This window comes from Sphaerisporangium sp. NPDC051011, assembly GCF_040653595.1.
Taxonomy (GTDB): Bacteria; Actinomycetota; Actinomycetes; order Streptosporangiales; family Streptosporangiaceae; genus Sphaerisporangium.
In genome coordinates this window covers 114931-230273 of the sequence record NZ_JBFAGG010000014.1, presented here as the reverse complement: position 1 = coordinate 230273, position 115343 = coordinate 114931, and the positions used below count along the sequence as shown (strand labels likewise).

Here is a 115343-nt window from a genome sequence, read left to right as displayed (position 1 = left end):
GGGCGGCAGCCCGCGCACCACCTCAAACTAACCAACAGCCCTTCGGGATGGATCGCCATGGCGATCTTGAGACATCGGCGACCTCAAAATCACCTGTCATGGTGAGCCTTCGGACCCGGGATCGTGTCCCATTTCCATGACTGTTCCAGGCGCGACGCTTCCGTGCACGCGTCGCAGGTACTCCAGGGCATGTTCCGTGGCCGGGTCGTGGTTCAGCCTGTCGCGGTAGAAGTGAAGGCGGTCCTCACAGTCGTCGATGATCTCGCTCCAGGTTCGTGCCCAGAGTCGCACCCCTCCCTCCCACTCGGCGATGCACCCGGGCGGGCGGTTCGGCGCGCCGGCGTCGCGCCGCACGGTTTTCTCCAGCTCCGTGGAGACGACCCAGAAATCCCAGGAAACTCGGGCGTCGCGGAACTGAGGATCGCTGACGATGGCCTCCGCGTAGCTCTTGATCTGAGCGACCTCCACTTGTCCGACCTTCACCTTGGGAGCCTTCAGCTCGACCACGAGGTGTGCCCTTCCCGAGCTTCCTCGGTGGGCACGTCCCAAAAGGAGGTCGACGATACCCGTACGTCCGTCCTCGCGGCGCACGGGATCGAGCGGGCCGTCGTCGGGCTCTCGGCCCAATTCCCTGAGGTGGCGCCTGAGCACCGCGTCAAGGCTTTGATCGCTCACCATCAGCGCGTAGGCGTCACCGAATACCCAGGTCTCGCGCTCAAGGATCTTGTGCAACTCGGCACGTTCCTTGACCGTCCTGCTGATCTCAGGCTCGAAGACCAGTGTCTTAAGGGCAGCCAGAAAGTCGAGACGGTCGCTGACCTGACCCGTCGCCTTGATCACTTCCGAGAGGCTGGTGCGCTGAAGAACACGTTTGAGTTCTTCCTGCTCTGATTGGGGCAGCCGGAACAACTCATCGAGCACCGGGTAGAGTCCGCTGGGATCGTGGGAAATGATCTCCTTGAGCAGGCGCAGGGTGGTCTTCTTGCTCTGCGGTACACCTGGCAGGCGGCGTGCGATCGTGGTGGCCACCTCGTCGAACATCTGACGTTCGACCGCCTGGGCGGGTAGTTCAGGTTCGCCTGAGTAAGGGTAGAGGCCTTCGCACTTCCATTCCTGGATCAGCCGTGCCCGGCGTTCCTGGTCGCGCCTCTTGAAATGCCCGCGCAGGGTTTCGCGCGCCGATTCCAGTAGGTCGGCGATCTCGTCGAGCTCGGCGAGCGGCAGATTGCTTCGCCGCTCGACGAACCCGTCCCAGAGGAGATAGGCCGTGAAGTGGTAGCCCGGTGCCTGGATACCGGGGGTCGGTTCGTCCAGGACTACGCCGTTGGCATCACAGAGAGCGAGCACACGGCCGACGTTCTTCGGCCATTCGATGACGCGAAGCAGTGGGGGCGCCTGGCCGGCCGCGTCCAGCCAGGGCAGGGCGTACTCGGCTGTGTCGGTCCAGACGGTGGCCGGGTCGAGTTCCGTGCCCTGATAGATGATCCGTACATCTGGGTTGGAGGCCAGAAAGGGCGCGAAGGTCGAGGTGAGCTGCTGGGCCGTGTCCTCCTGAGAGAGGCGGCCAACGAAGTCTGCGGGTACCGATGCCTCGACCCGGGTCCCGCAGGGGCCCGCGACGTCCTCAGGGTCGGAGATGTCGAAGTCTGCGGGCCGGTCGACCACTCCGGTGATGACAGTCCGCTCGATCCGCCCATCGGCCGCGGGCGCGACCGTGATCCAGCGCACCTGCTCGCCGAGGGCGAACGCGCGTAGCCTGCCTTGTCCGCTGCGCCCATGCAACCCGCGCTTGAGATGTGGAGACACCTTGGCGGTGGTCTTCCATGAACCGCCCAAGCCGCTGAAATAGCCCGCGCAGGAGGCGTTGGGTATGCCGTGGCCGTCGTCGGTGATGCTGACCGACTCGACGCCGTTCAGTTCGTTGACTTCAAGATCAACAGAGACGCGACAGGCTTCGGCGTCCAGCGCGTTCCAGATCATCTCCACGACTGCACCCACCGGGTCTTTCTGTCGCGCCAGGCGCAGAAGATGATCGGGTTTGGCTTCGATGTGAACGACGGGCACAGGGTCACTATCGCAGACCAGGGCGTGACCATGCGCACGATCGTAGGGCCTTCCACTGGTCTCCGCGCCGCCTCTGCTCCAGATATCTGCGGAGTTTCGCCAGGTCCTCCGGGTTGTCCTTGGCCGCCGTGCCGGCCAGGCAGGAGACCAGGTCGGCGGCGGTGCCGGGCTCGCCGCGCAGGAACCACCCGCGCAGCCCGACGGCATGCGCGACCGAGACGGCCTCGGCGGTGCTCATCACTCCCGACAGCCGGTCGGTGGCGTCACCGCGCGCGGTCTGCCCCTCGCGCAGCTCCCGGAACGCGGTGACCAGGACCTCCAGCACGTCGCGCCGCGGTGGCGCGCCGACGCCTGACCGCTTCAGCAGAGCGGTGGCCTCCGCCTCCACCAGCAGCAGCTCGGTGTCGAAGTCGGCGATCGGGAAGACCGTCTCGAAGTTGAACCGGCGCTTGAGCGCGGCGCTCATCTCGTTGACGCCGCGGTCGCGGGTGTTGGCGGTGGCGATGACGGTGAACCCCTCCTGGGCGAACACCATGGCCTCCGGACCGGTCAGCTCCGGTACGGCGAGCACGCGGTCCGACAGCGGCGACAGCAGGCAGTCCTGCACCTCCAGCGGGCACCGGGTGATCTCCTCGAAGCGCACCACCTTGCCCTCGGCCATGCCGCGCAGCAGCGGAGCGGCCACCAGTGACCGGGTGGACGGGCCCTCGGCGACCAGCAGTGCGTAGTTCCACGAATATTTGATCTGGTCTTCGGTAGTGGCCGCTCCGCCCTGGATGGTGAGCGTCGAGGTTCCGCTCACCGCCGCGGCGAGCAGCTCGGACAACAGCGACTTCGCCGTGCCCGGCTCACCCACCAGCATCAGCCCGCGGTTGGTCGCGAGCGTCACCAGGGATCGGTCGATCAATGAAGGATCACCCACGAACTTGCGGCTGATGCCCAGCTTCTCGTCCCCGAGGACGAAGCGCCGGGCGGCTCGCAGGCTCAACGCCCAGCCGGGCGGTCGGTCGTCGGTGTCGTTCTCCCGCAGCCGGGCCAGCTCGTCGGCGTAGCGGATCTCGGCCGGGGGTCGCTGGACGTGTTCGTTCATCGGGTGATCTCCCGGAGGTCTCGCAGGATCTCGGAGACGGTGATCGGGTCGAGGCCGTCGAGGGCGATCCCCTCCAGGGTCTGCTCGTCGGCGAGTCCGAGGTAGCCGATCGCGATGCCCGGATTAAGGCCGATCGTGATGGTCCTGCCGTCGGGCACGTCCCGTTCGATCCAGCCCTGCCAACCGGCGTCCTGCGGCTCGCCTCGCCGCCAGCCACGCCGTTCCAGGCCGATCACCGCGCCGGTGGGGACTTTGGCCGCGCTGATCTCGGCCAGCAGCGTCTCGTCCGGCTCATATGTCTCCCGGCCCAGTTGCGGGAACGGCTGCAGGATCTCGTAGTCGGCGAACACCTCGGCCCAGGCGGCCGGTTTCTCCCCCAGCTCCAGCGGGTGCGCCACCCCTACGATGGCCTCGTCGGGCAACGTCAGCGCGTCGTCCTCGACATCGGCGAAACTGCGGTCCTCGGCCACTCGCAGGGCGCCCGTGAGCCGGCCCGAGGGGTCGTAGAGCCCCCACACCAGCCGCCGCACGATGTGCCAGAGCAGCGGGTGGCCGACGAGCAGCCGCTTGAACTCCTCACCACTCCAGCGGCGCTGGTTCACCATGGCCTGCTCCAGCCGGCGGATATTGTCCGCGGCCACGGCGCGCACGTCCTTTTTCAGCCCGGCGAACCGCTGGTAGGCGGAAGGCGCGAGCTCCGGATCGTCGTTCGCCCCCGGCTTGGGAAGGTTCTTGAGCCGCTTCCCCGCGGCGTCGGCCACGTACGGCTTGAGCTGCTCATCGAAGCCGACGACGAACTGCCTGCGGCCGTAATCGAGGGTCAGGCTGCCGTCGGCGGACAGTCCGAAGTCCGGCACCAGCCGGTCGGCCAGTTCCTGCGGCGTCAGGCCGAGCTCCGCGGCGACCTCGTCCATCTTCTGCCTGGCCCGGTTCTTGAGCCCGCTGAACTTGACCTTCTCGGCGATGCCGTGCAGGTGCATCAACGCGACCTCGGAGCCGATGGTGGCCAGCAGGTCCAGACCCGCGACCGCACGCGCGTGCCCACCCTCACCGGGCCAGGTCCTGATCAACGGCGTGAGCCGTCGGACGGTCTCGTCGTCGCCGAGCAGTCCCAGCGCGTCCATCACCCAACTCTCCTTGGGCGGGTAGCCGGCTGCCTGCCAGCTCTGGAACAGCGCCCAGCTGAAGTCAGCGAGGCTGCGGCTGTCGCAGGCCTCCTTGACCGGGGCGAGACCGGCGTACGGATCACCGGGCCGGGAGATCGCCAGCATCGTCATCACATGGCGGACCGCCTCGGCAGGCAGCGCGCCCGCGTCGCCGCGCAGGTAGATCGGTGTCGAGATCGCGATTTCCGCCCACTCGGGTAGCACGGGCATCTTGCCCGGCAGCGTGTCGAGCGGGTCAGCCGAGAGCAGGTCGGCGACCGCGGCCTCGGCGACGGGGCCGTAACCCGCGGCGGCCTCCGTCACAGCGTCGCGGTTGCCGCCTGCGGCCAGCGCCGCCAGCGCCTGCTCGGCCTGTCGCCGGGCCGGGCCGGGCTTGCCCAGAGCCGCCGGGATCAGCGCCCTGGCAGCCGCCTCCGGGTGGCGTGCCAGCCATGCCAGCGCGGTGGCGCGCAGCGACTTCAGCCGGGCCAGCCACTCGGCCATCAGCACAGCGATCTCCGGGGCGGCGAACGGGAGCAGCGCCGGAGCGATCACGCCGGGGTTGCGCCGGGCGCTGTCCAGCACCACGGGCAGCGCCGCCAGCTCGAACCTGGCGACCACCCTCGGCATCCATTCGGAGGCTCCCCACCGGTCAGCCGGGCGCCACTTCTCGATCAGCGGTCTGGCCAGTTCCTCAGGCCCGGAGATGAACAGGGCGATCTCGTTGTACCAGCGGCCCTGCCGGGCACCGGCGACCTGGCCGGCGATCTCTTTCCAGGTTTGTTGCCAGGCCTGACCCCATGAACCGTGCCCCGGCCGGGCGGAACGCCAATTGTCCCGCTCGCCCGGCCCCCACACCACGGTCGGCTCATCGGCACACACCAGGTCACTCACCACGACCGGCTTGCGGGCCGTACGCGGACGGGTCCAAGGTGGGCTGACCAGTACCTCGGGCAAAGCCTCAAGCGGAGCGGTGGCGACGGTCGCGGCGTTCGCGATCTTGTTGATCCGCTCAGCCGCGGCGTCGTCGACGCTCACGAGCACCTCGGGGACCAGGTCGGGATGGGCCAGCATGTGGGCGCGTAGCAGCAAGTCCGCGACCTTGCCACCGGAGGTGGCCAGCATCCGCATCGCCCGGCGCGGGAAGCGGGCCGCCGCGCGCAGGAGGGCCGGCTGGGTGTACTTGTGCTCGATCCGGTCGAGGAGTGCCTGCATCGCCGCGTCGGTCGGCAGTTCGGCGAGCACACCCAGCAGCCGCCGCTGGATTTCCGCGTGGTACGCCTCGTCGAACCATCCGGCCAGCGCCGGCACGGCCGCGTCACCCATGCCGTCGACGACCGTAGCGAGGGAGCTCATCACGGTGTAAGCGTGCACGTGGCTCACGATGAGCGCCGCATGCTCCGACGTGCTGATCGCGGCGACCAGGACGGAGGCGAGACCCGGATTGACGCGGCTCACTTCGGCGCAGTCGGCCGCAACCCAGTCAACCTCGGTCGGCGCCAGGTAGGAAGCCGCCACCTGATGGTGGAGCCCGCCTTCACGGCTCACCGCCAGCGCCGCGACGACCTCGGCATACTCGGCATCCGATGCGGCCGCGAGGACGGCACGGACCCTCGTGGCGAGCTCCAGCCTATTCAAGCCGTACCAATAATTGGGGGACTCACCGGCAGCCAGCCGCCGAACCGGCCGCGTGTGCTCGCCGGTTTCGAAATCCAGCGAGGCGAGTTCGGTCGCGGCCACTGCCGCGAACACCAGGCCGCGTTCGACCAGCCAAACTTCGGCGAACAGGGGCAGGAACGTGCCCTCACCCCATGGCTGGGTCCCGGCCACCACTTCGGCGACCACCGCAGCGCCCAGCGGCGTGGCGGTGGGCTCCCCGGCCAGGTACGCCGCGCCCGCGGAGGCGATCTCCGGGTCGCGACACTTCGCCAGCGAGTCAAGGATCAACTGCCGATGCTCGTCCAACCTTGCGGCGAGTTCCTTAGGCGCGCCCGCGTCCAGCCGCTTCACGGCGACCTTCACGCCACCCCGCCGCGGATGAAGACCGCGCAGCCAAGCGGTCGGCATCGTCAGCCCGTCCTCATCCTCAACACTGTCGATCGCTGCCGGGGAGCTCACCGGCGCGGCGACCGCTTCGTCTTCCGTGTAGCCCTTGCGTAACTTCTCCGCCACCAGTTTGGTGGCCGCCGCAGCGGCGGCGGCAGCGGAGTCGAACGACTTGACCTGCGCCTGACCGGCAGCGCCCAGCCGCCCATACCGGATGTTCAGCTCCGTACCGTTCTGACGCACTTCCCAGAACTTCGCCGAGCCGCCGCCGACATAGGTCAGGCTCCGATCAGCGCTCATGCCGATACCTCCACGCTGTGTTTGATATAGGGCTCGTCGTTCAGGCGACGGAGTGACCGCGCCATCCCGGATACCTCATCCTCGTGATCGCTAGCGGCGAGTATTGCGCGCAGGACCGACAAACTGGCACTCACCGCGTTGCCGACGGATTCACAGCCACGGAACCTGATCGATCAGGCCTGAGGGTGGACCCTACGGTGATCATGTAGTCGGCGCCGGGGCGGATGTTCCGGCGGTGCCACCGGGCCCGTCGTCGCCGTCGCGTTCTCGTCCGGCACCGGTCGTGCGGCCCGGTTGACAGGTGAATTTCAGGTTCGTCCCATGCGGTTCTGAGATTGGTGGCCTGTGATGGTCGGGCCAAAGTCCCTCGGTTTGCCGACGGAGTCCACTTGTGACCGTGTTGCGTCGAACGCTCGGCACCGCCGCTGTAGCCGCCACTCTGTTGACCTCCGGCTGCGGCGGTGGAGATTCTTCGCAGGCGGCGACCGGCGCCCATCCTTCGCCCACTGGGTCCGGAGACGCGCGTGCGTCGTTCGCCGAGTGTCTGAAGCAGCATGGCGTGGAGATGCCCTTTGGACGCCCTGATGGGCGGCCAACGGCTCGGCCCAGCGGTTCCCCGTCCGTTCCGCCGAGCGGGAGACCGAGGGACTTCGGCACCATGTCCCCGCAGCAGCGCCAGGCGTTCGAGGCGTGCCGGTCGCTCATGCCGAACGGTGGCGGCTTCGGCCAGGGACGTGGCGGCGGCTTCGACGCGTCCGCGCTGGAGGCGTTCCGTACCTGCATGAAGGACAACGGCGCCGAACTGCCACAGAACGGCACCGGCATGCGCGACCTGAAGACGGACGACCCCGCCGTCGCCGCCGCCCTGAAGAAGTGCCGCCCCCTGCTGCCCAGCATGCCTCCCCGTCGGCCCGGCGGAGGCACGGACGCCCCGTCCGCCTCACCGGCACCAGGAGTTTGACCCGGTCCGCGGCGGCGGCGTCGGGCGCCCGATCCGTCGGCCTACGGCATCGTGAGGCCCTGACCTAGGGTTTTCCGCAGGTAGTGGATACCTCGGCCCTCCTGGGGCATGACCGGTCGTATGGCAGGGAACGAGGGTCTGCTCGCGGCCCTGGGAGACCTGCGGCGTCGGCTCGATCACGACCTCTTCCCGCTGGAGATCGGGGACGTCGCCTCGCATCGCCATGCCCTGAAGGAGCTCAGGGGGCAACTCGACGACTACCTGCTCCCGCGCGTGGCCGCGATGGACGCGCCCCTGCTCGCCGTCGTCGGCGGGTCCACGGGGGCGGGCAAGTCCACGCTGGTCAACTCGCTGGCCTGCGCCGACGTCGCCGAGACGGGAGTGCTGCGCCCCACCACCCTCGCCCCGACCCTCGTGGCCAACCCGGCCGACGAGGCGTGGTTCGGCAGACAGAACGTCCTTCCGGGGCTGGCGAGGACGACAGGGCGGGGGCGCGGTGAGCCGGGGACGCTCCGGGTGGTCACGGCGGACACGCTCCCCGCCGGGCTGGCCCTGCTCGACGCCCCCGACATCGACTCGGTCGTCACCGCCAACCGCGAGATCGCCGCGCAACTGCTCGCCGCCGCCGATCTGTGGCTGTTCGTCACCACCGCCGTCCGGTACGCCGACGAGGTGCCCTGGGGGTTCCTGCGCAGCGCCCGCGAGCGCAGCACGGCCCTCGCCGTCGTCCTCGACCGCGTCCCGCCCGAGGCCCTCGAACCGGTCACCGCCCACCTCACCCGCCTGCTCGACGAGAACGGCCTCCCGGGGACGCCGCTGTTCAGCGTGCCCGAAGTGGCGCTTCCCGAGGAGAACGCCCGCCTGCCCGAACCCGCCGTCCGCGACGTGCGCGGCTGGCTCGCCGCCATCGCGGCCGACGCCCACGCACGTGACCAGGTCGTACGCCGGACGCTCGCCGGCGCGCTGGACAGCATCACGACCCGCGTCCCCGCTCTCGCCGACGCGGCCGAGCGCCAGCGGGCCGGGGTCGCCGATCTTCGCCGCACGATCGACGGCGCGTACGGGGCGGCCATGGCGACGTTCGACGACGGGATCCGCGACGGGTCGCTGCTGCGCGGCGAGGTGCTGGCCCGCTGGCATGACTTCATCGGCACCGGCGACTTCATGCGCTCGCTGGAGTCGCGGATCGGCTGGCTGCGCGAACGCCTCGTATCCGCGTTCACCGGACGGCCCGCGCCCGAAACCCGGCTGCGCGTCGCCCTGGAGACGGGGGTGGAGGCGCTGATCCGCTCCGTCGCGGACGCCGCCGCCGAGCGTGCCCTGGATGGCTGGTCGGGCACGCCCGCAGGCCGTGACGTGCTCGAACGCGCGGGGGTGATCTCCGCGGGGCGCCTCGGCCGTGCCTCGTCCGGCCTTCCCGAGCGCGCCTCGTCGGCCCTGCGGGCGTGGCAGGGGTACGTGCTCGACCTCGTCGCCAAGGAGGGGACCGAGAAGCGGACGACCGCGCGGCTCGCCTCGTTCAGCGTCAACGCGGCGGGGTTGTTCCTCATGCTCATGGTCTTCACCTCCACGGGCGGGATCACCGGCATCGAGATGGGGATCGCGGGCGGCACCAGCCTGCTGAGCCAGAAGCTGCTGGAGGCGGTCTTCGGCGACCAGGCCGTTCGTACGCTGACGCAGGCGGCGCGGGAGGATCTGCGGGGCCGGGTGAGAGTGCTCCTGGACGAGGAGGCCGTCCGGTTCACCTCGCTGCTCGACGGAGTCGGCCCGCCCGAGGACGCCGCCGCCGCCCTCCGCAGGGCGGCCCAGAACGTCCACGCCCACCGCGACGCGATCGGCGTCCCCGCAGGGACGGGCGCCGGCGGGGGCCCGCCGGACGCGACCAGGCCGGCCCGATCTCTGGGCTCGGGCGCGCAGGTCGATTCCCCGGCTCAGGTGGACAGGCCACGATGAAGGTGCTTCGCCGGACCAAAGGCGTGTCGCTGGACGATCGGCTCGCCGCGCTGGCCGAGGCCGCCGACCTCGCCGAAGGCCGGCTCGACTGGTCCGCGGTGGCCGGGGCCCATGCCGTGGTGGCGCGCGCCGGGGCACGCCGCAACCTGTCGGTCGACCACACCGTCGTGGCGCTCGCGGGAGCCACGGGCAGCGGGAAGTCGTCGCTGTTCAACACGCTCTCGGGCACGTCCCTGGCCCGGGTCGGCGTCACCCGTCCGACCACCTCGGCGGCGCACGCGGCGATGTGGGACCCGGAGGGCGCGGGGCCGCTCCTCGACTGGCTGGACATCCCCCGCCGCCACACGGTCGACGGGGCCGACACGTGGCACCCGCCCGTTCAGGACGACTCCGTATCGGCTGGTGGACCCTTCGAGCAGGGGCAGCGCGCCTCCGCCGAGCGGCCCGCTTCCGCCTCCCTCGGGGCCGGGGCCGATCGGGGGCGGCTCTCCTCGCTGCAGGCGGGGCAGGACAATGATCCGCTCTCGGGACTGATCCTGCTCGACCTGCCCGACCACGATTCGATCGAGCTGGCGCACCGTCTGGAGGTCGACCGGCTGGTCGCCGTCGTCGATCTTCTGGTGTGGGTGCTGGACCCGCAGAAGTACGCCGACGCGGCCGTTCACGAGCGGTACCTTCGCCCGCTGAGCCGCCATCGGGACGTGATGATGGTGGTCCTGAACCAGACGGACCGGCTCACGCCCTCGGCCGTGAAGCGGTGCCTTAACGACCTGCGGCGGCTGCTGGACGAGGACGGGCTGCGCGGGGTGCCGGTGCTGGCGACGTCGGTGCCGAGGGACGAGGGCATCGGGGAGGTGCGCTCGGCCCTGGCCGCACGCGTCGCGGACCGGCGCACGTGGGCCTCCCGGCTCGCCGCGGACGCCCTCCTGGCCGCAGACCTCCTCGCCGCAGCCTCCTCCGGACCCGCCCCCCTTCCACCCGCACCGGCCGGTACCCACCCGCCGCCCGCATCCCCCGCCGCCTCTCAGCCGCCCAGGTCCACTCCCTCGCCCGAGTCGGTGGCCGAGTTGGGCAGGCGGGCGCGGGCCGCCGAGCAGGCCGTCACAGGTGAGCTGGCCGCGCCTCTGACCGACGCGCTCGCCGAGGCGGCGGGTGTCCCGCTCGTCGTGGACGCCGTCGCCAAGGCGCACCGGCACCGCTCGATCGTGGCCACCGGCTGGCCGGTCACGCGCTGGCTCCGCCGCTTCCGCCCCGACCCGCTGCGCCGCCTGCGCGTGGGCATCCGACCCGGGGCCGGCCCCATGGTGTCCAGTTCCCACGGCATGCGGGGTTCGCCCCAGGACGCGCTGCGCCTCGGCGCCTCACCGGAGAGTCGCTCCCTGGACTCCTCCCGCTCGGACGATCTCGGCACCGCCAAGCCCGGTCCGGGACCCGGCGGCCTCTCGGCAGGTCCCTTCCCGGGGAAGGGCGGCGAGCAGCGCCGTGGCATCCCCGCAGGAGGCGTGCCTTTGGCCATTGGACGTACGTCGATCCCGCCCGCCACGGCCATCCAGCGGTCGCAGATGGACATGGCGATCAGGGACGTCGCGTCGGCGGCCGCGTCGGGGCTGCCCGAGCCCTGGACCATGGCCGTACGGCGGGCCTCACGCGCGCGGGCCGACGAACTCGCCGACAGGCTTGACCGGGCCGTTTCGCTGACATTCGTCGGCGCGGGCAGGCAGCCGCGCTGGTGGCGGGCCGCCGGATTCGCGCAGTGGCTGGCGTTCGCCGCGATGATCACAGGCTTGCTGTGGCTGAGCGGCCTCTTCCTCGTCGACTACATGCGGCTTCCCGAGGTGCCCACGCCCACGCTGGGCGTCGTCCCCTGGCCCACCGTCCTCCTGGCCGGCGGTGCCGCGGCCGGCATCCTGATCGCCCTGCTCTGCCGCGTCCTCGCGTCTCTCAGCGCCCGCCGCCGAGCCCGTAAGGCCCGCAAGGCCTTGTGGTCAAGTGTGGACATGGTCGGCCACGATCTCGTCCTCACCCCGATCCGCGCGGAACTGACCCGCGCCCACGACTTCGCAGCCGCCCTCACCAAAGCCCGATCCTGACCGTCCCGCAGCCATCGCCAGGAGTGCGGAACACCCGTGCCCGCCGGGCCGGTTCCGGCTCGCTGTTCTCTCTGCCCCCCTGGCGTGAATGTCTCCTCCCTCTGGCTGGGGGAGTCAGGGATTGGCGGGCCTGTTGGGGACCTCGTCAGGGGCGGGCTGTTCGGCGGTCGGCAGTGGGTCGACCGCCGGGGCGCCGGAGGTCAGGGAGCGGGGGCCGGTGTCCTCGGCGTCGGCGATCGCGGCCTTGGCGGCCTCTTCGGCGTCGGCGGCCTCCGTCCTGGCGGCGGACCTGGTGTCGGGAACCTCTCGGGTGGCGGCGGACTTCGGGAGGGCTTCGGTGAAGGCCCGGGAGACGCCCTGGAGGGCGGAGGTCACCTCGCTCGGGATGACCCAGAAGGTGTTGCCCTGGCCCTGGGCGAGCTGCGGGAGCACCTGGAGGTACTGGTAGGCGAGGAGCTTGGGGTCGGGGTCGTTGCGGTGGACGGCCTGGAACACCTCGTCGATGGCCTGCGACTGGCCCTCGGCCTTCAGGATGGCGGAGGTGCGCTCGCCCTCGGCGCGCAGGATCGCGCTCTGCTTCTCGCCCTCGGCCGTGAGGATCTGCGACTGGCGAAGACCCTCGGCGGTGAGGATGGCGGCGCGCTTGTCACGTTCGGCGCGCATCTGCTTCTCCATCGCCTCCTTGATGGTCTTGGGAGGGTCGATGGCCTTGATCTCGACGCGGTTGACCCGGATGCCCCACTTGCCGGTGGCCTCGTCCAGCACGCCGCGCAGTTGACTGTTGATCGTGTCGCGGGAGGTCAGCGTCCTCTCCAGATCCATGCCGCCGACGACGTTCCTGAGCGTGGTGACCGTCAGCTGCTCGACGCCCTGGATGAAGTTGGCGATCTCGTACGCGGCCGCGCGTGGGTCGGTGACCTGGAAGTACAGGACGGTGTCGATGTCGACGACCAGGTTGTCCTCGGTGATGACGGGCTGCGGCTTGAAGGAGACCACCTGCTCGCGCAGGTCGATCAGCGGGCGCACGCGGTCGACGTACGGGATGACGAAGTTCAGCCCGGGGCCGAGCGTGCGGTTGTAACGGCCGAGGCGCTCGACGTTGCCGGCCCGCGCCTGCGGGACGATTCGTACGCCGCGCAGGACCGTGAGCACCGCGAACAACACGATCACGATTCCGGCGATGAAAGCGGCGTCCATGCTTCACTCCCGGGGATAGACGAGGGCGGTAGCCCCTTCGATCTGGATGACGTCCACCGTCGCGCCGGTCGGGATCACCAGTGTCTCGTCATAGGCGCGGGCGGACCACTCTTCTCCGCCTATGCGCACGCGGCCGTTCCTGCCGGTGACCTCGCGCGTGACATAAGCAGACTTGCCGACCAGCGCCGACACGCCGAACCGCTGCGCGGGCGGCTGCATCAGGTGGCGCCGGGCGACGGGACGCAGGAGGACGATGCTCGCCACCGAGGAGAGGATGAACGTCGCCAGCTGGACTCCGGCAGGCAGACCGATCGCCGCGACGGCGGCCGTGAGCAGGGCGGCCGCACCGAGCAGCCCGAGCGCCGCGGTGAGCGTGAAGATCTCTGCCACACCGAGCGCCGCCGCGAGCATCAACCAGAAGATCCACGAGTCCATCGCGTCGGCCCTCCCATAATGAGGAACGCGTTTTAGGCGTCTGTGGTTCCTTAAAGGCCACCGTAGCCCTATTTCGTGGACCATGGCAGGGCCAGAGCCGAGGGGTCGCTCAGCGCGCTTCCCTTGCGCCATTCGTCCCAGGACAACTGCCAGAAACCCCACCCGTTCCACCATTCCAGCCTCCTGTCGGTGCCGGTGACGATCACAGGATCGCCGCGCAAGGAGCTGTCGTAGAACCACGCCGCCTGGTCGGGCCGGGCGTTGACGCAGCCGTGGCTGACGTTGACCTTCCCCTGGGCCCACACGTTGTCGAGGGCGTGGACGTACTCGCCGCTGTTGGAGATGCGGACCGCGTGGCCGATCATGAGGTCGTAGTAGCCCGGCTCGCCCTTCTTCCTGCCAGGGGACACCATGCGCACCGGGTCGCCCTTGTCCATGGTCAGGTGGACGCCGCTCGTCGTGGTGTACTCGCGGGTCGAACCCTTGCCCGCGCTGATGGCCATCCGCTGGACCAGCCTGCCGTCCCGGTGGACCAGCATCTGGTGGGTCAGGGTGTTCACGATGCTGGTCTGGCGGCGCCCGACGGAGAAGGACAGGATGTGGTCGGCCGTGCCGAACGTGTGCGGGGCGGCGCGGACGCCGGCGAGGTGTGCGGTGACGACGACCCGCCGCCGCGCGGGCCAGAGCGTTCGCGGTCGGTAGGCCACCTGGTCGTCCGCCACCCAGCGCCACGCGCCCTCCAGCCGGGAACCCAGGGAACTCAGGGGACGCAGGGAGCCCAGGGAACGCAGGGAGCCCAGGGAACGCAGGGAGCCCAGGCGGACTTCCAGGGTGCGTTCGACCGCGGCGCGGTCCCGGACGGGGCCGGTGAAGGTGAGGATGATGGGCATGCCGACGCCGACGGTCTCGCCGGGGCTCGGGATCGTCTGGCGGATGCCGAAGGCGAGCGGCGCCGCGCGCGTGCGGAACCGGGCGACCACGCGAGACGGCGGGTCACCATGCCGGGCCGGGCTCGCCGACGCCGACACGACGTACTCGGTGCCCGGCGTCAACGTCCACGTCGAGCGCCACGCGCGGCGTGCGCGGTCGAACCGGCCCGGAACCCTGGCCCCGCCGGCGGAGACGTCAACGCTGGTCAGCGTGCCCTTCGTGACCATGACGCGTACATGGCGGTCGGGCCGGGCGCGGGGAGAGCCGGGCGCGGGGGTGACCGTGATGGCGGCGGCAGGCGGACGCGCCGAAGGTCGAGGAGCGGCGATCACCTGCGAGCCGCCGGTGACGAACATGAGAAGGATCACGGGCATGATCAGGGGGTGCCGCATCGTCCCGCCCTTCGTCCATCGATGATCAGATGCACGAACAGCGTATCGCTGCGTGGCGGGCTCGTTGCGCCAAGTAGCCATCACTGTGGATAACCATGCGCAGGACGGCCACCTCTGTGGATAACGCGAAGGACCGGCCCGGCTTCAACCCGTGACAACCCGCTCGGCTTCGTACTGGGTGAGGTTCCAGGGCGCCGCCGGGGATGGGGCGTCTCCTCCGTACGCCGGAGCGGGTTGTCGGCTTCTCCTCGATGTCGTGGTTCGCCAGGGCGAGGAGCAGCGGTCACGCGGGGTTGTGTCGGAGTGCGGTCACACAGGGTGTGTCGGGGGGGTACAGGGAGGGCCGGGTGTCAGGGGCGGGTGGGGAGGATTGTGCCTGTCACCTCGCCCAGGGTGATGGACGTGCCGGTCGGCCCGGGGGCCGTGGCGGTGATCGTCACCGTGTCGCCGTCCTCCAGGAATGTACGGATCCGGCCGTCCGCCAGCTTGATCGGCTCGCCGCCGTTCCAGGTGATCTCGATGAGCGACCCCCGCCGGCCGGGCTCGGCCCCGGACACCGTCCCGCTGGCGAACAGGTCACCCGTGCGCAGCGAGGCACCGTTGACGGTCATGTGGGCGAGCATCTGGTCCGGCGTCCAGTACATCTCCCGGTACGGAGGCGCGGAGATCGGTTCCCCGTTCAGCTCGACCCGCATCGTGATGTCCAGCCCCCACGGCTCCCGTCTGCCCAGGTACGGGAGCGGCTCGGGGTCCTGCGTCCGCCCGGCCACCCGCGCGTGCCCGAGCGCCTCCAGCGGCGTGATCCACGGGGAGATCGACGTGGCGAACGACTTGCCGAGGAACGGCCCGAGCGGGACGTACTCCCAGGACTGGATGTCGCGGGCGCTCCAGTCGTTGACGAGCGTCACCCCGAAGACGTGGTCGGCGAAATCCCCGGCTGCCTCGCCGAGACGGGTCGGCGTTCCGACGACGAAGCCCAGTTCCGCCTCGATGTCCAGCTTGGCCGACGGCCCGAGCACGGGCTGCTGTCCGGGAGCGGGGACACGCTGCCCGCGCGGCCGGGTGATCGGCGTGCCCGAGACGACCACCGTGCCTGACCTGCCGTGATACCCCACGGGCAGGTGTCGCCAGTTGGGTAGCAGCGGCTCGCCGTCCGGGCGGAACATGCGGCCGAGGTTGGTGGCGTGCTCCAGCGAGCAGTAGAAGTCGACGTAGTCGCCGACCTCGATCGGCCGGTACAGCCGCACCTCGGCCAGAGGGATCAGATGGGGTTCGACGGCCGCGCGGTTCGCCGCCGCCTCCTCGGCCTGGGCCGACAGCAGGCGCTGGACGCGGCGCCGGGTGTCGCTCCAGGCCGTGCGGCCCCGCGCCAGGAACCCGTTGAGGCTCGGCGCGGCGAACACCTCGTCGTGCAGCACGGGCGCGAGGTCGAGGACGTGGTCGCCGATGCGCACCCCCGCCCGCGCCGACTCGCCGGGCCTGGAGAACACGCCGTAGGGCAGGTTCTCCGGCCCGTACGGGGAGGCGTCCGCTCCGGGCACCCAACTGGTCATCGGCTTCCCCACTTCCACGGCCTCGCGTACGGAGGCCACAACGGGCCCGGCGGTGGACGGGCCGATCAGGCCGAGCCCCTGAAGATCCTCGATCGGTGTGGTGGTGTTGCACGAACCGTACGAGACCAGCAGACCACGCGCCCGCAGCACGGTCTCGGGGGGCACGGCGCGGGCGAGATCGGCGAGTTCGTGCCGGTCCATGAGCTCCAGTACGGGCACCGGATCCCGGCCCTCGACGGCCGCACACACCGCCAGCAACAGGTTGAGGAAGCCGTGACGGTACACGCCGAGGCTCGGGTCCGCGTGCCGTACGGCGTGGTGCAGCCCGGCGGTGGCCTTGAACGGCGTGCCCCGCAGGGCGCAGGTACGGATGAACAGGCCGAGGTCGTGCACGGACGGGAACAGGTCCGCCGTCACCCCTCCGCAGCGGACCTTCGCCCCCACACCAGGCGGAAGATGGGCGAACTCCCCGGCCGGGACCTCGACGAACAGCCGGGCCTTCGGCGCCGCCATCCGAACCTGCACGGCAAGGGCGGAGACGTCCGCGCCCGGCGGGAGGGCGCCCTCGACGATCTCGATCTCGATGCCCGTCAGCCCGGTCAGCGCCGAAAGGTCCGGGGTGGCCGAGCGTTCGAGGATGATCCCGGCCCGGAGCGGTCGGGTCAGCAGCGCGCCCAACTCGTCCAGGCGGTCGGCCGCGCACAGGAAGCGGTGCGTGAGCACGGGGCTCGCGGCGTCCTCGTCGGCGTAGTGCCGGGCCAGGGCGTCCGACATCGGCAGCCGCGTCGGCGGGAACAGCCCCGCGTCGTCAACGAGGTCGGTGAACAGCGGGTTCATCGGGCCCACGTCCAGGCGTAGTCGGGGTCCTCACAGGCGAGCGCGGAATCGCCCAGGTCGAGCGGGCGGAAGGTGTCGACCATGACGGCGAGCTCGCTGGTGACCGTCACCCCCTGGCGCACGGCCTCGACGGCCGCCTCGACCGCCCCCGGCTGCGGCCCGTGCGTGAAGCCCGCCGGGTGCAGCGAGATGGAGCCGACGTCGATGCCGGACCCCTTGCGGGCGGTGTAGTCCCCGCCCGCGTAGAACATGAACTCGTCGGAGTCCACATTGTGGTGGTTGTACGGGATCGGCACCGCCTCGGGGTGGAAGTCGAGCGGCCGGGGGCAGAACGAGCAGATCACGAAGCCCGGCCCCTCGAAGGTCTGATGGACGGGCGGCGGCGCGTGCGTCCGCTTCACGATCGGCTCGAAGTCGGCGATGTTGAAGGCGTACGGGTACAGGTAGCCGTCCCAGCCGACCACGTCGAACGGGTGGTGGGCGTAGGTGAGGCGGGTGAGGCCGCCTCGGGTCCTGACCAGGACGGGGGTCTCGCCGTCCTCGACGATCAGCGGTTCGCCGGGCGCCCGCAGGTCGCGCTCGGAGTACGGCGCGTGCTCCAGGAACTGGCCGTACTGCGACAGGTAGCGCTTGGGCGGGCGGATGTGCCCGGCGGCCTCGATGGCGAGCGCCTTCACGACCGTGCCGTCGAGCGGCACCCAGCGGTGGATCGTGCCCGTCGGGATGACGACGTAGTCGCCCTCACCGGCCTCGATCACCCCGTACGTGGACTCGAACCGCACCCGGCCGCTCGCGATGTAGACGCATTCGTCGCCCTTGGAGTCGCGGTACAGCTCGCTCGGCCGGTCGGCGGCGGCGTACGACATGCGGACGTCCCCGTTGCCGGCGAGCACTCGGCGGCCGGTGACGAGGTCGCCGCCCTCGGGCAGGTTCTGGGTGCGGAAGTGGCGCGGGGACAGCGGGAGGTTCGGGGACAACGCGACGCCCGAACCCTCGGTGACGGCTTCGGCCTTGACGATCGCGGTCGGCAGGTGGCGGTGGTAGAGCAGCGAGGAATCGGAGGAGAAGCCTTCCTCGCCCATCAACTCCTCGGCGTACAGCCCGCCGTCGGGCCGCCTGAACTGCACATGCCGTTTACGCGGCACCTCGCCGACCGTGCGGTAGTACGGCATCGGACCCTCCATCGTGTACGCATATCGGACAACACTGTCCTCTATACGTACGACGATCCGCTGTCGCGCCCTCCGTGTCAACTTCACCCCCGTCATGGCGCGGTGATTTCCCAGAAAGGGACGCCGACCACAGGCCGACGAAGGCACGGAACCGCGCGTGATCGAAAGGGGTTTCATGGGGACACTCCCCGCTCCCCGGGGTCGCATAGCCCTCGGGTGGGCGGCGTGTCGTCGATCGGGAGAGCGTGATCGTCGGCTGGGCCGTCGTGACGCGACGGCGTCCTCGCGTCAGGAGATCTCGTGCCTAGAGATCGTCGATCCTCGTGAGGTCGATCTCGATGTCGAAGGGCGCGGACAGGTGAAGCCGGTCCTGGTAGGTGCCGGAGAGGACGTAGTTTCTCGTCGCCGGGTCGAGTTCGTAGACGTTCACTGTGGGGCGCGCTTCGGCATTCTCGACCAGCCAGAAGTGCGGGATGCCGGCCTCCGCGTACAGAGAGGGCTTGCGCTTGCGATCGCGCTCCTCCGACTCAGGGGAGACGACCTCGACCGCCAGCACCACATCCGCGGCCTGGTAGGCGGTGGTGTCGAGGCCGCGGAGAGCCCCTGCCCGCAACACGATGATGTCCGGTTCCGGTCGCTGTCGCGGTCCCAGGACCACGCTCATCTCGCGCCGCACGCGCAGATTCTCCGGGGCCATACGGCGCAAGCCGTCCTCCAGCAGATACAGCATCAGAGTGTGGAAGTCTTTCTGGGGGCTCACGAGCACCAAGCTTCCATCAATCAACTCTGTGTGCGGAGGCAAATCCGGAAGGTGATCGAGGTCTTCGGCCTGGAAACCTTCAGGTGGAGGAATCAACCAGTCGGGTAGATCCGAGTTTGTCATCATCTCGCTCCGGACCTGGACTTTCATGCCATCAACGGTAGCAAGCGAGCCCTGTCTCAGTCTCAAGGTCGCCCGGGCTGACACACGCCACGCGAACGTCCCAGGTGCCCATCGCGCTTCTAGGGAACGGGACGCCAGTCGGTCCATGGACGCGAGCCGCGCCGACCGCGGAGCGACGCCAATCGCCGGTCGGCCTCGTCGCGCCGCGCGGGGTTCTCTGCGGCCACTTGGGCGGCCATGCAGGTCATACGGAACTCTCGGATGTCCCGCAAGATCTCGAACCCCTCCCAGGTGATGACGTCGTAACCGTAGACGCCGACGAAGTCTCTGTAGTCCTCGACCGGAATGCCTCCCAGCGTGAACGCCTTCACGGCTGTGGAGACCAGGTCCCACTCCGGAGGGCCGACCGAGCTTCGTTCCAGATCCAGCAACACGACCTCACCGCCGTCGGTGGACACCACGTTGCCGACCCAGGCGTCTCCGTGGACGACACACAGGGAACGGCCTGGTGGCAGGTCGGCGTACCGCTCCATCAGGTGCTTCAGGTGAGCGCGCATCCACGCACGATCGTCCTCCGAAAGCGTGCGGGCGCGATCGATCCGGTCGGTGAGCCGTACGAACGGGTCCAGAGGTGCGATATCGATGTCGGACGGGATCGCCAGGTGGTGTAGTCGTCCCAGTGCTGTTGCCACCTGCACCGCCGTACCGTGCCGGTGGGGCGGCAGTTCCCGCCAAAAAGTCACCGCTCTGCCGCCGACGTCGACAGGCTGGACGATGTCCGGCAGCACTTGTACGGCGGGCACGCCGGACGCTTCCAGCCATCGGGCGATGCTCACCTCACGAGCGGCGGCCGACACCTGGCCTGGCCGGCTCACCCGGGCGATCACGCCTCCGGGCAGCCTGTAGATCGTGTTCTCGCCTTGGCGGACCAACGTGGCACCGGTCGCATCCAGGCCTGCCTCTTCGCAGGCTTCCCGGAGTATCGCGCAGGCCGGCTCCTCCGAAGTGCCTGTCATGCCCGCACGGCTGCCTCGATACCGCGGCGGAGTTTTGCCACGGAATCGCGACGCTGGTAAGGGGTGGCGGTGCGATAAAGCTCGCGCAGATCGTCGGCGGCACGCCGGGACCGGACTATGCCGGCGTCGTGTACGGCGCGTTCTCCGATGGCGGCGGCCTCATCAGGGTCGCCGGTCGACATGGTGAGAGTGGCGAGCTTGATACCGCTGATCGCTCGGGACCGAACGTAGACAGGGGCGTGATCGTGCACCGCCGCCGCGAGCCGGCGGGACGCCTCGTCGGAAGATCCCCCGTGGATGGCGATGTCGAACAGTGCATGCCCCGTGTCACCGGAATGCTGGGCCGCGTCGTAGTAGCGCATCCAGGGAGCTTCCTCCTCTGGCCTGACACGTGTGAACTCCTCGTCCGCCAAGCCCACGGTGTTGACGGTCTCTTGTGAACGTCCGAGCTTGGCCAACGCCCGGGCACGCGCGGACAGCAGCATGGCACGTTCCGCTGGTGTCAGCCGATCAGAGCGAACCATAGCGAGTTCCACCAAGGTCATTCCCTTGTCGGGGTCGCCGCACCAGATGGCCTGGCGAGCCATGCTGGACAACACCTTGGCCCGCAGGTGCCAGTCACCGGCCTGTTCGGCACATGCCAGGGCGAGCCGGAACATACGCCTCGCGTCGTTGTGAGCATAGGCGTCGAACGCCATGAAACCCGCGGCGTGGCCGAGGACTCCCACTGCCGCGTAGAGGTCGACGTGGAGTTGCGGTGGGCAACGGGCCTTATCGAGCAGGGCGACCGACTGGCGTAGTTGTGCGTTGACGGCCTCCCTGACCAGGCTTCCGCCATAGGTGTGATCCCAGGTAGAGAACAGGCCCGCGATGGTACGGATCTCTTGAATGTCCGCGGGACTCACCACAGCGGGCACTGTGGACGGTTCAGTGGGGATTAGCAAGTCGGCAAGGGGAACCGACAAAGCGGTGCCGAGGGCCGTACGGAGGAAGTCTTTCCGGTCCACGTCGGTAACGGTAGTCGCTCCCCGAGCATGACGACGAGGGCGGCGGAAGCCCAGATCGCGGTCGGCGCCGGCGCCGAGCAGGTCGCGTAACGCCGCTCGGTAATCGGCGTTCGGCCAGCTCACCAGGCCTCGTTCCAGCTTGCCGATGTAGTTCGCCGTCAGGCACGCGACACGTCCCAGATGCTCATGTATCCACGCGTTGACCAGGTCGGCCAGCTCCTGGCGGGACATGGGCTCACCGGGCTCATGGGGCGATTCGCGCTGTTCACGTGCCTCGCGAAGCTGGTGATTGGGCTGGGGCATGGCGGCTCTCCTCTCGGCGCTGCACGCCGTCATGGTCGCACAGAGTGGTCGCCGAGGAGTTCCGAATCTGCCCCCAATCTGCCCTCTGACTGCCCCGATGTACGACGTTCCACAGCGGCCGCTCGGTAGTCAGAGTGGAGCCGTCTCGTACACCCACCGACTACGGCGGGTGATCGCAATGTTCCGAGTCTCCAAGGAGTGATCCATGAACACGGTGGTCGACGTTGACCAGCCCTTCGACCTGGACATTCGCGTCCTGGAAAGCAGCGGCGGCGCCGCGAACCTGATCAACCTCACTGACGACGGATGCGGCAGCACCTGCGCCAGCCCGTGCGCCACCGCCATGGCCTAGGCAGCGTGCCCCCGATGGCGGGGCCGATACCGGCCCGCCATCGGCTGTCTGCCGCTCGTTGGACGAAGAACCATCACCACGGAGGGGTTCATGGAGTTTGGACATGGTCCGAAGCTCTACCGATGTGCTGATCCTTTGCTGGTGAGGGCTGCTGTACACGCTGAACTGGCGGTCCCGGCTTGGCCACGCCTGAGCGGTGGCGGGCCCGCAGAGGTGCGGCGGTGGCGGGAGTGGTTGCGAGAAGTCTGGTCGATGGACAGGATCGCCGAGGCCATCGAGCACTCCAGCCCCGCCCTCGCGGATCGGGTGAAAATGGTGTGCGCGGCAGGGTGCCCCGAGCCCCAGGCGGTACGCCGCACGGTGCTTTCCGTGGCCAGGTACCTTCTGCGGATGACCGGCCGGGCCACGCCGTTCGGCCTGTTCGCCGGGATCGCGCCCGCATCAGTCGGTACGGAGCTCAAGCTGGGCTGGGGCAGTGGGCACCAGGCTGTCGCACGAGCCGACGCTTCCTGGCTCGCTGCCGTCATCGTGCAGTTGGAGTCGTGCCCGCAGCTTGTTCTGCGGCTGCCGCTGGTCTTCAACAACCTGTGCTTCGTACGTGGCCGACGCTTGATCGTGCCTCATCAGGGCCGTTCGCAGGCAACCGACCACACAGACGTGGGCGAGATATCAATGCGGTACACAGCGGCGGTCCAGGCGGCCGTGGAGGCGGCCAGCTCACCGATCCAAGGCGAAGAGCTGGCCGGGAAGCTGGCGGCCGAGTTCCCTGAGGCGCCGTCGTCCGTGATCGAAGGACTGCTTACCGAGTTGGTGAAGCAACGAGTGCTGCTCAGCGGCCTGCACGCACCGAGTACGACCGCCGATGCCTTCAGCCATCTGCTGGAGCAGGCGGAGGCCGTCGGCGCGGGAGATGTTCCGCAAGTGGCGATGTTGCTGTCCCGGCTGAGGGAGATCAAGGCGGTGCTGGACCATCACAACGCCGTTGACACCATCCGGTCGCTCCGGCATGGTCGGACGACCGTAGCCCGTCTGATGACGGCGCTCACCGATCAGGCGCGGCAGCCGCTGGCCGTTGATCTGCGGCTGGATTGCCGCCTCGTTCTGCCGCGGCAGGTCGCGGACGAAGCCGAGGCGGCGGCCTCGGTGCTGGCACGCCTGACGGCCCACCCGTTTGGTACGGCTGCCTGGCAGAGCTACGCCACGCGGTTCTTCGAACGCTACGGCACGGGTGCCCTGATTCCGGTCCTGGATGTCGTAGACCCCGACGTCGGGCTAGGCCTTCCAACCGGATACCTGGGCAGCACCGCGGAGACACTCCGTGTGAAGGTATCCGCCCGGGAGGAGCGGCTGCTTGGGCTGGCCCAGGCTGCGGCGCTGGACGGTCGCCAGGAGATCCTCCTGGACGATCGGGTGATCGACGAGCTTTCGGTCGGGGACCTCGCGCACGCGCAACCGACGCCGCACCTGGAGCTGTGCTTCCGCGTTCAGGCGACCTCCAAGGCCGCGCTTGAGCAGGGTGAGTTTCACCTGGCGATCGTCAGCGTCTCACGCGGTGTCGGCACGCTGACCGGAAGGTTCATCGGCCTGCTGGAGCGACCCGATCAGCAGCGTTTCACCGCCACGTTCGCGCATCTCCCGACCAACGACCCCGAGACGTTGCCAGTGCAGCTGTCCTTCCCACCCCTTGCTGAGAATGCCGCGCACGTGACACGCGCTCCTGTGCTGCTGCCGACCGTGATCAGGCTTGGTGAGCACCACAACCCGGACCACGGCACCATCCGGTTGGACGATCTGGCGGTGGGGTGTGACAGCCGTCGTCTGTACCTGGCCTCGCTGAGTTCCAGGCGGAGGCTGGAGCCCGTGATGCCGCACGCCTTGGACCTTCGCGCGCACACCCCGCCGCTGGCACGGTTCCTCGCCGAGGTGGGGCGGGCTCAAAACGCCGTGGTCACCGGCTTCGACTGGGGCGTTGCCTCCCGCCTCCCGTTCCTGCCGCGCATTAGGTACGGACGCATTGTGCTGTCTCCTGCCCGCTGGCTTCTCGGCTCGGACGAACTGCCGGGTCGCGAGGCGTCATTCGCGCAGTGGGAGCAGGCCGTGAAGGAGTGGTGTGCTCGGAGACGTGTGCCTGATCTTGTCTACCTGACCGAAGGGGACCGGCGGCTACCGCTCGACCTGGAGCAGGAAGGCCATCTCGCACTGCTGCGCACGCATGTGCATCAGGGCCAAAGCACCGTGTTGACAGAGGCGCCCGCGCCCGGTGCCGACGGATGGTTCGACGGACACGCTCACGAGATCGTCGTCTCGATGGTCGCCGCGCCGGCGCCCCGGTGGCCACCGCTGCCCAAAGTGGACGTGGCCCGGGTAATCGGCCGCGACCACGGACATCTGCCCGGGACGTCGCGGTGGCTGTACGCCAAGCTGTACGGACACCTGGACCGGCAGGCCGAAGTCCTTGCCGAGCACCTGCCCGCGCTGCTGGCGGCGTGGGAAGAACCGCCGGACTGGTGGTTCATTCGCTACCGAGATCCGGAGTGGCATCTGCGCCTGCGGATCGCGCTGCCCGACGCCGAGCAGTTCGGGTGGGCCACGCACCATGTCAGCACCTGGGCAGCCGACCTGCGGAGGCAGGGGCTGCTCCGTGATCTGCAATTCGCCGCCTACTACCCCGAGACCGGCCGTTGGGGCAGGGGAGCGGCACTGGCTGCGGCCGAGGAGGTGTTCACCGCAGACTCGCGTGCCTTGGTCGCACAGTTCGCCCAGCGATCACAGCCCCATCCGCAGCCCCTTGCCGCCGCCCAATTCGTCGCGATCGCGAGCGCCTTCTCGGGCAGCACGGCAGGCGGTATGCGGTGGCTGATCAAGCACGCGAAAGTTCGCGCTCCCGATCCGCTTCCCCGCCACCTACTCGCCGAGGCGGTCAGACTGGCCGATCCGGCGGACGACTGGGCGGCGCTGCGTGCCACCCCCGGCGGTGAGGCGATCGTCCAACCGTGGCTGCCCCGCCACGACGCCCTGACCCGCTACCGTGCTCATCTGACCGGTGTTGACGGCATCGACTCGGAGGCCGTGCTCGACTCCTTATTGCACGTCCACCACATTCGGGCCGTCGGCATTGATCGCGACGATGAGCGCACCTGCCTGCGCCTGGCCCGTGCCGCTGCCCTCGCCTGGGACGCTCGCACCAACGAGGGCAGGGCATGATGCCGCACCGACAGGACGCCGTCAGGGCCGTCGCCGATGCGATCGCCGACCGATTGGCCTCGCCATCAACAGTGCGCGGCCTCCATTTGCCGCAGGGCTGGTGGCCCCAGTCCCTCGCATATGGCGCCACCGGGATCGCGTTGCTGCACATCGAGCGTGCCCGCACCGGCCTCGCCCCCTGGCGGTATGTTCACGACTGGCTCGCCTGCGCCGCAGGCGGCGAGATCCTGACCGGAAGCGACAGCCACCTCTTCTACGGTGCGCCCGCGCTCGCATTCGCCGTACATGCGGCATCTGATCTTCAGGGCCACTACGCCCGCGCTCGTGATGAGCTCCACCGCCACATCGCCACGACGACCCGGCGCCGCCTGGACCGCGCACATACCCGCATGGACCATGGTCGGCTTGTCACGTTGGCGGAGTTCGACGTCATCAGAGGACTTGCCGGAATCGGTGCTTACCTCCTGCGGCATGAGCCGCACGGCGAGCTGATTCGCGCGGTGCTGGAATACCTCGTCCGGTTGACCGAGCCGGTGAAGGACGGCGGTGACCTGCTCCCGGGCTGGTGGACGGACCTGGACCCGGCAGGCCGGAAATCTGAGGCCTTCGAAGGCGGACACGGCAACAACGGCGTTGCCCATGGCATCTGCGGGCCGCTGGCGTTGCTGTCGTTGGCTCTGAGAGACGGAGTCGCGGTGAATGGTCACATCCACGCGATTCAGCGGATCTGCGTGTGGCTCGACGAGTGGCGTCAGGACGGGAAAGCCGGCCCGTGGTGGCCGTACTGGGTCACCCGGACAGAGCTGCGTGAGGGGTATCAAGGCAAGTCAGGGCCGCTTCGCCCGTCGTGGTGCTACGGCACCGCCGGGCTCGCACGCGCTCAGCAGCTCACCTCCCTGGCCACCGGCGACCTCACACGCCAGCGGATGGCTGAATCGGCATTGGTCAGGGCCTTTACTGATCCAGGGCAGCTCGCGGCGATCACTGACCCCTCGCTGTGCCACGGTTACGCCGGTCTTCTGCACATCGCCTGTCGTGCGGCCACCGACGCCGTCACTCCGGACCTGGCCGCCTGCCTGCCGCGCCTGCTCGGCATGATCATTGAGGACGGTATCGATGCCGAGAGGGTGGCCGCGTCGCTGCTGCTCCGGCCCAGTGATCCAGGACTACTCGAAGGGGCAGCAGGCATCGCCTTGGCCCTGCACTCCGCGCACTCCGGCATACCTCCCGTCTCGGGCTGGGATTCATGCCTGCTCATCAGCTAACCGAGCCATCAGGGGGGATTGGCCATGGAACACGATGACTGGGCCCAAGTGGTCATCGAATTCACCGATAAGACCACCGCCGAGCAGGTCGCCGTGGAGTGTCTGCTCCCGGAACTGGCGGCGGCGCAGGCGGATGGTGTGATCACCTGCTGGTGGTTCGTCCGCAAGACACCGTACTGGCGTTTGCGCTACCGACCTGCGGCCAACGACGTGCCGCATCGTCTGGCGCACGCCCTCGACGTTCTGACCGCTGAGGGTCGGATCGCCGGATGGACGACCGGCATATACGAGCCGGAGGTGCACGCCTTCGGGGGAAGTGCAGCCATGAGCGCGGCCCATGATCTGTTCGCCCGCGACAGCCTCAACGTTGTCGCTTACCTGGGCCGTCAAAGGGCCGTTCTCCCGGGTACACCCTGTCTGGGACGACGGGAGGTCGGCATGCTGCTGTGCAGCGTGCTGATGCGCGGCGCGCGGCAGGACTGGTACGAGCAGGGTGACGTGTGGGCAAAGGTCGCCCAGCACAGAACCTCCGCGCCCGCTCTGCTCCCGAGCGCACGCGTCCGCCTGAAGACCGTTCTGTACAAGCTCATGACCATCGATGTGAGCCCTACCGGCACGCCGGTCGGCGCGGACCCGCTGGCCACGATCTTCGACTGGTCCAGGGCCTTCCACCATGCCGGAGAGTACCTGGCCGACCTGGCTCGGCACGGAGAGCTGCAGCGTGGTCTGCGTGCTGTCCTCGCCCACCACGTGATCTTCCATTGGAACCGCTTGGGCCTTTCCTATGCGGAGCAAAGCACCTTGGCACAGCTAGCGAAAGAGGTAGTGATGATGGAGCAGGAAAGCGGTGCGATGGCACCCGAGACGAGCGCCGACCTCACCAGGGTCACCGCAGTGGAGACTCAGGTGAGCGAAGAGGGCGTCCCCGCTGCCGAGCGGCTACGACACGCTCTGGCCGATCAACTACGTGACAAGGGGACGGTGCGCAGCGAGCGGGTCGACGCGGCGATCCGCTCGGTGCCCCGCGAGATCTTCGTGCGCCGCTTCGAGCCCTCGGCCAGCCTGGAAGAGGCATACTCGGACACCCCGATCTACACCAAATTTAACGACTCTGGCGTATCGATCAGCGCTGTGTCACAGCCCACGGTCAACGGACTGATGCTGGAACTCACCGACGCCCAGGAGGGGATGCGGGTCGCGGAGATCGGGGCCGGTAGCGGCCTGTTCGCGGCCTATCTCGGATACCTGGTCGGCGAGAAGGGGCAGGTCTTCACCGTCGATGTCGACCAGGACCTCGTGGATGCGGCCCGGGCGAACCTGGAGGTGGCAGGCGCGCGGAACGTCACCGCCATCCTGGGTGACGGGGCGCTCGGCCACCGTGAGGCGGCACCCTACGACCGGATCGTCGCCACGGTCGGGGCCCGCGGCATCCCTACGGCCTGGCTGGACCAACTCGCCCCGAACGGTCGCCTCATCGTGCCTCTTCGACTGCGCGGCACCGTGTCCCGCGCCATCGCGTTCGAGCGTGACGCCGCCGGGCACTGGCGCAGCGTCCGCAGCCAGATGTGCACCTTCATGCCACTACGCGGGCTCGCCGACGACGCCCGGCACCTGGTGACCCTGACCCCTGATGGCTCCGTAGCCCTCCACACCCACAGGGAGCAGGCTGTGGACGAGGGGCTGTTGGCCGGCGTCCTCGACGGGCCGAGCACCGAGGCGTGGACGGGGGTGAAGCTTCGTGGACCCGAGTCACCAGAGTGGATGGAACTGTGGCTGGCCTGCGTGATGCCGAGCGGCCTGAGCCGCATGCCCATGGAGCGGTCGACCATCGACAGCGGTCTGATCAAGACGCCTTACCCGAGCTCTTGTGCGGTGGTGGACAAGGGCGATCTCGCCTATTTGGTACGGCGACCCGCCGAACGCGCCCCGGATGGCGGCCAGTTGTTCGAGTTCGGTGTCGTCGGTTACGGCTCCGGCGGCCACGAACTGGCCGAACGTGTCGTGAACGCGCTCCGTACCTGGGACAGCGACTACCGATCGCGCAGCGTCCAGTTCGAGATCCAGGCCCTGGACGCCGAAACGCCCGAGTACAGGCCTGGCCGGTTCGCCTTCGACACCCCGCTCAACCGAGTCGTGATCGAGTGGCAGTGACGTGCATCTTGATCAGATAGTGCGCCGGTTCCCTCTCATTGCTCGTCCGCGTCCAGCCTGCATCCCTCTCGGTGCACGAGTCGCCAACCTGTGCGCCCTGGCGGAGTCGGCGGAGCGAGAGGGCAACCAGACCTCGGCGTCCGCCGTCTTCAACCAGGCCGCTCTCCTGGCTTCGGACGTCGGACTGCAGGACCTTGCCCGCCAGTGGTGCCATCGACACGCCGAGGTGTACTTGCGCGCCCTTCCTCTGGGCGCGCAGGCCGCGCGACGCGGACTCGAACCGCTGGTCAACCTCGCACGCCTACACATCCGGGACGGCGACGGCCACAGCGCCTTCGAACTCCTCGACACCCTCTACCAGGCCATCACCTTCCGAAGCGACACCGCCATCGACGGCATCCTGGTGCCCGCAGCCACACTCACCGCCTCAGAGCAGGACCACCATGAGGTCCGGCAATGGCTATGGACAGTCCACATCGCCGACGGCGCCCGGGCGCTGGCCGCCGCCGACCGCTGGCAGGACGCCCACGCTCACCTGCGGCGAAACCGGGGCACTGGTCAGCGCATGCTCGACGGGCGCCAGGTCGCCGTGATCGCCCATACCTTGGCGGGGGAGCCGGACACCGCCCTTGCGCTCCTCGACGAGACAGCCCCCGGCGAGCCGTGGGAGAACGCGGTGACCGCCTGCCTCAGAGTGCTCTGCCGGAGACACACAGGCCGGTCGGCAGGAGCGGATGTCGTCACGATGGTCGGCCACCACCAGCGGCTCACCCTGGCGAACGACCTGGCGGTCTTCTCCACACGCCTCGGCCTGTCGGTGATCGACGCCGCAGACGGGACGGAACATGCTGGCACGTTCGCCGTCACTACGGAGCTGATCGAGCAGACGTTGGCTCTACGCGACGGATATGCCGCACGTGATGTCCTGGCACACAGGGGTTGCGCGACCGTCCTGACCGCCCGTCAGATGCGAGAACTCGTGGATCTGGTAGAGGCGTGCGCCCTCGCGAGCGGCACGATGTCACCGGAGGTGCGGGCGGACCTTTCGGACGCGGTGGCCAGAAGCGAAGCCGTCATCGCATCGGCATCACGGACATGACGGGAGTCCGCGCGCTCGAATGAGAGCGCGGACACGCGATGGGTGGAAGCTGGCAGAGGCAGGAGAGCGTGGCTAAGCGTCCTCCGCGTGGCGGCCGGTTTCGGCCGGGACGACGGCGGCTTGGACCGTCACGCCGTCGCGCGATGTGGCCTCACGCAGCGCCGGGACCGGACTCAGCGCTGCACCCTGCACCGCTGCCGCAGGTCATCGAGGATGGTCTGGCGCCCCTCGTTCAGGTCTGGATGGGGGGGTTGAGGGCTTCGCGGTAGTCGCCGAGGGCGGGGAGGGTGGCTCGTCTGTCGGGGGGGATGGTGTCGAGGACTAGGCGGGCCGTGTGGGTGATCATGCGGGTGCGGTAGGCAGAGTCCAGGTCTGAGAGCACCCGCGTGGCGAGACTCAGTCCTTCGTTGTGGCCGCCGCTCCTCGCAACGCTGATCGCTTCGTGCAGGCGGATGTTGGCGGCGTTCTGGTAGTCAGGTGATTGCGCGAGCGTGCTGTCGCGGGCTTCCCGCGCCGCCTCGGTGGCACCTTCGAACGAGTAGACCCAGGAGGCGACGAAGCAGGTGGAGTCACTGGTCCAGCCGAAGTGTTCCCGAGCCGGTGAACGACTCACCAGGTCTGTTAGGTAGTGGAGACGTTCGAGTGCTTCCTGTGGCCTGCCCATGACCGCGAGAGCCTGAGCTTCAGCAGCAACCGCTCGGAACAGTCCTGGCGTGATACGTCCGGCTGCGAGCGACTGGGCTTCTCGGGCCAGGGTGAGCACGGTCTCGGTTGAACGAGGTGAATACAGCCCGAACACGGCCTCGACTCCTCGCGCCCAGACGCGCATGTCGACGTCCTGCGAGGCGTCCGCGGCCTGGCGGGCGGTCCGCCACCAGCGGCGGGCGGGGCCGTGCTCGCCGAGCCTGGTCAGCAGGTTGGCGTGCATGGTGGACATCCACGCCGCGATGCGTTGCAGGCGGGCGGCCTGCTCCGGCGTAGTGGCCGACATCTGCTGGTGGAGAATGGCCAGGTCGACCAGGAGATCATCGCGGGCCTCGGTGGCGGGTTGGGCGAGGAGCGCCTGCATGTGGTCGGCGCAGACGGCTTCCCAGTGGTCCTCGTCGCGTCCGTCGGCGGTGCCGAGGGTGCGTTCGAGCATCTGCCTGAGGTGTTCGCCGGTGCTGAAGATCGGTGATTGGGCGAGCAGGCCCCATCCGGCCAATTGGAACAAATGGCGGCGTTCCATGTCGTCTCCTCTGGTGAGGGCGCAGGGTCCGTTTTCACGGTAGCCCGGAGTAATGCTATTTGTCGCGGTGCTGAGCTCGTCGATAGGTCGGTGCCCGAGACGTTGCACCAAGGGCCACAGTATTTTCAGCTGCCCCTGCGCCTGGAGTGTGTCGTCCAGTGCCTGCACCCGTGTGCCCGATTCGGGGAGGCTCTCACCGCGCTCGATCTGGCCGATCATCGATGGTGAGTAGCCCGTGAGGGCCGCCAGTCGCGCCACGGTCAGTGGCTCACCGACCCGCAGTTCGTGGGAATCGCGTAGGTCACGGATAAGTGCCCCGAAATAGGTGGCCATCGAACGGTATCGGTCGCTGCTCTTGCGAAGTGCGGGCATGCCGTTTTCTCCCTCGGGGGTGGCCGGAAACGACAGGCGATCGCTGCTGCCGATCAGATCTTGTCCGGCGTGGCGACCGCGTTCGAACGTACTCGTAACTCTAAATGACGAGTCGACTACAGAACGCCAGTTCCCCAAGTCGGCCCGAAGTCGATCAGGAGTACGACAGATGTTCGACCGTGGATCCCCCTGGACGGACGGCACGACACGCCACGGGCCGTCCCCCCGCCCCTGCTTCCCGCAACGGGAAGGGAGGTGCCGGTGATGGCCCTTCTGGATGTGCGCCGCCGCCCCGGCCGTCTCCCGTTCACCCGTCGCCTGACTGCCGGGAGACACCGCCGAGGACGAGCCACCGAACCCGAGCGCCGGGAACCGGACGGTCGGCGGAAGATCTGGGACGGGAAGCAGAAGGCCAGGGCCGAGCAGCTCGGCCTTCTGGAGCCCGGCTGGCTGGTGATCTACGGGCCGTACTCCCGTCGCTTTTACGCCATCGCCCGCATCGCCGAGGTCTCCGAGCCGCTCCTCGACGCGGCCACCTCTGATGAACTCCGCTCTCTCATGCGCCGATCCGAGCTCCCCGGCCGCGTCCCGTCTGCTCGCCCGCCGGAGAGGGGACGCATGCGCCGGGCGGGAAGCGGCGTCACCCTCCCGGGAGGGCGGTCGTGAGAGATCTGTTGATGTACGGGATGCCGGAGGAGCAAGCCGAGGAGCACCGGCGGGCGCTCGGCGATCTCCGCAAGCAGGTGGAGTCACACGGCCTGCGCGGTCGTCTCGTCGAGCGGCTTCATCTCCCCATGCGGAGTGGCTTCTACACCCCCGTCCTACGGCCACCGGAGATGGACGTGTACGGCGGTGGCCGGCTGATCGTCACGGTCACCGTGGTCGACGTACCGAAGGGTGGGGCCTGGTACCTCGTCAAGCGGCCCGACGGCCTGCCCGTAGAGGCCCACAGCGTCGCCGACCCGGCCTCGGCCGCTATCGCCATCGCCGCGCAGACCTCACCGCCGTGAACCGGCACCACGGACGCGCTCGGCCAGGGCCGCCACCCGGCCACGCGTCTGCCGGCCCGGAAGCCCGGCCTGGGAACCCGGCCTGGGAGTGGGCTCATGCCAGGGCCTCGCTCAGTTCGACGGCGGCGTGGACGACGCGGGGGCCTAGGGTGGTGGTGTCGATGGCGCCGAAGGTGACGATGCCGACGGAGGCCTCCAGCCATGGCAGAGCGGGTAGGGGGGCCGCGATGCCGCGGGCGCCTTCCTGGAGTTGGCCTTCGGTGACGGTGTAGTCGGTGCGGCCCTCGCGCAGCGCCAAGATCGCGAGCCCGGCCGCCCCGCGCGAGAGCGGGTGACGGGAGCCCTCGCGGTAGGCGACGTGCATGTCCGTCCAGGTCGGTTCGACCACGGCGATGGCCAGGCCCTCGTCGCCCTCGGCGGCGGTCAGGTGGGCGGTGGCCCCGGTCTCCTCGGCCAGGCGCCGCAGCGCGGGCAGGGCGGCCGCCCGTAGCAGGGGTTGCACCGCGCGGGCCAGCGCGAGGACGCCGAACCCGAGGTGGACGCGGCCCTCGGCGTCGCGCCGGGCGAACCCCTCGTTCTGCAGTGTGGTGAGCAGCCGGTAGACGATCGGCCGGCTCAGCCCCAGTTCCTGGGCCAGTTCCGTGGGCGTGCGCCCGCGGTGCCCGTCGGCGAGCAGGCGCAGCAGGCGCAGTCCCCGCTCCAGGGTCTGCGCCGATTCCGGATTGCCCTTGTGATCGCGCATCTCCCGATTATGCGAGGTGCCGCCATGTCGGTACGGAAGGAGGCGGCATGTTTACTCCTCAGTGACCGGGAAGATCGTGCAGGTGAGGGGCAGGTGAACTGTTGGGCGAACCGGCCGCTCCGCGCGACGAATCCGGGTGTTGCACTGGTCGAGTGGAGATGTCCCCGATACAGTCTTTTCGATCGTTTAAGGACGATCGCTAGTGATTTCGCACCGCCCAAGGAGACGCTTGATGCGAATCAGGAGAGCCCTAGCCCTCAGCGCCGCACTCACCGTTCTCGCGGTGGGGATCCCGGCCGCCACGGCGTTCTCCGAGGACGGCGAGGGTGACTGCAAGAACTACACCAACGGTGCCTCGCAGTCCGACCCCCAGTGCTTCTGGATGGCCCCGACGCCCCAGGATGCCCTCAAGGTCCTGGACTTCTGGACCCAGAACGACAACGAGAAGCTGAAGCAGGCCACCGAGTACCCCGTCGGCTGGATCGACTGCAAGGTCGAGCAGTGCAGCGCCGACGGCGAGGGCGACGGCCAGGCCCACGGCGACGGTGACCCCGCGCCCGAGGGCTACGTCGAGGACAACACGCCGCCCACCTGCCAGATCGCCGGGCAGCCCTGTTCGGTGAGCCCTGAGGAGATCGCCGCAGCCGCGCGCACCGCCGCCGGCCAGGCCATCGCCGCCGCCGCCGCGAACGGCATGCGGGTGTGGATCGACAGCGAACTGCTGGACGACTACAAGGCCGGCACCGCCGCGTTCGCCGCGGCCGTCAAGAAGGTCGGCGCGCTCGCCGCGCAGCCGGGCGTCGTCGGCATCCGGTACACCTCCCAGCTCGGCTACAACGGCGCCGTCAAGACGCCGGACGAGATGAAGGCGTTCGTCAACGCGGCCGCCGCCGCCCTGCACCAGGTCGCCCCGGGCAAGAAGCTCGGCATCCACACCGTGGTGCCGTCGTTCGGCTGTGGCGCCAGCGAGCCCTGCGCGACCGAGATGACCAAGAAGTACCCGCTGCTCACGCCGCAGGCCATCGAGCCGCTGCTCACCTCGGGCTCGGTCGACCAGCTCGCCCTCGACTCCGGCCTGCTGCAGACCTCGTACGCCACCTGGAAGATCACGCCGCAGCAGGCGCAGGCCAACCAGTGGGGCAAGGTCAAGGCCCTGGCCTGGGACACGCTCGTCCAGATCTCGGCCGAGGACGCCGGCCTGGCCGGGAAGAACGCCTCCCCGCTGACCGCCGACCAGGCCGCCTCGCTGGCCCAGGAGCGGATCGCCGCCCCGCTGAAGGACGGCGCCGCGACGGTCAACCTGTGGACCCGCTGGCAGGACGCCACGGGCGCGACCTACCGCGTGATGGGCGCGGGCCTCGCGAACACCCCCGCCTGGGAGCAGCTCGACAAGCTGCGGCCGCTGCAGCGCCGCCTGACCACGATGTACAACCCGGCGTCGCCGGAGGTGGGCATCACCCAGGACGTGAAGAAGCTGTCCGAGGTGTTCAGCCAGGTCTACGTGACCGACTGACGCTCGGCGCCGGAAGATTCCGGCCGAGAACAACGGGGCCGTGACGCATCCACAGGGCGCGTCACGGCCTTTTGCTTTCACGGGCCGTTCCGGGGCATCGTGCGCGCGGAAGGGCGGAGCCGGCGCTCAGAGGCCGAGCTTGGACAGCTCGTCGCTGGTGAAGGTCAGCATCAACCTGGGCGTGGTGTTGTGACTGATGAAGGGGACGAAGGCAGGGTCCCAGAACGGGTTGCCCTCGACGCCCTGAGTGGCGTCCTTCACCCCTCGGATGCCGGGGTCGGTTCTCCGCTGGCGGGCGTACCACTGGTCGATGAAGAAGCAGTCGGGGCCGTAGCCGCCGATGTCCTTCACGTCGCCCTCGGCGCGGCCCACCACGACGTAGGCGTGCCCGCTGCCGCCCTCGGTGTCCACGAGGTTGAGCAGTTCGACCTTGACGCCGGGCCCGAGCAGCGCGGGCTGGGCGGCCAGCATTCCGATGACGCAGCAGGCGAACAGCGTGCAGTTGCCGCTGGCGAGGCTCCGGTAGTTGGCGCGGCCCACCGAGACGTACTTGTTCCGGGCCCGCTTCCGCGCCTCCTCGAACGTGGACTGGTTCACCGGCTCGTTGAAGCCGAGGTCGGAGCCGAGGGACCTCAGGACCACCGGCTTGATGTCGGAGATGGTCTGTTCGTCGCGGATGATCTCGGGAACCTGCCCGCCGCCGGCCGCGGTCTTGATCGAGTCGATGTTGACGCCGGACTCGCACACGGACGTCCACGGGTTCCACACCTTCGCCGTGGCCATCTTCGTCTTGTTGATCGCGATATGGACGGCGGACATCTGGTCGTTCTTGGACCTGACGACGATATGGGTGTTCTCACTCATGGTTAACTCCTGGTCACGGATCCGGCGGACCTGACCCTTCCACGGCAAGTCACCGCGAGCAAGCAATTGTCCGTCTCCGGACATTTCGTACCGCCGGTCCCGTCCACCAGAGATCTCCGGCCGGTCTGCCAGGGAGTTCCGGCCATGTCTGTCCGGCTCGTCTGTCCGGCCGCCCTAGCGGGGAAGACGTGGCACGCTGTCGACCAGGCGGCGCGTGTACGGATGCCGGGGCGACCCCAGCACGGCCCCCGTGTCCCCCTGTTCGACGACGCGGCCCTTCTCCAGCACGGCCGTGTGCGCGCACAGCGTCGCCACCACGGCCAGGTCGTGCGACACCATGACGACCGTCAGCCCGCGCGTCTCGCGCAGCTCGGCCAGCAGGTCCACGATGCGCACGCGCGTCGAGACGTCCAGGGCGCTCACCGGCTCGTCGGCGAGCAGCACGCGCGGGTGGCCGACGATCGCGCGGGCGATGGCGACCCGCTGGCGCTGGCCGCCGGAGAACTCGTGCGGGTACCGGCGGGCCGCGTCCGCCGGGAGCCCGACGGCGTCCAGCGCCTCGGCCACGCGCGTCGCCGCCTCCGTACGGCGCGCCGCGCCGCCGCCCGAGAGCAGGCCGAGCGAGCGCAGCGGTTCGGCGACGATCCTGCCCACCCGCTGCCGGGGGTCGAGTGAGGAGTACGGGTCCTGGAAGACCGTCTGGACGCCGCGCCGGAACGCGCGCATCCGGGTACGGTCGCCGAGGTCCAGCTCGGAGCCGTCGAAGAGGATCCGCCCCTCGGTGGGGCGCGCGAGTCCGAGCAGGAGCCGGAGCAGGGTGGTCTTGCCCGCGCCTGACTCCCCGACCAGCGCCACGCCGCGCCCGGGCACGACCTCGACGTCCACCTCGCTGAGTACAGGGGCCGACCGCCGGTACGCGAACCCGACCCGATCGGCGGCGAGGACGGGCGCGCGGCCCGAGCCGGACGCGGCCCCGGTCTCGGAGGCGGGTTCGGTCTCGGACGCGGCCCCGGTTTCGGAGGCGGGTTCGGGCGCGGAGGGGGGTTCGGGCGCGGTCATCGGGCCCCCAGGTCGAGTGCCGAGTCGAGCCGCCGCGCACTGCTCACCAGGTCACGCGTGTACGGGTGGCGAGGTTCGGCGACGATGTCGAGCAGGTTCCCCGACTCCACGGCCAGTCCCTCCTTCAGGACGACGACGCGGTCGGTGACGCGCGCCACGACCGCCAGATCGTGGCTGATGAACAGCAGGGCCATCCCACGCGCGGACACCAGCCCGTCCAGCAGGGCGAGCACCTCGGCCTGGACGGTCACGTCGAGCGCGGTGGTGGGCTCGTCGGCGATCAGCAGGGCGGGCTCGCAGGCGAGGGCCATGGCGATGGCGGCCCGCTGCCGCTGCCCACCGGAGATCTCATGCGGGTACGCCCCGGCGACGCGCTCCGGCAGCCGTACCTCCGTGAGCGCCGCGAGGACGGCCGCGCGCAGGGCGGAGCCGCGCAGCCCGCGCGTCCGGCGCAGCGGTTCGGCGAGCTGGCGGCCGACCTTCGCGAGCGGGTCGAGCGCGGTCAGCGGCTCCTGGAAGACCACGGTGGCCGCGCGCCCGCGCAGGCCGTTCAGCGTCCGCTCCGGCGCGCCCACGACCTGCGTGCGGGGCAGGCCGGGCGCGTCCAGGACGATGCTCCCCGACGCGGTCATCCCGGCGGGCAGCAGTCCCATGATCGCGAGGGCCGTGAGCGACTTGCCCGAGCCCGACTCGCCGATCAGGCCGAGCCGCGCCCCGGGCTCGACCTCGAATGACACCTCCGACAGCAGTGCCCGGCCGTCCGGGGCCTTCACGGTGAGCGCGGACACCTCCAGCAGGCTCATGGCATCCTCCCCAGGTCCGCCGCCGAGTTCTCCGCGTCCGCCGCTGAGCTCTCCACGTTCGGCGCGGGCCGGGACCCGCGAGCGCGCCGGGTCGGGTCCGCGACGTCCCTGAGGCCGTCGGCGATCAGGTTCACCCCGACGACCAGCACGACCAGCAGCACGCCCGGGGCGATCGCGCCGGCGGGCGCGGTGAGGACGGTCGCCTGGGCCTCCTGGAGCATCCGTCCCCACGAGGCGTTGGGCGGCGGCGTCCCGAGCCCGAGGTAGGAGAGGCTCGCCTCGGCCAGCACCGCGAGGCCGAGCTGGAGCGCCAGGTTGACGAGCAGGGTCGGCCAGATGTTGGGCAGCACGTGCTCGGCCACCACCCGTGGCCAGGACGTGCCCGACGTGCGCGAGGCGGTGATGTAGTCCTGGGCGAGCACGCGTTTGACCAGCACGCGGGTGAGGCGGGCCACGATCGACGACATCGCGAGGCCGATCGCGAGGATCGCGGAGCCGAGCGACGCCTCCCGCGCGGCGACCACCAGCATGGCCAGCAGCAGCGTCGGGAACGCGATCAGGATGTCCAGCAGCGCCGAGACCGTGTCGTCCAGCCACCGGACGGCGAACCCGGCGAGCAGGCCGGCCGCGACGCCGATCACCCCGCCGAGCGCCACCGAGCCGAGCCCGGCGGTCAGCGCGACGCGGGCGCCGATCATGAGCTGGGTGAGCAGGTCGCGGCCCAGCTTGTCGGTGCCGAGCAGGTGTGGCGGCCAGGGCGGCGCCAGGCGTCCGCCCGAGGTGTCGTCCGGCGCGAACGGCGTCCAGAACAGCGACACGACGGCCACGGCGACGATCACCCCGGCGAGCACGCAGCCGACGGCCAGGGTGGCGGACCGGCGGCGGCTCATCGCGGGCTCCCAGAACCGGGCCGGTGGTGGCTCATCGCGGGCTCCGGGAGAGGGTGCCGCGCAGGCGCGGGTCGATGGCCCGCTGGACGAGGTCGGCGGCGAACCCGATGACCAGCACGCCGAACGTGCTCACGAACAGCACCCCCTGCACGACGGGGTAGTCGTGCTGGGCGATCGCCTTGGCGAGCATGCTGCCGAGCCCGGGCAGCGCGAACACGCTCTCCACGACCACGGCCCCGAGGAAGGTCGTCGCCAACTCGATCCCCAGCACCGATATGACCGGGACGGCCGCGTTGCGCAGCCCGTGCCGCCACATCGCGCCGGAGAAGGACGAGCCGAGCGCCCGGAACGTCCGCAGGTAGTCGCTGTCGAGCACATCCACGGTGGCCGAGCGGACGTAACGGATCAGCGAGGCCGACATGACGAGGGCCACGGTGACGACGGGCAACGCGAGCGAGGTGAGCGCGTCCGCCGGGTCCGCCCAGTCGTCCTGCGGGAAGCCCCCGGCGGGCAGAATGCGGAGGTACAGGGCGAAGGCCCAGATCAGCAGCATCCCCACCCAGAAGACCGGCACGGCGATGCCGAGCTGCGACACGCCGTTGAGCAGCAGCCCGTACCAGCGGTCCGAGCGGCGGGCCGTGACGAAGCCGACCGGCACCGCCACGACCACCGCCAGCAGGAACGACAGCAGCGTCAGCGGCACCGTGACCACCAGGCGGGCCGCGATCTCCGGGCCCACCGGGAGGGTGCTGACGAAGGACGTCCCGAGGTCGAGCCGCCCCATCTGCCCGAGCCAGGTGACGAACTGCTCAGGCAGCGGGCGGTCCGACCCGATCTGGTGGCGCGCGGCCGCGATCTGCTCCGGGGTGGCCCCGACCGACAGCAAGGAGTTGGCCGGGTCACCCGGGAGCAGGCGCAGCAGCAGGAACAGCACCGCGCCGGCCAGGAGCAGCGACACGACCAGGAAGGCCATGCGCCGGAGGAGGTATGTAGTCATGGCTAGCCGGGGGCGGCGTCAGCCTTTCTTGATCCCGTACGCGTAGAACTGGGAGTTCAGCCCGTTGACCGGGTACCCCGACAGCTTGGACGACGCCACCACGATCTGGGGGTAAAGGTACAGCCAGTCGCTCGCGGCGTCCTCGGCGATCTGCCGGTTGGCCTTCTTCAGCAGCTCGGTCTGCGCCTCGGTGGTGTCCGACCGCTCGGCCTCCTTGACCCAGGCCGCGACCTGCGGGTTGTCGTAGCCCCAGTAGAAGTCCGGGTCGCCGTACCAGACGACGTCGCGGTCGTTGACGTGCTCCTGCAGCGTGGCGGCGAAGTCGCGGTTCTTGTAGACCTTGGTGTACCACTCCTCGGCCGTGATCACGTTGATCGTGACCGTGATGCCCACCTTGGCCAGCTCGGACTTGATGAACGTCGCCGCCGTCGGGTGCGGGTCGTAGTTCGGGGTGTCCAGCGTGAAGCTGAACCCGTTCGGGTACCCGGCGTCGGAAAGCTCCTTTTTCGCCAGGTTCACGTCGTACGGGTTCACGCCGGTCAGGTCCTCGTACCACGGGTCGGTCGGCGGGACCATCGAGCCGATCAGCGTGCCGTACTCGCCCCAGATCGAGCCGAGCAGCTTCTTGTCGTCGATCGCCGAGCTGACGGCCTTGCGGACCAGCGGCTTGTCGAACGGCGCCTTGCGGTCGTTGAAGGCCAGCAGCAGCTTGGTCGTGGACTTGCCGTTGTTCACCTTGTAGTCAGGGTTGCCGCTGAACTGCGCGAGCGCGTCCGGGCTCTGCTCGCTGGTCACGACGTCGACCGCGTTCGTCAGCAGCGCGTTGTTCAGCGCCGCCGCGTCCGTGAAGTAGTGGAAGACGACCTGCTTGTTGGACGCCGCCGTCCCCCAGTAGCCGGGGAACCGGTCCAGGCTGAGCGTGCTGCCGCGCTTCCACGCGCCGAGCTTGTACGGGCCGGTGCCGTCCTCGCTGGTGGCGAGGTCCTTGGCCGCGTCGTTGACGATCCAGACGTAGCTGAGGTTGTACACGAACGAGATCGACTTGTCGGCCAGGGTGACGGCGACGGTGTGGTCATCCGGTGTGTCGATCTTCTTGATGGCCCCGAAGCTGCTCTTGCGCGCCGACTGCGAGTCCTTCGCAGTCACCTTCTCGATGCTGTACTTCACGTCCGCGGAGGTCAGCGGGTCGCCGGAGTGGAACTTCACCCCGTCGCGCAGCGTGAACGTGTACGTCAGGCCGTCGCCGGACACCGTGTAGTCCTTGGCCAGGAGGTTCTCCGCCTTGCCGTCGTCGGTCAGCCGGAACAGGCCCTCGTACACGTTGCCGTTGAAGGCCTCGGTGACACCCTGCCCGCCGCCCGCGGTGTTGTCGAGGTTCTGCGGCTCGTACAGCGACCCGACCCCGATGGTCGCGTCCGTGCTGGACGAGCCCGCCGGCGCGGCGCTGTCCTTCGTCCCCGTCTGACCGCCGCCGCCCCCGCCGCACGCGGTGAGGGTCAGCCCGAGCGCTATGGCGGCGCCGAGAAGCGACGTCGTCTTCCTGTTCACTGTTTCTCCTGGTAGACAGCCGTGTGATCCCCGGCAACCGCGTCGAATCCTACATTATTAGTAGGATTTGACCGTTTCCGGGGGTGGGGGACTGCCTTCCGGGGTATAGCGCGACGGCCCGCGGAGCGGCGCGGGCCGTCGGGGTTACGGGCATTCACGCCCCTCCGCGCATGGGCGAACAATGAGGGCGCCAGCAACCCGTTACGGCGTACGGAGGCCTGCGGGCCGTCGGGTTGCAGGCATGCGCGCCCCTCCGCGCACCGGCGAACGAACGACATCGATGAGGGCGGCCGGCAACCCGCTACGGCGTACGGAGGAGACGTCGGGGCCGGTCAGGAGGCGGACGGGGAAGGCTCGGCCGTCTCGGTGGTCATCTCACAGCTGCCGTCCTTGGACGCGTCGTGCGCCTCGGGCAGCGCGTCCACGACCGACACCTTGAGCTGCGCGGTCAGGGCCAGGACGCTGCCGGCGGGGGCTCCCGCGACCTTCGCGTCCGCCACCGTGCCCCGCTCGCCCGGGTACGTGAACGTCTCGGGGTCGAAGATGTGCTGCTCCAGGATGCCGCGGCTCACCCGCCCGAGCGCGACCCCCTCGCGCTCCGCCGAGTCCTTGACCCCCGCGGCGCCGGTATCCAGGCATGCCGAAGGCCACGGCGTGCAGCCCGCCGTGGCGTCATCGGGAGATGTTTCGCGCGTTGCCTAGCGCGTGGAGGAGAGGTAGGCGGAGAACTCGTCCAGCGAGATGAGCCCATCCCCGTCGGTGTCAAGCCGCGCCACCGCCGCGTCCGCCGCCTCCTGCGACACCGGCTGCCCCAGCACCTCCATGAGCCGCAAAAACTCCCCGGCCGAGATCAGCCCGTCATTGTCGCCATCGACCAGATCAAAGGTCACCGCGTACTCGCTCATAGAGCCACTCCTAGTTCGATCGTCCGCGAGAACCCTAGCCCTCTCCATGTGCCTATTCAGGGTGTTTGACATGGTTACTTCAGGAGTAGGCGCCGAGCTGGTTGTCCAGAGTCCAGATCAGCACGTCGACGCCGGTGACCCGCTGCCGGTACAAATCACGCTCGGCCAGAATGCAGAGGTCACCGAGGCCGAGACCTGACATGGCATGATCCGTGAGTTGCACGCCCGTGCCGGCACCGGCCAGGAGGCTTCGCAGAAAGCACTCGCCCCACTCGACCGTGTGCAGGACCCACGGTGCCTTGCCCTCGATGACCAGCTCGAGAAGCTTGTGCAACTGGGTGGCGCGGTCGCGGCGCTCGTGACCGTTGTTGAGCTGAGCGATATGGTTCCCCGTCTCGATGACGGTCGTGACGGGCAGAATCAGGTATCGCCGCCGATCGGGAGAAGGGACGGCGCGAGCCGAGGTTGCCGAATCGCCCGCGCCGGCCCCACTGTTCACTCTGCCGTCAGTCCCTCAACAAGGCCGGTCGTTGGCCTGCCGAGGAGTCGAGAAAGATCGTCACCGACCCGAGCAAAAACCCCGGCAGCGATGGTTTCATCGAGACTTACCAAGAAGCTGGCCAGCTCGCCGTCCATCCCCGAATTGATGAGCGCTACCTGCAACTCTTCGGGAGTGACGGGCTGGTAGGTGACCTCTCGCTCCAGCACGACCGACATCGCTTCGGCAATGTCGGCGTAGGTGAAGTTCGTGTCGCCTGAGAGGCTGTAAGTGACATTGCCGTGCCCATCTGTGGTGACAACGATGGCCAATGCCTCAGCCAGGTCCTTCCGGCTGGCTGCTGCAACGACGGCGTCACCCGTCGCCGCGGCGAGAACGCCGGTGAAGCGGGGGCCTGCCAGCGCCTGAATGTAGTTCTCGATGTACCAGGTGTTCCGCAGGATCGTGTACGTCACACCGGAAGCGGTAAGAGCTTCCTCTGTCGCCCTGTGGTCCGCATTGATCTCGAACCGGTCATCGTCGGCTCGAACTCCGCTGGTGTAGTAGACGTGTCGGACATTCGCGTTCTTCGCAGCCTCGATGACCGACTCGTGCTGAGCAAGGCGATTCGGGTCGCTGCCCGAGATCAACACAATGTCAGAGTGCCTGGCAACCAGTTCTGCGACGCCGACCGAATCCGACAGGTCGACGGCAGCAGTGCTGAACCCGGCGGAAGCAAGTTCCCCGAGGCGCAATTGATTCCGACCGACCGCGGTGATCGTTTCGGGACTGATTCCCCGAGCGACTAGCGCGTCCAGGACGTGGCGACCGAGTGCCCCGGTAGCCCCAAAAACCAGGGTGCTCGCCTCAGGCGCGGTCATGGAGAGTGATCTGGTAGCCGTCGGGGTCGGCGAAGGTGAATGTCCGACCGAAGGGGCCGTCGATCGGTGCGGAGACGATGGTGTGACCGTCGGCGACGAGAGCATCGTGGATGGCCTGGACGTCTGTGGCGTGGAGCCAGATCGCGGCACCGATGCCGGGCTGAGCAACGGATGCGAGGTCGGTGCCGGAAACGACGTCGCGGAGGGCGAAGGCGATCGGCTTCGTCTCGAAGACGACGGCGTGCGGAGGTCCGGCCTGCGAGCGGACGAGGCCGAGGTACTGCTCGTAGAACGCCTGCGAAGCGTCGAGGTCACGCGCTTGCAGCGAGATGAAGTCGGGGCCGGTGGCGGGCATGATGATGCTCCTTCTTTCGTGTCAGATGCCTGACACAGGGCAATGTATGTCAGACTACTGACATGAGTCAAAACGGTGTCGGCGTCGACCTGGACAAATCACTGGGCTACCTGCTGAAAGAGGCTTCGAGTGCCCTGCGATCAGCCATGGAGGAGGTGCTGCGGCCGCTCGGGATGAGCGTGACGCGCTACGCCTGCCTCGAGCTACTGGCTCAACGGCCGGGCTTGTCGAACTCCGAGCTCGCGCGGGGCGCGTTCGTGACACGGCAGTCGATGAACGTGCTGCTCCAAGCCCTGGAACGAGAGGGCTACGTGACCAGGCCAGCGGAGGCACCCGTCGGGAGGATTCTTCCCACGCGGCTCACGTCTCACGGCCGACGAAGCCTCGAGAAGGCGACCGTAGCGGTCCGGTCCGTCGAGGTCAGAATGCTGGCCGGCATGACCGAGACCGAGCAGTCAGACGCGTTCCGGATCCTGCAGAGGATGATCCATTCCCTGCGCGATGGCAACGACGGTTCATAGCTCCTTCCCCGGCACACGTCTCGTCGCGCGCATAGGAGCGCGCCCGAGCGTGAAAAACCGCGCGGACGGACCTCGGAAACCGACAGACCTCGACTACACCCTCATCTGCGAAGAGCCAGTTGTCGGTCCCGATGGGTAATCTGCGGGCGTGGAGACCAACGATCGGGAGCGGTTGCGGGCGACCTTCATGGAGGACGCCGAGTTGTACGACCGGGCGCGGCCGGGGTATCCGGTGGCGATGTTCGACGATCTCGCCGAGGTCGCCTGCATCGGGCCGGGGTGCTCGGTGCTGGAGATCGGGTGCGGCACGGGGCAGGCGACGGTGCCGCTGGCCGAGTGGGGGTGCCGTGTCGTCGCTGTGGAGCTCGGGGCGGCCATGGCCGAGGTCGCCCGCCGCAAGCTGAGCCGCTTCCACCAGGCCGAGGTCGTCGTCTCCGCGTTCGAGGACTGGCCGCTGCCGGAGCGCCCGTTCGACGTCGTGCTGTCGGCGACGGCGTTCCACTGGCTCGACCCGAACGTGCGCGTGGACAAGTCGGCCAACGCCATGCGCGTCGGCGGCACGCTGGCCACGATCGCCACTCACCACATCGCGGGCGGCAGCATCGAGTTCTTCCGCCAGGCTCAGGAGTGTTACGAGCGCTTCGACCCGAAGACACCGAAGGGCATCACGCTGCAGGACTCGTCCTACATCCTGCGCGAAAGCGCTGATCTAGATGACTCCGGCCGGTTCGGCCCGGTGCGCTTCTTCCGCTACGAGCGGGACATCGAGTACACGACCACGCAGTACCTCGACGTCCTGCGCACCTATTCCGGCCACCGCGACCTGCCCTCCGACGCCCTCGCCGGCCTGCTCGACTGCATCGGCACCCTGATCGACACCCGCCACGGCGGCAAGATCACCAAGCGCTACCTGACCGAACTAAGAGTCGCCCACCGAGTGAAGTGACCCCGCGGCCACGCCCCAGAAAAGGGCCTCGCTCCGCTCGGGCTGCCCAAACGCCCGACAAGGGGTCCCGGCCGCCAGAGATCGCTTCCAACACATGGAGAGGCAGGGCGACATGCCCCCTCTTTCTCCCATACACCCGAAATGATCTCCAAGCGTCAGGTGGCAAGGCCGATCAGCAGGCCATACGCTGCAGTCAGAAGGACTCATCCGCACTTCACTTGTTCACAAGGCCGCCTGTTGGTCGTCAGCGAGGAGATCTAGATGTTGCTGGCATTCCGAACGGCAAACCATCGATCACTCCGTGAGCCCCAGACGCTGGACCTGAGATCCGTATACCAACGCGATCGGCAGTGCGTGAACATCGTGGCGTTGTACGGTGCGAACGCATCAGGCAAGTCGAACGTCCTGGACGCCTTGCGTTTCATGCTTGACGCGGTGACAAGCCAGACTCGCGACTGGCGGCCCGACGAAGGGGTTCCACGCCGCCCCTTCCTGCTCGACTCGGAAGCAACAAACGAGCCGTCGAGCTTTGCCGTGGACTTGCTCATCGACGATGTTCGTTACACATACGGCTTCTCTGTCGATGATCACGCCGTGCTTGAAGAATGGCTCTTTTCGTACCCGCACAAGAAGCGTAGGACCCTGTTCGAGCGCCATGGAACCGACTACCGATTTGGGAATTCGCTGCGGGGGACGAGAGTGCCGTTGCTCCGCGACATCACACCTGAAAACATGTTGCTTCTTTCATCTGTGCAGCGAATCGGCTCCACCGAACTGTCCAAGGTGGCCGGTTGGTTCCGGGAGAAGCTGTGGTTCGCGGACGACGACAACTCTGACTACCGGAGGGTGATGACAAGAGAACTGCTTGATGGACCGGAGAAGACGAGCCGGGCAATAGAGCTGCTACGTGTCGCAGATCTAGGGATAACAGACGTACAGATACACGTCAAAGGTTCCCAGAATGCCGACAAGGCAGCGCGTTTTGCTCTCCAACTCGGCTCCAGCCCTCCCATCGAGCTAGAAATAAAGAGTGGTCAGGAAGTAGATGTACTGAGCAACCTCTTTGCAGTCGCCGCACAATCAATGAAGTTCACGCATATCGGGAAGACCGGTGCGAATCTGAGCTTCAGGGATGAGTCGCGAGGAACAAAAACCTGGTTCGACCTGGTCGGAATCACAGTGGCCGCTCTGCGCAACGGTTGGGTGCTCGTCATCGATGAACTCGATACAAGCCTTCATCCTCTACTGATCAGGCAACTGGTAAAGCTCTTTCAGGACCGGACCACCAATCCGCTCGGAGCGCAGTTGATCTTTACGACCCATGATGCGTCCTTGCTGTCAAGAATTCAGGGTGAGGAAACTCTCCGCAGGGACGAGATCTGGTTTGCGGAGAAGGACAGCCAAACAGGGGAGTCCACCATATACCCCCTGACCGATTTCCAGCCTCGCGAGGGACTCAACTGGGAGAAAAGGTACCTGGGCGGAGCGCTGGGTGCCGTACCTTTCGTCACTGAAGAAGCCTTCACACATGCCTTGAGTGACGGCTCCGACGACGATGCCTAAGTTTTCCAAGGAAAACAGCGAACGGCGCCGGATCGCCAAACAGGCCAGACGTCTTTCTTTGAGAGTTCTGATCGTCTGTGGAGCGGCAGAAACGGAGAAGCAGTACCTCGAAGGCGTCAAAGGGCTGTATCGGAACCCCGCCGTGGCGGTCAAAATCAAGACCCGAGACAAGTCGCCTCTTGAGGTCGTTCGTTATGCCGCCGCGTTCAGTAAGTCGGACAAGGATGACTTCGACGAGGTGTGGGCGGTTTTCGATGTTGACGAGTTCGACATCGCCGAAGCAGTACGCGAGGCCGCTAAATCGAATGTCAATGTCGCCGTCTCCAACCCTTGCTTCGAGTTCTGGCTATTACTCCATTTCGTCAACCGGCGTGGCCATTTGAACTCGTACAAGCAGGCTAATGCACTGCTTTGCAAGCATCTGCGGGACTATGACAAGGCGCAACTCGACTTCGCCAACTTTCAAGACAAGATCGACATCGCCTGCGCGAGAGCAAAAGACATCGACGAGACGCGGGAGAAGCCCTACGCCAATCCGTCCAGTGGCATGTGGCGAGTCATCGGTCAGATCTCCCCCGGCTCACACGCGTGACCAGGCCCACGGCAGGTCGATTCGGTGTCCGAGGCCGAACTCTGGTGCTTCATCGTCGGTGATCATGGCGAAGGCATCAGCGGGGACTCGGTCGCGGGTCACCGCGAGGGATGCCGCGAGCAGCAGAGTTTCCTCGTCCGCTCCGGCGATGAAGAAGACGTAGACCTCGCCGTCCTGCTCGCCGTCGTCGAAGACCTTGATCTGGCCTTGCAGTTCCAGGTCGTACAGGAACTCCTCGATCTCGTCGATCCACGGGAACGGGTAGTCGGTCGCGGCGAGGCCGGGCGTTTCTCGCAGCGGGACATGGATCTCGACGACAGTGCTGGCCATCCCGACATCCTGTCGAAGATCGACGACAGTGTCGAGATCGTCTCGGAGCACCGTAGACGCAAACGACAGCCGTCACCCTCCAGAAGTCGTGGCGCGCTTCGGGAAAGGGCCTCGCTGCGCTCGGACTGCGCCTATTAGGCTGCCGCTCTCCACCTCCGTTCAGTATTCGGGCTTCACACTGTTCCGGTGTGGGTCGGCGCGGCCTCGCGGAAACCTTGCCGGCGCAGGGCATGGGACATGGGACGGCTTCGCCCAATGCAAGCCGTCTCCGTGGTCGCCTTTCTGGCGCTGCTACCTGGGCGCTCTCCAAGCGTGGCGCCAGACGTGGCTGACGGGATGGATGCCGTGGCCGGCCTTTATGAAGGTGGAGGCGGTATCGGTAGACGGTTCCGCTGCTCCGGCGCTTTAAATGAGAATTCGATGCTTTCGGTGGGATGTCCGGATTCTCAGGGGTTGCGTTACGGTCTTGGTTGCGATTATCTGTGGCATGCGGGACACCTTTTCCTTGCTTGTTCTTGATTCGCTCTTCCAAGAGTGCTCCTCGGCTCTATTGTTCGTAAGCGAATACCGGGAACGCGTTGTCATGGCGCGGTTGTCTCCCGTTGCATTCCGTTGTATTCAGTTGCGTGGAGGGTCCGATGTCACGACCGCAGACCACCAACCCAGAGGCCTCGCCCGCGGCCCGTTTCGGCTACGAGCTGCGCAAACTCCGTACGGAGGTGCGCATGAGCCAGTCCCAGCTAGGCCGCAAGGTCGGCTACACGGGGGCCGCGATGGGCGCGATCGAAAGGGGGATACGCCTACCGCAACAACGTGAACTCGTCGAGCAGTGCGACGAAGTCCTCGGCGTCAACGGCGCCCTGCTCAAGGTCTGGGAGGAGTGCCGCTCGGACGGTAACCAGCGCTGGTTCTACGCGTGGTTGGAAGTCGAGCAGCAGGCCGTAGTCCTGCGGACATGGCAACCGACTCTCGTCCCTGGTCTGCTCCAGACGCCCGACTACGCGCGAGCCATGCTCGCAGGGAGGCCCGGTCTGTCGGCCGAGGACGTCGAGCGGGCGGTGAAAGCGCGTCTCGATCGGCAGGCGATTCTCACATGCAAGCATCCGCCCATGGTCTGGGCCGTACTCGACGAGATGGTCCTTCAAAGGCCGGTCGGCGGGGCGGCCGTCATGGAAGGGCAGTTGAATCATCTCCTGGCCATCGCCGAGTACCCCCACATCACGCTTCAGATAGTCCCGCTCGCGGCGGGCAGTACCGTAGCGCTCCAGGCTGGGTTCATCATCGCGCAGATACGGGAGGGCCGCGAAATCGTCTACCTCGATACGGCTAGCAAGGGCCAGGTCATTGTCCAGGCTAAGGATGTACGCCATATTCAGGTAAAGTACGAAGCAGTACGAACCAGCGCGCTTGCGCAGAACGCGTCACAGAGTCTGATCAGGGAGTGGATGCAGAAATGGTCGACGTGACCGGTGCGAAGTGGGTTAAGTCCTCATATAGTGGCGACGAGGGTGACTGTGTGGAAATCGCGGCCCTGCACGGCGATGGGATGGCGATCCGCGACAGCAAGCGTCCGCATGGTCCGGTGCTACGCATCCCTGCCGCCGAGTGGGTCGCGTTCCGTAGCAGCCTCAAGTCCGGCGAAATCACCGCCTGACATCAGAAGCTGAAGGCGGCGTCTCCTGGAACCAAGGGCGGGAGACGCCGCAGGCCGGTGCCCAGGGCAAGAATTGGCCAGAGCGAGGGTGGAGAACGTTCGCCGGGACCTTCGCCGTATGTTGGCGCCGATATCGCCGTCGTCCCTGCTCGCCGACGCGGCGCCCGAAAGACGACGCCACGTCGGAGGAGGCACGGTGCGTTGCCGGGGGTGGGCGTGGTATGTCGGCGGGTTGGCCGCACCGTACAGGGTGATCGGGGCAGGGACGCGCGTCTCGTCATAGCGAATCGCGGTATCAGAGGAAACCGGGTTAGCGGGACAAGGGGCCGCCCGGCCGGACCGGTCCCGGCGCCGCAGTCGCGTCCGTTGCCGAACCAGCCCTCGGCCTGATCCCGGCGCCGCAGTCGCGCCCGATGCCGGAGTGGACCCCGTCCAGGCGGCAGTCGCTGGAGATGTGGACGGCCATGCCAGGGGCACGGATGTCACGGGGACGGCTCGGATGTGAGACGTGCGAGCAACTTGATGAGGTGGGCGAGGTCGTCTTCGGACCAGTCCTGGGTGCGGGCGTAGAACTCCTTGCCGCGTTCCTCCAGAGTCGCCGCGACCTGCCGGCGGCCCTGTTTGCTGAGCCCGACGATGATACTGCGCCGGTCCTCGGGGGTGGGTGAGCTGTCCAGCAGGCCGAGTGATCGCATTTTGCCGATCAGGGTGCTGGTGGAGCTGCGGTCCATGCCGACGGCTTCGGCGATGGCGCTGGGCCGCGCGGGGCCGAAGGCGTACAGCCAACGCGCGATATGGAACGCCGCCGGTTGCAGGTCGGCGTGGAAGTGCGCGGCGCTGCGCTCGCTCAGCGCGCGGGTCGCGCTCAGCAGGGCGTTGATCTGCTCGCCCAGCGCGAGTTCGAGCTCGTGCCGACTGCTCTCACCGCCGTCAGGACTAGTTTGCATATCCAAACTATACTGGGCTACGGTGATGGGCATATACAAACTACTTTGGAAGGCCGCTCATGGTCACGGGAGCCGGGTTCGAGCCCGCGAAGGCGGCGGGGGTTCGCTGTCGGCGGCCCCGCTGAGGGCGTCGGCGATCGCTGCCGTCGTCAACGGCGACATCGCCACTGCATGCGAACGCCTCTCTCACCGAACAACCCGTCACCGCGCCCTTGGACAGGACCGTCATGAAGCCCGTCATCGTCATCACCGGCGCCACCAGCGGTCTGGGCCGCCTGGCCGCCCTCGACCTCGTCCGGCGGGGTGCCGACCTCGCGATCACCGCCCGCGACCCAGAGAAGGCCACGCAGACCCGAGAGCAACTCCGCGCCCACGCCCCTCACGCGCGTATCGAGGTGTTTCTGGCCGACTTCACCCGCCTGGCGGACGTGCGGCGCATCGGACGTGAGATCACCGACCGGTACGACCACGTGGACGTCCTCATCAACAACGCCGGCATCCACGCCTTCACACCCCGCACCACGCCCGAGGGCCACCCCGAGATGATCGCCGTCAACTACCTCGCCCCCTGGCTCCTCACCCGCGAACTTCTGCCGGCCCTGCGACGGGCCCCGGCCGCGAGGATCGTCAACGTCGCCTCCCAGGCCTCCCGCCGCCACGGCACCCTCCGGCTCCCGCAGGACCTGACCGAGACGGTTCCGTTCACCGCACGGGGGTCGTCGCAGCACTACGGCAAGAGCAAGCTGCTCGACATCATGTTCACCCTGGAACTCGCCCGCCGCCTGGCCGGCACCACGATCACCGCCAACTGCCTGGACCCCGGCTTCAACACCACCGGCCTGGGCCGCGAGCTGCGCTTCGCCGCCATCCTGGAGAAGATCCTCAACCGGCTGTCGATCGGCGACCCTGCCCGTGGCGCAGGCCTGATCGTGACCCTCGCCACCGACCCGGCCTTCACCCGCCGCACCGGCGGCTACTACACCGTCCGCAAAACCCGTCAGATCCAACCCACCTCACCCGGCGACGACCCCGAACTCCAGGCCCGGCTGTGGCGCGAAACCGAGCGACTCCTCGACGGTTGAACCCGGCTCCGTCCGCCCGGGTGCCTTCAGAATTGTTAGGAAAGCTTCCTGTCGACGTCTGGGTCCTCAGACGGGTGTGCTTACTACCTGACCAGGGGATGTGCGGCGGGCGGAGGGTTGGCGACGATGCGAAGAGCGTCAGGGGCGTGCGATGGGCTGCGCCTTCAAGATCATCGATCCGGAGGGGAAGAATCCGCTTACCCGGGACTGGGAGCGCGCGTCCAGCAGCTCTTCGAGCTGTTGCTCTAGGGACCTGGAGGGACTCGGGGAATGAGATTCGCCGCTCCAGGGGAGAAGGGAGCGCCGATGGCCGGCCACAGCGAGAACCCGCGTGACGACAACGCCCAGCACGACAGGTTCCGTGACCCAGACGCGATCCGGGAGGAGCTCCGCGTGGTGGACGAGGACCTGGCCCGGCTGCGCGAGACCGCCAAGGAGTTGCGCGCGCGTATCGGAGACCGCGCCGACGCTCCCACCGACATGACGGAGATCGGCGCGCTGATCAACATGGCCGACGAGCAGGACGGGTTCATCGCCACACTCGAAGCCCGCCGCGAAGCACTCCTGCGCCGCCTCCGCGAGGCGACAGAGCACCACACAGGTTAGCGAGCACCGCACCAGGGTGAGCATCACACAGGCTTTCTGATTCGATTAGCGAATCGTAGTTATGTCGTGGCATACTGTTACCGCACGCCCGGCGCCCAGGCGACGTCGGGCACCCTCCCCGGTCAGGCTGTGCACGCCTGACCGGTCAGCGTCCGGAGGGACGTGCTCAACAGGCCGGCGGCTCCAGTCGCCGGCACCAGGGCACGAAGACGATTGGCGAATACCGGGCAGCTCGTTGTGCCTTGATTCTGTGTAACGCACAGGATCGCTAAGCCAATCAGAGACGCTAGGGAGCACCGCGCAAGCTAGAGGGCCTACCCGCACACGCCGTACGTCCGTCCGGCGTGTGCGCTCACCCGCTTCAACACGCGACGGCGAAACCGAAGTCTCGGGGGCCGCGTGGGTGAAGCAGGCCGGTGGAGCACGCCTGTCCGTCGCCCGGCCGAGGGCGCGCCGGTGCGGCGGTGACTACCGAACATCTAGGCAAGCCGTCGTTCAGGCGTGGCGGGGATGAGGGGTCATGTGGTGTGCTCGGCGCACAGGCAGCCGACGCCCAGCTCGATCCACTGCTGGCCGACCCATTCGGGATGCCGCTCGATCAGCAACGCCCGGACCTCGGCGACGATCTCGGCCTCGCCCATCGCGGAGTCGCGCCGCAGCCAGGTCTCGTCGCGCAGCTCGCGCAGGTAGTCGCGGACGCCGGTGAGCACCTCCGGGCCGCCGAGGTCACCGTGACCGGGAACCACCACCCGGGGTCGGGTGGCGGCCAGCCGTTCCATCACCGCCAGCCAGCGCACACCGGAGACGTCCGTGTCGTGCGGCGGGAACCACGGGAAGATGGCGAACTGCCCGGTCTCGGCGAGATCGCCGGTGAACAGCACGCCGGCGTCCGGCACCTCGACCACCTGGTCGCCCTTGGTGTGGCCCCGGCCGGTGGGCCGCAGCCGTACGGTCCGGCCGCCGAGGTCCAGGTCGTACCCGTCGTCGTAGATCACGTCAGGGGTGGGCGGCCGAACGCCGTCGAGGCGGCGGGCGATCGGCCCGCCCATACCCCGGAACATCTCCAGGTAGCCCGGCCCCTTGGTCTTCAGGTCGTCCGCCTGGGCGCGGTTGACCAGGTATGTGGCCTGGCCGGCGAACACCTGCGCGCCGAAGGCGTGCTCGGGGTGGAAGTGCGTCGTGGTCAGGTACAACCGGCGGCCCTTCGCCGCCTCGGACGCCAAGGCGAGGACCTGCTCGGCGTTGTCGGTGCCGATGCCCGTCTCGACGACGAGTACGGCCTGCGTACCGCCGATGATGCCGATGTTGGGTACCAGCCCGACCCGGTGGTTGGGGATCACCAGCAGGTCGGGGGCGATCTCCCGGGTGCCGGCCACCTGCACGGCGGGGTCGGCCATGGGTACCACGCTCGCAGGTACGTCGCTCATCGGTTCGTTGGTCATGCTCCGATTCCACCGTCCGGGTGCCGTGGCCGTCCAAAACCTGTTAGGTGGCGCCGATACCATACGGGTATCGTCACCGGTCATGGAGCTACGCACGCTGCGCTATTTCGTGGCCGTCGCCGAGGAACTCCACTTCGGCCGTGCCGCCGCCCGGCTGCATATGAGCCAGCCGCCGCTGAGCCGGGCGATCAAGCAGCTGGAGGCCGACGTCGGTGCCGTTCTGTTGCACCGCTCCGCCGCGGGCGTCACGCTCACCCCGGCCGGGGCGGCGCTGCTGGAGGAGGCGCGTACCCTGCTCGACCAGGCCGACCGGCTACGTGTGCGCGTGGCCGCGGCCGCCGGCGCCGCGACCATCACCGTGGGCATTTTGGGCGACAGCACCGACCGGGGCGCGACGCGGCTGGCCGCCGCGTACCGCCGGCGGCACCCGGACGTCGAGGTCCGCATCCGCGAGACCGACCTGACCGATCCGACCTGCGGGCTGCGCGCCGGGCTGGTCGACGTCGCCCTGACCCGCGGGCCGTTCGACGAGACGGGCCTGATGGTGCACGAGCTGCGCGCCGACCCGGTGGGCGCGGTGCTGCGCGCCGACGATCCGCTGGCCCGCCGTGACCGCCTGAAGCTGGCCGACCTGGCCGACCGGCGCTGGTTCCAGTTCCCGGACGGCACCGACCCGATCTGGCAGTCGTACTGGAACGGCGGCGAGCCGCGCGAGGGTCCGGTGGTGCGCGCCGTCCAGGAGTGCCTGCAGGCCGTGCTCTGGAACGGCACGGTCGGGATGTCCCCGCTCGGGCACGACTCACCCGAGGAACTGGTCGTGGTACCACTGATCGACATGGCGCCGAGCCGCGTGGTGGCGGCGTGCAACGAGGGCGACGCGAACCCGCTGATCCGATCGTTCGTCCAGATCGCGACGGCCGCCTACCGCGCCTGACCGCCTCGCGGCCGGCGAGCGCCGGCGACGTCCATTATCGCTGTGAAGCGGGCAGTAGAGAATTGCGCGTGGTCACACACCGTAGGTTCGGAGAAAGTCGGGGCCTTCCAGTCGTCGGTTTGGTCGCTACCGATCCTGCGGAGGGCCCCGACTCTCATTTCCCTGGCATCACCCGCCCGGCGCGTCCCCGCTCAGACCTCCCTCAGGTACGAAGAGCCACCAAAGGGACACCAAATCGATTGGATCTTGCTGGGGCGAGGAGGTGCGCTGGACCAACATCTCACCGGTATGGCGCAGGTGGCGACTCATCGCCGAGATGGCAGCCCGCTCGTCGCGCTCAGCGACAGCCTCAAGGATGGGTTCGTGTTCAAGGATCACCTCGGCCAGTGATCGCTGATTCTTCACGGTGGACGTTCCCACCATGCGTGTGGCTATGCGGATATTGTCAATGACGCCGCGTGCGTACTCGTTGCCGGCGGCTGCGAGTAGACCGCTATGGAACTGCTGGTCATGGAGCATGAAAGTCGGCTCGTCGTCGTCCGCCGCAGCGGCCCGCATGCTTTCCAGTTCCTCAGACATTGCAGCGATCTGCTCGTCGGTTGCGCGGCGAGCAGCCATGGCAGCGGCCGGCACCTCCAGCGCCAGTCTCACGCCGAAGATCTCGGCCAGCTCACGCGCCCCGGGCAACACGATACGAAAGCCCCTGTTGCGCTCGAACCGAACCATCCCGGTCTCCTCGAGGCGCAACAGAGCGTCACGGACCGGGCTCCGGGAGACCCCGAGATCCTTGGATAACTGATGGACCGAGTACAGCTTTCCCGGGATGAGGTCACCCGTCGTGATGGCCCGACGAATGACTTGGACGGCCCGTTCGGTCAGCGACGGAACGACGGGGTCCAGAGGATCGAGAATTCCCTCAGTGAAGATCATGGATATATTGTAACCCGCAGGCATGTTGCAGGTAACATGTCACCTGTGTCGTGTTGTGCAAGCTGCGTCAGGCCGGCGGGTGAAGGTCCCGTCCGGGTAGGCACCGGAGCGCCCGGTAGCGGGCGCCGGTGCTGCGGAGAGATCCAATGGGCTGAGCGGGGTGTCAAGAGCGTCTCTGATTGGCTTAGCGATCCTGTGCGTTACACAGAATCAAGGCACAACGAGCTGCCCGGTATTCACCGATCGTCTTCGTGCCCTGGTGCCGGCAACTGGAGCCGCCGGCCCGCTGAGCACGTCCCTCCGGACGCTGACCGGTCAGGCGTGCACAGCCGTGCATAGCCTGACCGGGGAGGGTGCCCGACGTCGCCTGGGCGCCGGGCGTGTTGGTAACAGTATGCCACGACCTAACTACGATTCGCTAATCGAAGGAACGTGCTCACGGTCTGGCCTGGAACAGGAGAGACCCGTCCGCGCACGCCGTGCGTCGGGCGGAGACCGGGCGTATGAGCCGATGGTGAAGTCGTCCGGAGCGCAGCGGGAGTCCGAGGGGGTCGTAGTACCCCTGATCGGCGTGCACCATAACCCGCCGGGAGGGAAGGGCCCTCACTTTGATCACGCGGGCGGAGCAGGTAAGCGTCAGGGCATGACCGACGTGACTCGGTCCGACTACCCCGACGGTCCGTGGCCCGTCGTACCCGTCGAAAGTGCTTCGCCGGGGAAGGTGCGAGGACTGCGACGCACGCCATGGACTGCGGCCAAGCAGTCAGAGGATCGGCGTTTCCACGCCCTGTATGACCGTGTCTACCGGGGTGACGTTCTGTGTGTCTAGACGATCATCGGTAAGCCGTGTGCGGGAAAACCGCACGCACGGATTGAAAGGGGGATGGGGAAACGGGCTCACACGAGCACCGCATCCCTGACTACCAATGAAGCCCGGATCAGAGGTAACCGGAGCACTCTTAGCGGCACTGGGAGGGGCCTCCGGCATGGATATCCGTGCCGACGCAGGCACCCGTGCCGCCTACTCCAGTGATGCCTCCCTGTATCGCGTTCCACCACTGGCCGTCGCCTACCCGAGAACAAACGACGATATCGCCCGAGCCCTCACCGTCTGCCGCGACCTCGGGACCTCACTCACCGTCAGGGGCGCCGGAACGTCGGTAGCAGGTAACTCGATCGGTGCCGGCTTGGTGCTCGACCTGAGCAGGTACTTTAACCGCATAGGTGATGTCTCTACCGAACGGCGCACCGTGACCGTCCAGTCGGGTGCTGTTCAGAAAGACGTCCAGCGCGCCGCAGCGCGTCACGGCCTCCGGTATGGGCCGGACCCGTCGACGAGTTCGCGCTGCACGATCGGCGGGATGATCGGCAACAACGCATGCGGAACGCGTTCACTGGCCTATGGCCGCACTGTCGACACCGTTGAACAGCTCACGGTGCTTCTCAGCACCGGGGACGTCGTCAACCTCTCGGCGGGAACGGTTCCGCAACTGCCTCAATTTGAACGGCTCCGGGCACTGGTCCTGGAGAATCTGTTCACGATAAGAACCGAGTTCGGAAAGTTCCACCGGCAGGTCTCTGGATACGCCCTGGAACACCTATTGCCGGAGAACGGGTTCGACCTCCGTCGTGCTTTCGTCGGCAGCGAGGGCACTCTCGGGGTCATCCTCGATGCCGAGCTACGGCTGGTGGTCGACCCCACCTACAGGGTGATGGTCGTCCTCGGCTTCGACACCATTGCCCAGGCCGGTGAGGCCGCTCCCTTGACGGCGGCCTTCAGACCGACGGCCTGCGAGGGGCTCGACTCGCGGTTGGTCGATGTCGTACGTGCTGGGGCTGGGGTCCGGCTGCCGGAACTCCCCACCGGATCGGCATGGCTCTTCGTCGAGGTGGCCGGTGATGACCAGACGGAGGTCATGGCCAGGGCACGTGATTTGGCCCGAAGCGTGCCCTGCCGCGATAGTGCAGTGATCGTGGCCCCCGGGGCGATGTCGGCTCTGTGGCGCATCCGAGCCGATGGTGCTGGACTTGCCGGCCGGTCGCCCGCCGGTCGGCCGGCCCACTCGGGGTGGGAGGATTCGGCGGTTCCCCCCGCCCGGCTGGGCGACTACCTGCACGATCTCGACGAGCTCTTTCGCGACCATGGACTCACCGGGATGCCCTACGGTCACTTTGGAGAGGGCTGTGTCCATGTCCGCCTGGACGTGCCGCTTGATCGTGTCGACGGCCCAGCGGCCTTCCGGCGGTTCATGACAGACGCTGCCCATCTCGTTGTCGCACATGGCGGCTCGCTGTCCGGCGAGCATGGGGACGGCCGCGCTCGCAGCGAACTTCTGCCGCTGATGTATTCCCCCTCGGCCATAGGGCTCTTCGCCCAAGTCAAGGCACTCCTCGATCCGGATGGCGTCCTCAATCCAGGGGTTCTCGTGGATGCCGCGCCGCTTGACCAGAACATTCGGGTCGCCCAGGCTCAGCCCTCCCCCTCGGGACTGGCAATGTTGCTCAGCGCAGACGGCGGTGACTTCACGCAGGCGGTGCATCGCTGCACCGGAGTTGGAAAATGCCGAGCCGAGCCCGCCGATCACACCGTGATGTGCCCGTCCTTCCAAGCCACCAAGGAGGAGATGCACTCGACACGGGGACGAGCGCGGATACTTCAGGAGGCGATCAGCCGAGGCGGGCGGTGGGACGCACCCGAAGTCCATGAAGCCCTCGACCTGTGCCTCATGTGTAAGGGCTGTTCCACCGATTGCCCCAGCGGGGTGGACATGGCCATGTACAAGTCAGAGGTCCTGTACCAGTCCTATCGGGGCAAGCTTCGGCCGGCCACGCACTACACACTGGGGTGGCTCCCCAGGTGGCTTACGCTTGCCGGACGGATGCCGCGGCTCGCGAACGCACTGGCTCGTGTCAGGCCGCTCGGGGCCCTGGCGAAACGTCTCGCCGGCATAGACCACCGGCGCACGATACCGACCTTGAACTCGGAATCCCTGCGCACGTGGATCTCACGCCGTAAGCCGATCGGAACGGGGAGGCGGCGGGTCGTCCTCTGGATCGACACGTTCACGAACACACTCTCGTCGGACGTTGGCCAGGCTGCCGTACGCGTCCTGGAACGCGCCGGCTACGAGGTGCTCATCCCGCCCGAGCCCGCATGTTGCGGACTTACCCTGATCTCGACCGGACAGCTTGACCGGGCACGCGCCTCGCTGGAACACGCACTCGATGTGCTGTATCCCTACGTGCGAGAGGGACTACCCGTCGTCGGGCTGGATCCATCGTGCGCGGCCGTGCTGCGATCCGACATTCGTGAGCTGCTCAAGGACCCACGAGCAAGGGAACTCTCCGCAGCAGTGAAGACACTCGCGGAACTGCTCACCGAAACACCCGGCTGGAAACCTCCCGACCTCTCAGGTGTGGTGGCAGTGGCCCAGCCTCATTGCCATCACCATGCCGTCTTCGGCTGGGACACGGACCAAGCACTCCTGGAACGGGCGGGTGCGCGCGTTACGCGGCTTGGCGGTTGTTGTGGTCTGGCGGGGAACTTTGGAGTCGAGCGCGGTCATTACGACGTCAGTGTCGCCGTCGCGCGACTGCAACTTCTCCCAGCGCTGGACGAAGCCCCCGACGATGCCGTGGTGCTCGCGGACGGCTACTCCTGCCGCACACAGATCAGCGACTTGTCTTCGCGATCCGGAGTCCATCTGGCCCAGTTGCTCGACCGCGCTGACCGAAACGAATCCGATGAGAGGGATGTCTTGTGAAGTCTGAGGACAGGTCGACCGACCGTGCATCGCGCGGGCCCGCCGGCCTCCGCGCGGGGCTGACGAGTTACGGTGATGACGGCTTTTCGCTCTTCCTGCGACGAGCCTTCATCAAAGGCGCCGGCTATAGCGACGACGCTCTTGAGCGGCCGATCATTGGCATCGCCACTGCGATCAGTGACTACAACCCGTGCCACGGTGCGAATCCTGGGCTCGTCGCGGCGGTCAGGCGCGGCGTCATGCTCGCCGGCGGGCTCCCCATGGAGTTTCCCACGGTCTCCGTTCACGAGAGCTTTTCAAGCCCGACAAGCATGCTGCTACGCAACCTCATGTCCATGGATGTTGAGGAGATGATTCGGGCGCAGCCGATGGATGCCGTCGTGTTGGTAGGCGGGTGCGACAAGACGGTCCCCGCCCAACTCATGGGCGCAGCCTCGGCCGAGCGCCCGACCATCCAACTCGTGAGCGGTGCCATGCTCACCGGTACCCATCGGGGAGGACGGGTAGGAGCATGTACCGACTGCCGAGCCTTCTGGGGGCGACACCGAGCGGGAACCCTGGATCCGGGCGAGATCGATGAAGTCAACTCCGCTTTGGTCGGGAGCGCAGGGACATGCTCGGTGATGGGAACGGCGAGCACGATGGCCTGCGTGGCAGAGGCCCTCGGAATCGCGCTGCTCGGTAGCGCGGCGCCGCCTGCCGTGACCGCGGCCAGGCTCCGGGTCGGAGAGGCCACAGGGGCGGCCGCGGTGGACCTTGCCCGGGCCGGAACGCCCATCAAACAGATCATCACTGCCGACTCGATCGAAAACGCTGCGCGGGTCGTGTTCGCGATCGGAGGATCCACCAATGCGATCATCCACCTGACGGCGATCGCCGGCCGACTGGGGATCCCTCTTGCGCTGGATGACATCGATCGGTGGGCACGGGACACCCCCGTCCTGGTCGATCTCAAGCCGGCCGGTGAGGGATACATGGAGGACTTCCATCGGGCGGGTGGGCTCGTCACGGTACTGCACGAAATCTCTGATCTCCTCCACCTGAACGTGTTGACCGTGACAGGGCGGACCCTGGGGGACGAGCTGGAGCGCGCACGCCCCGTTCCCTCCAGCACGGTGGTTCGGCCGCGGACGACACCACTCTTCACCGACGGTGGTATCGCGGTGCTCCGTGGCAACCTCGCGCCTAGGGGTGCCATCATCAAACAGGTGGCGGCCTCGCCCGAGTTGCTGTGCGTAACAGGCCGGGCTGTGCCGTTCGACGGCGTCGAAGACCTCGCCTTGAGGATCGATGACCCCGAGCTGGACGTGCGTCCAGAGGACATCCTCGTGCTACGCGGTGCAGGTCCGGTCGGCGCTCCGGGTATGCCGGAAGCGGGTTACATCCCTATTCCCCGGCGCCTTGCCGAACGAGGGGTCACCGACATGGTCCGCATCTCTGACGCACGGATGTCCGGCACGGCGGCCGGGACGATCGTTCTCCACATCACACCCGAGGCGGCTGTCGGTGGGCCGTTGGCATTGGTGCGTCATGGTGACCTCATCACACTGGACGTCCCCGCGCGCAGGCTGACGCTGGATGTGTCCGAAGAAGAACTGGACCGCCGCAGAAGCGAACTGCACGCCGACGGACAACCTGTTGCATCCCGTGGCTATCGACGGCTCTATGTCGAACATGTCATGCAGGCGGATGACGGCTGCGACTTCGACTTCCTGCGCCATGCGGGCGCCAACGAGGTGCTCTGAGATCGACCTTCACCCACTTCCGGAACCCTCAGCGTTGTGGGTAACATGCAACATGTGGCAGATCAATGGGAATGAGCTCACTGCCCTCAACACGACAGGGGCAGGCAACGCCCCATGACCAAATCGGAGGGACTGGTGACCGCAATGAAGCCCGTCGCCACACGACGGCGAAACCTCGCCGTAAAGGCAGGCGCCGTTATGGCGGTGGTGGTGTTCATGCTGACGGCGTGCGGATCGAGCGAGAAGCTGACCGCGGCTGGGAGCGGGGATTCTCCCACCTACACCAAGTTGCGCCCCGGCGTCGTCGACCCGACCCCCGAGGACACTAAAGCGCTCGATGCCCTGCCCGAGTCCGTGCGGCCCGACTACGCCGGCTTCTGGAACAGTACGCGGCTCGGACCGAACCCGTACGCAGGTTGGAAGGCGCCCAAGGCGCCCTGGAAGTTGTGCTACTCCAGCGCCTACCAGGGCAACTCCTGGCGTGTAGAGGGGCTCAAGACGGCCCAGCTGCTAACCCAGCAGTTGCGGGACAAGGGTCTCGTCAAAGATGACCTTGCTGTCACGGACGCAAACAATGATGGGACATTGCAGGCCAACCAGATCACGAATCTGACCCAGCAAGGCTGCAATGTCATTTTTGCCATGCAACCGCCGACGATCGGTGTCTGCAAAGCCTTCGACGCCGCAAAGAAGGCAGGGACCCTGGTTATCGCCATGCAGACCGGAACGGACTGCACCAATGTCATTCAGAGCGACTCCGGCGCCTTTGCGGCAGGAAACCGTACTGCCACCTGGCTGGCTGAACAGATCAAGCCGGGTAGCACCGTCGTGATGTGCAAGGGGATCCCCGGCGTCGCCGCCGCTGAAGCCCGCCAGCTTGGAGCAAAGGTTGCCCTTGAGAGTGCGGGAATGAAGGTCGACTCGATCACTGGTGAGTGGAACTCGGCCACGGTCAAGTCTCAGATGGTGAACTACCTGAGCACGCATCAGGGCGATGTCGCAGGGGTCTGGGACGGCGGGGTCTGCGCTGCTCCCGTAATCCAAGCATTCAAGCAGGCGGGTCGCCGGCTCCCCGTGGTGACCGGATTCGAGGGCTCGTGTAACTGGATGGCCGCGACCAAGAATAACGGCTTGAAGACGATTGGGTTCGCGGCCGGTGGTGGACAAGGCGTCGTCGAGGCCTACCGTATTGCGCTGCGAATGCTCTCGGGTCAGAGCCCCAAGGTCAACACGCTGCTCTACCCCCTCGCAGAGGTGAACCCTTCGAATTTCGATGAGTATTACGACAAGGCCATGACCGAGAACAGCTCGTGTTCGGTGCAGCCCAAGGACGGTGCGTCCGTGCCTGACAGTTACTACGACGCGCTCTTCACCGGTGGCCAACCCGCGCCACAAATCGAGTCCGTTCTGGACACGAAGCACCTTCCCATCCAGTAGTCCTCGGGCTCACTGCCGATCCGGTGCGCGGGGCCCTCGCCATGGGCCCCGCGCACCGTGGAGCAATTCATGACGACACTCGACAATCCACCGGCGAAAACCCACGAACCGCGCGCCCTTCGCAGAGGACTCTTCTTCCGCAACACCGTCTACTTCGTCTACTTCGCGCCGGTGGTCCTCCTCCTGCTCATCGGTCTCAAACTGCCGTCAGTGATGACATCGCAGGGCCTGCTTTCGCTGATGATCTTGTCGGCCGTGCTTGGAATCGCCGCGGTCGGTCAAACCTGGGCGATCATTATCGCCGGGATCGACCTGTCGATCCCCGCGGTCATCGGCCTCGCTTGCGTTGTCGTGACGGTTCGCACCCTTGCGGGCGCGTCCTTCCTCTCGATCGTCCTGTGGCTTGTCGCGTTCTCCCTCGTGGTGGGGGTGATCAATGGCACCCTGACCAGTCTCCTCAAGGTGCACCCCTTGGTCATCACGCTCGGCGTCGGTGCGATCGTCACGGGGGCGGTGCTCCTCGCCACCGGGGGCAACACAGGCGGATTGGTTCCCGACTTCGTTACCTCGGCGGTCTCTCCTATAGGGAAGACAGGCTTTATCCCACTACCGCCCGCGGTCTCCATCTGGATCGCGATCAGTGTGCTGGTTTTGGTCATAGAACGCCGAACATCTTTCGGACGAAGACTTTTCGCGTTGGGCTCGAACCCCAGAGCCGCGGGCTATGCTCTGATACGCGCGACCGTGGTCAGGATCGGCGTGTACACCGCGAGCGCGCTGTGCGCGAGTATCGCCGGCGTCCTACTGGCTGGATTCAGCGGGGCAGCCGCCGCTGACATCGGTGTCCCCTACATGTTCAAGACCCTGATGGCTGTCGTCGTGGGCGGCACGTCCCTGCTAGGTGGGCGCGGTAGTTACTCGCGCACTATCGCGGGTGTCCTGCTCACCACGGAGTTCACAATGCTGCTCATCGGCTTTTCAATCGACGCCAGCCTCCAGCAGGTATTCCTCGGCGTCGCCATCCTCATCCTCATCGCCATCTACGGACGGGATCGTCATGTCGCCCAGCGACTCTGAGCCCCGCACCGGTGCCGCCGCCTCGGAGTGCCTCGTTGCGCTGGTCGACATCATGCACCGCTACGGGAACACCGTCGCGCTGCGTGACGCGCGACTCGACATCAGTCCGGGCGAAGTCCACGGTCTCGTCGGTGAGAACGGCTCGGGCAAGAGCACGGTCGTAAAAATCCTCAGCGGAATTGTGAACCCCACCCAAGGCGAACTCCGCATCAATGGAGATGCCGTACGCCTGGCATCGCCGCGAGACGCACAGGCAAACGGAATCGTGACCGTCTTTCAAGAGACTCTCATCGCTGAGGAGAACACCGCGATCGAGAACATCTTTCTGGGGACGGACGAGCAGGTACGGCGGGCCCGGTCCCACGGCCAAGAACGGGACCTGGCGCGGGAGGTACTGGACTCACTTGGGACTCCCGTCGAGATCCTGGAGCGTCCCGTGCACAGCCTCTCCATCGCGCAACGACAGGTGCTGACCTTGGCCCGCGCCCTCGTCCGGCCCTGGAAACTGCTCGTCCTCGATGAATCTACCTCTGCACTGGACATCGAGACCAGAGACCGACTTTTCGAGATCATCCGTGCGCGGCGTGATGAGGGGCGTAGCGTCCTGTTCGTCTCTCACCGTATGGACGAGCTCGAACTGCTCATTGACCGAGCCACGGTGCAACGCTCGGGTGTCACGGTCGGAGTGCTCAAGAAATCCGAAGCGACCCCGCAGCGGCTCGTGGAACTGATGAGCGGCGGCGGGCCGGAAGTGTCGGCCACCGCTGGTTCCTCTCCTCGGCGGGCCATTAAGGACCTGGGGCACAGCCCGACCCAGGAACACACCCGGTCCCGTGAGATCGCCATCGAGTGCCACTCGGTGCAATTGCGTCCCGCAGCCACTGCGTTCGATCTACAGGTGCGTCGAGGCGAAATACTTGGTATTGCCGGTCTCGAGGGCCAGGGGGCCTCGGAACTCGTGGAAGCTCTGGTCGGTCTTCGTCGCCCCACGAGCGGTGTGGTAGAGATTGTCGCATCGGCACGGGGCAAGGGAGTATCGCGACTTCGGAGCTACCGGGAAGCGTTCCGGCAAGGGGTGGCCTACGTTCCTGCCAAGCGTCAAGAAGAGGGTCTCTTCGGCCCGATGTCTGTGCGCGACAATCTCATGATATCGGTGTTGTCACGGTTCACCACTTTGGGGTTTTTTCGTCAGGCGACCGTCGACGCCAAGGCACAGGAGTACATCGATAAGCTCTCTGTGCACCCCGACGATCTGCGCTACCCGATTTCGGGTCTCTCTGGTGGCAACGCGCAGAAAGTTCTCATCGCGCGATGGCTGGCGTCCGATCCGAAAGTCCTTGTGTTGAATGACCCGCTTCGTGGTGTCGACATCGGCACCAAGCGGCAGTTCTACGCGCTGCTACGAGAACTTGCCGATTCAGGCGTTGCAGTCGTCCTGCTGTCGACAGAAATCGAAGAACTATTGGTCGCGAGCGACCGGATCGCCATCTGCCGCGCCTCCACCGTCAGCCGGGTTCTCCAGCACGCAGAACGCGAATACGACGTGGTCCTGGCGGGAATGTTCGGGGTGAGTGCGATGCCAACTCAGGTTGTGAATGGAGCTCACTCATGAGCGTCATTTCGGCAGCGGTCGGGCACCGCACCGCCCGCCTGATCCAAACCGTTCCCTACTACGTCCCGGCGCTCGCCCTCACCGTGCTGATGGTCGCGCTCACGTCGGCCCAGAATCCGGGGTTCCTCTCCGGCGGCTGGCAACTCGTTCTTCTCTACTCCTCCCCACTGGTGGTCCTCGCGATGGCGCAGGCACCGGTGCTCATGAGCGGTGGAGGCGGCCTGGATCTATCCATCGGCCCGGCCGCCGGTCTGGTCGCCGTTCTGCTGAGCGGCTACCTCATGCCCATGGGACTCGATTCCCTGCCCGTCATCATTCTGATGGCTCTGGGAATGGGCCTGCTCAATGGCATCGTCAACGGTGTGCTGGCTGCCATCCTGCGTGTCCCTCCGATCATCGCGACGTTGGCCACCTACCTCGTGTACGGCGGTCTGGCCACCTACCTACTGCCGGCACCGGTGGGGTTCATCCCGGACTCGATGGCTTGGTTCGAGTCGACCACCGGACCTGTGCCCAATGTCACCCTGGTGGTGCTGGTTCTGGGCCTTCTGTGGATGCTGCTCTGTCGCACTGCCTTCGGTCGGCATCTGCGCGCAACCGGCTCGAACGACCGGGCCGCCTACACGGCCGGCGTCAACGTGACACCGGTGCGGTTCGCCGCATATGTCATCTCCGGTCTGGGCGCAGGTCTTGGCGGCACCATGCTCATAGTCGTACTCGGTGGTGCGGACGCTACGGTGGGACCTGGCTACACGCTTAACGCGATCGCGGCCGCGGCCCTTGGCGGAGTCAGCCTGCTGGGTGGGCGTGGCGGCATGCTCGGCGCCGCGGTCGGAGCCCTGCTGATCTATCTCGTGCAGAACTTCCTTACCTACATGGCAGTCTCGACCTTTGTGCTTCAGATGGTCTTCGGCTTGGTTCTCGTCGCGGCCATCGTGCTCAATGGCGGGTGGGACCGGTTCCGGCTGGGAGGGACCAGATGAGCACCGGCGCAGTTCTCAAAGCCGTCAAAGTCGCTGTGGCACAGGTGCCGGTCGCCATTAATGATGTCGAAGCCAATCTCGCGACGGTCCTGGGCACGATGCGGGAGGCCGCACGTCTCGGTGCCCGCATGGTCGTCTTCCCTGAGTGCGCGCTCACGGGCTATTTGCAGGTGTCCCTGGAGGAGTGCCGGTCGGTTGCTCTGTCCCGGAAAAGTCCAGAGTTGGACAAGCTGCGCCACCGCGCCCGCGAATTGGACCTCGTTACGGTCGTCGGCTACCTCGAGCAGGAAGACGGTCGCGTCTACAACACGGCGCTACTGGTGGACCCTGGCGGCAATGAGGGCCAGTACCGCAAGGCGCACTTGCCTTATCTCGGTGCGGACCGGTTCGTCACACCAGGGTCAAACGAACCAGTTGTCGTGGACACCGGCCTTGGCGGTGTGGGGCTGAGCATCTGTTACGACCTCCGGTTTCCGGAGTGGGCACGGTGCCTTACCTTGGCTGGGGCTTCGATCATTGCCCACCCCACCAACTGGGCCGTCTCCGCCGGGTACGTGGCGAAGATCCTCCCACAGGCCCGGGCCCTGGAAAATTCGATCTTCCTCCTGGCCGCTAATCGCGGTGACGATGAACGCGGCACGGAGTGGTTCGGCGGCAGCTCGATCGTTGCTCCAACCGGTGAAGTGCTCGCTACCGCTCCTCGGGGGAATCACCTGGTCGTGTCCGAGATCGACCTCTCGCTGGCACGACGATCCAAAGTCATCTTCGAACCCGAGACCTTCGAACTCGATCTCTACGGTGACCGCCGTCCCGATTTGTACGGGCGAATCGTTCAATGACCTGACCATCATTGGCATGGTCATTAATTCATGTAAATGCAATACGAAAGATAGGTTCCAACATGTGTGGCCCACTGTTCATGGACGAAGGGTCCAAGCGCATCATCGCTGCCAACGCCGCCACCTTCCGGCAAGTGACCGAGAGTCCGTTCGGCCCGGACGACGAGATCGGCATGCTCAACCTCATCTCCAAGGAGATGGCCCAAGATATCGGTCGCCGAGCCGATTTCGGCCACATCATCGACATGAGCGTCGACTACTTCGTGGGGATGCCCAGCTTCACTGCGGCCGGACAGCCGAACTATCAGATCTGGATGACGAACACGCCTCGCGGCACGGCCAACGACGACCCCATGGGAATCGGCCGAGAGGAATCTGAGTTGGTGAGCTACTCCGGAGATGCGTTCTCCATGTACACCCATACGGGAACCCACATCGACACATTGAACCACTTCGGCTACCACAACAAGATCTGGAACGGGTTCGACGCCGACGAGCACCTCGGAAACCGCGTCTGGGATGTCTGCGGCCCGGAGAAGCAGCCGCCCATTGTCGGGCGGGGCGTCATGATCGACGTCGCGGCCCTGCACGGTGTCGACGTACTGCCACAAAGCCATGGCATCGGTGAGAAGGACCTGCGTGAGGCGCTGACCCGACAGGGGACCGAGCTGCGGGTCGGCGACATCGTCATGATCCGCACCGGCCAGATGACCCTCTGGCCGAGCCAGGCGTACATCCAGAACGAGGCCGGCCTGACCCGCGAGGGCGCCGAGTTCCTGGCGCGTTCAGGTGCTGCCCTGATCGGGGCGGACAACCTCTCGTTGGAACAGATCCCATCCAGCGAGGAGGGCAACTGGTTGCCCGTGCACACCTACCTCATGGCCGAGGCCGGTGTGACGATCATGGAAGTCGTCGACCTTGAGGGCTTGGCCCGCGAGCAACTGTACGAATTCGCCTTCGTGGGGGCTGGACTCAAATTGCGTGGAGCGACCGCGGCGCCGATGCGGCCCATGGCGATGCCGCTGTTGTCGGCATGACGCTCGGTCCAAGCTGCGGAGACGTGATGCCGTGACCAAGCGAGTCGCAGTTGTCGGCGGCGGCATCATCGGCACCGCAGTGGCACGGGAGCTGACCCGTCGGCTGCCGGGGGTGGATCTGACACTCTTTGAGAAAGAGACCGGCTTGGCCCGACATCAGACCGGGCGCAACTCAGGGGTAGTGCACGCCGGCTTGTACTACGAGCCTGGTTCTCAGAAGGCCCGTCTGTGTCGCCGTGGGGTCGGCCTGCTCACTGAGTTCGCCGAGGAGCACTCCATCGCCCATAAGATTTGCGGCAAGGTCGTCGTAGCCCGCACCGAAACCGAGGTCCGGTTCCTTCGGAATATCCTCAACCGGGCCGTCGCCAATGGAGTGCCGGGGGTGGAACTACTATCCCCGGCAGCTTTACGCGACATAGAGCCTCATGTGGAGGGTATGGCCGCACTCCACTCGCCGACCACCTCGATCATCGACTATGTCGCGGTCACAGAGGCTCTCGCGCGCGAGGTGGTCCTCGCCGGCGGAACCATCAAACTTGGCACACGGGTCACACGCCTCGCATTTCAAGGAGGGCTGGTGCGGGTCACCTCGTGCCCGACAAGCGACCCCACAAGCGACCTGGCAAGCGCCGAGTCCGCGACGTACGACCTTGTGGTCACATGTGCGGGGCTGCATTCTGACCGACTGGCCCCGAGGGCCGGCGACCAACCGCGAATCATCCCCTTCTTTGGGACCTACCTGGAGGTGAGCGAGCCGCGGGCACATCTCGTGCGCGGACTTGTCTATCCAGTTCCAGATCCCCGCTACCCGTTCCTCGGCGTCCACCTCACGCCGACTGTGGACGGCCGGCTGCTGCTCGGACCTAATGCCTTCTTGGCACTGGACCGCGAGGGCTACGTTGCTCGGGCTTTCAATCCCCGCGATGTGGTCGACATCCTCGGCTTCCGGGGATTCTGGAGATTCGCGGCATCCAACACTCGCGCGGCGGCTCGGGAGCTGGCCGGGGTGCTCACACCACGGTTCCTGGTCCGCGACGCCCAGACGATGTTTCCGGACCTCCGGCCTGCCGATGTGGCGCCGGCCGGTCGGGGCGTGCGTGCCCAAGCGGTGACGCCGGCCGGGCGGTTGCTCGATGATTTCGCGATTCGCTCGAGTGGCCCACTCGTAGAAGTGCTCAACGCGCCCTCCCCGGGTGCCACGGCCTCGCTGGCCATCGCGGAGCACATCGTCAATGAGGCGTTGGCAGTGTCCGCGTAGACCCGGCCGGTACGGAGATCAGGCCGGGACGGGGCGCGTCGCGCGGCGTGGGAAGCGGTACGCCGCCACGGCGGACGTGAACGCCGTCAGGAAGCCCTCCATGTCCGATTCGGAGGTCACGATCACCCCGCGCGTGGGATCGGGCGCGACCCGGGCGAGGTCGAGCAGGTCGGTGCCCTCGCCGATCGCCCCGACCGGCTTGCCGTGCTTGTACGCCTCGGCCACGAAGTGCACCGCGTCGCCGTCCTCGGCCAGGGCGCGCACGCTCTGCGCGCCGCCGGGCACGACGACCGCGTCGTACAGCACCGATGCCGTGGTCGGCATGGGCCTGGTGACCATGAGCTCTTCGCCCGCCGTGCCCCGTACGGATCCGCCGCGTGCGGCGAGGACCTCGCAGATGGCGCCGCGCATGGTCAGCTCGGTCATGAGGCATCGCACGTGCGAGGCGTCGACGCCGTCCGCGACCAGGAACGCGATCTTCCTGGTGGCGATGGTGTCGGCGCGCTCGTGGTCCATGCTGAGCGCCGGGGAGCTGCGGCCGTGGTTGGGACGCAGCGGCGTGCCCGGCGGGTCCACGCCGATGCCCTCGGCGACGGTCACGGCGAGGTCGTGGTCGACCTCGTTGAGGTTGCGCACGACGCCTTCCTGCACGTGGCGGGCCGTGACCTTGCCCAGCTCGAACTGGAAGGCGGCGACGATGTGCGCGCGCTCCCAGTCGGACATGCTGTTCCAGAACAGCGTGGCCTGGCTGTAGTGGTCGGAGAAGCTCTCGCTCCGCTTGCGGATCTTGTACCCTTCGACCCGCTCCTGGTAGTGGTGGTACGCGCGCCCGTCGGCGGGCACCGGCCAGCCGCCGTCCAGCGAGTTCGGGTGGTAGGCCGCCTTGCCCTTGTCGATCCGCATCTGGTGGTAGCCCTCGCGGTGATGGTTGTGGACGTCCACGACCGGGCAGTTGACCGGGATCTGCGGGAAGTTCGGCCCGCCGAGCCTGATGAGCTGGGTGTCGAGATACGAGAACAGGCGGCCCTGCAGCAGCGGGTCGTTGGTGAAGTCGATCCCTGGGACGACGTTGCCGAGGTGGAAGGCGACCTGCTCGGTCTCGGCGAAGAAGTTGTCCGGGTTACGGTCGAGCACCAGCCGCCCCACCGGTCGCACCGGTACCAGCTCCTCGGGAATGATCTTCGTCGCGTCGAGGAGGTCGAAGTCGAACGCGTGCTCGTCCTCCTCGGCGACGAGCTGGACCCCCAGCTCGTACTCGGGGAAGGCGCCCTGCTCGATCGACTCCCACAGGTCGCGGCGGTTGAAGTCGGGATCCTTGCCCGCGATCTTCTGCGTCTCGTCCCAGACCAGGGACCGCTTGCCGAGCTTGGGCGTCCAGTGGAACTTCACGAAAGTCCCCAGGCCGTCCGCATTGACGAGGCGGAAGGTGTGTACGCCGAAGCCCTGCATCATGCGGAAGCTGCGCGGCAGCGCCCGGTCGGACATCAGCCACATGATCATGTGGGTGGTCTCGGGCTGGAGCTGGACGAAGTCCCACAGTGTGTCGTGCGCCGACGACGCCTGCGGGATCTCGTTGTCCGGCTCCGGCTTCACCGCGTGGACGAAGTCGGGGAACTTCACGGCGTCCTGGATGAAGAACACCGGGAAGTTGTTGCCGACCAGGTCGAAGTTGCCCTGCCGCGTGTAGAACTTGGTGGCGAACCCCCGTACGTCCCGCACCGTGTCGGCGGAGCCGCGCGACCCGGCGACGGTCGAGAAGCGAACGAACACCGGCGTCCGCAGGCCGGGCGTGGTCAGGAACTCCGCGCGGGTGAACACGGACAGGGAGTCGTCATAGGGCTCGAAGTAGCCGTACGCCCCCGAGCCGCGGGCGTGCACGACGCGTTCGGGGATCCGCTCGTGGTCGAAGTGGGTGATCTTCTCCCGGAAGTGGAAGTCCTCCATCAGCGTGGGACCGCGCTCACTCGCCTTCAGCGAGTTGTCGGTGTCGTCGATGGGGATGCCCTGGTCGGTCGTGAGAACCGTGTCCCGCTTCTCGACCCGGGAGGGATCGAGCCGCCTGTCCTTCTCCGTGCGGTGGTGGTCGCCGCGGTGTTCGTCGCTGGTCATCGTCGTAACCCCCGATCAAACGTCGATCGATGGACCTCGGGCCCGTTCATCGTGGCCCGCAGGCCACGGGCTTCGCGCGGGGGCGGCACTGCAGGCCTCCTCGCGACGCCTTTCCGGGGGCGTAACCGGGGGAGTACGCCCGTCCGGGCGGTATGTTCTCGTGGCGCGAGCCCGTTCGCGGCGGCGCAGGCGATTGTGCGTGAGCACGGGCGACGCGCCGTAGACGACGTGCGCCGCGATCATGGTCACCTGCCGCCCGGGGCGGTCGCGGTGGGCGGGCGACAAGGTTACAGTGCCCCCGGCCGGGGAGCGCAAACCCGCGTCGTCGCAGGTCAGAGGGCTTGTGTAGGTATAGCGGAGGTCAGGGGAAGGACGCGTCGGCGTCATGGCCGGCGACGGCGAGCACCCCGTCGATCTCGCTGAGCGTCGCGATGAGCTGGGGGATCGAGCCCGCGCCGTGCAGGCTGACCCACACGGTGATCGCCCGGGGATCGTGCGAGGTGCTCTGCTGGTCGATCGACAGCTCGCTCAGGCTGAACCCCCGCCTCGTGCACTCCTCCATCACCTGCCGGAGCACGCCCCGGCCCTCGGTGTACCGCAGGTGGAGCCGCGAGGGCGTCAACTTGGAGACCGGCAGCAGGCGGGCCAGCGGCGCGAGGAGGTACATCGTCGCGAAATGCCCCGCCGTGACGACGAGGGCCAGCAGCCACAGACCGGCCCCGGCCGCCATCCCTACACCCGCCGTCAGCCAGATCGTCGCGGCGGTGGTCAGCCCGCGCACCGCGTCCCGCCGGATGAAGATCAGGCCCGCGCCGATGAAGCCGATGCCCGAGACGATCTGCGCGGCCACCCGGGACGGGTCCAGGGCGACGTGGGTGCCGAGCACGTCGAAGAAGCCGTACTTCGACACGATCATGATCAGGGCCGCCGCGAACCCGACGGACGTGTGGGTGCGCAGCCCGGCGCTCTTCTGCCGGGCCTCCCGCTCGGCGCCGATCGCGGCGGAGAGCACGAACGCGAGGACGAGCTCTCCGATCTGCCGCCAGCCCTGCCCGGAGAGCTCCAGGTATGGCAGCCCCATCGACCCAGATTAGTGCAGGTCAGGGCACTGGAGCGGCAAGGCGCAGCGCCTCGGCGAGTACGCCGGGCGCCTCGGCCAGCGACGGCCCGTACCAGGTGAGGTGGCGGCCGCTCACGAGCGCCGCGGGGACGCCGGGGAAGAACCCCGGGCCGTCGTCGGCCGTGAACCGGTACGGCTCGTCCGGCAGTACGACCAGGTCGGGGGCGGTCGCGAGCAGCTCGGGCAGCGGGATCTTCGGGTACCGCTCCGGATGGCCGGCGTAGATGTTCTCGACGCCCAGGCGCAGGAGCACGTCGCCGAGGAAGGTGTCCCGCCCGGCGACCATCCACGGCTTGCGCCACACCGGGATCACGGCCCGCCGCGTGCGCGCCACGTCCCCGGCCGCCCGCCGGGCACGGGTGGCCTCCCCGGCCTCCTGCTGGGCGCGGGTGACGTCCCCGCGCGTGGCGTCCCAGCCCTCCTGCGGCGTGCGCGCGACGTCGCCGGCCTCCTGCCAGGCGCGTTCGGCGGCGGTCAGCCATGGCGGCTCCGGCAGACCCAGCGCGCCGGTCAGCATGCGCCGCAGCGAGGACAGCGCGTCGTCGAGCGTCCGCACGTCGGTGACCCAGACCGGCACGCCCGCCGCGCGCAGCGCGTCGAGGTCGGGGACCCGGTTCTCCTCCTCGTTGGCCACGACCAGGTCGGGGGCGAGCGCGATCACGGCCGCGACGTCGGGGTTCTTGGTGCCGCGCACGCGGGCGACGTCGAGGTCCTCCGGGTGCGAGCACCAGTCGGTGGCGCCGACGAGCAGGCCGGGCGCCGTGGCCGCGATCGACTCGGTCAGCGAGGGCACCAGGGAGACGACCCGGCGCACCCGCGCGGGCAGGGGGACGGGCAGACCGAGATCGTCCTCGGCGAGCCGTGCATGCGCGTTCACGACGGACCTCCTGGCCCTAGGCGGTGGTTGGCACGGGGACGTTCCGAAGGGCGGCGGTGGTTCACGTGGAGACGTTCCGCGCGTCGGTGGTGGTTCAGGCGGGGGCGTTCCGCGGGCCGGTGGCGGTGCACGCGGGGATGTATCGCCCGCAAGTGGCGGGTCACAGGGGGCCTCCTGTCAGGCGTGCCCACTGGGCTGCCCGGTCGGCGGTGGGGATCAGGGCGCAGTCGTCGCAGTAGCCGCCGGGCTGGACGCGGTAGTACAGGCAGCAGCTCGACCGGACGAACAGGTGTGTACCGGGCGCGGGCTCCGCGAGCCGGCCGGTCCCCGCGAGGACGCCGAGCCGCAGCACGTCGCCCACCAGGCGTGCCGCGCGCGGCGCGAGGTCGGGCCGGGCCTGCGGCAGCGTGCGCAGGATGCCGGCCAGCGCGGAGCCGGCGTTGCCCCACAGCAGCCCGCTCGCGATCTTGCTCACACTGCGGAAGGCTTCGGCCAGGGGTTCCAGCATTTCGGTCACGACGGTCCGGTACACCAGCTCGGCCACGTGACCGTTTCCCGCGCCGGGTCCTCCGATGATTCCGGCCGCACCGGCGGGCGCGGCGCCGGTTCCGGGGGCCAGGGCCAGGCCGATTCCGGGGCCGAAGGCCGGACTGGCTTCAGAGGCGGGGGCCGGGCCTGTCTCGGGGGCGGGGGCCGGGCCGGCTTCGGGGGCTGCACCGGTCGCAAGGGATGGGAGGACGAGCCAGCGCATGGTGGAGGGCGGCGCCCACAGGGGCAGCGGTCCGGTCGGGACCGGGCGCCACAGCAGGTGTTCGGACACGGTGGCCGGGAGCAGGCCGTACGCGCTGACCGTGCCGACCACCGGGGACCACATGCGGGCCGCGAGCCCCTGGAACAGGATGGACGCCGCGACCCGGTCCTCCCGGGCGCCCAGCCGCCGCCTGTAGTCGGTGATCCGGGCGCGCAGGGCCTCGGTGTCGCGGGACAGCTCGCGCAGAGGCCGCCAGAGCGGCTCGTCCTCACGCCCGGCGTCGGACGAGATCTCGAAATACGGCCCGATGGCGGACACTTCGGCCAGGGCTTTCGTGACCAGAGCGGGTTCGGCGGTCACCATGCCGGAGGGGAAGCCCTCCGGGAGGTCACCCGGAGACGGAGTTGGAGACGGCGACGTCGTCACACCTCGCATTCTTCGTCATCCGCCCCGCCCGGCCGTGCCCGGCCCCGGGTGTCACCCGTCCCGCGTCCCCGGCCGGCCCATCGACCTCGACCTCGTCCCCGTCCCCGGCCAGCCCTCGGTCGGCCCCTCGGCCTCGTCGCCGGCCGCGGCCCGGCTTCGTCGCGTCCCCGGAGCCTGTCCCCGGGCCTTGTCCTCGGGCCTCGTCCCCGGGGCCCGAGCGCTGTCTCGGGTCAGACGGCTTCCATGATTTCGTGCATGAGGTCGCTGTTCGCCATCTCCGACGCGACCGGGGTGGGGACGGCGGCCATGCCGTCGATCTGGACGGTCAGCTCAGGGGTGCTGAGGCCGGCGAGCACGGCGATCGAGTTGGCGGGGTAGCCGCCGTCGGGGTACCACCGGTCGAACGTCCGCTGCCGGGCGAGCCTGCTGCCCTCCAGGTGCTCGGTGCCGGACACCATGGTGAACAGCCGCACCAGGTGCTCGGGACCGGCGCCGGCCGCCCTGAGCAGGGTCTCGATGTTGGTGAAGATCTGCAGGCTCTGTGTCAGGGCGTCGGGCCCGGCGAGCGTGCCGTCCGGCAGCAGCCCGAGCTGGCCGGCGATCATGATGAGGTCGTAGCCGGGCGGCACGGAGACCAGGTGGCTGTACTGGGCGACCGGCGGTGCCACGCCGGGTGGATTCCAGCGCCGGATCATCGTCGCCTCCTTGGCCGGTGTCGGATGGACGGTCACGCTGAGGGTGCCGTAGATCACCGATGGTATTCGCGTCGATCGCCGAACGTGGGGTGACCGCGCTGGCGTTCGGGTCGATCCTCTTCGTGGGACGCCCGGCCGTTTTGGGTCTTGCCCAAGGGTTGGCCCGGAGTTATGTTGCACGCAACTCTTAGGAAACTTTCCTAAAGGAAAGAGCTCCCACATGCGCCGATTCTCCGTCGTACTGCTGCTCGCGCTCGTGGCGACCGCCCTTGCGATCCCCGTGAACGCGGCTGCGGCCCGCCTCACCGCGGCGTTCACCCTGACCGGCACCCAGGGCAAGTTCGTCGTGAGCAACCCGGGCACCACCGCCGTGACCGGCTGGTCGATCCAGTTCGACCTTCCCGCCGGAGTGACCGTCTCCAACCCGCAGAACGCCACCGCCACCCAGAGCGGGACCCGCGTGACGCTCAACCCGGCGTACTACATCGCCACAGTCCAGCCGGGCGGGAACACCGAGCCGTACAGCCCGGCGTTCACGTTGAGCGCGGCGGCCCAGCCGGCGAACTGCACGATCGGTGGCGCCAACTGTGACGGCAGCGGAGAAGACCCGCCGCCCCCGGCGCCGCTGACCGCGATCTACTCCGCCTCGGGGACGACCGGCACGTACGTCGTCAACAACAACACCGCCACCGCGCTGAACGGCTGGACGATCACGTTCGACCTGCCCTCGGGCGTCACCGCGAGCGGCGCGCAGAACGCGACGATCAGCCAGAGCGGCACCCACGTCACGCTCACCCCCGTCTACTACAACACGACGGTCGCCGCGAACCGGAGCACCGAGCCGTACAGCCCGTCGTTCACGCTGAGCAGCGCGTCGGCCTCGCCCTCGAACTGCCGGGTCAACGACGTGCGCTGCGACGGCGCCGCCGACACCCCGCCCGGCGCGCCCGGAAACCTGCGCTCGCCGGTCAAGACGACCAGGACCGTCTCGCTGGCGTGGGACGCCTCCACCGGCGGCAGCCTGCCGGTCACCGGCTACCAGGTCTTCCAGGGCACCACCCTCGCCGCCGAGGTGACCGGCACCAGCACCACCGTGACCGGCCTCACCCCGAACACCGCGTACTCGTTCACGGTGAAGGCCAAGGACCGCAAGGGCAACCTGTCCCCGGCGAGCGCCGCCCTGTCGGTGACGACGAGCAACCCGGCCGACGACACCCAGGCGCCGACGGTCCCCACCGGCCTGCGCAGCACGTCCACCGGCCCCGCCGAGATCGCACTCGCGTGGACCGCCTCCACCGACAACAAGGGCGTGGCCGGGTACGACGTCTACAACGGGTCGGCGCTGGCCGCCAGCGTCATCGGCACCTCGGCGACGGTCACCGGCCTGTCGCCGTCCACCGAGTACACCTTCACCGTGCGGGCGCGCGACCTGTACGACAACCTGTCCGCGCCGAGCGCCGCGCTCAAGGTCAGCACGACCGACGTCATCGGCAGCGGCTACGCGCGGGTCGGCTACTTCGTGCAGTGGGGCATCTACGGCCGCCAGTACTTCGTCAAGAATCTGGACACGACGGGAGCCGCCGCCAAGCTGACCCATCTGAACTACGCGTTCGCCAACATCGACCCGCAGAACCTGACCTGCCTTCAGGGCGTGACCCGGGGCACCACGACCAACCCGCAGGACCCGAACCAGGGTGACGGCGCGGGCGACGCCGACGCCGACTACGGGCGGCCGATGAGCGCCGCGCAGTCGGTGGACGGCCAGGGCGACACCGGCTGGGAGAGCCTGCGCGGCAACTACAACCAGCTCAAGAAGCTCAAGGCCAAGTACCCCAACCTCAAGATCCTCATCTCGATCGGCGGCTGGACGTACTCGAAGTACTTCTCGGACGTGGCGGCCACCGACGCCGCGCGCAAGAAGTTCGTGGCCTCCTGCATCGACACCTACATCAAGGGCAACCTGCCCGTCTACAACGGCGCGGGCGGCCCCGGCAGCGCCGCGGGCATCTTCGACGGCATCGACCTCGACTGGGAGTGGCCGGGCGCCGAGGGCCACCCGGGCAACCACGTCAGCCCGAACGACAAGGCCAACAACACGCTGCTGATCGCCGAGTTCCGCCGTCAGCTCGACGCGCTGACGCTGGAGACCGGCAAGCGGTACCAGCTCACCGCGTTCACCCCGGCCGACCCGGCGAAGATCGCCGCCGGCTGGGACCTGCCGGAGGTCGCCAAGTCCCTGGACATCTTCAACGTGCAGGGCTACGACTTCCACGGCTCGGGCAGCGACAACTCCTGGGAGCCGAACCGGACCGGCCACCAGGGCAACCTGTACGCCGACGCCGACGACCCGTACAGCTTCCACTTCAGCGTGGAGAACGCGATCAACGTGTACCTCCAGGCCGGGGTGAACCCCCGCAAGCTGACCATCGGCCTCGCCTACTACGGGCGCGGCTGGCAGGGCGTGGCGGACGGCGGCAAGTTCGGCGAGTGGCAGTCGGCGACCGGCGCGGCGCCCGGCCAGTTCCAGGAGGAGGCGGGCACGCGCGGCTACGCCAACCTCGTGGCGAGCGTGCCGGGCTGCACCGTGCGGCACGACGAGGTCGCGGTGGCCACGTACTGCTACACCGGCAACGGCGGGCAGTGGTGGAGCTTCGACGACACGTGGTCGATCCAGAAGAAGGTCGCGTGGCTGCGGTCGAAGAACCTGCTCGGGGCGATGATCTGGGAGATGTCCGGTGACCCGGGCACGCTCACCGGCGCCCTGGACGCCGCGCTGAGGTAAGGGCGAGGAGTCAGGAGCCGCTCGGCCGGTCGTCCTCACGGGCGGCCGGCCGTTCGGTTCCCGGGATGCTCCCGTGCTGGTCGCGGGTGTTTCGCCCGGTCTTCGGGTCCCGGCACGGGCGCCCGCGCCGGGACCCGACCTATGTTACCTACGAGTCAGTAATTTGTAATGTGAGCTTGTAAATCAGGCAAAGCGGGCTGACATTCTGATCAACCGTTGCCACGGGGGACCAGCCCCAGGAGGCCCGCTTGCCCACCCCACCCCCCACCCTCAGCCTTCGCGTCCTCGCCGTCCTCACCACACTCGTCAGCCTGCTGGCCGTCGTCGCCGTGGTCGCCGCTCCCGCGCCCGCCGTCGCCGCCGCGCCGCCCGTCCCCACGTCCATCGCCTCGATGGGCGACTCGATCACCCGCGGCTTCAACGCGTGCGGGTTCTACGTCGACTGCCCGTCACGGTCGTGGTCCACCGGGTCCACCACGTCCGTCAACAGCCACTACCTGCGCGTCCGCAACGTCTCCCCGTCCCTCGTCGCCTACAACGACGGCAAGACGGGCGCCGTGGTCGCCGACATGACCGCCCAGGCCCAGCAGGCCGTCTCCCAGCGCGTCGGTTATGTCACGATCCTCATCGGCGCCAACGACGCGTGCACCTCCTCGGAGTCCACGATGACCTCGGTCGCCGACTTCGAGGCCCGGTTCCGCTCGGCGATGAGCACGCTCACCACCGGCCTTCCCGGGGCGGCGATCTTCGTCGCCAGCGTCCCCGACGTGAAGCGGCTGTGGGAGGTCGGCAAGGACAACACCGCAGCCCGCACGGCCTGGGCGGCGTTCGGCATCTGCCAGTCGCTGCTCGCCAACCCCCGCTCCACCAGCCCCGCCGACGTCGAGCGGCGCGACCGCGTGCACCAGCGCGTCGCCGACTACAACGCCGTGCTCGCCCGCGTGTGCGGCGAGGTGGCGACCTGCAAGTACGACGGCGGCGCGGTGTTCAGCTACCCGTTCGCCCTCTCCCAGATCAGCACCTGGGACTACTTCCACCCCAACACCACCGGCCAGCAGGTGCTCGCCTCGGTGACCTACGCCGCCGGCTTCGGCTGGTAGCGGACCTCAGGAGCCACCGGGAGCCGCCGGGATTCGTCGGGATTCGCCGGGAATCACGGCACGACGTACGTCGCGTCCCGGGCATCGGTGATCGCCATGTGCCCGGGCGCGTGCCCGATCGCGAAGGGCGGCCGTGACGCGGTCACGGCCGCCTGCGGCGTCACCCCGCAGGCCCAGAACCGTTCCGGCCGGAAACGCCCTTCTAGTCCGCGCTCAGCCGGAACCGGACCCGCTGCCCCGGGCGGACCTGCGCCGCGCGGTCCACGTCCCGCGTGAGCACCACCGCGATCACCGGATAGCCGCCGGTCACCGGATGGTCCGCCAGGAAGAGCGTCGGCTGCCCCGACGGCGGCACCTGGAGGGCCCCCGGCACCATGCCCTCCGGGGGGAGCTCCCCGTCCCGCACCCGTTCCAGGACCGGCCCGCGCAGCCGCATGCCGACCCGGTTGCTGTCCGCCGTCACCTCGTACGGCTCCGCGCACAGCGCCCGCAGCGCGCCCGAGGCGAACCAGTCGTCCCGCGGCCCCGGCAGGACGGCGAGGACGGGCACGTCGTCGCGCGGCTCGGCGACCGCCGCCAGGTCCACGCCGGGGAAGCGGCCCGGCGGCGGGCCCACCGGCAGCAGCGCGCCGGCCCGGAGCAGGTCCGGGCCGAGCCCCGCCATGACGTCCGTGGCCCGAGACCCGAGCACCTCGGGCACGTCCAGCCCACCCCGGACCGCGACGTACGTGCGCAGGCCGTACCTCGGCACCCCGAGCCGCAGCGTCGCCCCGTCCGGCAGGCGCTCGACTGCGTGATGGCCGATGCCGCGCGCCCGCCCGGACGCCTCGATCACCGTCCCCGGGCACGGCGCGCCGCTCAGCGCGACCAGCAGGTCGCCGTGCGCGCGGACGGCCAGGCCGCCCAGCGTCACCTCCAGCGCCGCCGCGCCCTCGGGGTTGGCCAGCAGCCGGTTGGCCAGCCGCAGCGAGCCCCGGTCGGCCGCGCCGGAGCGTCCCACCCCGAGATCGCCCCGCCCGGGACGCCCGAGGTCCTGCACGCTCGCCAGCGGCCCGGTCGCGACCACCTCCAGCAGGCGGAACGTCTCACCCACGGCCGGCCTCCACGAACCGGACGCGCGCGCCGGGCCGCAGCAGCGCGGGCGGGTCGGCGGCGACGTCCCACACCGTCAGCTCCGTGCGGCCGATGAGCCGCCAGCCGCCGGGGGACTCGCGCGGGTACACCGCGCTGAACCCCGCCGCCAGCGCCACCGCCCCGGCCGGCACCCGCACGCGCGACTCGGTCCTGCGGGGGACGCGCAGCCGGGGGTCGCCGCCGACCAGGTAGGCGAACCCGGGGGCGAAGCCGGAGAACGCCACCGTCCACAGCGTGCCGGTGTGCGCCTCCACCACCTCGCGCTCGGACATGCCGGTCAGCCCGGCGACGTCGGTGAGGTCGGCGCCGTCGTACACGACGGGCACCGTCACCTCGCCCGCCGCCGCGCGCCGCCCCGGGGCCGGGCGGGCGTTCAGGACCGCCGACTCGACCGACCCCCGGTCGGCAGGGGGCTCGAACCGGACGAGCAGGGTGCGCGCGGCGGGCAGGATGTCGGTGACCCCGGGCGGAGGGTCGGCGGCGAGCGTGTCGTACAGGGCGAGCACCTCCGCCGCGCCGCCCACCTCCACCAGGACGGCGCCGTCGCCGCAGCGCCGGAACCGCGGGCTCACCGGGGCCTCGCCTCGCCGGCGTCGGCGAAGGACGCGATCTCGAACCCGGACGCGGCGAGCGCCTCACGGACCTTGCGGGCCATGGGCACCGGGTCCGGGCTGTCGCCGTGGACGCAGATCGACGCCGCCCGCGGCGACAACGGCGTGCCGTCCACGGCCTCCACCGGCTCGCCCTGGGCCACGCGCAGGCAGCGCCGCGCCACCTCCTCCGCATCGTGCAGCACCGCGCCGGGACGGCCGCGCGGGACGAGCGTCCCCTCCGGCGTGTAGGCGCGGTCGGCGAAGAACTCGCCGATCGGGGTCAGCCCGGCGGCCTCGGCCATGCGCAGCCACGCGGAGCCGGGCAGGCCGAGGACCGGCAGGCTCGGATCGTAGGCGCGGACCGCCGCCACGACGGCGGCGGCCTGCACCTCGTGGTGGACGATCGCGTTGTACAGCGCGCCGTGCGGCTTCACGTAGGAGACCCGGCCGCCCGCCAGGCGCGCGAAGGCGTCCAGGGCGCCGATCTGGTAGACGATCTCGTCCGCCAGGTCGCCGGGCGGCACCTCGATGAAGCGGCGCCCGAAGCCCGCCAGGTCCCGGTACCCGACCTGCGCGCCGATCGCGACGCCGCGCGCGACCGCCGTCTCGCACGTGCGCCGCATGATCGTCGGGTCTCCCGCGTGGAAGCCGCACGCGACGTTGGCGCTGGTCACGATGGCCAGCAGCGCCTCGTCGTCGCCGAGCTCCCAGCGGCCGAACCCCTCGCCGAGGTCGGAGTTGAGGTCGATCGTTCTGATCAGGCGGGACATGTGGTGCTCCGGGGTCGCTGTTCCTGGTTCCAGTGTGGTCCGTCGCTCGCGCGGCGGTCGGGCCGGGCTCAGATGAGCCGGCGGGCCCGTGTCTCCGGCAGCCCGAGCAGCGCCACGACCGCGAGGCCGTACGCCAGGGTGGTGATGGATTCAACATAAGGATCGTCCTACGATTTGACAATAGCCTAGTGCTAAGATTCTTTCCGTCCACGTCACGGGGAGGGTTGAACGGTCGTGATCGATAGTGCGGAGGCCGCGGCCGCGCGGCTGGCCATGGACCGCGACCTGCTCGGGCGCACCAGCACCGCCGAGCGCGTGGCGGCCATCCTGCGCGAGCGCATCACCGAGGGCGTCTTCGAGCCCGGCGTCCGGCTGTCGGAGGAGACGATCGGCACGGCCCTCGGCGTCTCCCGCAACACGCTGAGAGAGGCGTTCCGCCTGCTCTCGCACGAGCGGCTGCTCGTCCACCAGCTCAACCGCGGGGTGTTCGTCCGCCACCTCACCGCCGAGGACGTCGTCGACCTGTACCGCGTCCGCAGGCTCGTCGAGTGCGCCGCGATCCGGGACGCCGTCCCGCCCTCGCCCGAGGCGCTGGCCGCCCTGCGCGAGGCGCTCGTCGCGGCCGAGGGCGCGGTGGCCGAGGAGCGCTGGCAGGACGTCGGCACCGGCAACATGCGCTTCCACCAGGCCGTCGTCGCGCTCGCGGGCAGCGGCCGGCTCGACGAGATGATGCGCCAGGTGCTCGCCGAGCTGCGGCTGACCTTCCTCGCGATGAAGAACCCGCGCGCCTTCCACGAGCCCTACATCGCGCGCAACCACGAGATCCTCAAGCTGATCGAGGCGGGCGACGCCCCGGGAGCCGAGCGCCTGCTGGACGACTACCTCGCCGACGCCGAGGCGCAGCTCCTCCGCGCCCACTCCTGAGCGGAGCCGCGGCCGTGCTGGTAGGGGCCGATTGGGATCGTCATGAGAGTGGTGGCGCCGCCGGTCCGCCCGGCTTCGGTCACCGGTTCGCCGCCGATCCGCCGGGAAGGGACGCGGGAGGGCGGTGAGGCGTGACGCGTCGCCCGTGGCGGGCGTGGCCGTCCGCGCGCGGAAATTCGGGGGCGTGAATTCTCGCGTATTCCTATCGTTTGACGGGCGATCACGGCGGTGGGTTGATCGTGCGTTACGGGCGGGCGTTCAGGGCGGGGATTTTCGGCGAAGGCCCGGTGTGCCCGCCGGACGGCCAATAGGGGGCCCAAAAAACAAAAACGGCCGGAGCCTCCGCTCCAGCCGCCATGTTCCCGGGCTCGATGGGGTGATCATCCCCAGGGGGTGTTGCCGTTCTGGGTCGGCGTCGGAGTCGGGGTCGCGGTGGTGCCGTCGGCGAGGTTGACCACCGCGGTGGGCTGCGCTGTCGCCACGAAGGCCGTCGTCGCGAGGGCGGCGGTGCCGCCGGTGGCGATGATCGCGAGAACGATGATCCGGGTGGCGGTGGTCTTGATGTGGTTGCTCATCGGGCTGACCCCTCGTCTGTGGCCGGTGGCTCACGTCCGTGCCGTTTTCCTGCTCGCAATGACGAAGTTATTAGGGGTCGCTATCCAGGCTCTATCGGTACGCTTCTGCGCCGCCACCCCTCATAGGGGGTTCTTCGATAGCGGCATTTCGCGTGTGCTGGTGGGGGTGCTGGGAATCGGCCGGACGCCTGTGACCTCAGAGGCGCCCGCCCGCGGGGCCCGGCGTCGCCTTCCCCTGGCGGTGGCGGGTACGCGCGTCCGGCGGGGGAGGGGCGGCGATAGTGATCAAGGGGTGGGCCCGCAGGGGTCAGAGCGCGGTGCCTCCGCCGGACCTGAAGGGGCCGAGCCATGCCAGGACGACACTTCCGAAATTCACGAAGATGACGCGCGGCGGACTGTTCGCCGTCTCGCTGACCAGGAGCCTGACGACGGTCCCGTCCTGCATCCAGGCGGCGAGGTCGTCCTCGCTGGGCTGGTCACCGTGCAGGCGGAGCATCTGGTCGTGAGCCTGCCCGGTCATGCGGATGTGTAGCTCGCACGTTGGGTCGGTGTGCGCCATGGAGGGCCGTCCGGGGTGTTATTGACCGCGCCGAAATCGCCGCCGCTCGCACCCAGCGTACTCCCCGGGGAATCGGTACCCACATGACACCCCTATCGATGAGCGGCGAAAAAGCTCTAAACCGCCCGATCTAACGCGTGGACCCCTATAGGGGGATATTTCCTTGACCATGCCCTCCATCGATCGCAAAGTTGCAGCGGGCCCGCCGGTATCCAGCGTCTCTGATTGGCTTAGCGATCCTGTGCGTTACACGGAATCAAGGCACAACGAGCTGCCCGGTGTTCACCAATCGTCTTCGTGCCCTGGTGCCGACGACTGGAGTCGTCGGCCCGTCGAGCACGTCCCTCCGGACGCTGACCGGTCAGGCGTGCACGGCCTGACCGGGGAGGGTGCCCGACGTCGCCTGGGCGCCGGGCGTGCCGGTAACAGCATGCCACGACATAACTACGATCCGCTAATCGAATCAGAAAGCCTCCCCGACTCCCATGACCTTCGATGTCTGTGAGGGTGTGCCATGACGTTGACCGAAGCCGCCGACAGCCACCGTTCCCCTGATTCCCCTGGCTCCACCGTCGCCGCCCGGAACCGGGCCCGTCTCGTCCTCCTCAGCGTCCTCGCGGGCGCGGTCGCCGCCTCCCTGTGGTCCTTCCACTTCGTCGACAGCGTCATCGGGGACAACGTCGCCAACACGCTGCTCGGCTACGACGCCAAGGGCACCGCCATCACCGGCGTCGTCGCCGGGGCGATCTTCGCGTTCGTGTCCGGGCTCGCCGGCACCTTCACCGCCTGCAACGTGGCCGCGTTCGGCGCGGTGCTCCCCCTGGTCCGCCAGGGCGCGTCCTGGCGGGACCGCCTGCGCGAGACGCTGCGCCCGCTCAGCCGCCTGGCGCTCGGCATGATCGTCGTCAGCGGTGTGTACGGCGCCGTCGGGGCCCTCCTCGGCGAGCGTCTGCCGCAGCTCTCGAAGGCGACGATCGGCGACGGGCTGCCCGTGCGGCTGCTCCAGGCGTCCGTGGTGTTCGGGCTGGTCGGGCTGGCCTTCCTCTGGCTCGGCCTGGCCTCGCTGAAGATCCTCCCCGACCCGCTGGCGCGCCTGGAGCGCCGCTACCCGAACGTGCGCATGGTCGTGCTCGGCGCGCTGGTCGGCGGCTTCCTCATCGGCCGCCCGTTCCCGCTGTTCCACAAGCTGTTCGAGTACGCCGCCGAGATCCACAACCCGCTGTACGGGGCCGCGGTGTTCATCCTGCAGTCCCTTGGCAACATCGTGGTGATGGCGGTGCTGTTCGCCGTCCTCATGCTCGCCGCGCGCGGGCGCTTCCCCCGGTGGCTGGCGGCCAAGCCCGGACGCCTGGCCACGGTGGCGGCGGTCGCCTTCCTCGTCGCGGGCTCGTTCACCCTGATCTACTGGGACATCCGCCTGCCGTCGATGTTCGGCTACGGCTGGTATCCCGTCGTCCCCTGGTAGGCCCGCGCCCGATCGAAGTGCAGGCGCACGCTGGTGCCCGACGGGCGGTGGTGGACCCGCACCAGGTCGGCCAGCTCGTTGACGATGACCAGCCCGCGGCCCCGCCTGGTGTGGTCCGGCGGGGGGATCCGCCCCGCGAGCGGGTCGGTGATCTGCCCCGAGTCGTCGAGCTGGCACACCAGCGTGCCGTCTTCGAGCCAGACCGTCACCGTTCCGGGTCCGCAGGTGTACTCGGCGGTGTTGGTCGCCAGCTCGTTCATCGCGATGAGGACGTCGCCGACGCGCCACTCGTCCAGCCCCGCCGACGCGCCGCAGTCGGCGAGGAAGGCGCGCACGCCCGGGAGCCCGCCCGTGCCGTTGAACGTGTGGGACGCGGCGTGCGGCGGGGGCGCGGGCAGCGGCTCGTCGAACAGGGCGGCGGCCTGCGCCGGGCCGGTGTAGGCGGGGCTCGGCCGCGAGCCCGCCGCGTCCTGGAGCAGGGGGTGCGTGCGCTCGGCGTCGGCGAGCGCGCGCGCCTCCAACCCCGTGGCGTCGTAGGGGCAGAGGATGGTCGCCTCCCGGCCGGCGAACGCGGCGTTGATCAGGGCCTCGTGCGTGGCGCAGGCCGGGTACTCCAGCTCGGTGCGGCCCTTCCAGATCGGCTCCCCGATGATCCACACGCGGCGCCCGGGGTGCGCGTGGGCGAAGGCCAGCAGCACCGAGGGGATGATGCGGCCGGGGTTGCGGCCCGCGACCGCCATGTCCGCGAACTTCACCCGGCCGGCGTCGTCGCCGAGCCCCGCGCGGATCGCCTCGCCGCCGCCGGGTACGGCCACCATGGCCGGGTCGCCGAGCGCCAGCGCCTCTCGCAGGAACGCCGTGCACCGCGACGTGTACTCGATCTCGTCGCGGTAGAACAGGCCGACGTGCCGGAACGGTTCGACGGCCTGGGCAGGTGCTGCCGGTGATGTCTGCTTCATAGCTGGTTGCCCGAAGTGGAGGGGGCGCGGGCCGTCCGCGCCTCGGTATTTCGCCGGCGCTCCTCGCCGGGAAACGCCTTGTTCGTCCAGCTCATATCGCCTACCACCCTGTAGTCCCGCATATGCACTTCCCCGTGCCGCGGCGATCTCACGCGGCGGCCTCTAGCTCACGCGAACGGGTGGCGACGGGCGAAAACCTCGCTTTCCTCCAAAGTGAACCTCATTTGTCCCACTCCAGGCAAAGCGTGGAGGCAACTGATCACATGCTCCGGGACGCCGATGGCGCCGACCAGGCCCATGGCCGGGTGCGGCGCCGGTCGCTGTGGCGGTGCCCGCACGCCCGCGACCGCCCCCTGAGATCGCCGGGGCCGCCCCTAGGGCCCGGATCGCACACTCCGTGACCCGGCGGGCGCGGATCGTGATTGCCGGGGGGTCGGATCTCCACTTATGCTGCGCCCCATGGGAATCCCTACCGAACCGATCGGCAGCATCCCCCGGCCCCCCGCCCTGCTCGCCGCCCTCTCCGGCCACGCCGAGGGGAAGATCGGCGACGCCGAGCTCGCCGCCCGGCAGGACGAGGCCATTGCCGACACCATGGCCCGCCTCGAACAGGCGGGCTCACCGGTGCTGGTCGACGGAGAGCAGTCCAAACCGAGCTTCGTCACCTATCCCCTCGCGGGGCTGACCACTCTGGCCCCCGACGGCGCCGTGATCCCGTTCGCAGACGGGCACACCCGCCAACTGCCGTGCCTGACGGCCGGCCCGTTCCGCTACCAGCGGCACGCCGTCACCTACCTGCGCGCCGCGCGGGGCCACACGACGCTCCCGGTCAAGCAGGCGATCATCGCCCCCTCGGCGCTGAGCCTGCTCTACCCGGCCGCCGGCGTGGACGGCTACCCGCGCAAGGCGTTCCTGGACGACCTGACCGCCGAGGCCGAGGCCGAGATCCGCGAGTGCCTGGACGCGGGCGCGCACGCCGTCCAGCTCGACTTCACCGAGGGACGGCTGTCGCTCAAGCTCGACCCCAGCGGGTCGGTGCTGGACGACTTCGTCGCCCTGAACAACCAGGTGCTGGAGCGCTTCACCGACGCCGAGCGGGCCCGCATCGGCGTGCACACCTGCCCCGGCGGCGACCAGGACTCCACGCACAGCGCCGACGTCGACTACGCGGGTCTGCTGCCGAAGCTCTTCCAGCTCAAGGCCGGCAACTTCTACATCCAGCTCGCCGGGGAGCCCGACCCCGAGCGGGTGCTCGGCATCATCGCCGAGAACCTGCGCCCCGGGGTCAGGGTCTTCGTCGGCGTGACCGACCCGATCGACCCCGTCGTCGAGACGCCCGAGCAGGTGCGCGACCGCGTGCTCGCCGCCGCGCGGCGCATCCCGCCCGACCAGCTCGGCACCTGCGACGACTGCGGTTTCTCCCCTTTCGCCGACGACACCTCCACCTCCCGCGACACCGCGTTCGCCAAGATCGCCGTCCGCGTCGAGGGCACCCGCCTGGCCTCCGAGGCCCTCGGCCTCTGACCGCGCCCGCAGCCTTCCTCGCCGCCCACCGCGGACGAGGGAGGCTTTTGGCGTTCCCGGCGGGCAACCTTCCGCGCGGCCGGGGCGTACTGGAGGGCATGAGATGGGACCAGAGCGCGTGAGCGCGCGGCACGAAGCGTTCACCGAGTTCGTCGCGGCCAGCGGCACGCGGCTGTTACGCATGGCCTACCTGACCTGTGGCTCCCACGACGACGCCGAGGACGTCCTCCAGGTCGCGCTGGAACGCGCGTACCGGAACTGGGGGCGGCTGTGGGACGAGGCGGACCCGGAGCCCTACGTCCGGAGGATCATCGTCAACACGGTGATCAGCCGGGCGCGGCGGCGGGCGATCCTGCGGATCGTGCCGACCGCCGCGCCCCCTGACCGCCCGGCGCGCGACACCGACGTGGAACTGCGGCGGGTGCTCGTGGACGGCCTGCGGCGCCTGCCGCCGAGGCAGCGCGCGGTGCTCGTGCTGCGGTACTGGGAGGACCTGAGCGAGGCGCAGACCGCCGAGATCCTCGGATGCTCGGCGGGGACCGTCAAGAGCCAGGCGTCGAAGGGACTCGCCAGGCTCCGCTCGGTCATCGCCGGGGACTTCGACGGGACTTTGGAAGGAGTGATCGGAAATGCCCATGCTTGAGGACGACCTGCAGCGGGCCATGTGGGAGGAGACCGGCCACCTGCGCGCGGCGCCCGACCTCGCCGAGCGGGTCGTACGGCGGGCGCGGCGGCGGGCCGTGCGGGTCAGGGTCATCGGGAGCGCGGTGGCGGCGGTGGTCGCCGTGTCCGGGGCCGTGTTCGCGCAGGGGGTGTTCGCCAAGCGCTCGGAGGTGGCGGTGGGCGTGCGGGACGAGCCCTCCGTCGTCGCCGGGGTCCGGGTCCGGTACGTGCCCGAGGGCCTGGGGAGCCCGAGGGAGGGCCAGGCGCGCGACGGCCGGCTCAACGGCAGGAGCCTCACCTGGGGCGCGGGGCCCGATCTGGTTCGCGTGACCGCGTACCGCTTCTCGGAGAACGGCTTCTCGGACGCCGTCCGCATGTTCTCGGACGACGGCCTCGCGGCGAGTTCCGTCGGCCTCGGCCCGGGCGAGCCCGCGACGGTGCGCGGGCGCGTGGCCCGGTCGGTGTCCGGGGAGGGCACGTCCACGCTGGTCTGGCTGGAACAGATGGGCGTCCTCACCCTGCGGGTGACCGTCGGCGCGAACCGGGTGGACGACCTGCGGAGGATCGCCGACGGGCTGTGGGTCGACCCGAGCGGCCCTGCGGGCGGCACCCTCGAAGGGCTGCGCGTTCCCTACCTGCCCGAGGGCGTCTTCCTGCACCACCGGCCGCTCTCGGTCATCGACACCAAGGGCGGCGCATGGGTAGACGCGCCGTCCGCGAAGTGGACCGGCGAGAACGGCGGCGAGGTGGTTCTGAGTGCCGTGCGTGGTACCGACGCCAGGACGCTGGAGGACCTGGTGCGCTGGTCGCGCGCGACCAAGGAACAGGCGGCCGCGTTGCGGACGGTCACGACGCATGGCAGGCCCGCCTACGCCGGCGTGATCGACGTCTTCGGCAGCAGGAAGTCGTCCGTGTGGATGTGGGTGGAGAAGCCGGGCCTCGGCTTCCTGCTGACCGTCACCGAGCCGCTCGCGGGCGAGCTGGACCGGATCGCCGAGGCCATCGTCCCGGTGGACGACCCGGTGCCGGCCGAGGACGGCGGCGGGGTGGACGGGGTCCCGGTGACCTACGTTCCCGCCGGGCTCACCCGCGCGACGCCCGACGCCACCGACATGGGCGACGGCTGGACCTCGGTGACGGGCCGCTGGTCGGCCGGGTCCGGCGGGGAGATGCGCGTCAAGGTCATCAGAGGCGCCATCGTCAGGAGCTCCGGCTGGCCTGAGGGGTACTTCGACCAGGGCCGGTTGACGGACATCGGCAAGCTGACAGGGGCGATGGACACCCGTCCAGACGGGACGGTCGAGTTCCTGGCGGCCACCACCGGCAACCTGGCGGTCGCGGTCACGCTGAGCCCGGACATGGCCGGGGAGCTGAACCGCGTCGTGCAGGGCCTCAAGCCCTTGATACAGCCCAGCGCGTCGACAGTGCACACGAAGGACTAGAGGCACCCGACCCCCCGCGCGCGCCCACGGGGGCCGCGCGGGGGTCAGCGCAGGGCCGAGCGCAGCTCCCACAGTTCGGGGTAGAAGCGGTCGCCGAGGCGGGCGGTGAGGTGGGCGGCGCCGGTGGTCCCGGCGGTGCCCGCCCGGCGGCCGATCTGGCGTTCGACCATGAGCACGTGCCGGAAACGGAAGGCCGACCACCCCTGGTCGTGCTCGACGAGGGCCTCGGCGAGCTCCCAGAGCGCCGCGTGGTCGGCCCGGTTCGCGGCGATCTCCAGGTACGTGGCGAACCTGTCCCCCTTGGTGCCCACGCGGAAGCCCGCCTTGACCAGGACGGCGAGGAAACCGTCCCACAGCGTCGGCGCGGACGCGCCGGGACGCGGCTCGCCGGACAGCAGCTCGATCGCGCGGAACTGCGCCGACTGCGCGCCGCTCGCCGAGCCGAGCGCGTCACGGAAACGCAGGAAGTCGGGCGGCGACATCGTGTCGAGGATGTCGAACTGGTCCACCAGCATGCGCGCGATGACGTGGCACCGCCGCAGCCGCAGCCGCGGAAGGTAGCCGTCGCCCGCCATCATGTGGTCGCGGGCGTCGGACAGCTCGGTAAGCATCTGCCGGAACCACAGCTCGCATACCTGGTGCACCGTGATGAACAGCAGTTCGTCGTGCTCGACGGGGACGGACCTCGGGCGCCGCAGGTCGAGCAGGGCGGGCAGGCGCAGGTACTCCTCGTAGGTCAGTGACGTGAGTGACGTTAGTGACGAGACCGACCTGGGTGACGTGGGTGACATGGTGCCGACCCTTCATGGCCGCGGTGACGATGGGTGGCGCGTCGTTGGGTGCTGTACCGGCGGGTCCTGCGGAGAGGGAAGACGTCCAGATATGTCCTGCGGAGGCGGAGGGTGTCCCGATGCGTCCTGCGGAGACGGGGGGCGTCCCGGCGGGTTCTGCGGGGACGGCAGGAGGTGGTGTGCGGCGAAGGCCTCGGCGGCGCCGGGGACGTCCAGCACGCCCGCCGACTGGAAGGTCCGCACGGTGGCCTGGCAGGTGTCGGCGAGCTGCCCGGCCGCGGCCTCGCCGAGATAGCAGTCCGCGACGACCTGGTCCGCGGTGGCGGCGTCCAGGCCCGCCAGCAGGAGCGAGGCGCGCACCGGCTCGACGTCCCAGGTCAGGCATGCGTGGACGAGCGCGGGCAGCGTCCGGGCCACCGGCGCGCGCAGGCCGGGGTCGATGCCGGTCCACAGCTCGGCGAAGAAGCCCGAGAAGAAGCGGTGGTGGCGGCCCTCGTCCTTGGCGTGGTCGCGGGTCAGGTCGCGGACGACGCCGACCACGGACGGGTCGTTCGGGATCTCGTTGAGCACGGCGGTGATGAGCGTCTCGAACACGACGGTCTGCAGCAGCGGCACCAGCGCGGGCGCGTCCGGCAGCAACGCGCGTCCGGTCAGCTCCAGCCGGTCCACGAAGCCGCCGTAGTCCCATGGCGGGATCGCGATGCCGGTCGCGTCCGCGATCTGGCCGGCGAGGTCGAGGCTGTACAGCGCGTGGTAGCCCTCGTCGCAGTAGACCTTGAAGGCGTCCAGCCGCGCGGACACCGGCAGGTCGAGCCCGGCGCGGTTGTTGGCGATCAGTTCGGCGGTGGTGTTGACGACCCGCGTCTCCAGGTGCGTGGTGGAGAGCAGGAACTGGTAGAGGTGCCGGACGGTGAGCTCGCGCCGCCGCTCGGGCGGCAGGCCGGCCAGCGCCTCGTGGTCCAGATAGGGAACGAGGCGCTCGGGGTAGAAGACCTTGCCGGCCTCAGTCTCCTGCGCGAACATGCGGCGGGCCCCGGTCCGGACGCCCGCCGTCTCGTACCACTGGCCGAAGGGACTCCTCACGTCGTATCTCCCATGCTGGCGAGCCGGGCGACGCCGGCGGCGACCGTGCCGGCGTCCGTGGCGTGGCAGAGCCGGAACCAGCCCGGCCGGGGGCAGCCGAACACCGTGCCGGGCAGGATGTTCACCCGCGCGGAGTGGAAGATCCGCCGCCACAGCTCGTGCTCGCCCTCGGCGGTCTTGTCGGGCAGGCGCTCGCTCAGGTCGATCCAGATCGAGAAGCCGCCGTCGGCCTCGACGTGCGGGATGCCGCCGTCCGCCAGCAGGGCCGCGGCGGACGAGTACGAGCGGCCGAGCCGGCGCCGCGACTCGTCGAGGAAGTCCCGCACCCACAGCGTGTCGTCGAGCAGCCGCGTCAGCGTGGCCTGGGTCTGGGTGGAGACGGGCGCGAAGTACGCCAGCGCGCGGGCGGCGGCGCGCACGTCCGGGTCGCGGGTGTGCAGCACGCCCACCTTGAGGCCCGGCAGGCCGAAGTCCTTGGCGAAGCCCCAGATGCCGTGCACCCGGTGGGCATGGTCGCCCGAGAGGGCGGGGTCGAGCATGCTGACGAACGGCTCCGCGCCGAACACCGAGTGGGCGTAGATCTCGTCGGCGATCACGTCCACGTCGTGCGCCCGCGCCACCCGCAGCACCTCCCGCAGCACGGGCTCGGGGTGGACGTGCCCGACCGGGTTGGACGGCGAGGTGATCGCCACGGCGCGCACCGTCACGCCGTCGCGGTGCGCCGTCTTCAGCACGCGGTCTACGGCCTCCGGATCCAGGGTGTACCCGGTGGCTTCGTCCATCGGGGCGGGGATCAGCCGGGCGCCGGAGCGGCCCGCCAGGTCGGTGTCGAACGCCGCGTAGTACGGCGCGGGCACCACGATGGCCTCGCCCGGGTCGCACAGCGCGGTGGCGAGCACGTCCAGCGCGGCGGTCGCGCCGCTGACCACCACCACGTCGTCCGGGTCGATCATGGTGTTCCAGCGGGGCCCGAGCAGCGCGGCGACCGCGGCCCGCAGCTCCGGGGTGCCGTGCAGCGGCCTGTACTGGCAGTCGGGCGCGCGCGGCGGACCGGCCTCCGCCAGGCGGGGGGCGAGCAGGTCCCACACGAGCCGGTTGTCGGCGGTGCCCAGGTTGACGTGGCCACCCGGGTTGTCGGTGGCGTGGTACGGGTCGGCCTCGGCCTCGAAGTGGGCCGCCGCGATCGCCGGGACGTCGGCGACGAGCCGCCGGGCGGTCCGCGACAGCATCAGCGCACGCCTTCCGGTTGCGATTCCACGGGCGCGGCGGCCGGCATGCCGGTCAGCAGGCCCGGGTGCACGCCGAGGCCCATGGACGCGTCGATCACCGCTCCGTGCAGCGGCACGGCGTGGTCGCCGGTCAGCCACCACACGACCTCGGCGATCTCCTCGGGCTGCAGCAGCCGTCCCCGGGGCAGGCGCGACTCCAGCGCCGCCCGCTCGCCGGTCGTCAGCCCGGACAGCGTGCTCGCCTCCAGCATGGCCGTCTCCACCGCGCCCGGGCTGACCGCGAAGACCTCGACCGGCCGGTGCGCCAGCTCCGCGGCCAGTTGCTTGGTGAGGTAGGCGAGCGCGGCCTTGCTCATGCCGTCGGCGATGTGGAAGCCGGGGAACACGGAGATGCCGCCGCCGACGCTCGCGACGTTCACCACCTTGCCGTAGCCGCGTTCGAGCATGCCCGGCAGCAGCCGCTGGATCAGCCACAGGGGGCCGACGCTGTTGACGCGCAGGAAGGCGGCCACGCGCTCGTGGTCGGGGCCGGGGACGTAGTCCTCCACCGTCTTGGAGCCGACGGCCGCGTTGTTGACCAGCACGTCCACGGGGCCGGGCAGCGCGTCCAGAAGCTGTTCGTGGCTGGCCCACTCGCCCTGGTCGAACTCGAACGCCCCCGACTGCGCGCCCGCGTCGGCCAGTTCGGCCACGAGTTCCTCGGCCCTGGACCTGCCGGAGCGATAGGTGAACCACACCCGGTCACCTCCGGCGGCGAACCGCCGTACGCACGCCCGTCCGATCCCGGCCGAACCGCCGGTCACCAGCACCGTCCGCGATCTCGCCGGCATCGCACGCCTCCTGTCCGCCGGTCGGCCCGGGCCGACCGCTCGCGCCTCTCATATGCCAGGTCGTGCGATGTGCGGGCTCATACGCCGAGCAGGGCCAGCACCGCCCGGCCCAGCGGGTCGCCGGGGTCGGCGAGCCCCATCGGCAGGTCGAAGTGGTGACGGCCGGGCACCACCATGTCGGTGACGTCCAGGCCGTTCGCGCGCGCCGCGGCGACCAGGTGGTCCTGCTGGTCGGCGAATCCGATCGGCTCGTCGGCGCCCCGCACGGCCAGCAGCGGCGGCATGCCCGGGCGCAGCGCCCGTACCGGGCTGTTGCGCTCCGCCTCGTCCGCCGTGAGCCGGATCGCGGGGCCGATCGAGGCGTGCAGCAGGGGCTCCAGCTCGTAGAGGCCGCTGAGCAGCACGGCGGCGCTCACCGGCTCGGCGTCCAGGCACATCGCGACGAGCTGGGCGCCGGCCGAGTGCCCGGCGAGGACGATGCGCCGTTCGTCCACGCCGAGCGCCGTGGCGTTTCGGCGCAGCCACCGGACTCCGCGCCGCGCCATCTCCACGATCTCGTCCAGCCGGTATCGGGGCGCGAGGCCGTACCCGAGGGCGGCGTACGCGGCCCCGCTCGCGACGAGAGCCGGGGCGGGGAACGTGGAATCGGTCTCGCTCAGCTCCTGCCAATATCCGCCGTGCACGAAGACCAGCAGGGGTGCTCCGGGCGATTTCGCGGGGAAGAATTGCAGCCGCTCCGCCTCGCCGGGCCCGTACGCCAGGTCGCGCCACAGGGACATGTGGCGGGCCTCCTCGGAAAGATGGGCGTATTCCTTGAGGAACGGGTCCGGGGAAACGCTCAGGCCCGGCAGATATGCCTCGTCCCAGCGGTGCCGGTCGGTGCCCCAGCCGCGGTCCGGCAGGGGCCGGGTGTCCGCTCTCGCGATCATTGGGGTACTCCGGTAATCGTTGTCACGGCAAATATGCCTTTGGGCCTGGATGAACGCACTTGTCCAAGATCCCATCTGGGCGAGGCGCGCAGGCACCTTTCCCGGGAAGACCACCGGCACACCGTTAACTGATCCGAACCACCCGTACGAGTTCCCTACGTTTTCCCGGTCGTCTGGGACTCGACCTGCCCGCGCATCTACCGGATACCGGCTAATCGCTGGGAGGTTTCCTTGACCCCGATGGCGAGAGGCGTTTCTCGTCACCGAATGAGGCTTTTGTTCGGGACAGCGTTGTTCGTGGTGCCCGGTCAGGCGACTGCTGGCGGATTCCCGCCCGATCCTTCACCGCCGACGTCATCTGGCCCCCGACGAAGCCGTCCGCCCCCTGCTCTGCCCGCCGTACGGCGACGTCGGAGGTCGCCGGAGGGGTGGCCGTTCGTGCGCGGTGCCGGTTCGTGGCGCGTAGCTCGAGGACGCCGAGTGCGCGCAGCCGTTCCAGGCTGAGCCCCAGGTACGCGGCGGCGGGGGTCGCGATGATCGACCCCACGGTGTCGGCCGGGTAGTGGGCTCCCAGGTAGACCCGGGCCAGCATCTGCGCGACCACCACCAGGCCGCCGCCAACGACGACGGCCCGGAAGTGGCGTGTCCGCCGGGCCAGCAGGGCGACGGCGATCGCCATCGACAGCGTCAGGCACACGTGGCCGCTCGGGAAGCTGTTGTCGCCGAGCTCGCCGAGCAGGGCGTGTGCGACCGGGGGCCGGGGACGGCCGATGGCGATCTTGAGGATGGCGCTGACGCCCCAGCCCGCGAGCACGACGGCCGTCGTCCGCCAGGCGGCACGCCTGCGCCCGGTGAAGACGAGCGCCGCGACGAGGCCGGCCACGGCGACGGTGCCGACGACCGGGTTGAAGCCGATGTCGAGCGCCCGCGCGACCACGGTGAGCCACGGAGTCCGGACGGACTGGATCGCCTGGCCGAGCGCCGCGTCCCGCGCCGTCCAGCCGGGTGTGCGCGCCGCGAACCCGAGGAGCGAGGCGAGGGACAGCAACAGCACGCTCACGAGGAGCCGGACGGCGTTCACGGACCCCTTCACAGGCCCCTCAAGATTCGCAGGTCCCTCAAGGTTCACGGACCCCTTCGCAGGTCCCTCAAGGTTCACGGACCCCTTCGCAGGTCCCTCAAGGTTCACGGACCCCTTCGCAGGTCCCTCAAGGTTCACGGACCCCTTCATAGGTCCCCCAAGGTTCACGGATCCCTTCATAGGTCCCCCAACGTTCACGGATCCCTTCACAGGTCCCTCAAGACGGTCAGTGGCGGGCGGCGGGCCGCGCGCAGGGCGAGTGCTCCGGCGGCGGGTAGGACGATCAGCCCCACGGCCGCCATGGCGGCCACCTGGCCCCAGGGGACGGCGAGCTGATCGGGTGCCGGATCGAACACACCGGTGAGGACGACCACGAGCATCTGCGCCAGCGCCCACCCCGCCGCCGCGCCGAGCACGGTCGCGCCGAGCGCGACCAGGCCGACCTCCGTCCAGATGAAGGCGCCGAGCTGGCGCGGCCGGGCGCCCAGCACCCGGGCCAGGGCGAACGTGCGGCGCCGCTCGGTGAAGCCGAGGATCAGCAGCAGCCCGGTCGCCGCGGCGGCGAGCGCCAGGCCGTACCCCAGCTCGATGGCGCTGAGCCCGGACAGATCGACGGCCGTGAGGCTGGAGCCGACGACCTTGCGCGTGGTGTCCAGGTCGGTGATCCCGGCGTCCGGGCCGAGCCGGTCCCGCACCCGGCCGGCGACCACGTGGGGCGCGGTCCCGTCGGTGGAGATCAGGAAGGTCGTCGAGCCGCACCCGCCGGGGCACGCGGAGGCCAGGTAGGAGGCGTTGGCGACCAGGAAGCTGTCGCGGGGGGCGGTGGGGAACTCGGTGACGATGCCGGCGTAGTGGAACGGGACGATCCGTCCGTCCTGCGTCCGTAGCCGGAGCAGGTCTCCGGGGCGCAGTTGGAAGTCGTTGACGGTTTCCTGGCTGACCAGCAGGGCGTCGGGGCGCGCGGCCAGCTTCTTGACGGCCCCGGCGGCGGTGTCCCCGGGGAAGTACGTGTCCTGCAGGTGGGTGGCGGCCAGGACGGTCCCGGGCCGGACGCCGTAGAGGTCCTGCAGGTCCGATCCGACGTAGGCGAAGCCGTGCTGGAGCGGTTCGACGCCCGACACGCCGGGGACGGCGGAGAGCTGGGCCTCGGTGGCGGTGGACCGGGTCACGGTGACGTCCGCGCCGTTGGTCAGCACGGCGTCCACGAGCGCCTGCCGGCGGTAGGTGGCGTTGAACGTGGCCGTGGACAGGACGAAGGCGACGGCCAGGGCGGCCATGGTCACGCCGCGGCTCAGCGGCCCGGCCTGCCGGGCCAGGGACACCGCGACGGTCCCGGCGAGCCGGCCGGCCAGGGGTGAGGACAGCCGGGCGACGATGGCCCGCCCGGGGCCGAGGAGCAGGCGTGTGAGCCGCCACATGAGCAGGCCCGCGCCCGCCCACAGCAACGCCGGCCCGGCGAAGGCCCAGTAGTCGACGGAGATCTGGGTCAGTCCTTCGGGCACGAGGACGAGCTGGTGGCCGGTGCCGCTGGTCAGCTTGAAGACGACCAGCGAGGTGGCGATGAGGACGAGGTCGAGCCCGTAGCGCAGCGGGACCGGCATTCGTCCGCCGATGGTGATCGGCGCGCGCCCGGCGACCACGCCCGCGGGACGCAGCGCCGCGGGCAGTACGGTGCCGCAGGCGACCAGCAGCCCGACGACGGCGCTGGCGATCGTCCATCCGGCCGCGCCGCCGAGGCCCGCCGTGCTGTGCGACAGCCACCCGGTGAGGGCGGCCAGGCCGAGGCCCACGACGGCGCCGGCGGCGCCCACGGCCAGCGTCTCGGCCAGTGCGAGCCGCAGGAAGGTCGCGGGCGAGGCGCCCCGGGTGCGCAGCAGGGCTTGGTCGGCGGTCCGCCGTACGGCGCCGACGCGGGTGATCGACGCCGTGAGCAGGATCGCGAGCACCACGCCCGGGACGCCGAGGAAGACGAACAGGAGCTGGGAGTAGAGGGCGTCCTCGCGGGCCGCGCCGAGGGCGGCGCCGAGGTTGTCGCCGACCAGGCCGGTGCCCGCCATGCGCACCTCCAGGTTGCGGGCGGCGCCGGTGACCTTGATGTAGGCGTCGGCGGGGTCGGGCGGCAGGCGGTGGTCCAGCCGTACGTGGAACTGCGTGCGCACCCGGTCGCGGGGGATCGCGTCGAACAGCGCGTGCCATTCACTCGACGGCAGGATCAGCACGTTGTCCGGCGGGGCCGTGGGCTGGGCGCCGGGCGGTGCGCCGACCCGCTGGAAGAGGGAGTCGGCCTCGGGCAGTTCGACCACGCCGGCGATCTTCACCTGGGCGTCCGGGAGTCCGGGCCGGTGGACGCTGATCGTCGAGCCGGGGACGGCGCGCAGGTTGGCGGCGGTCTGCTGGGCGAGGAGGGCGCCGGAGGCGGTGCCCGTGAGCAGCCTCATCTGGCCGGGGAAGACGGTCGCGTAGTCGCCGGGCAGGCCGAGGGCCCGTCCCGGCCCCGTGGGGACGGTCCGCCCGGACTGCCGGTTTTCCAGGCCGTCGAACTGGGCGAAGTCCACCTGCCGCGAGGTGCCGGGCATCGGTACGGAGATCTTGGCGCCCGGCTGGGCCTCGACCTGCCAGTCGACGGCCACACGTGCGACCGAGCGGGTGGTCATGGTGGCCTTGGCGGACGCGAGGAACACGCCGAGCGCGGCCGGGAGGGCCACGGCGAGGGCGATCCCGGCGGCGGCGCCGGCGAGCCGTCCGCCGCGGCGGGTCAGCAGGCCGCGCAGCCAGAGGATGGTCAGCATTCCAGCGCCCCGTCTCGCATTCGCCAGTGGATGGGCAGGAGGCCGGCGATCATCTGGTCGTGCGTGGCGATGACCAGCGCGGCCGTCAGCCGCCGGGCGACGGTGATGAGCAGCTCCACCACGCGGGCCGCGAGCGCGGAGTCCAGCTGCGCGGTCGGCTCGTCGGCGATGATCAGTCGCGGGGACCCCGCCAGGACGCGAGCGACGGCGACCCGCTGCGCCTGCCCGCCGGACAGCTCCTGCGGCAGCTTGCCCGCCAGGTCGCCGATGCCCACCGAGTCCAGCGCGCGCAGCGCCATGGCCCGGGCGTCGACGTCGGGGAGCCCGGCGATGAGCAGGGGCAGGGCGACGTTCTCGGCGGCGTCCAGCGGAGGGAGCAGGCTGGGCCCCTGGAAGACGACGCCGATGCGGCCCCGGGGCCGGTCGTCCAGCTCGGGCCACGCGACGGTCCCCGTGGTCGGCCGGTCCAGGCCCGCGAGCAGGTGGAGCAGCGTGGTCTTGCCCGACCCGGACGGGCCCATCAGAGCGACCTGGTCGCCGGGGGCCAGGGTGCAGCTCACGCCGTGGACGGCGACCACGGCCTTGCTTCCCCTGCCGTAGGTGCGGGCGACATCCTGGCAGGTCACGACGGCCGTGCCCATCACGCCACCCGTCCGTCGGCGATGCGGACGACGCGGTCGGCGACACGGTGGACGGCCGCGCTGTGCGAGGCGATCACGACGGCGACCCCGTAGCACGCCTGGTCCTTGATCAGGCTCAGGACGGACGCCTCGTTGCCCGCGTCCAGTTCCCCCGTGGGCTCGTCGGCCACCAGCAGGACGGGCTTGCAGGCCATCGCGACGGCCAGCGCCGCGCGGGCCGCCTCGCCTCCCGAGAGGCGGCTGGGCCAGGCGTCCGCCAGCGTGGCGATGCCCAGCCGGTCGAGCGTCTCGGCCATATGGGCGGGGTCGGGCCGTGCGGCCAGGCTCTGCGCGAGCCGCGCGTTCTGCGCGACCGTGAGGTGCTCGATGAGGTTGCCGCTCTGGAACACCACGCCCACCAGCCGCGCCCGCAGCCGCGCCTTGTCGGCCTCGCTCCGGTGGCTCACCCGCTCGCCGGAGATCCGCACCGTGCCGCCGTCCGGGTCGTCCAGGCCCGCGACGCAGTTCAGCAGCGTCGACTTGCCCGAGCCGGACGGGCCGCTGATCGCGACGACCTCCCCCTCGTCGACGTTCAGCGAGACCCCGCGCAGCGCGCGCGTCTCCTCGTCGCCGGAGCGGTAGAAGCGGTAGAGCTCGTCCGCCTGGAGGATCATGACGTCCACCGGAACGAGTCGGAGACCGTCCGCCAGGGGTCGACGTTGTCGGCGCCGACCGGCCCGGTCAGCGTGAGCACCGCCCGGCGCCCGCCCTTGGTGAAGACGTACCGCTCGACCTCGTCCCTGATGACCTTGTTCGTCACCGGGTCCGGCGCGCTGTCGACGCGGTAACGGGTCAGCTCGGCCTCGCCGCCCTTGCGGCTGACCTTCTTCTGGTCCACCCGCTCGATCCCGGGCGGGTCGGACGGCGGGCCGATCTCGATCCGGACGCTGTTCAGCTTGTCGGAGAAGCTCGCGCCGGTGGGCAGGTCGGTGCGCTCCCACCCCTCCGGGATCTTCACCTCGTACCCCTGGCCCTGCGGCCGGAACGGGAGGAAGACGGTGTCGTCCGGGATGTCGCCCGGGGGACTGGACTCGGTCGGGTGCGCGGCGGGCTGAGTGGCGGCCTGAGTAGCGGGCTGAGTGGCCTGGGTGGCGGTCGGGCCCACTGGCGCGGTGGCCGCCGTCGGGGTCGGGTCGGCGGCGTTCCCGCCGCACGCCGTGGCTGCCATGGCCACGACCAGCGCAAGGACGGTGTGTCGCGCGTTCATGGCGCCAACGTAGGATCGGGCGGGTCAGCGTCGGCTGAGCGGTAGGTTAACGCGACGTTCACGTTCGATTCGCGTTCGCGACGCGGGCGTTCGTTCGCGACCTGCGACCGTCCGCGGCCGGCGTCCGTGCGCGACCTGCTATGGTCCGCGGCCTGCGACGCCGGGCCGGGCGTACGGGCCATGCCGCCCACGGTCAGGCCGACGGCCGTGCCGGAGAAAGTTATCCGAATGCTTACCTGCGAACCGCCACGATGCGCGCATGAGCGCTGAAGGCACGCCGCTGCGGCGGCGGGCGCTGGCGGCGATCGTCGCCGTCACCGCCCTGGCCGTGCTGCTGTTCGCCGCGCCGCTGGCGGTCTCGGTGGACCAGCTCTACCACGACGAGACCGCCGCGGCGCTCCAGCGCGACGCCGCCTGGATCGCCGCAGCCGTGCCGGACGACGTGGGCAAGGACCCTCGCCTGCCGGCGGCGTTGCCCCGCGACATCGCCGCCGACCTCACCGTCGGCGTCTACACGGTCAACGGGGCCCGCCGCCTGTTCGGCGCGGGCCCGGAGACCTCCGCCCTCGCCGCGATCAGCCGCGACGGGCGCACGCACCAGCGCATCGAGGACGGCTACCTCGCCGTGACGGCCCCGATCCCCTCGGACGAAGGGATCAGGCTGGCCGTCCGGGTCGCCGTCCACCACGACCTGATCGAGGACCGGATCCACCGGGCGTGGCTGTTGATGGCCGCGCTCGGGCTGGTCGCGCTCGGCCTTGCCGCCGGCATGGCCATCTACCTGTCCCGCCGGCTCGCCACGCCGCTGGAACGCCTGACCGGCGCGGCCCTGGCGCTCGGCGACGGCGACTTCACCGTACGGGCCCCGCGATCGGGGCTGCGCGAGGCCGACCAGGCGGGGGAGGCGCTGGAGGCCACGGCCCGGCGGCTGGGCGACGTGCTGGCCCGCGAGCAGGCGTTCAGCGCCGACGTCTCCCACCAGTTGCGCACCGGCCTGACCGGTCTGCTGCTGGGCCTGGAGTCGGCGCTCGCCCGCCCGGCCGCCGACCAGACCGACGCCATCCGGACCGCCCTGGCCCGGGGCGAACGGCTGCGGACGGTGATCGAGGACCTGGTCACCCTGGCCCGCCACACCCACGCCGGGGGGCGCCCGCTCGACCTGCCGGCCCTGGCGGAGGAGGTGCGCCGGCACTGGCACGGCCTCCTGGCGGAGCGCGGCCGGCGCCTGACCATCCGGATCGAGCCCGACCTGCCCCCGGTGACCGCCGCCCCGGCGGCCGTGCGGCAGATCCTCCTCGTGCTGCTCGACAACGCCCTGACGCACGGGACCGGCGAGGTCGTGATCACGGTCGCGGACGTCGGCCCGGGCGTGGCGGTGAACGTCGGCGACCAGGGGGAGGGCGTCCCGGAGGGGAAGGACGTGTTCGCCCGGCCGGCCTCGGCCCACGACGGCCACGGGATCGGGCTGCCGCTCGCCAGGTCTCTCGCGGAGGCCGAGGGCGGCCGCCTGGTGCTGCACCGCAACGCCCCGCCGGTCTTCAGCCTGCTACTGCCCGCCTCCCCGGCGTGATCAGGCCACCCGGTACGGCCGCGCGATGCCCGCGAGGCGGCGCGCGCGCCGATCAGTGCTCGTAGCGGTACCCGCGGCCCCGGACGGTGGTGATCCGCGGGACGCCCTTGTCCGACCGCGCGCCGGACTCCTCCAGCTTGCGGCGCAGCGCGAACACGTGCACGTCCAGGGTCTTGGTCGAGCCGAACCAGTTCTCGTCCCACACCCGGTCCATCAGCTCCTCGCGGGTGACGACCTCTCCCGCCTTGCTGACCAGCACCGCGAGCAGGTCGAACTCCTTGGGACGCAAGGTCAGCTCGGCTCCGTCCAGGAAGGCGCGCCGGGCCGGCAGGTCCAGCCGCAGGGGGCCCGCCGCCAGCGTGCGCTCCTGTGGGAGGACGGCCTGCCGCCGCAGGTGCGCGCGCAGGCGGGCCATCAGCTCGGCCAGGCGGAACGGCTTGGTCAGGTAGTCGTCGGCCCCGGCGTCGAGCGCGACGACCACGTCCAACTCCTCGGTGCGGGCGGTGAGCACGACGATCACGGCGTCGGGGACGGCCAGGCGGAGCTTGCGGCAGACGGCCACCCCGTCCATGTCGGGCAGCCCCAGATCGAGCAGGACGAGGGCGGGCGGGTCCGCCTGGGCGATGTCCAGCGCCGCCCGCCCGTCGGCGGCCAGTGTGGAGGCGTACCCGTTGACCTCCAGCGCCTCGGTCAGCTCGGCGCCGATCACCAGGTCGTCCTCCACCACGAGAACGCTCGCACCCGCCATGACTCGATCGTAGACGCCGCTCCGTCCGGCCCGGCCGCGTCACCGCCGCCGGGCCGCCGCGACGTATCAAGGGGGCGGCGCGGTCAGAGGATGCGCCAGTCGTGGTCGGGGGTGCCGTTGTCGGTGAACTGTTCGACGTTGGCGGAGTCGGCGGTGGACATGTCGTGGACGGCCAGCACCTTGCCGCTGTTGGCGTTCTGGACGCGCAGGGCGCCGGAGCCGCCGGTGTTGATCCTCAACCTCCACAGGTGGTCGGCGGTGCCGTTGTCGGCGAACTGGACGACCTGCGCCGAGTCGGCCGTGGACATGCCGGAGACGCCGAGGACCTTGCCGGAATGGACGTTGCGGATCCGGAAGTACCCGTTGGCGTCCGGGAGGAACGTCCACAGGTGGTCCTCGGTGCCGTTGTCGGAGTACTGCTGGACGCGGGCGGAGTCGGCCGTGGACATGTTCTCCACGGCCAGCACCTTCCCGGAGTGGACGTTCGAGATCCTGACCTGGCCGTCCGGGATGAGCCGCCAGTCGTGGTCGGCGGTGCCGTTGTCGGCGAACTGGACGACCTGCGCGGAGTCCGCGGTGGACATGCCGGAGACGCCGAGGACCTTGCCGCTGTTGCGGTTCCGCAGCAGCAGATACCCGTTGCCGCCGTCGACGAGCTGCCACTGGTGGTCCAGGGTGCCGGTGTCGGAGTACTGCTGGACGCGGGCGGAGTCGGCCGTGGACATGTTCTCCACCGCCAGCACCTTGCCGGACAGGACGTTGCGCAGCTTCACGTAGCCGCCGCCCGCGTCCTCGATCCGCCACAGGTGGTCGGCGGTGCCGTTGTCGGCGAACTGCACGACGTTGGCCGAGTCGGCCGTGGACATGCCGTCCACGCCGAGGACCTTCCCGGAGTTGCGGTTCTGGAGGCGGAAGGCGGCGCCCGGCGGCAGCCAGGGGCGGGTGCCGCCGGTCTGCGGGAAGGACGTGATGCGCAGCCGTGCCGCGCCCATCGGGATCAGTGTGACCTGCTCGACGGGTGTGGACGCGGCGACCGGGCCGTCCTGCAGCGGGGTGACCACGTGCTGCGCGTCGGCCTGCCAGGCGTCGATGCGCTGGGCGCCGGTGCGCAGCCGGACCGGCGCGCCGGCGGAGGTGAACGGGTCGTCGGCGTTGCCGCCGGCGACGACGGTGAACGTGCCGCCCTGGACGAGGCCGTAGTTCCATGGGGTGGTGGCGTGCACGTCGTATTCGGGGAACTGGGCGGATCCACCGGTTTGCACCCAGTTCTCGCCGATCTGCAGGGAGAAGGTCAGCGGGCCGTAGTTCACGGAGGCGGCGTTGTGCTGGGCCGGCCAGATCTTCACGGCCGGCTGCATGGGTAGCCGGAGGGTGACGGTGTCGCCGTTGGACCAGGTGCGGGCGACGGTCGCGTATCGGGGGCCGGGGCCCGCCGTCACCGGGGCGCCGTTCACGCGCAGGTCGGGCGCGGAGCACCAGCCCGGGATCCGCAGGACGAGCGGGAACGCCACCGGCGCGCCGAGGGCGAGCGTGAAGGTGACGGTGCCGGAGAAGGGGTAGTCGGTGCTCTCGGTGACGGTCACGCTCGCCCCGCCGGCGACCTTGGCGGTGACGGTGCACGGGCCGTAGAGGGCGGCGCAGAGCCCGCCGTCGCCCGTGGCCAGCCACATCTCTTCGAGGTAGTACGGCCAGCCCATGCCGTAGTTGTGCGGGCAGCACCGGTACTGGTCGACGCCGGGCCGGTAGGACTGCATGGCGAACCCGTTCTCGAACTGGCCCATGGTCTTGGGGCTGTTGTCCAGGTCGACGCAGTTGGCGCTGGTGATGTAGTGGACGGCCCTGCCCTGCGGGTCGAGCGCGGCGGGCAGCGAGTTGAAGGCCAGTTCCTCGGTGCGGTCGGCCCAGACCGGGTCGCCGGTGACGCGGGTGAGGATCTCGTGGCTGAGCATGTACTCGACGATCCCGCAGGTCTCGAACCCCTGCCGGGGGTCGCCGAAGCCGGGGCGGGCGTTCTCGTCCCCGGCGAAGCCGCCGCCGGGGAACTGGCCGTAGGCGTTCTGGACGGCGGCGTAGTCGTTGTACGTGGCCGTGCGGTGGCTCAGGTCGCCGGACAGGACCCAGTACTGGGCGGGCTCGCGGAAGCCCTGGGTGATGTTGACGTTGTGTTGGCTCGGGAGGTTGTTCACCCAGTTCGCGGAGTTGGCGTGGATCTTCCGGACGAGGTCGAGCAGGAAGCCTTCGCCGGTCCGGTTGTAGAGCCAGTAGACGACGTCGATGGTGTCGGCCCACCGGTAGGTGCCCCAGCCGTCCCGGAAGACGCCCGCGGGCTGGGCGTTCATGTACGTGAAGAAGCGGCCGAGGAAGGGGTTCACGCGTGCGTCGCCGGTGTACTCGGCGTGCGAGCGCAGGGCGTGCAGCATCGGCATGTGCGGCCAGAGGTCGGCGTGGCCGTTCAGCGAGGTGCGCAGCGGCTGCGGGCCGAAGAACCCGTCCGCGCTCTGGGTGCCGAGCACCCCGTTGATCCAGCGGTCGGCGGTGGCCAGCGCGGTGGCGTCGCCGGTGACGTACGCCAGGTCCACGTATCCGCGCAGCCAGTACGGCACCTCTTCCCAGCCGCCGAGGTTTCCGCGTGTCCATCCGGTGTTGTCGTATTGCAGGAAGTGGGAAATTTCGGGATAGCGACCGCAGAGCCCGGTGAGCTGGCGGTTCAGCTGGGTGGCCAGCCAGCCGCGGGCGCGGGTGGCGCCGGGCGGCAGGCGCAGGAATGCGGCGGGCTGGAGCGGGGCCCGGTTGCCGGGGTAGGCGGGCGCGGCGGCCGACGCCGGGGCGGCGGGCAGGCCGGCCGCGGCGATGCCCACCGCGGCGACGCCGCCCGCCAGGAAGGTGCGACGTGCGAGGGTCATGGTTCGGGTCCGTTCGGCCAGGGCGTCCCGCCCGGAGGGCGGTCCGGGCGGGACGAGTGTGGCGGGCCCTGGGTCAGGGAGCCCAGGGGGCGGCGAGGTGCCAGGTCACGTCGGCGTCGTAGGAGGTCGGCGAGTCGTAGGGGTGCGAGCCGCCGTTGGAGGCGATCCACACCTCGGCCGCGTAGTGCCGGATGTTGTTGTCGCCGAAGTTGAAGGAGTTGAGGGTGACGTCGCCCGAGCCGTAGCGGCCGGGCTGCGCGCAGAACGTGGCGTCCCGGTCGAACAGGACCGTGCCGTCACGAGCGTCGTTGCGGATGCGGAAGGCCGAATGGCGCAGGTAGTTCCCGGGGAAGTTGCGCGACTCGAAGGAGTAGCAGCTCGGCTCGGCCAGGCCCGGCCTGATGATGAAGGTGGCGTCGGCCTTGAGCGTGGCGTCGCTCGCGCCGGTGACCACCTCGGTGGTGCCGACCCCGTTGATGTGGCGCAGGTAGCGGTCGGTGAACCCGGGCGTCACGACCTGCAGGGACCGCGCCTGCCCGGTGGGCAGGTCCGCGCCGCTGACCCACCAGGGCGAGGTGACCGCCCAGGTCGCGTCCTCCGCGAAGCTCGCCGGGTTGTCCCACGGGTTGGCGCCGCTCTTGTTGGAGATGTACACCTCGGAGTTGATGTGGCGCAGGTACCGGCCGGGGAGGTTGTAGGACTCCAGCGAGCTGCCGCCGCCGGCGAGCCCCGCGCGGACGCAGAACGTCGCGTCGGCCTTGAACAGCGCCGAGCCGTCGTTCGCGTCGCGGCGCACCCGGTGGTTGTAGTGCCGCAGGAACTGCCCGGGGGCGCTGCGCGACTCGAACGACACGCAGCCGGCGTCGGCCAGGCCCGGCCGCGTCCAGAAGGTGCTGTCGCGCTTGAGCGCGTCGGAGGACGCGGCGTCCACGACCGAGGTCACGCCGAGCCCGGCGGAGAGGCTGAGCGACCTGTCGGTGTACCCGCTGGTGGTGACCTTGAGCGACACGAGCCGGTTCACGGGGACGTAGGTGCCCTGCGCTGCGTTCACGACCGAGGTGTTCACCGCCCGCACCTGGGCGAAGTCCATCTTCTCGATCCGCCGGTCGTAGGTGTAGAAGCCGTTGACCTCGTTCTCGACGTCGGTCGGCTCGGTGTACACCGACGCGGACAGGCCGTGCGTGAAGATCAGGTCGCGCAACCGGCCGGTGATGTCGACGTACCGCTGGGTGAGCGCGGCGGAGGTGGGCAGCAACTCGTAGCCGAACCCGTTGCCGGGCGACCACTCGTGGCCGGACACCCGCAGGCCGAGGCCGCCGTACTCGCCGAGCACCGCGACGCGGGTCGCGGTGGGCATCTGAGGGCTGCCCGGCCCCACATAGATGTGGTCGTCGATCGTGTCGCCGTTGCCGCCATCGAACCCGCAGCAGTTGGAGCCGGAGTTGTTGGTGACCAGCCGGGTGGGGTCCCAGCTCTTCACCAGGTCGGCGATCCGCGCCGGGTCGTACTCGCCCCAGCCCTCGTTGAACGGCACCCACAGCACGATCGAGGTGATGCCTTTGAGCTGGTCGACCATACGGCGCAGCTCGGACTCGAAGTTCGCGCGGTCGGCGGTGGACGGGTTGACGCCGGTCCGCATCGACGGCATGTCCTGCCACACCATCAGCCCGAGCCGGTCGGCCCAGTAGAACCAGCGGGCGGGCTCGACCTTGATGTGCTTGCGCACCATGTTGAAGCCCAGGGACTTCTGCTTCTCCAGGTCGAAGCGCAGGGCCTCGTCGGTGGGCGCGGTGTAGATGCCGTCCGGCCAGAAGCCCTGGTCGAGGGTGCCGAGCTGGAACACGAACTTGCCGTTCAGGACCGGCCGCAGCACGCCGCCCACCATGGCCTTGCCGATGGAGCGCATGCCGAAGTAGCCGCCGACCACGTCGCCGCCCCCCTCGCCGGTCAGGGTGACGCGCAGGTCGTACAGGAACGGGTCGTCCGGGGTCCACAGGCGCGGGTTGGGGATCGGCACGCGCAGAAGCCGCCCGGGAGTCCCGGTGGCCGAGGCCACCACGGCGCCGTTCTTGAGCACCTCGGCCCGCACGCCCTGCGCGGTGCCGCTGACCTGCGGGACGAGGTCCAGGGCGCCGGCGGCGAGGTTGGGGGTGGTGTCGAGGCGGGTGACGCGGGCGGCCTTGGTCGGCTCGATCCACACGGTCTGCCAGATGCCGCTGGAGGCGGTGTAGAAGATGCCGCTCGGGTTCAGCCGCTGCTTGCCCAGCGGGTACCCGGCGGCGTCGACCGGCGCGTACACGCCGACGACGATCTCGTTGGTGCTGTACCCGCGGTTGAGCGCGCCGGTGATGTCGAAGGTGAAGGCGTCGTAGCCGCCGCTGTGCGTGCCGACCTTGACGCCGTTCACCCATACCGACGCCTGGTACATCACGGCGCCGAAGTTGAGCTGGACGCGCTGCCCGTTCCACCCGGGCGGGACGGTGAACGTGCGGCGGTACCACATGTTGTTCTCGTGCCGCTTGATGCCCGACAGCGCCGACTCGATCGGGTACGGGACCAGGACGGTCTCGGCGAGGTTCCGGCCGATCGGCGGGCTGTTGAGGTCGGCGGCGCCGGCGAACTGCCACTGGCCGTTGAGGCTCTGCCAGTCCGGGCGGGTGAGCTGCGGGCGGGGGTACTCGGGCAGCGGGTTGGTGAGCGACACCTGGCTCGTCCACGGCGTGGTCAGCGGCGGCGTCTTGGGGATGTAGTCGGCGTGCGCGGGCGCGGCGGTGACCAGCGTCCCGGCGAGCAGCGCCACGACGGCGGTGAGAACCTTGATCAGTCTCATCGGCTGGGCTCCTGCGGTCGGCGGGATCCGGTGCTGGGCTTCGGGGGTGGCTGCGACATGGCTCGTCCTCGGATCGGGGGGATGGATGGAGTACGAGTGAGCGGGTGGGGTGCGAGCCGCCGGCCTGGGAGCGTGCCGGGACTCGCGCGGACATGTGTTTTGCGGGGTCAGCGGCGGCCGTGGGACAGGGTTCGCTGGACGACCACGACGACCAGCAGGAACGCGCCGCTGACCACCGACTGGAAGTTGCCGTCCAGCGTGCCGATCTGGTTGATGATGTTCTGGATGACGTTGCGCAGAAGTACGCCGAACAGGGTGCCGATCAGGGTTCCCGCGCCGCCGGTCAGCAGGGTGCCGCCGATCACCACGGCGGCGATCGCGTCCAGTTCGGTGCCGACGCCGATGACGGTTACCCCGGACTGCAGGTAGGCGGCGGTCATCGCGCCGGAGAACCCGGCCAGCAGGCCGCTGAGCACGTACACGATGATCTTGGTGCGGGCGACGGGGAGCCCCATCAGCACGGCCGAGCTCTCCGAGCCGCCGGTCGCGAACAGGGCGTGCCCGAACCCGGTCCGCCGCAGCAGGAGGCCTCCGGCGACGAACAGGGCCAGCGTTATGTAGACGGGGTAGCCGATGCCGAACAGGACGCCCCGGCCGATCTCCAGGAACACCTGGTCACTGTCGATCTTGTAGGTGGTGGCGCCCTCGCCGGTGATGGCCAGCAGCAGTCCCCGGGCGAACAGCAGGGTGGCGAGGGTGGCGATGAACGGCGCCATCGCGGCGCGGGCGACGAGCAGCCCGTTGATCAGGCCGATCAGCCCGCACACCGCCAGCGGCAGCAGCAGCGCGCCGAAGAAGCCCCAGCGTGAGCCGTAGGCCGCCAGCACCCCGCCGAGCGCGTAGACCGAGCCGACGGACAGGTCGATGCCGCCGGAGATGATCACCAGGGTCATGCCGAGCGCGATCACGGCGAGGAACGAGCTCTGCAGCGCGAGCGTCCGCAGGTTGCCCGCCGTGCCGAAGCCGGGGAAGGTGATCCACGCCACGGCCATCACCGCGGCGAAGACCAGCGCGGCGCCCTGCCGCTGGAGCAGCCCGGCGACGAGCTCACGGCGGGCCGCCCCCCGCGTGGCGCGGCCGGGCGCCGGGGCGCTCTCGTGGAATCCGGTGGGGGTGGTCGAGGTGCTCATCGGCCGCTCCGTTCGCGCGCCACGTACACCGCGACGACGATGATCGCCGCCTGGACCATCTGCGCGCTGGAGTCCGGCAGGTTGTGTTTGATCATGGTCGCGTACAGCAGTTGCATGAGCAGCGCCCCGGCGACCGTGCCGGCGACCCGCACCCGGCCACCGGACAGGGGAGTGCCGCCGACCACGACGGCCGTGATCGCCGACAGCTCCATCAGCATGCCGGTGTCGGCGGGGTCGCCCGCGCCGAGACGGGCGGTGGCCAGCACGCCCGCGAGCGCGGCGAGCAACCCGCAGATCGCGTACACCGTGACCAGCACCCGCCGCACCGGCAGCCCGGCGAGGGCGCTGGCCGAGCGGTTGCCGCCGATCGCGACGATCCGCCGGCCGAGGGCGGTCCGGCGGATCAGCAGCCCGGTCAGCACCGCGAGGACGGCCGCGACGACGACGCTGATCGGGATGCCGAGCAGGTCTCCGGAGCCGAGGTTCAGGAAGGCGGGGTTGTGGATGTCCACGAGCCGCCCCTGGGCCATGACCAGGGCCAGGCCCCGGCCGCCGACCAGCAGCGCGAGCGTCGCGATGATGGGCTGGATCCCGACATAGGCGACCAGGACGCCGTTCAACACGCCCGCGACCAGGCCCGCGATCAGGGCCATGGCCAGCGCCGGCACCAGGCCGTAGCCGAGGTAGAGCGGGATCAGCGCGGCGGCCAGCGCCATGACCGCGCCGACCGACAGGTCGATGCCCTCCGTGCCGATCACGAGGGCCATGCCGAGGGCCACGATGACGATCGGGGCCACCTGCACGAGCTGGGTCCGGAAGTTGCCGAGCGACAGGAAGTTGGAGGTGAAGGCCACGTTGAACAGCAGCAGGGCCGCGACGGCGACGTACACCCCGTACTCCTGCAGCCGGTTCGCGTGGGCGCGCCGGGCGCGCGCTGGTGAGGCCAGGGCCGCGTCACTCATCGGGGTCCCCTTCGGTTTCGGAGGGGTGCGCGAGCGCCGCCAGGACGCCGCCCTCGGTGACCTGGTCGCCCCGGAGGTCGCCGACGACGGCGCCGTCGCGCAGGACCACCAGCCGGTCGGCGCCGTCGATCAGCTCCTCCATGTCGGAGGAGATCAGCAGGACGCCCATGCCCTCGGCGGCGAGTTCGTCGATCAGCTTCTGCACCTCGGCCTTGGCGCCGACGTCGATGCCTCGGGTGGGTTCGTCCAGCAGCATCACCGCGGGCTGTGTGCACAGCCAGCGCGCGAGCAGCACCTTCTGCTGGTTGCCGCCGGACAGCTCGGAGACCTTCTGCTCGGGGCTGGAGATCTTGATGCGGAGGCGCTTGACGAAGATGTCCACGATCTTGTCCTGCTTGGCCCGGCTGACCAGGCCGTACCTGGATAATCGGGGCAGCGCGGCCAGGACGATGTTCTCGCGGACGGACAGGTTGGGGATGATCCCGTCGGCCTTGCGATCCTCGGGCAGCATCGCCATGCCCGCGGAGATCGCCGCGGACGTGCTCCCGGGCCTGACCGCCTTCCCGGCGAGCACCACCGAGCCGGCGTCCAGGGGCAGCGCGCCGAAGAGCGCCCGGGCCGTCTCGCTGCGTCCCGAGCCGAGCAGCCCGGCCAGGCCGACGATCTCCCCGGCCCGGACGGTCACCGAGACGTCCGCGAGCCGGTGACGGCTGGAAAGGCCCTCGGCGCGCAGCAGCGTCTCGGCCGCCGCGTGACGGTCCTCGCCGAAGCTCGTCACGCCATGGGCCCGCACCTCGCCGATCTCGCGGTCGAGCATCATCGAGACCAGGGAGAGCCGGTCGACCTCGGCCAGCGGGCCGGTGTGCACGAGCTTGCCGTCCCGCAGCACGGTCACCTGGTCGCAGATCCGGTACAGCTCGTCCATGCGATGGCTGACGTAGAGGATCGCGATGCCCTGCCGGTGCAACCGGCCGATCACCTCGAACAGCGTCTCCACCTCGCGGGGCTCCAGCGACGAGGTCGGCTCGTCCATGATGACCACCCGCGCGTCCACCGACACGGCCCTGGCCAGCGCGACCATCTGCTGGGCGCCGACGCCCAGACTGCCGAGCGGCCGCCGCACGTCCTCGGTGATGCCGTACCCGGCGAGCAGGTCGGCGGCCATCGCGTGCATCCGGGACCGGGAGATCAGCCCCAGGGCGTCCCGGGGTTCGCGGCCGAGGAAGACGTTCTGCGCGATGCTCATCAGCGGCACCAGGTTGACCTCCTGGTAGATCGTCGAGATCCCCGCCCGCTGCGCCTGGATCGGCGTGCCGAACACCACCGGCCGCCCATCGCGCAACAGTTGCCCGCCGTCCGGCTGGTAGACGCCGGTGAGCACCTTGATCAGGGTGGACTTGCCGGCTCCGTTCTCCCCGACCAGGGCGTGGACCTCACCGGAGCGCAGCCGGAACGACACCCGGTCGAGCGCCCGCACTCCGGGGAACTCCTTGCTCACCTCGACGACCTCGAGCACTGGTACGTCCATTTCGTCCACACAACCCTCCGTTCTCAGGACGAGCCGGACGCACCCCCTACCGGGATCCGGCCGGCGGACAAGGTCAGTAGGAGTTCGCCAGCTTGGACGCCGCGTTGGTCTCGTCGTACTCGTCGTCGGCGATGATCACGTTCGGCGGGATCGGCGTGCCGTCCACGAACTGCTGGAGGGTCTGGAAGGCGAGCTGCCCGAACCGCGGGTTCGACTCCACGACGGCGTTGTAGGAGCCCTCGGTGATCAGCTTGACCGCGTTGCGCGTGCCGTCGATCGAGACGATCTTGATGTCCTTGCCCGGCTTCTTCCCTGCCGCCTTGATGGCGTTGACCGCGCCGACGCCCATCTCGTCGTTCTCGGCGTACACGGCGGTGAGGTCGGGGTGGCTCTGAAGCAGCTGCTCCGTCACCGCCTGCCCCTTCGAGCGGTCGAACTCGCCGGTCTGCTCGGCGACGATCGAGATGCCGGGGGTGCCGGCCACCTTGTCCTTGAAGCCCTTGGTCCGGTCGGTGGTCACGTTGTTCCCGGACGAGCCGAGTAAGATCGCCACCTTGGCCGTGCCGCCGGTGACGCGGATCATCTGGTCGGCCGCCCGCTCGCCCTGCTTGACGAAGTCGGAGCCGATGAAGGTCAGGTAGTCGGTGCAGGGCTGCGAGGTGACCTTGCGGTCGATCGTGATGACCGGGACCTTCTTGGCCTTGGCCGCGTCCAGCGCGGGCTGCAGGCCGTCGGAGTTGAGCGGGGCGACGATCAACGCCTGGGCGCCCTGGTCGAGCATGGACTTGATGTCGCTGACCTGCTTGTTCAGGTCGCTCTGGGCGTTGGTGACCAGCAGGTTGCCCGTGGGGACGCCCAGCTTGGCGGCCTCGTCCTTGATCGACTGGGTCTCGGCGATCCGGAACGGGTTGGCCTCCTTCTCGGACTGCGAGAACCCGATCTTCGCCGTCTTCAGGTCGATCTTGGGGTAGCCGGTCCCCGCGAGCGTGCAGCCGGTCCCGGTCGGCTGCGCGGAGGCGGCCGTGGCGGCGGGCCCGGTGTTCGTGGCGGTGGACGTGCCCTCCTCGCTCTTCGCGCAGGCGGTGAGCGTGAGAGCGATCACCGCGGTGACGGCGACGCCGGCCGGGATCCGTTGTCTGATGGCTGTCATATGAGCTCCTCTGGTCGTTCCCCGCGGGGCTGTTCGAGACGCGGGCGTAGTACGCCGTCCCGGCCGGTCGTGACGCGTCACCAACTTTTTTACGACGTTGTAGCAACGTTGTAAATAGGGAAAAAACGTCTAGGCTTGCGTTGACATAACAGATCCGTGAAGGGATCCGCGTGAGGGCCGCCACACTCAAAGACGTCGCGGAGCTGGCCGGCGTCTCGGTGAAGACCGTGTCGAACGTGGTCAACGGCTATGCGTTCGTCAAGCCGGAGAACCGCCGCAAAGTGGAAGAGGCGCTGATCGCCACCGGCTATCGGCCCAACATCGGCGCCCGCAACCTGCGTCGCGGCAAGACCGGCTTCATCGCCCTCGTCCTCCCCGAGCTGAGCATCCCGTACTTCGGGGAACTCGCCGGGCTCATCATCACCGCCGCCCAGGCCCACGGGTGGAACGTGCTCATCGAGCAGACCCAGGGCACCCGGGACCGCGAGCGCACCGCCCTCACCTCGATGGGCCCGCACATGATCGACGGCGCGATCCTCAGCCCCGAGGCCCTCTCGGCGGAGGACTTCGCCGACCTCGACTCCAGGGTGCCGCTGGTCATGGTCGGCGAGCACGCCGTGGACGTGCCGATCGACCACGTCGCCATCGACAACGTCCTCGCCGCGCGGACGGCGGTCGGCCACCTGGCCACGATCGGCAGGCGCCGGATCGCGGCGATCGGCCGCAACCCGACCCGCGGCACCGCGGCCCTGCGCCTGGAGGGGTACCGCGCGGCCCTCGGCGAGGCCGGGCTCCCGCAGGACGACGAACTCGACGTCCCCGTGCGCGAATACCACCGCGGGGAGGGCGCGCGGGCCATGAGCCACCTGCTCGACCTCCCCGAACGGCCCGACGCGGTCTTCTGCTTCAACGACCTGCTCGCCATCGGCGCCCTGCGGGCGGCGGCCGACCGCGGCGTCCGCGTCCCGGAGGACCTGGCGATCGTCGGCTTCGACAACACCGAAGAGAGCGCCTACAGCGTTCCGTCGCTGACCACGATCGCCCCCGACAAGAGGGCGATCGCCGAGGCCGCCGTCTCGCTCATCCACGCCAGGAGCGCCGAGGCCGCCGAGAACGCCGCGCCCTTCGACGTCCAGGACGTCCAGACCCCGTTCGCCCTGGAGATCCGCGAGAGCACCATCGGCCGGACGTGAGCCGCCGCCTCCTTCCGGAGCGACCTCCACGTGGCCGGCGCCGGGGCGACGCCGGCCACGTGACGGCGGGTCACTGCACGGCGAAGCGCTGTGCCGCGGTGCCGTTGCAGTCGTAGATCTGCAGGCGGGTGCCGTTGCCGGTCGCGCCGTTGGGGGAGTCGATACACCGGCCGGACTGCGGGTTCTGCATCGACCCGTTGGACAGTTGCACCCAGTTCTGCGCGCCGGTGTTGTTGCAGTCGTAGAGCTGCAGCAACGTGCCGTTCGCGGTGCCGCCGCCCTGCACGTCCAGGCAGCGGCCGAGGGTGCGCAGCGTCTGCCCGCTCCAGGTCCAGAACTGGTCCTTCGCGTTGGAGTTGCAGTCCCAGAGCTGGACGACGGCGTTGTTGCCGCCGGTGTCGTCGCCCGAGACGTCCACGCACTTGCCGCCGGGGCCGGCGATGTTCGCCCCGCCCGCGAAGGACCAGCGTTGCGCTGCGGAGCCGTTGCAGTCCCAGATCTGCAGCCGGGTGCCGTTGCCGGTCGCGCCGTTGGGGGAGTCGAGGCACCGGCCGGACCCGGCGTTCCTGATGGACCCGTCGGACTGCAGCACCCACTGCTGGTTGCCGGCGCCGGAGCAGTCCCAGATCTGGACCTTCGACCCGTTCGCGGTGGCGTTGTCCACGACGTCGAGGCACTTGCCGCCGTTGAACGTGCGCAGGGTGTTGCCGACCATCGTGTAGTGCTGGTCCACGGCGTAGGACTGGCAGTCCCAGAGCTGCACCGGCGCGCCGTTGCCGCCGTTGTCGTCGCCCGAGACGTCCACGCACTTGCCGCCCGGACCCGTGATCGGCTCCCCGGCGACCGTGCCGCCGCCTCCGCCGCCCGTGCCGAAGCTTCCGATCGTCATACCGGCCGACGCCGGGTTCGGCTGGTCGATCACCGGGGCGAACCCGCCCACGTCGTCGTAGGAGAAGCCGTACGCCAGGCGGTTCAGCGAGAAGTCGTGGATCGTCTTGCTGAAGAGGTTAGACGCGGACTGCCCGTAGAACCTCGCCGGGTCCGTCGTCGGCTGCGTGTCGAACATGACCCGGCCCGCCGTCGACAGCGTCGCCCGGTTCAGCGCCGCGCACACACGCGCGCCGACCGCGAGGATCGCCGCCTGGTCCGGCTGGTTCGGCGGCTGCAAGCCCCCGGCGCACGCGAAGGCGTCACTCGTCGCGGGCCTGGTGAGCGTGCCGATGACGTTGCCGGAAGTGCCCCTGAACGTCCAGTTCGCTCCGCTGGTCGTGCCGGTGAAGTCGCCCAGCGACGTCTGCACGTTCAACGTGTGCGTGGCGTAGTACGACCACACGGCGTTGACATAGGAGTCGAGGTACCCCGAGGGGAACGACCCCCTGGGGATGGCGTGCACGGGCGAGAGCACGCGCAGCGGGAGGCCGTCGGAGGTGCGCGTCGTGGTCAGGCCCGACCACGGCGACCCGAGCGCGCCGAACGCGTTCAGGATGCCGGTGCGGTTCCCGGTGATGCCCTGCGTCTGCGTCCTGTTGGCGGTGTCGGTGACGCTGACGGTCAGCGGGATGCTGAACATGTCGACCGTCGTGGAGTTGATGAAGATGCCCGTGCCGCCGCTGCTGGCCCGCGCGAACTCCGTCCAGTCGTACAGGATGTTGGCGTTCGGGTCGCTCGGGACCCAGGGCGCGGGCTCGACCAGGCCGTTCGTCGTCAGGAGGAACTGCAGCTTGTTCCCCATCGACAGGTAGACGCGGCCGCCGGACAGGCTCGGCGGCAGCATGACCGTCCTGCTCGCGCCG

95 protein-coding genes and 1 pseudogene (1 of these 96 running past the window's edge) are annotated in these 115343 nt (G+C 69.3%); 38 read left to right on the top strand and 58 right to left on the bottom strand.

The annotated features are described in order from the left end of the window. Positions 1–96: 96 nt before the first annotated feature. The 3 genes from AB0H21_RS29845 to AB0H21_RS29835 are packed head-to-tail and all read right to left on the bottom strand — an operon-like array spanning position 97 to position 6645. Positions 97–2064: an ATP-binding protein gene (locus tag AB0H21_RS29845; protein WP_358523063.1), complete on the bottom strand. Its 1968-nt coding sequence runs from the start codon at positions 2062–2064 to the stop codon at positions 97–99. A gap of 7 nt (positions 2065–2071) precedes the next feature. Then, a complete protein-coding gene (locus AB0H21_RS29840) occupies positions 2072–3154 on the bottom strand; it encodes an AAA family ATPase (protein WP_358523060.1) in 1083 nt (360 codons plus the stop codon). Then, complete coding sequence (locus AB0H21_RS29835) at positions 3151–6645, bottom strand: DUF4132 domain-containing protein (protein ID WP_358523057.1); 3495 nt, start codon at positions 6643–6645, stop codon at positions 3151–3153. The genes AB0H21_RS29840 and AB0H21_RS29835 overlap by 4 nt, the downstream gene beginning before the upstream one ends. Positions 6646–7303: 658 nt before the next feature. On the opposite strand from AB0H21_RS29835, the gene AB0H21_RS29830 reads away from it, so the two are divergent. The 3 genes from AB0H21_RS29830 (at position 7304) to AB0H21_RS29820 (ending at position 11649) form a co-directional block, all read left to right on the top strand. Next, positions 7304–7606 carry a hypothetical protein gene (locus tag AB0H21_RS29830; RefSeq protein ID WP_358523055.1) on the top strand — a complete coding sequence of 101 codons (303 nt, stop codon included), beginning with the start codon at positions 7304–7306 and terminating at the stop codon, positions 7604–7606. Positions 7607–7726: 120 nt separating this feature from the next. Continuing rightward, positions 7727–9559, top strand: coding sequence for an ABC transporter (locus AB0H21_RS29825; protein WP_358523052.1), 1833 nt, complete (start codon positions 7727–7729; stop codon positions 9557–9559). Further along, complete coding sequence (locus AB0H21_RS29820) at positions 9556–11649, top strand: GTPase (RefSeq protein WP_358523050.1); 2094 nt, start codon at positions 9556–9558, stop codon at positions 11647–11649. Before AB0H21_RS29825 ends, AB0H21_RS29820 begins: the two co-directional genes overlap by 4 nt. A gap of 114 nt (positions 11650–11763) precedes the next feature. Here the strand turns inward: AB0H21_RS29820 and AB0H21_RS29815 are convergent, their stop codons facing one another. From AB0H21_RS29815 to AB0H21_RS29780, 8 genes are all read right to left on the bottom strand, one after another. Then, positions 11764–12846, bottom strand: a complete 1083-nt coding sequence (locus AB0H21_RS29815; RefSeq protein WP_358523048.1) for an SPFH domain-containing protein — start codon at positions 12844–12846, stop codon at positions 11764–11766. Between the two features lie 3 nt (positions 12847–12849). Then, positions 12850–13281 (bottom strand): NfeD family protein, encoded by a 432-nt coding sequence (locus AB0H21_RS29810; RefSeq protein WP_358523045.1) that lies wholly within the window; start codon positions 13279–13281, stop codon positions 12850–12852. 68 nt (positions 13282–13349) lie between these two features. Beyond that, complete coding sequence (locus AB0H21_RS29805; RefSeq protein ID WP_358523042.1) at positions 13350–14603, bottom strand: Ig-like domain-containing protein; 1254 nt, start codon at positions 14601–14603, stop codon at positions 13350–13352. Between the two features lie 350 nt (positions 14604–14953). Further along, the gene (gene fahA / locus AB0H21_RS29800; RefSeq protein WP_358523160.1) at positions 14954–16156 is read right to left on the bottom strand and encodes a fumarylacetoacetase; all 1203 of its coding nucleotides are present in this window, start codon (positions 16154–16156) and stop codon (positions 14954–14956) included. Positions 16157–16989: 833 nt separating this feature from the next. Further along, positions 16990–18165 (bottom strand): homogentisate 1,2-dioxygenase domain-containing protein, encoded by a 1176-nt coding sequence (locus AB0H21_RS29795; RefSeq protein ID WP_358523040.1) that lies wholly within the window; start codon positions 18163–18165, stop codon positions 16990–16992. 304 nt (positions 18166–18469) lie between these two features. Next, positions 18470–19075, bottom strand: a complete 606-nt coding sequence (locus tag AB0H21_RS29790) for a Uma2 family endonuclease (RefSeq protein WP_358523037.1) — start codon at positions 19073–19075, stop codon at positions 18470–18472. A gap of 92 nt (positions 19076–19167) precedes the next feature. Next, positions 19168–20064 carry an aminoglycoside phosphotransferase family protein gene (locus AB0H21_RS29785; RefSeq protein ID WP_358523034.1) on the bottom strand — a complete coding sequence of 299 codons (897 nt, stop codon included), beginning with the start codon at positions 20062–20064 and terminating at the stop codon, positions 19168–19170. Further along, positions 20061–21374, bottom strand: a complete 1314-nt coding sequence (locus tag AB0H21_RS29780; RefSeq protein ID WP_358523032.1) for a hypothetical protein — start codon at positions 21372–21374, stop codon at positions 20061–20063. The genes AB0H21_RS29785 and AB0H21_RS29780 overlap by 4 nt, the downstream gene beginning before the upstream one ends. Positions 21375–21579: 205 nt before the next feature. Here AB0H21_RS29780 and AB0H21_RS29775 point away from each other — a divergent pair, with 205 nt between their 5' ends. The 5 genes from AB0H21_RS29775 (at position 21580) to AB0H21_RS29755 (ending at position 29445) form a co-directional block, all read left to right on the top strand. Further along, positions 21580–21726, top strand: coding sequence for an FxLD family lanthipeptide (locus AB0H21_RS29775; RefSeq protein ID WP_358523029.1), 147 nt, complete (start codon positions 21580–21582; stop codon positions 21724–21726). Between the two features lie 252 nt (positions 21727–21978). Further along, the gene (locus tag AB0H21_RS29770) at positions 21979–24930 is read left to right on the top strand and encodes a lantibiotic dehydratase (RefSeq protein WP_358523028.1); all 2952 of its coding nucleotides are present in this window, start codon (positions 21979–21981) and stop codon (positions 24928–24930) included. Then, entirely contained in the window at positions 24927–26195 is a 1269-nt protein-coding gene (locus AB0H21_RS29765; protein WP_358523026.1) for a lanthionine synthetase C family protein, read from the top strand. The genes AB0H21_RS29770 and AB0H21_RS29765 overlap by 4 nt, the downstream gene beginning before the upstream one ends. A 24-nt stretch (positions 26196–26219) precedes the next feature. Then, positions 26220–28346: a methyltransferase, FxLD system gene (gene fxlM, locus AB0H21_RS29760; protein ID WP_358523157.1), complete on the top strand. Its 2127-nt coding sequence runs from the start codon at positions 26220–26222 to the stop codon at positions 28344–28346. 232 nt (positions 28347–28578) lie between these two features. Then, complete coding sequence (locus tag AB0H21_RS29755) at positions 28579–29445, top strand: hypothetical protein (protein ID WP_358523024.1); 867 nt, start codon at positions 28579–28581, stop codon at positions 29443–29445. Between the two features lie 232 nt (positions 29446–29677). On the opposite strand, the gene AB0H21_RS29750 is transcribed toward AB0H21_RS29755, so the two are convergent. Then, entirely contained in the window at positions 29678–31045 is a 1368-nt protein-coding gene (locus AB0H21_RS29750) for a helix-turn-helix transcriptional regulator (RefSeq protein WP_358523022.1), read from the bottom strand. A 264-nt stretch (positions 31046–31309) separates the two neighbouring features. Between AB0H21_RS29750 and AB0H21_RS29745 the strand changes: the two genes are divergently transcribed. Next, on the top strand, positions 31310–31711 hold the full coding sequence (locus AB0H21_RS29745; RefSeq protein ID WP_358523020.1) for a hypothetical protein: 402 nt from the start codon (positions 31310–31312) through the stop codon (positions 31709–31711). After that, positions 31708–32055, top strand: coding sequence for a hypothetical protein (locus AB0H21_RS29740; protein WP_358523018.1), 348 nt, complete (start codon positions 31708–31710; stop codon positions 32053–32055). Before AB0H21_RS29745 ends, AB0H21_RS29740 begins: the two co-directional genes overlap by 4 nt. A 94-nt stretch (positions 32056–32149) precedes the next feature. Here AB0H21_RS29740 and AB0H21_RS29735 read toward each other — a convergent pair whose 3' ends face one another. Next, positions 32150–32797, bottom strand: a complete 648-nt coding sequence (locus AB0H21_RS29735; RefSeq protein ID WP_358523015.1) for a helix-turn-helix domain-containing protein — start codon at positions 32795–32797, stop codon at positions 32150–32152. A 232-nt stretch (positions 32798–33029) separates the two neighbouring features. On the opposite strand from AB0H21_RS29735, the gene AB0H21_RS29730 reads away from it, so the two are divergent. After that, positions 33030–34310 (top strand): hypothetical protein, encoded by a 1281-nt coding sequence (locus tag AB0H21_RS29730; protein ID WP_358523014.1) that lies wholly within the window; start codon positions 33030–33032, stop codon positions 34308–34310. A 126-nt stretch (positions 34311–34436) separates the two neighbouring features. Here the strand turns inward: AB0H21_RS29730 and AB0H21_RS29725 are convergent, their stop codons facing one another. From AB0H21_RS29725 to AB0H21_RS29675, 11 genes are all read right to left on the bottom strand, one after another. Continuing rightward, positions 34437–35174, bottom strand: coding sequence for a hypothetical protein (locus AB0H21_RS29725; RefSeq protein WP_358523012.1), 738 nt, complete (start codon positions 35172–35174; stop codon positions 34437–34439). A gap of 174 nt (positions 35175–35348) precedes the next feature. Beyond that, entirely contained in the window at positions 35349–36233 is an 885-nt protein-coding gene (locus AB0H21_RS29720; protein WP_358523009.1) for an ABC transporter ATP-binding protein, read from the bottom strand. Then, positions 36230–37036 carry an ABC transporter ATP-binding protein gene (locus AB0H21_RS29715; protein WP_358523006.1) on the bottom strand — a complete coding sequence of 269 codons (807 nt, stop codon included), beginning with the start codon at positions 37034–37036 and terminating at the stop codon, positions 36230–36232. The genes AB0H21_RS29720 and AB0H21_RS29715 overlap by 4 nt, the downstream gene beginning before the upstream one ends. Beyond that, entirely contained in the window at positions 37033–37926 is an 894-nt protein-coding gene (locus tag AB0H21_RS29710) for an ABC transporter permease (RefSeq protein ID WP_358523005.1), read from the bottom strand. Before AB0H21_RS29710 ends, AB0H21_RS29715 begins: the two co-directional genes overlap by 4 nt. A gap of 31 nt (positions 37927–37957) precedes the next feature. Continuing rightward, entirely contained in the window at positions 37958–38923 is a 966-nt protein-coding gene (locus AB0H21_RS29705) for an ABC transporter permease (protein ID WP_358523002.1), read from the bottom strand. An 18-nt stretch (positions 38924–38941) separates the two neighbouring features. Then, positions 38942–40471: an ABC transporter substrate-binding protein gene (locus AB0H21_RS29700; protein WP_358522999.1), complete on the bottom strand. Its 1530-nt coding sequence runs from the start codon at positions 40469–40471 to the stop codon at positions 38942–38944. 332 nt (positions 40472–40803) lie between these two features. Continuing rightward, positions 40804–41043 carry a hypothetical protein gene (locus AB0H21_RS29695; protein WP_358522996.1) on the bottom strand — a complete coding sequence of 80 codons (240 nt, stop codon included), beginning with the start codon at positions 41041–41043 and terminating at the stop codon, positions 40804–40806. A gap of 126 nt (positions 41044–41169) precedes the next feature. After that, positions 41170–41376: an EF-hand domain-containing protein gene (locus AB0H21_RS29690; RefSeq protein ID WP_358522993.1), complete on the bottom strand. Its 207-nt coding sequence runs from the start codon at positions 41374–41376 to the stop codon at positions 41170–41172. A gap of 79 nt (positions 41377–41455) precedes the next feature. Continuing rightward, positions 41456–41875 carry a hypothetical protein gene (locus AB0H21_RS29685; protein WP_358522990.1) on the bottom strand — a complete coding sequence of 140 codons (420 nt, stop codon included), beginning with the start codon at positions 41873–41875 and terminating at the stop codon, positions 41456–41458. Beyond that, the gene (locus AB0H21_RS29680; protein ID WP_358522988.1) at positions 41872–42735 is read right to left on the bottom strand and encodes an NAD(P)H-binding protein; all 864 of its coding nucleotides are present in this window, start codon (positions 42733–42735) and stop codon (positions 41872–41874) included. The genes AB0H21_RS29685 and AB0H21_RS29680 overlap by 4 nt, the downstream gene beginning before the upstream one ends. Continuing rightward, positions 42722–43090 (bottom strand): VOC family protein, encoded by a 369-nt coding sequence (locus tag AB0H21_RS29675; RefSeq protein WP_358522985.1) that lies wholly within the window; start codon positions 43088–43090, stop codon positions 42722–42724. The genes AB0H21_RS29680 and AB0H21_RS29675 overlap by 14 nt, the downstream gene beginning before the upstream one ends. A gap of 62 nt (positions 43091–43152) precedes the next feature. On the opposite strand from AB0H21_RS29675, the gene AB0H21_RS29670 reads away from it, so the two are divergent. The 4 genes from AB0H21_RS29670 to AB0H21_RS29655 all read left to right on the top strand — a co-directional run bounded on the left by AB0H21_RS29670 (position 43153) and on the right by AB0H21_RS29655 (position 46712). Then, positions 43153–43611, top strand: coding sequence for a MarR family transcriptional regulator (locus AB0H21_RS29670; protein ID WP_358522983.1), 459 nt, complete (start codon positions 43153–43155; stop codon positions 43609–43611). A gap of 148 nt (positions 43612–43759) precedes the next feature. Continuing rightward, positions 43760–44557 (top strand): class I SAM-dependent methyltransferase, encoded by a 798-nt coding sequence (locus AB0H21_RS29665; protein WP_358522980.1) that lies wholly within the window; start codon positions 43760–43762, stop codon positions 44555–44557. Between the two features lie 261 nt (positions 44558–44818). After that, positions 44819–46120, top strand: coding sequence for an ATP-binding protein (locus AB0H21_RS29660; RefSeq protein WP_358522977.1), 1302 nt, complete (start codon positions 44819–44821; stop codon positions 46118–46120). Next, entirely contained in the window at positions 46095–46712 is a 618-nt protein-coding gene (locus tag AB0H21_RS29655) for an RloB family protein (protein ID WP_358522975.1), read from the top strand. The genes AB0H21_RS29660 and AB0H21_RS29655 overlap by 26 nt, the downstream gene beginning before the upstream one ends. On the opposite strand, the gene AB0H21_RS29650 is transcribed toward AB0H21_RS29655, so the two are convergent. Then, positions 46701–47042 (bottom strand): hypothetical protein, encoded by a 342-nt coding sequence (locus AB0H21_RS29650; protein ID WP_358522972.1) that lies wholly within the window; start codon positions 47040–47042, stop codon positions 46701–46703. The genes AB0H21_RS29655 and AB0H21_RS29650 overlap by 12 nt on opposite strands. A gap of 638 nt (positions 47043–47680) precedes the next feature. Between AB0H21_RS29650 and AB0H21_RS29645 the strand changes: the two genes are divergently transcribed. Both AB0H21_RS29645 and AB0H21_RS29640 read left to right on the top strand, forming a co-directional pair. Further along, positions 47681–48508, top strand: coding sequence for a helix-turn-helix transcriptional regulator (locus AB0H21_RS29645; RefSeq protein WP_358522970.1), 828 nt, complete (start codon positions 47681–47683; stop codon positions 48506–48508). Beyond that, positions 48496–48696, top strand: coding sequence for a DUF397 domain-containing protein (locus AB0H21_RS29640; protein ID WP_358522967.1), 201 nt, complete (start codon positions 48496–48498; stop codon positions 48694–48696). Before AB0H21_RS29645 ends, AB0H21_RS29640 begins: the two co-directional genes overlap by 13 nt. 482 nt (positions 48697–49178) lie before the next feature. Here AB0H21_RS29640 and AB0H21_RS29635 read toward each other — a convergent pair whose 3' ends face one another. Then, positions 49179–49643 (bottom strand): MarR family transcriptional regulator, encoded by a 465-nt coding sequence (locus AB0H21_RS29635; RefSeq protein ID WP_358522964.1) that lies wholly within the window; start codon positions 49641–49643, stop codon positions 49179–49181. 227 nt (positions 49644–49870) lie between these two features. Here AB0H21_RS29635 and AB0H21_RS29630 point away from each other — a divergent pair, with 227 nt between their 5' ends. Both AB0H21_RS29630 and AB0H21_RS29625 read left to right on the top strand, forming a co-directional pair. Further along, positions 49871–50725 (top strand): SDR family NAD(P)-dependent oxidoreductase, encoded by an 855-nt coding sequence (locus AB0H21_RS29630; RefSeq protein ID WP_358522962.1) that lies wholly within the window; start codon positions 49871–49873, stop codon positions 50723–50725. 306 nt (positions 50726–51031) lie between these two features. Further along, on the top strand, positions 51032–51331 hold the full coding sequence (locus tag AB0H21_RS29625; RefSeq protein ID WP_358522960.1) for a hypothetical protein: 300 nt from the start codon (positions 51032–51034) through the stop codon (positions 51329–51331). A 518-nt stretch (positions 51332–51849) separates the two neighbouring features. Here the strand turns inward: AB0H21_RS29625 and AB0H21_RS29620 are convergent. Beyond that, positions 51850–52773 (bottom strand): MBL fold metallo-hydrolase, encoded by a 924-nt coding sequence (locus AB0H21_RS29620; protein ID WP_358522957.1) that lies wholly within the window; start codon positions 52771–52773, stop codon positions 51850–51852. An 82-nt stretch (positions 52774–52855) separates the two neighbouring features. Between AB0H21_RS29620 and AB0H21_RS29615 the strand changes: the two genes are divergently transcribed. Further along, a complete protein-coding gene (locus AB0H21_RS29615) occupies positions 52856–53707 on the top strand; it encodes a LysR substrate-binding domain-containing protein (protein WP_358522955.1) in 852 nt (283 codons plus the stop codon). A 168-nt stretch (positions 53708–53875) separates the two neighbouring features. Here the strand turns inward: AB0H21_RS29615 and AB0H21_RS29610 are convergent, their stop codons facing one another. Then, positions 53876–54637, bottom strand: coding sequence for a GntR family transcriptional regulator (locus AB0H21_RS29610; RefSeq protein ID WP_358522952.1), 762 nt, complete (start codon positions 54635–54637; stop codon positions 53876–53878). Positions 54638–55623: 986 nt separating this feature from the next. On the opposite strand from AB0H21_RS29610, the gene AB0H21_RS29605 reads away from it, so the two are divergent. The 9 genes from AB0H21_RS29605 to lhgO all read left to right on the top strand — a co-directional run bounded on the left by AB0H21_RS29605 (position 55624) and on the right by lhgO (position 68389). Next, positions 55624–58401, top strand: coding sequence for an FAD-binding and (Fe-S)-binding domain-containing protein (locus tag AB0H21_RS29605; protein ID WP_358522949.1), 2778 nt, complete (start codon positions 55624–55626; stop codon positions 58399–58401). Beyond that, positions 58398–60146: a dihydroxy-acid dehydratase gene (locus AB0H21_RS29600; protein ID WP_358522946.1), complete on the top strand. Its 1749-nt coding sequence runs from the start codon at positions 58398–58400 to the stop codon at positions 60144–60146. The genes AB0H21_RS29605 and AB0H21_RS29600 overlap by 4 nt, the downstream gene beginning before the upstream one ends. Before the next feature lie 114 nt (positions 60147–60260). Next, the gene (locus AB0H21_RS29595; protein WP_358522943.1) at positions 60261–61583 is read left to right on the top strand and encodes a substrate-binding domain-containing protein; all 1323 of its coding nucleotides are present in this window, start codon (positions 60261–60263) and stop codon (positions 61581–61583) included. Positions 61584–61652: 69 nt separating this feature from the next. Then, positions 61653–62660 carry an ABC transporter permease gene (locus tag AB0H21_RS29590; protein WP_358522940.1) on the top strand — a complete coding sequence of 336 codons (1008 nt, stop codon included), beginning with the start codon at positions 61653–61655 and terminating at the stop codon, positions 62658–62660. Beyond that, positions 62641–64272 carry a sugar ABC transporter ATP-binding protein gene (locus AB0H21_RS29585; RefSeq protein WP_358522938.1) on the top strand — a complete coding sequence of 544 codons (1632 nt, stop codon included), beginning with the start codon at positions 62641–62643 and terminating at the stop codon, positions 64270–64272. The genes AB0H21_RS29590 and AB0H21_RS29585 overlap by 20 nt, the downstream gene beginning before the upstream one ends. Further along, a complete protein-coding gene (locus AB0H21_RS29580) occupies positions 64269–65255 on the top strand; it encodes an ABC transporter permease (RefSeq protein WP_358522936.1) in 987 nt (328 codons plus the stop codon). Before AB0H21_RS29585 ends, AB0H21_RS29580 begins: the two co-directional genes overlap by 4 nt. Beyond that, positions 65252–66094: a carbon-nitrogen hydrolase family protein gene (locus AB0H21_RS29575; RefSeq protein ID WP_358522933.1), complete on the top strand. Its 843-nt coding sequence runs from the start codon at positions 65252–65254 to the stop codon at positions 66092–66094. The genes AB0H21_RS29580 and AB0H21_RS29575 overlap by 4 nt, the downstream gene beginning before the upstream one ends. Positions 66095–66174: 80 nt before the next feature. Continuing rightward, complete coding sequence (locus tag AB0H21_RS29570; RefSeq protein ID WP_358522930.1) at positions 66175–67131, top strand: cyclase family protein; 957 nt, start codon at positions 66175–66177, stop codon at positions 67129–67131. A 31-nt stretch (positions 67132–67162) separates the two neighbouring features. Next, entirely contained in the window at positions 67163–68389 is a 1227-nt protein-coding gene (gene lhgO / locus AB0H21_RS29565) for an L-2-hydroxyglutarate oxidase (protein ID WP_358522928.1), read from the top strand. Positions 68390–68407: 18 nt separating this feature from the next. Here the strand turns inward: lhgO and AB0H21_RS29560 are convergent, their stop codons facing one another. The 5 genes from AB0H21_RS29560 to AB0H21_RS29540 form a co-directional block, all read right to left on the bottom strand. Further along, a complete protein-coding gene (locus AB0H21_RS29560; RefSeq protein WP_358522925.1) occupies positions 68408–70498 on the bottom strand; it encodes a catalase in 2091 nt (696 codons plus the stop codon). 361 nt (positions 70499–70859) lie between these two features. Continuing rightward, entirely contained in the window at positions 70860–71579 is a 720-nt protein-coding gene (locus AB0H21_RS29555; RefSeq protein WP_358522922.1) for an MgtC/SapB family protein, read from the bottom strand. A 19-nt stretch (positions 71580–71598) separates the two neighbouring features. Continuing rightward, a complete protein-coding gene (locus AB0H21_RS29550; protein ID WP_358522919.1) occupies positions 71599–72495 on the bottom strand; it encodes a helical backbone metal receptor in 897 nt (298 codons plus the stop codon). A 160-nt stretch (positions 72496–72655) separates the two neighbouring features. Beyond that, entirely contained in the window at positions 72656–73672 is a 1017-nt protein-coding gene (locus AB0H21_RS29545) for a (2Fe-2S)-binding protein (RefSeq protein ID WP_358522916.1), read from the bottom strand. 230 nt (positions 73673–73902) lie between these two features. Next, a complete protein-coding gene (locus AB0H21_RS29540) occupies positions 73903–74424 on the bottom strand; it encodes a RidA family protein (RefSeq protein WP_358522913.1) in 522 nt (173 codons plus the stop codon). A gap of 163 nt (positions 74425–74587) precedes the next feature. On the opposite strand from AB0H21_RS29540, the gene AB0H21_RS29535 reads away from it, so the two are divergent. Next, positions 74588–77149 (top strand): glycosyl hydrolase family 18 protein, encoded by a 2562-nt coding sequence (locus AB0H21_RS29535; protein WP_358522911.1) that lies wholly within the window; start codon positions 74588–74590, stop codon positions 77147–77149. A 248-nt stretch (positions 77150–77397) separates the two neighbouring features. Continuing rightward, positions 77398–78249, top strand: a complete 852-nt coding sequence (locus AB0H21_RS29530) for an SGNH/GDSL hydrolase family protein (protein ID WP_358522909.1) — start codon at positions 77398–77400, stop codon at positions 78247–78249. Positions 78250–78302: 53 nt separating this feature from the next. On the opposite strand, the pseudogene AB0H21_RS29525 reads toward AB0H21_RS29530, so the two are convergent. The 4 genes and pseudogenes from AB0H21_RS29525 to AB0H21_RS29510 form a co-directional block, all read right to left on the bottom strand. Further along, positions 78303–78428 (bottom strand): annotated as a pseudogene (locus tag AB0H21_RS29525) (DUF1445 domain-containing protein); the annotation flags it as partial. A 23-nt stretch (positions 78429–78451) separates the two neighbouring features. Then, on the bottom strand, positions 78452–79342 hold the full coding sequence (locus AB0H21_RS29520; protein WP_358522906.1) for a biotin-dependent carboxyltransferase family protein: 891 nt from the start codon (positions 79340–79342) through the stop codon (positions 78452–78454). Beyond that, positions 79335–79955 carry an allophanate hydrolase subunit 1 gene (locus AB0H21_RS29515; RefSeq protein WP_358522904.1) on the bottom strand — a complete coding sequence of 207 codons (621 nt, stop codon included), beginning with the start codon at positions 79953–79955 and terminating at the stop codon, positions 79335–79337. Before AB0H21_RS29515 ends, AB0H21_RS29520 begins: the two co-directional genes overlap by 8 nt. Continuing rightward, positions 79952–80746 (bottom strand): 5-oxoprolinase subunit PxpA, encoded by a 795-nt coding sequence (locus AB0H21_RS29510; protein WP_358522901.1) that lies wholly within the window; start codon positions 80744–80746, stop codon positions 79952–79954. Before AB0H21_RS29510 ends, AB0H21_RS29515 begins: the two co-directional genes overlap by 4 nt. A gap of 234 nt (positions 80747–80980) precedes the next feature. On the opposite strand from AB0H21_RS29510, the gene AB0H21_RS29505 reads away from it, so the two are divergent. Continuing rightward, entirely contained in the window at positions 80981–81670 is a 690-nt protein-coding gene (locus AB0H21_RS29505; protein ID WP_358522899.1) for a GntR family transcriptional regulator, read from the top strand. Positions 81671–82050: 380 nt separating this feature from the next. Here the strand turns inward: AB0H21_RS29505 and AB0H21_RS29500 are convergent, their stop codons facing one another. Both AB0H21_RS29500 and AB0H21_RS29495 read right to left on the bottom strand, forming a co-directional pair. Further along, on the bottom strand, positions 82051–82245 hold the full coding sequence (locus AB0H21_RS29500) for a hypothetical protein (RefSeq protein WP_358522896.1): 195 nt from the start codon (positions 82243–82245) through the stop codon (positions 82051–82053). Between the two features lie 307 nt (positions 82246–82552). Then, the gene (locus AB0H21_RS29495) at positions 82553–82765 is read right to left on the bottom strand and encodes a hypothetical protein (protein ID WP_358522893.1); all 213 of its coding nucleotides are present in this window, start codon (positions 82763–82765) and stop codon (positions 82553–82555) included. A 553-nt stretch (positions 82766–83318) separates the two neighbouring features. Between AB0H21_RS29495 and AB0H21_RS29490 the strand changes: the two genes are divergently transcribed. Further along, the gene (locus tag AB0H21_RS29490) at positions 83319–84269 is read left to right on the top strand and encodes a hypothetical protein (protein WP_358522890.1); all 951 of its coding nucleotides are present in this window, start codon (positions 83319–83321) and stop codon (positions 84267–84269) included. Here AB0H21_RS29490 and AB0H21_RS29485 read toward each other — a convergent pair. Then, positions 84239–85228 (bottom strand): anti-sigma factor RsbA family regulatory protein, encoded by a 990-nt coding sequence (locus AB0H21_RS29485; RefSeq protein WP_358522887.1) that lies wholly within the window; start codon positions 85226–85228, stop codon positions 84239–84241. The genes AB0H21_RS29490 and AB0H21_RS29485 overlap by 31 nt on opposite strands. A gap of 459 nt (positions 85229–85687) precedes the next feature. On the opposite strand from AB0H21_RS29485, the gene AB0H21_RS29480 reads away from it, so the two are divergent. From AB0H21_RS29480 to AB0H21_RS29470, 3 genes are all read left to right on the top strand, one after another. Next, positions 85688–86752 (top strand): cobalamin-independent methionine synthase II family protein, encoded by a 1065-nt coding sequence (locus AB0H21_RS29480; protein WP_358522884.1) that lies wholly within the window; start codon positions 85688–85690, stop codon positions 86750–86752. A 103-nt stretch (positions 86753–86855) separates the two neighbouring features. Continuing rightward, positions 86856–87395, top strand: coding sequence for a SigE family RNA polymerase sigma factor (locus AB0H21_RS29475; protein WP_358522881.1), 540 nt, complete (start codon positions 86856–86858; stop codon positions 87393–87395). Continuing rightward, on the top strand, positions 87382–88857 hold the full coding sequence (locus AB0H21_RS29470; RefSeq protein ID WP_358522878.1) for a hypothetical protein: 1476 nt from the start codon (positions 87382–87384) through the stop codon (positions 88855–88857). The genes AB0H21_RS29475 and AB0H21_RS29470 overlap by 14 nt, the downstream gene beginning before the upstream one ends. A 44-nt stretch (positions 88858–88901) precedes the next feature. Here AB0H21_RS29470 and AB0H21_RS29465 read toward each other — a convergent pair whose 3' ends face one another. The 10 genes from AB0H21_RS29465 to AB0H21_RS29420 all read right to left on the bottom strand — a co-directional run bounded on the left by AB0H21_RS29465 (position 88902) and on the right by AB0H21_RS29420 (position 99476). After that, positions 88902–89648 carry a tryptophan 2,3-dioxygenase family protein gene (locus AB0H21_RS29465; RefSeq protein WP_358522875.1) on the bottom strand — a complete coding sequence of 249 codons (747 nt, stop codon included), beginning with the start codon at positions 89646–89648 and terminating at the stop codon, positions 88902–88904. Positions 89649–89660: 12 nt separating this feature from the next. Next, positions 89661–90731 carry a diiron oxygenase gene (locus AB0H21_RS29460; protein WP_358522873.1) on the bottom strand — a complete coding sequence of 357 codons (1071 nt, stop codon included), beginning with the start codon at positions 90729–90731 and terminating at the stop codon, positions 89661–89663. After that, a complete protein-coding gene (locus tag AB0H21_RS29455; protein ID WP_358522870.1) occupies positions 90728–91960 on the bottom strand; it encodes an aminotransferase class I/II-fold pyridoxal phosphate-dependent enzyme in 1233 nt (410 codons plus the stop codon). Before AB0H21_RS29455 ends, AB0H21_RS29460 begins: the two co-directional genes overlap by 4 nt. After that, complete coding sequence (locus AB0H21_RS29450; protein ID WP_358522868.1) at positions 91960–92790, bottom strand: SDR family oxidoreductase; 831 nt, start codon at positions 92788–92790, stop codon at positions 91960–91962. Before AB0H21_RS29450 ends, AB0H21_RS29455 begins: the two co-directional genes overlap by 1 nt. 77 nt (positions 92791–92867) lie before the next feature. After that, positions 92868–93719: an alpha/beta hydrolase gene (locus tag AB0H21_RS29445; protein WP_358522867.1), complete on the bottom strand. Its 852-nt coding sequence runs from the start codon at positions 93717–93719 to the stop codon at positions 92868–92870. A 211-nt stretch (positions 93720–93930) separates the two neighbouring features. Next, positions 93931–94800, bottom strand: a complete 870-nt coding sequence (locus AB0H21_RS29440; protein WP_358522865.1) for a phosphatase PAP2 family protein — start codon at positions 94798–94800, stop codon at positions 93931–93933. Positions 94801–95006: 206 nt separating this feature from the next. Next, on the bottom strand, positions 95007–97589 hold the full coding sequence (locus tag AB0H21_RS29435) for an FtsX-like permease family protein (RefSeq protein WP_358522864.1): 2583 nt from the start codon (positions 97587–97589) through the stop codon (positions 95007–95009). Continuing rightward, complete coding sequence (locus AB0H21_RS29430) at positions 97583–98230, bottom strand: ABC transporter ATP-binding protein (protein WP_358522861.1); 648 nt, start codon at positions 98228–98230, stop codon at positions 97583–97585. Before AB0H21_RS29430 ends, AB0H21_RS29435 begins: the two co-directional genes overlap by 7 nt. After that, the gene (locus AB0H21_RS29425) at positions 98230–98883 is read right to left on the bottom strand and encodes an ATP-binding cassette domain-containing protein (RefSeq protein ID WP_358523156.1); all 654 of its coding nucleotides are present in this window, start codon (positions 98881–98883) and stop codon (positions 98230–98232) included. The genes AB0H21_RS29430 and AB0H21_RS29425 overlap by 1 nt, the downstream gene beginning before the upstream one ends. After that, positions 98880–99476 (bottom strand): hypothetical protein, encoded by a 597-nt coding sequence (locus tag AB0H21_RS29420; protein ID WP_358522859.1) that lies wholly within the window; start codon positions 99474–99476, stop codon positions 98880–98882. The genes AB0H21_RS29425 and AB0H21_RS29420 overlap by 4 nt, the downstream gene beginning before the upstream one ends. Positions 99477–99735: 259 nt before the next feature. Between AB0H21_RS29420 and AB0H21_RS29415 the strand changes: the two genes are divergently transcribed. Beyond that, positions 99736–101046 carry a HAMP domain-containing sensor histidine kinase gene (locus tag AB0H21_RS29415; protein ID WP_358522858.1) on the top strand — a complete coding sequence of 437 codons (1311 nt, stop codon included), beginning with the start codon at positions 99736–99738 and terminating at the stop codon, positions 101044–101046. Positions 101047–101098: 52 nt separating this feature from the next. Here AB0H21_RS29415 and AB0H21_RS29410 read toward each other — a convergent pair whose 3' ends face one another. The 7 genes from AB0H21_RS29410 to AB0H21_RS29380 all read right to left on the bottom strand — a co-directional run bounded on the left by AB0H21_RS29410 (position 101099) and on the right by AB0H21_RS29380 (position 112357). Continuing rightward, the gene (locus tag AB0H21_RS29410; protein ID WP_358522853.1) at positions 101099–101794 is read right to left on the bottom strand and encodes a response regulator transcription factor; all 696 of its coding nucleotides are present in this window, start codon (positions 101792–101794) and stop codon (positions 101099–101101) included. An 83-nt stretch (positions 101795–101877) separates the two neighbouring features. Further along, a complete protein-coding gene (locus AB0H21_RS29405; protein WP_358522850.1) occupies positions 101878–104697 on the bottom strand; it encodes an RICIN domain-containing protein in 2820 nt (939 codons plus the stop codon). A 73-nt stretch (positions 104698–104770) separates the two neighbouring features. Further along, positions 104771–107527: an AbfB domain-containing protein gene (locus AB0H21_RS29400; RefSeq protein WP_358522848.1), complete on the bottom strand. Its 2757-nt coding sequence runs from the start codon at positions 107525–107527 to the stop codon at positions 104771–104773. A gap of 167 nt (positions 107528–107694) precedes the next feature. Then, the gene (locus AB0H21_RS29395) at positions 107695–108717 is read right to left on the bottom strand and encodes an ABC transporter permease (protein ID WP_358522845.1); all 1023 of its coding nucleotides are present in this window, start codon (positions 108715–108717) and stop codon (positions 107695–107697) included. Continuing rightward, the gene (locus AB0H21_RS29390; RefSeq protein WP_358522842.1) at positions 108714–109679 is read right to left on the bottom strand and encodes an ABC transporter permease; all 966 of its coding nucleotides are present in this window, start codon (positions 109677–109679) and stop codon (positions 108714–108716) included. Before AB0H21_RS29390 ends, AB0H21_RS29395 begins: the two co-directional genes overlap by 4 nt. Beyond that, positions 109672–111207, bottom strand: a complete 1536-nt coding sequence (locus AB0H21_RS29385) for a sugar ABC transporter ATP-binding protein (RefSeq protein ID WP_358523153.1) — start codon at positions 111205–111207, stop codon at positions 109672–109674. The genes AB0H21_RS29390 and AB0H21_RS29385 overlap by 8 nt, the downstream gene beginning before the upstream one ends. A gap of 73 nt (positions 111208–111280) precedes the next feature. Continuing rightward, complete coding sequence (locus AB0H21_RS29380) at positions 111281–112357, bottom strand: substrate-binding domain-containing protein (protein WP_358522840.1); 1077 nt, start codon at positions 112355–112357, stop codon at positions 111281–111283. Positions 112358–112527: 170 nt separating this feature from the next. Between AB0H21_RS29380 and AB0H21_RS29375 the strand changes: the two genes are divergently transcribed. Continuing rightward, entirely contained in the window at positions 112528–113550 is a 1023-nt protein-coding gene (locus AB0H21_RS29375; RefSeq protein WP_358522837.1) for a LacI family DNA-binding transcriptional regulator, read from the top strand. Between the two features lie 70 nt (positions 113551–113620). Here AB0H21_RS29375 and AB0H21_RS29370 read toward each other — a convergent pair whose 3' ends face one another. Further along, a protein-coding gene (locus AB0H21_RS29370) for a beta-1,3-glucanase family protein (RefSeq protein ID WP_358522835.1) crosses the window boundary here: on the bottom strand, positions 113621–115343 show its 3' portion. It continues 296 nt past the right edge of the window; 1723 of the gene's 2019 nt are visible here — the last part of the coding sequence; its start codon lies off the right edge, out of view; its stop codon occupies positions 113621–113623.

Bases quoted from the DNA above. Each gene is read 5' to 3' on its own strand.
- AB0H21_RS29840 (WP_358523060.1), bottom strand. From the start codon at position 3,154: ATGAACGAACACGTCCAGCGACCCCCGGCCGAGATCCGCTACGCCGAC.
- AB0H21_RS29835 (WP_358523057.1), bottom strand. From the start codon at position 6,645: ATGAGCGCTGATCGGAGCCTGACCTATGTCGGCGGCGGCTCGGCGAAG.
- AB0H21_RS29830 (WP_358523055.1), top strand. From the start codon at position 7,304: ATGTCCCCGCAGCAGCGCCAGGCGTTCGAGGCGTGCCGGTCGCTCATG.
- AB0H21_RS29825 (WP_358523052.1), top strand. From the start codon at position 7,727: ATGGCAGGGAACGAGGGTCTGCTCGCGGCCCTGGGAGACCTGCGGCGT.
- AB0H21_RS29820 (WP_358523050.1), top strand. From the start codon at position 9,556: ATGAAGGTGCTTCGCCGGACCAAAGGCGTGTCGCTGGACGATCGGCTC.
- AB0H21_RS29815 (WP_358523048.1), bottom strand. From the start codon at position 12,846: ATGGACGCCGCTTTCATCGCCGGAATCGTGATCGTGTTGTTCGCGGTG.
- AB0H21_RS29810 (WP_358523045.1), bottom strand. From the start codon at position 13,281: ATGGACTCGTGGATCTTCTGGTTGATGCTCGCGGCGGCGCTCGGTGTG.
- AB0H21_RS29805 (WP_358523042.1), bottom strand. From the start codon at position 14,603: ATGCGGCACCCCCTGATCATGCCCGTGATCCTTCTCATGTTCGTCACC.
- fahA (WP_358523160.1), bottom strand. From the start codon at position 16,156: ATGACCAGTTGGGTGCCCGGAGCGGACGCCTCCCCGTACGGGCCGGAG.
- AB0H21_RS29795 (WP_358523040.1), bottom strand. From the start codon at position 18,165: ATGCCGTACTACCGCACGGTCGGCGAGGTGCCGCGTAAACGGCATGTG.
- AB0H21_RS29790 (WP_358523037.1), bottom strand. From the start codon at position 19,075: ATGAAAGTCCAGGTCCGGAGCGAGATGATGACAAACTCGGATCTACCC.
- AB0H21_RS29785 (WP_358523034.1), bottom strand. From the start codon at position 20,064: ATGACAGGCACTTCGGAGGAGCCGGCCTGCGCGATACTCCGGGAAGCC.
- AB0H21_RS29780 (WP_358523032.1), bottom strand. From the start codon at position 21,374: ATGCCCCAGCCCAATCACCAGCTTCGCGAGGCACGTGAACAGCGCGAA.
- AB0H21_RS29775 (WP_358523029.1), top strand. From the start codon at position 21,580: ATGAACACGGTGGTCGACGTTGACCAGCCCTTCGACCTGGACATTCGC.
- AB0H21_RS29770 (WP_358523028.1), top strand. From the start codon at position 21,979: ATGGACAGGATCGCCGAGGCCATCGAGCACTCCAGCCCCGCCCTCGCG.
- AB0H21_RS29765 (WP_358523026.1), top strand. From the start codon at position 24,927: ATGATGCCGCACCGACAGGACGCCGTCAGGGCCGTCGCCGATGCGATC.
- fxlM (WP_358523157.1), top strand. From the start codon at position 26,220: ATGGAACACGATGACTGGGCCCAAGTGGTCATCGAATTCACCGATAAG.
- AB0H21_RS29750 (WP_358523022.1), bottom strand. From the start codon at position 31,045: ATGCCCGCACTTCGCAAGAGCAGCGACCGATACCGTTCGATGGCCACC.
- AB0H21_RS29745 (WP_358523020.1), top strand. From the start codon at position 31,310: ATGGCCCTTCTGGATGTGCGCCGCCGCCCCGGCCGTCTCCCGTTCACC.
- AB0H21_RS29735 (WP_358523015.1), bottom strand. From the start codon at position 32,797: ATGCGCGATCACAAGGGCAATCCGGAATCGGCGCAGACCCTGGAGCGG.
- AB0H21_RS29730 (WP_358523014.1), top strand. From the start codon at position 33,030: ATGCGAATCAGGAGAGCCCTAGCCCTCAGCGCCGCACTCACCGTTCTC.
- AB0H21_RS29725 (WP_358523012.1), bottom strand. From the start codon at position 35,174: ATGAGTGAGAACACCCATATCGTCGTCAGGTCCAAGAACGACCAGATG.
- AB0H21_RS29720 (WP_358523009.1), bottom strand. From the start codon at position 36,233: ATGACCGCGCCCGAACCCCCCTCCGCGCCCGAACCCGCCTCCGAAACC.
- AB0H21_RS29715 (WP_358523006.1), bottom strand. From the start codon at position 37,036: ATGAGCCTGCTGGAGGTGTCCGCGCTCACCGTGAAGGCCCCGGACGGC.
- AB0H21_RS29710 (WP_358523005.1), bottom strand. From the start codon at position 37,926: ATGAGCCGCCGCCGGTCCGCCACCCTGGCCGTCGGCTGCGTGCTCGCC.
- AB0H21_RS29705 (WP_358523002.1), bottom strand. From the start codon at position 38,923: ATGACTACATACCTCCTCCGGCGCATGGCCTTCCTGGTCGTGTCGCTG.
- AB0H21_RS29690 (WP_358522993.1), bottom strand. From the start codon at position 41,376: ATGAGCGAGTACGCGGTGACCTTTGATCTGGTCGATGGCGACAATGAC.
- AB0H21_RS29680 (WP_358522988.1), bottom strand. From the start codon at position 42,735: ATGACCGCGCCTGAGGCGAGCACCCTGGTTTTTGGGGCTACCGGGGCA.
- AB0H21_RS29675 (WP_358522985.1), bottom strand. From the start codon at position 43,090: ATGCCCGCCACCGGCCCCGACTTCATCTCGCTGCAAGCGCGTGACCTC.
- AB0H21_RS29670 (WP_358522983.1), top strand. From the start codon at position 43,153: ATGAGTCAAAACGGTGTCGGCGTCGACCTGGACAAATCACTGGGCTAC.
- AB0H21_RS29660 (WP_358522977.1), top strand. From the start codon at position 44,819: ATGTTGCTGGCATTCCGAACGGCAAACCATCGATCACTCCGTGAGCCC.
- AB0H21_RS29650 (WP_358522972.1), bottom strand. From the start codon at position 47,042: ATGGCCAGCACTGTCGTCGAGATCCATGTCCCGCTGCGAGAAACGCCC.
- AB0H21_RS29645 (WP_358522970.1), top strand. From the start codon at position 47,681: ATGTCACGACCGCAGACCACCAACCCAGAGGCCTCGCCCGCGGCCCGT.
- AB0H21_RS29640 (WP_358522967.1), top strand. From the start codon at position 48,496: ATGGTCGACGTGACCGGTGCGAAGTGGGTTAAGTCCTCATATAGTGGC.
- AB0H21_RS29635 (WP_358522964.1), bottom strand. From the start codon at position 49,643: ATGCAAACTAGTCCTGACGGCGGTGAGAGCAGTCGGCACGAGCTCGAA.
- AB0H21_RS29630 (WP_358522962.1), top strand. From the start codon at position 49,871: ATGAAGCCCGTCATCGTCATCACCGGCGCCACCAGCGGTCTGGGCCGC.
- AB0H21_RS29625 (WP_358522960.1), top strand. From the start codon at position 51,032: ATGGCCGGCCACAGCGAGAACCCGCGTGACGACAACGCCCAGCACGAC.
- AB0H21_RS29620 (WP_358522957.1), bottom strand. From the start codon at position 52,773: ATGACCAACGAACCGATGAGCGACGTACCTGCGAGCGTGGTACCCATG.
- AB0H21_RS29615 (WP_358522955.1), top strand. From the start codon at position 52,856: ATGGAGCTACGCACGCTGCGCTATTTCGTGGCCGTCGCCGAGGAACTC.
- AB0H21_RS29610 (WP_358522952.1), bottom strand. From the start codon at position 54,637: ATGATCTTCACTGAGGGAATTCTCGATCCTCTGGACCCCGTCGTTCCG.
- AB0H21_RS29605 (WP_358522949.1), top strand. From the start codon at position 55,624: ATGGATATCCGTGCCGACGCAGGCACCCGTGCCGCCTACTCCAGTGAT.
- AB0H21_RS29595 (WP_358522943.1), top strand. From the start codon at position 60,261: ATGACCAAATCGGAGGGACTGGTGACCGCAATGAAGCCCGTCGCCACA.
- AB0H21_RS29590 (WP_358522940.1), top strand. From the start codon at position 61,653: ATGACGACACTCGACAATCCACCGGCGAAAACCCACGAACCGCGCGCC.
- AB0H21_RS29585 (WP_358522938.1), top strand. From the start codon at position 62,641: ATGTCGCCCAGCGACTCTGAGCCCCGCACCGGTGCCGCCGCCTCGGAG.
- AB0H21_RS29580 (WP_358522936.1), top strand. From the start codon at position 64,269: ATGAGCGTCATTTCGGCAGCGGTCGGGCACCGCACCGCCCGCCTGATC.
- AB0H21_RS29575 (WP_358522933.1), top strand. From the start codon at position 65,252: ATGAGCACCGGCGCAGTTCTCAAAGCCGTCAAAGTCGCTGTGGCACAG.
- AB0H21_RS29570 (WP_358522930.1), top strand. From the start codon at position 66,175: ATGGACGAAGGGTCCAAGCGCATCATCGCTGCCAACGCCGCCACCTTC.
- AB0H21_RS29560 (WP_358522925.1), bottom strand. From the start codon at position 70,498: ATGACCAGCGACGAACACCGCGGCGACCACCACCGCACGGAGAAGGAC.
- AB0H21_RS29555 (WP_358522922.1), bottom strand. From the start codon at position 71,579: ATGGGGCTGCCATACCTGGAGCTCTCCGGGCAGGGCTGGCGGCAGATC.
- AB0H21_RS29535 (WP_358522911.1), top strand. From the start codon at position 74,588: ATGCGCCGATTCTCCGTCGTACTGCTGCTCGCGCTCGTGGCGACCGCC.
- AB0H21_RS29510 (WP_358522901.1), bottom strand. From the start codon at position 80,746: ATGTCCCGCCTGATCAGAACGATCGACCTCAACTCCGACCTCGGCGAG.
- AB0H21_RS29500 (WP_358522896.1), bottom strand. From the start codon at position 82,245: ATGAGCAACCACATCAAGACCACCGCCACCCGGATCATCGTTCTCGCG.
- AB0H21_RS29495 (WP_358522893.1), bottom strand. From the start codon at position 82,765: ATGACCGGGCAGGCTCACGACCAGATGCTCCGCCTGCACGGTGACCAG.
- AB0H21_RS29490 (WP_358522890.1), top strand. From the start codon at position 83,319: ATGACGTTGACCGAAGCCGCCGACAGCCACCGTTCCCCTGATTCCCCT.
- AB0H21_RS29485 (WP_358522887.1), bottom strand. From the start codon at position 85,228: ATGAAGCAGACATCACCGGCAGCACCTGCCCAGGCCGTCGAACCGTTC.
- AB0H21_RS29480 (WP_358522884.1), top strand. From the start codon at position 85,688: ATGGGAATCCCTACCGAACCGATCGGCAGCATCCCCCGGCCCCCCGCC.
- AB0H21_RS29475 (WP_358522881.1), top strand. From the start codon at position 86,856: ATGGGACCAGAGCGCGTGAGCGCGCGGCACGAAGCGTTCACCGAGTTC.
- AB0H21_RS29470 (WP_358522878.1), top strand. From the start codon at position 87,382: ATGCCCATGCTTGAGGACGACCTGCAGCGGGCCATGTGGGAGGAGACC.
- AB0H21_RS29465 (WP_358522875.1), bottom strand. From the start codon at position 89,648: ATGTCACCCACGTCACCCAGGTCGGTCTCGTCACTAACGTCACTCACG.
- AB0H21_RS29455 (WP_358522870.1), bottom strand. From the start codon at position 91,960: ATGCTGTCGCGGACCGCCCGGCGGCTCGTCGCCGACGTCCCGGCGATC.
- AB0H21_RS29450 (WP_358522868.1), bottom strand. From the start codon at position 92,790: ATGCCGGCGAGATCGCGGACGGTGCTGGTGACCGGCGGTTCGGCCGGG.
- AB0H21_RS29445 (WP_358522867.1), bottom strand. From the start codon at position 93,719: ATGATCGCGAGAGCGGACACCCGGCCCCTGCCGGACCGCGGCTGGGGC.
- AB0H21_RS29435 (WP_358522864.1), bottom strand. From the start codon at position 97,589: ATGCTGACCATCCTCTGGCTGCGCGGCCTGCTGACCCGCCGCGGCGGA.
- AB0H21_RS29430 (WP_358522861.1), bottom strand. From the start codon at position 98,230: ATGGGCACGGCCGTCGTGACCTGCCAGGATGTCGCCCGCACCTACGGC.
- AB0H21_RS29425 (WP_358523156.1), bottom strand. From the start codon at position 98,883: ATGATCCTCCAGGCGGACGAGCTCTACCGCTTCTACCGCTCCGGCGAC.
- AB0H21_RS29420 (WP_358522859.1), bottom strand. From the start codon at position 99,476: ATGAACGCGCGACACACCGTCCTTGCGCTGGTCGTGGCCATGGCAGCC.
- AB0H21_RS29415 (WP_358522858.1), top strand. From the start codon at position 99,736: ATGAGCGCTGAAGGCACGCCGCTGCGGCGGCGGGCGCTGGCGGCGATC.
- AB0H21_RS29410 (WP_358522853.1), bottom strand. From the start codon at position 101,794: ATGGCGGGTGCGAGCGTTCTCGTGGTGGAGGACGACCTGGTGATCGGC.
- AB0H21_RS29405 (WP_358522850.1), bottom strand. From the start codon at position 104,697: ATGACCCTCGCACGTCGCACCTTCCTGGCGGGCGGCGTCGCCGCGGTG.
- AB0H21_RS29400 (WP_358522848.1), bottom strand. From the start codon at position 107,527: ATGAGACTGATCAAGGTTCTCACCGCCGTCGTGGCGCTGCTCGCCGGG.
- AB0H21_RS29395 (WP_358522845.1), bottom strand. From the start codon at position 108,717: ATGAGCACCTCGACCACCCCCACCGGATTCCACGAGAGCGCCCCGGCG.
- AB0H21_RS29390 (WP_358522842.1), bottom strand. From the start codon at position 109,679: ATGAGTGACGCGGCCCTGGCCTCACCAGCGCGCGCCCGGCGCGCCCAC.
- AB0H21_RS29385 (WP_358523153.1), bottom strand. From the start codon at position 111,207: ATGGACGTACCAGTGCTCGAGGTCGTCGAGGTGAGCAAGGAGTTCCCC.
- AB0H21_RS29380 (WP_358522840.1), bottom strand. From the start codon at position 112,357: ATGACAGCCATCAGACAACGGATCCCGGCCGGCGTCGCCGTCACCGCG.